General features: G+C 42.5%; 87 protein-coding genes and 3 tRNA genes (2 of these 90 cut by a window edge). 44 read left to right on the top strand and 46 right to left on the bottom strand.

Annotation, left to right across the window (positions count from 1 at the left end):
• Nucleotides 1-149 carry the 3' portion of a DUF3320 domain-containing protein gene (locus tag ACDQ55_RS15870; protein ID WP_420982415.1) on the top strand. 4,483 nt of this gene lie to the left of the window's left edge, so 149 of the gene's 4,632 nt are visible here — the last part of the coding sequence; its start codon lies beyond the left edge, outside the window; it ends in the stop codon at nucleotides 147-149.
• Nucleotides 150-213: 64 nt separating this feature from the next.
• On the opposite strand, the gene ygiD is transcribed toward ACDQ55_RS15870, so the two are convergent.
• From ygiD to msrA, 4 genes are all read right to left on the bottom strand, one after another.
• Nucleotides 214-1,035, bottom strand: coding sequence for a 4,5-DOPA dioxygenase extradiol (ygiD, locus tag ACDQ55_RS15865; protein WP_420982414.1), 822 nt, complete (start codon nucleotides 1,033-1,035; stop codon nucleotides 214-216).
• A 36-nt stretch (nucleotides 1,036-1,071) separates the two neighbouring features.
• Nucleotides 1,072-1,482, bottom strand: coding sequence for an RrF2 family transcriptional regulator (locus ACDQ55_RS15860; protein WP_420982412.1), 411 nt, complete (start codon nucleotides 1,480-1,482; stop codon nucleotides 1,072-1,074).
• 56 nt (nucleotides 1,483-1,538) lie between these two features.
• The gene (locus tag ACDQ55_RS15855; RefSeq protein ID WP_420982411.1) at nucleotides 1,539-1,772 is read right to left on the bottom strand and encodes a hypothetical protein; all 234 of its coding nucleotides are present in this window, start codon (nucleotides 1,770-1,772) and stop codon (nucleotides 1,539-1,541) included.
• A gap of 411 nt (nucleotides 1,773-2,183) precedes the next feature.
• A complete protein-coding gene (msrA, locus tag ACDQ55_RS15850) occupies nucleotides 2,184-2,828 on the bottom strand; it encodes a peptide-methionine (S)-S-oxide reductase MsrA (RefSeq protein WP_420982410.1) in 645 nt (214 codons plus the stop codon).
• Between the two features lie 434 nt (nucleotides 2,829-3,262).
• Between msrA and ACDQ55_RS15845 the strand changes: the two genes are divergently transcribed.
• The 6 genes from ACDQ55_RS15845 to ACDQ55_RS15820 all read left to right on the top strand — a co-directional run bounded on the left by ACDQ55_RS15845 (nucleotide 3,263) and on the right by ACDQ55_RS15820 (nucleotide 12,929).
• Complete coding sequence (locus ACDQ55_RS15845) at nucleotides 3,263-5,383, top strand: endonuclease MutS2 (protein WP_420982408.1); 2,121 nt, start codon at nucleotides 3,263-3,265, stop codon at nucleotides 5,381-5,383.
• 93 nt (nucleotides 5,384-5,476) lie between these two features.
• A complete protein-coding gene (locus tag ACDQ55_RS15840; protein WP_420982406.1) occupies nucleotides 5,477-6,361 on the top strand; it encodes a helix-turn-helix domain-containing protein in 885 nt (294 codons plus the stop codon).
• 343 nt (nucleotides 6,362-6,704) lie between these two features.
• Nucleotides 6,705-7,880 (top strand): efflux RND transporter periplasmic adaptor subunit, encoded by a 1,176-nt coding sequence (locus ACDQ55_RS15835; protein ID WP_420982404.1) that lies wholly within the window; start codon nucleotides 6,705-6,707, stop codon nucleotides 7,878-7,880.
• 145 nt (nucleotides 7,881-8,025) lie between these two features.
• On the top strand, nucleotides 8,026-11,193 hold the full coding sequence (locus ACDQ55_RS15830; protein ID WP_420982403.1) for an efflux RND transporter permease subunit: 3,168 nt from the start codon (nucleotides 8,026-8,028) through the stop codon (nucleotides 11,191-11,193).
• Nucleotides 11,194-11,267: 74 nt separating this feature from the next.
• On the top strand, nucleotides 11,268-12,647 hold the full coding sequence (locus ACDQ55_RS15825) for an efflux transporter outer membrane subunit (RefSeq protein WP_420982401.1): 1,380 nt from the start codon (nucleotides 11,268-11,270) through the stop codon (nucleotides 12,645-12,647).
• A 197-nt stretch (nucleotides 12,648-12,844) separates the two neighbouring features.
• A tRNA-Ser gene (locus tag ACDQ55_RS15820) sits at nucleotides 12,845-12,929 on the top strand.
• A 328-nt stretch (nucleotides 12,930-13,257) separates the two neighbouring features.
• On the opposite strand, the gene ACDQ55_RS15815 is transcribed toward ACDQ55_RS15820, so the two are convergent.
• On the bottom strand, nucleotides 13,258-14,688 hold the full coding sequence (locus tag ACDQ55_RS15815; RefSeq protein WP_420982400.1) for a hypothetical protein: 1,431 nt from the start codon (nucleotides 14,686-14,688) through the stop codon (nucleotides 13,258-13,260).
• Nucleotides 14,689-15,835: 1,147 nt separating this feature from the next.
• Between ACDQ55_RS15815 and ACDQ55_RS15810 the strand changes: the two genes are divergently transcribed.
• Nucleotides 15,836-16,969, top strand: coding sequence for an FAD-dependent oxidoreductase (locus ACDQ55_RS15810; RefSeq protein WP_420982398.1), 1,134 nt, complete (start codon nucleotides 15,836-15,838; stop codon nucleotides 16,967-16,969).
• A 146-nt stretch (nucleotides 16,970-17,115) separates the two neighbouring features.
• On the opposite strand, the gene ACDQ55_RS15805 is transcribed toward ACDQ55_RS15810, so the two are convergent.
• Together ACDQ55_RS15805 and ACDQ55_RS15800 are read right to left on the bottom strand one after the other, a co-directional pair.
• Nucleotides 17,116-18,282, bottom strand: coding sequence for a FecR family protein (locus ACDQ55_RS15805; RefSeq protein ID WP_420982396.1), 1,167 nt, complete (start codon nucleotides 18,280-18,282; stop codon nucleotides 17,116-17,118).
• A gap of 46 nt (nucleotides 18,283-18,328) precedes the next feature.
• A complete protein-coding gene (locus ACDQ55_RS15800; RefSeq protein WP_420982395.1) occupies nucleotides 18,329-18,883 on the bottom strand; it encodes an RNA polymerase sigma factor in 555 nt (184 codons plus the stop codon).
• Between the two features lie 501 nt (nucleotides 18,884-19,384).
• Here ACDQ55_RS15800 and ACDQ55_RS15795 point away from each other — a divergent pair.
• The 3 genes from ACDQ55_RS15795 to ACDQ55_RS15785 all read left to right on the top strand — a co-directional run bounded on the left by ACDQ55_RS15795 (nucleotide 19,385) and on the right by ACDQ55_RS15785 (nucleotide 25,894).
• The gene (locus ACDQ55_RS15795) at nucleotides 19,385-22,903 is read left to right on the top strand and encodes a SusC/RagA family TonB-linked outer membrane protein (RefSeq protein WP_420982393.1); all 3,519 of its coding nucleotides are present in this window, start codon (nucleotides 19,385-19,387) and stop codon (nucleotides 22,901-22,903) included.
• Nucleotides 22,904-22,919: 16 nt separating this feature from the next.
• A complete protein-coding gene (locus tag ACDQ55_RS15790) occupies nucleotides 22,920-24,302 on the top strand; it encodes a RagB/SusD family nutrient uptake outer membrane protein (protein ID WP_420982391.1) in 1,383 nt (460 codons plus the stop codon).
• A 134-nt stretch (nucleotides 24,303-24,436) separates the two neighbouring features.
• Nucleotides 24,437-25,894 (top strand): TlpA family protein disulfide reductase, encoded by a 1,458-nt coding sequence (locus ACDQ55_RS15785; RefSeq protein ID WP_420982390.1) that lies wholly within the window; start codon nucleotides 24,437-24,439, stop codon nucleotides 25,892-25,894.
• A gap of 156 nt (nucleotides 25,895-26,050) precedes the next feature.
• On the opposite strand, the gene ACDQ55_RS15780 is transcribed toward ACDQ55_RS15785, so the two are convergent.
• The 3 genes from ACDQ55_RS15780 to ACDQ55_RS15770 form a co-directional block, all read right to left on the bottom strand.
• Nucleotides 26,051-26,329, bottom strand: a complete 279-nt coding sequence (locus tag ACDQ55_RS15780) for a hypothetical protein (protein ID WP_420982389.1) — start codon at nucleotides 26,327-26,329, stop codon at nucleotides 26,051-26,053.
• A gap of 113 nt (nucleotides 26,330-26,442) precedes the next feature.
• Nucleotides 26,443-26,898 carry a MauE/DoxX family redox-associated membrane protein gene (locus ACDQ55_RS15775; RefSeq protein ID WP_420982388.1) on the bottom strand — a complete coding sequence of 152 codons (456 nt, stop codon included), beginning with the start codon at nucleotides 26,896-26,898 and terminating at the stop codon, nucleotides 26,443-26,445.
• 21 nt (nucleotides 26,899-26,919) lie between these two features.
• On the bottom strand, nucleotides 26,920-28,314 hold the full coding sequence (locus ACDQ55_RS15770) for a protein kinase domain-containing protein (RefSeq protein WP_420982386.1): 1,395 nt from the start codon (nucleotides 28,312-28,314) through the stop codon (nucleotides 26,920-26,922).
• A gap of 759 nt (nucleotides 28,315-29,073) precedes the next feature.
• Here ACDQ55_RS15770 and ACDQ55_RS15765 point away from each other — a divergent pair.
• Complete coding sequence (locus tag ACDQ55_RS15765; RefSeq protein WP_420982384.1) at nucleotides 29,074-29,361, top strand: hypothetical protein; 288 nt, start codon at nucleotides 29,074-29,076, stop codon at nucleotides 29,359-29,361.
• Between the two features lie 531 nt (nucleotides 29,362-29,892).
• Here ACDQ55_RS15765 and ACDQ55_RS15760 read toward each other — a convergent pair.
• On the bottom strand, nucleotides 29,893-31,347 hold the full coding sequence (locus ACDQ55_RS15760) for a hypothetical protein (RefSeq protein ID WP_420982382.1): 1,455 nt from the start codon (nucleotides 31,345-31,347) through the stop codon (nucleotides 29,893-29,895).
• 255 nt (nucleotides 31,348-31,602) lie between these two features.
• Between ACDQ55_RS15760 and ACDQ55_RS15755 the strand changes: the two genes are divergently transcribed.
• Nucleotides 31,603-34,254, top strand: a complete 2,652-nt coding sequence (locus tag ACDQ55_RS15755) for an outer membrane beta-barrel protein (RefSeq protein WP_420982381.1) — start codon at nucleotides 31,603-31,605, stop codon at nucleotides 34,252-34,254.
• A 117-nt stretch (nucleotides 34,255-34,371) separates the two neighbouring features.
• Here the strand turns inward: ACDQ55_RS15755 and ACDQ55_RS15750 are convergent, their stop codons facing one another.
• From ACDQ55_RS15750 to ACDQ55_RS15735, 4 genes are all read right to left on the bottom strand, one after another.
• On the bottom strand, nucleotides 34,372-35,529 hold the full coding sequence (locus tag ACDQ55_RS15750; protein WP_420982379.1) for an epoxide hydrolase family protein: 1,158 nt from the start codon (nucleotides 35,527-35,529) through the stop codon (nucleotides 34,372-34,374).
• 203 nt (nucleotides 35,530-35,732) lie between these two features.
• Complete coding sequence (locus ACDQ55_RS15745) at nucleotides 35,733-37,238, bottom strand: RagB/SusD family nutrient uptake outer membrane protein (RefSeq protein WP_420982378.1); 1,506 nt, start codon at nucleotides 37,236-37,238, stop codon at nucleotides 35,733-35,735.
• A gap of 46 nt (nucleotides 37,239-37,284) precedes the next feature.
• On the bottom strand, nucleotides 37,285-40,353 hold the full coding sequence (locus ACDQ55_RS15740; RefSeq protein ID WP_420982376.1) for a SusC/RagA family TonB-linked outer membrane protein: 3,069 nt from the start codon (nucleotides 40,351-40,353) through the stop codon (nucleotides 37,285-37,287).
• 469 nt (nucleotides 40,354-40,822) lie between these two features.
• Nucleotides 40,823-41,245 carry a hypothetical protein gene (locus ACDQ55_RS15735; RefSeq protein WP_420982375.1) on the bottom strand — a complete coding sequence of 141 codons (423 nt, stop codon included), beginning with the start codon at nucleotides 41,243-41,245 and terminating at the stop codon, nucleotides 40,823-40,825.
• Nucleotides 41,246-41,480: 235 nt separating this feature from the next.
• Here ACDQ55_RS15735 and ACDQ55_RS15730 point away from each other — a divergent pair, with 235 nt between their 5' ends.
• Both ACDQ55_RS15730 and ACDQ55_RS15725 read left to right on the top strand, forming a co-directional pair.
• Nucleotides 41,481-42,212, top strand: coding sequence for a GntR family transcriptional regulator (locus tag ACDQ55_RS15730; protein ID WP_420982374.1), 732 nt, complete (start codon nucleotides 41,481-41,483; stop codon nucleotides 42,210-42,212).
• 164 nt (nucleotides 42,213-42,376) lie between these two features.
• Complete coding sequence (locus ACDQ55_RS15725) at nucleotides 42,377-46,411, top strand: DEAD/DEAH box helicase (RefSeq protein WP_420982372.1); 4,035 nt, start codon at nucleotides 42,377-42,379, stop codon at nucleotides 46,409-46,411.
• On the opposite strand, the gene ACDQ55_RS15720 is transcribed toward ACDQ55_RS15725, so the two are convergent.
• On the bottom strand, nucleotides 46,408-47,166 hold the full coding sequence (locus tag ACDQ55_RS15720; RefSeq protein ID WP_420982370.1) for an SDR family NAD(P)-dependent oxidoreductase: 759 nt from the start codon (nucleotides 47,164-47,166) through the stop codon (nucleotides 46,408-46,410). The genes ACDQ55_RS15725 and ACDQ55_RS15720 overlap by 4 nt on opposite strands.
• Before the next feature lie 41 nt (nucleotides 47,167-47,207).
• Nucleotides 47,208-48,926: an IlvD/Edd family dehydratase gene (locus ACDQ55_RS15715; protein WP_420982368.1), complete on the bottom strand. Its 1,719-nt coding sequence runs from the start codon at nucleotides 48,924-48,926 to the stop codon at nucleotides 47,208-47,210.
• Nucleotides 48,927-49,643: 717 nt separating this feature from the next.
• On the opposite strand from ACDQ55_RS15715, the gene ACDQ55_RS15710 reads away from it, so the two are divergent.
• Nucleotides 49,644-50,177, top strand: a complete 534-nt coding sequence (locus tag ACDQ55_RS15710; RefSeq protein WP_420982366.1) for a hypothetical protein — start codon at nucleotides 49,644-49,646, stop codon at nucleotides 50,175-50,177.
• Nucleotides 50,178-50,186: 9 nt separating this feature from the next.
• On the opposite strand, the gene ACDQ55_RS15705 is transcribed toward ACDQ55_RS15710, so the two are convergent.
• Nucleotides 50,187-50,624 carry an acyl-CoA thioesterase gene (locus ACDQ55_RS15705; RefSeq protein WP_420982364.1) on the bottom strand — a complete coding sequence of 146 codons (438 nt, stop codon included), beginning with the start codon at nucleotides 50,622-50,624 and terminating at the stop codon, nucleotides 50,187-50,189.
• A 192-nt stretch (nucleotides 50,625-50,816) separates the two neighbouring features.
• Between ACDQ55_RS15705 and ACDQ55_RS15700 the strand changes: the two genes are divergently transcribed.
• Both ACDQ55_RS15700 and ACDQ55_RS15695 read left to right on the top strand, forming a co-directional pair.
• Nucleotides 50,817-50,901 (top strand) — tRNA-Ser (locus ACDQ55_RS15700).
• A 918-nt stretch (nucleotides 50,902-51,819) separates the two neighbouring features.
• Nucleotides 51,820-52,431: a tetratricopeptide repeat protein gene (locus ACDQ55_RS15695; protein WP_420982363.1), complete on the top strand. Its 612-nt coding sequence runs from the start codon at nucleotides 51,820-51,822 to the stop codon at nucleotides 52,429-52,431.
• Between the two features lie 88 nt (nucleotides 52,432-52,519).
• Here the strand turns inward: ACDQ55_RS15695 and ACDQ55_RS15690 are convergent, their stop codons facing one another.
• The 5 genes from ACDQ55_RS15690 to ACDQ55_RS15670 all read right to left on the bottom strand — a co-directional run bounded on the left by ACDQ55_RS15690 (nucleotide 52,520) and on the right by ACDQ55_RS15670 (nucleotide 56,702).
• Nucleotides 52,520-53,434, bottom strand: coding sequence for a bestrophin family protein (locus ACDQ55_RS15690; RefSeq protein ID WP_420982361.1), 915 nt, complete (start codon nucleotides 53,432-53,434; stop codon nucleotides 52,520-52,522).
• An 11-nt stretch (nucleotides 53,435-53,445) separates the two neighbouring features.
• Nucleotides 53,446-53,931, bottom strand: a complete 486-nt coding sequence (locus ACDQ55_RS15685; protein ID WP_420982360.1) for a hypothetical protein — start codon at nucleotides 53,929-53,931, stop codon at nucleotides 53,446-53,448.
• 109 nt (nucleotides 53,932-54,040) lie between these two features.
• Nucleotides 54,041-55,399, bottom strand: a complete 1,359-nt coding sequence (locus ACDQ55_RS15680) for a sensor histidine kinase (protein ID WP_420982358.1) — start codon at nucleotides 55,397-55,399, stop codon at nucleotides 54,041-54,043.
• Nucleotides 55,383-56,102, bottom strand: a complete 720-nt coding sequence (locus tag ACDQ55_RS15675; RefSeq protein ID WP_420982357.1) for a response regulator transcription factor — start codon at nucleotides 56,100-56,102, stop codon at nucleotides 55,383-55,385. The genes ACDQ55_RS15680 and ACDQ55_RS15675 overlap by 17 nt, the downstream gene beginning before the upstream one ends.
• A 24-nt stretch (nucleotides 56,103-56,126) precedes the next feature.
• A complete protein-coding gene (locus ACDQ55_RS15670; protein WP_420982355.1) occupies nucleotides 56,127-56,702 on the bottom strand; it encodes a histidine phosphatase family protein in 576 nt (191 codons plus the stop codon).
• A gap of 334 nt (nucleotides 56,703-57,036) precedes the next feature.
• Between ACDQ55_RS15670 and ACDQ55_RS15665 the strand changes: the two genes are divergently transcribed.
• Both ACDQ55_RS15665 and ACDQ55_RS15660 read left to right on the top strand, forming a co-directional pair.
• The gene (locus tag ACDQ55_RS15665; RefSeq protein WP_420982353.1) at nucleotides 57,037-57,204 is read left to right on the top strand and encodes a hypothetical protein; all 168 of its coding nucleotides are present in this window, start codon (nucleotides 57,037-57,039) and stop codon (nucleotides 57,202-57,204) included.
• A gap of 49 nt (nucleotides 57,205-57,253) precedes the next feature.
• A complete protein-coding gene (locus tag ACDQ55_RS15660) occupies nucleotides 57,254-58,327 on the top strand; it encodes a class I fructose-bisphosphate aldolase (protein ID WP_420982352.1) in 1,074 nt (357 codons plus the stop codon).
• 28 nt (nucleotides 58,328-58,355) lie between these two features.
• Here ACDQ55_RS15660 and ACDQ55_RS15655 read toward each other — a convergent pair whose 3' ends face one another.
• From ACDQ55_RS15655 to ACDQ55_RS15645, 3 genes are all read right to left on the bottom strand, one after another.
• Entirely contained in the window at nucleotides 58,356-59,603 is a 1,248-nt protein-coding gene (locus tag ACDQ55_RS15655; RefSeq protein WP_420982350.1) for a glutamate-5-semialdehyde dehydrogenase, read from the bottom strand.
• 17 nt (nucleotides 59,604-59,620) lie between these two features.
• Entirely contained in the window at nucleotides 59,621-60,655 is a 1,035-nt protein-coding gene (gene proB / locus ACDQ55_RS15650; protein ID WP_420982349.1) for a glutamate 5-kinase, read from the bottom strand.
• A 178-nt stretch (nucleotides 60,656-60,833) separates the two neighbouring features.
• Nucleotides 60,834-61,316: a hypothetical protein gene (locus ACDQ55_RS15645; protein WP_420982347.1), complete on the bottom strand. Its 483-nt coding sequence runs from the start codon at nucleotides 61,314-61,316 to the stop codon at nucleotides 60,834-60,836.
• A 355-nt stretch (nucleotides 61,317-61,671) separates the two neighbouring features.
• Between ACDQ55_RS15645 and ACDQ55_RS15640 the strand changes: the two genes are divergently transcribed.
• Together ACDQ55_RS15640 and ACDQ55_RS15635 are read left to right on the top strand one after the other, a co-directional pair.
• Nucleotides 61,672-61,941, top strand: coding sequence for an ArsR/SmtB family transcription factor (locus tag ACDQ55_RS15640; protein ID WP_420982345.1), 270 nt, complete (start codon nucleotides 61,672-61,674; stop codon nucleotides 61,939-61,941).
• 434 nt (nucleotides 61,942-62,375) lie between these two features.
• Nucleotides 62,376-62,543, top strand: a complete 168-nt coding sequence (locus ACDQ55_RS15635; RefSeq protein WP_420982434.1) for an SDR family oxidoreductase — start codon at nucleotides 62,376-62,378, stop codon at nucleotides 62,541-62,543.
• A gap of 262 nt (nucleotides 62,544-62,805) precedes the next feature.
• On the opposite strand, the gene ACDQ55_RS15630 is transcribed toward ACDQ55_RS15635, so the two are convergent.
• Nucleotides 62,806-63,126: a GntR family transcriptional regulator gene (locus tag ACDQ55_RS15630; RefSeq protein ID WP_420982344.1), complete on the bottom strand. Its 321-nt coding sequence runs from the start codon at nucleotides 63,124-63,126 to the stop codon at nucleotides 62,806-62,808.
• Between the two features lie 206 nt (nucleotides 63,127-63,332).
• On the opposite strand from ACDQ55_RS15630, the gene ACDQ55_RS15625 reads away from it, so the two are divergent.
• From ACDQ55_RS15625 to ACDQ55_RS15590, 8 genes are all read left to right on the top strand, one after another.
• Nucleotides 63,333-63,770 carry a carboxymuconolactone decarboxylase family protein gene (locus ACDQ55_RS15625; protein WP_420982343.1) on the top strand — a complete coding sequence of 146 codons (438 nt, stop codon included), beginning with the start codon at nucleotides 63,333-63,335 and terminating at the stop codon, nucleotides 63,768-63,770.
• A 354-nt stretch (nucleotides 63,771-64,124) separates the two neighbouring features.
• The gene (locus ACDQ55_RS15620; RefSeq protein ID WP_420982342.1) at nucleotides 64,125-64,598 is read left to right on the top strand and encodes a methylated-DNA--[protein]-cysteine S-methyltransferase; all 474 of its coding nucleotides are present in this window, start codon (nucleotides 64,125-64,127) and stop codon (nucleotides 64,596-64,598) included.
• A 189-nt stretch (nucleotides 64,599-64,787) separates the two neighbouring features.
• Complete coding sequence (locus ACDQ55_RS15615) at nucleotides 64,788-65,228, top strand: GNAT family N-acetyltransferase (RefSeq protein WP_420982341.1); 441 nt, start codon at nucleotides 64,788-64,790, stop codon at nucleotides 65,226-65,228.
• Nucleotides 65,229-65,252: 24 nt separating this feature from the next.
• Complete coding sequence (locus ACDQ55_RS15610; protein WP_420982340.1) at nucleotides 65,253-65,816, top strand: NUDIX domain-containing protein; 564 nt, start codon at nucleotides 65,253-65,255, stop codon at nucleotides 65,814-65,816.
• 20 nt (nucleotides 65,817-65,836) lie between these two features.
• On the top strand, nucleotides 65,837-66,655 hold the full coding sequence (gene rlmB / locus ACDQ55_RS15605; protein WP_420982339.1) for a 23S rRNA (guanosine(2251)-2'-O)-methyltransferase RlmB: 819 nt from the start codon (nucleotides 65,837-65,839) through the stop codon (nucleotides 66,653-66,655).
• A 7-nt stretch (nucleotides 66,656-66,662) separates the two neighbouring features.
• The gene (locus tag ACDQ55_RS15600; RefSeq protein WP_420982338.1) at nucleotides 66,663-67,514 is read left to right on the top strand and encodes a hydroxymethylglutaryl-CoA lyase; all 852 of its coding nucleotides are present in this window, start codon (nucleotides 66,663-66,665) and stop codon (nucleotides 67,512-67,514) included.
• Between the two features lie 7 nt (nucleotides 67,515-67,521).
• Nucleotides 67,522-68,493, top strand: coding sequence for a GSCFA domain-containing protein (locus ACDQ55_RS15595; RefSeq protein ID WP_420982337.1), 972 nt, complete (start codon nucleotides 67,522-67,524; stop codon nucleotides 68,491-68,493).
• A 251-nt stretch (nucleotides 68,494-68,744) separates the two neighbouring features.
• Nucleotides 68,745-70,937: a patatin-like phospholipase family protein gene (locus ACDQ55_RS15590; protein ID WP_420982336.1), complete on the top strand. Its 2,193-nt coding sequence runs from the start codon at nucleotides 68,745-68,747 to the stop codon at nucleotides 70,935-70,937.
• Between the two features lie 115 nt (nucleotides 70,938-71,052).
• Here ACDQ55_RS15590 and ACDQ55_RS15585 read toward each other — a convergent pair whose 3' ends face one another.
• Nucleotides 71,053-71,658, bottom strand: a complete 606-nt coding sequence (locus ACDQ55_RS15585) for a tRNA-(ms[2]io[6]A)-hydroxylase (protein ID WP_420982335.1) — start codon at nucleotides 71,656-71,658, stop codon at nucleotides 71,053-71,055.
• Nucleotides 71,659-71,711: 53 nt separating this feature from the next.
• On the opposite strand from ACDQ55_RS15585, the gene ACDQ55_RS15580 reads away from it, so the two are divergent.
• The 4 genes from ACDQ55_RS15580 to ACDQ55_RS15565 all read left to right on the top strand — a co-directional run bounded on the left by ACDQ55_RS15580 (nucleotide 71,712) and on the right by ACDQ55_RS15565 (nucleotide 76,291).
• The gene (locus ACDQ55_RS15580; RefSeq protein WP_420982334.1) at nucleotides 71,712-72,827 is read left to right on the top strand and encodes an aminotransferase class I/II-fold pyridoxal phosphate-dependent enzyme; all 1,116 of its coding nucleotides are present in this window, start codon (nucleotides 71,712-71,714) and stop codon (nucleotides 72,825-72,827) included.
• A 52-nt stretch (nucleotides 72,828-72,879) separates the two neighbouring features.
• Nucleotides 72,880-75,306, top strand: coding sequence for a penicillin acylase family protein (locus tag ACDQ55_RS15575; protein ID WP_420982333.1), 2,427 nt, complete (start codon nucleotides 72,880-72,882; stop codon nucleotides 75,304-75,306).
• Between the two features lie 73 nt (nucleotides 75,307-75,379).
• Nucleotides 75,380-75,452: transfer RNA gene (locus ACDQ55_RS15570), tRNA-Lys, on the top strand.
• 266 nt (nucleotides 75,453-75,718) lie between these two features.
• A complete protein-coding gene (locus ACDQ55_RS15565) occupies nucleotides 75,719-76,291 on the top strand; it encodes a hypothetical protein (RefSeq protein WP_420982332.1) in 573 nt (190 codons plus the stop codon).
• 71 nt (nucleotides 76,292-76,362) lie between these two features.
• On the opposite strand, the gene ACDQ55_RS15560 is transcribed toward ACDQ55_RS15565, so the two are convergent.
• Genes ACDQ55_RS15560 through ACDQ55_RS15550 form a run of 3 tightly spaced genes read right to left on the bottom strand, consistent with a single transcriptional unit; the run spans nucleotide 76,363 to nucleotide 80,366 of the window.
• Nucleotides 76,363-76,779, bottom strand: a complete 417-nt coding sequence (locus ACDQ55_RS15560) for a hypothetical protein (protein WP_420982331.1) — start codon at nucleotides 76,777-76,779, stop codon at nucleotides 76,363-76,365.
• 42 nt (nucleotides 76,780-76,821) lie between these two features.
• On the bottom strand, nucleotides 76,822-78,630 hold the full coding sequence (locus tag ACDQ55_RS15555; RefSeq protein WP_420982330.1) for an ABC transporter ATP-binding protein: 1,809 nt from the start codon (nucleotides 78,628-78,630) through the stop codon (nucleotides 76,822-76,824).
• A complete protein-coding gene (locus ACDQ55_RS15550) occupies nucleotides 78,627-80,366 on the bottom strand; it encodes an ABC transporter ATP-binding protein (RefSeq protein ID WP_420982329.1) in 1,740 nt (579 codons plus the stop codon). Before ACDQ55_RS15550 ends, ACDQ55_RS15555 begins: the two co-directional genes overlap by 4 nt.
• A 260-nt stretch (nucleotides 80,367-80,626) precedes the next feature.
• Between ACDQ55_RS15550 and ACDQ55_RS15545 the strand changes: the two genes are divergently transcribed.
• The gene (locus ACDQ55_RS15545; RefSeq protein WP_420982328.1) at nucleotides 80,627-81,646 is read left to right on the top strand and encodes a zinc-dependent alcohol dehydrogenase family protein; all 1,020 of its coding nucleotides are present in this window, start codon (nucleotides 80,627-80,629) and stop codon (nucleotides 81,644-81,646) included.
• Nucleotides 81,647-81,654: 8 nt separating this feature from the next.
• Here ACDQ55_RS15545 and ACDQ55_RS15540 read toward each other — a convergent pair whose 3' ends face one another.
• The 3 genes from ACDQ55_RS15540 to ACDQ55_RS15530 form a co-directional block, all read right to left on the bottom strand.
• On the bottom strand, nucleotides 81,655-82,461 hold the full coding sequence (locus ACDQ55_RS15540; protein WP_420982327.1) for a hypothetical protein: 807 nt from the start codon (nucleotides 82,459-82,461) through the stop codon (nucleotides 81,655-81,657).
• A gap of 134 nt (nucleotides 82,462-82,595) precedes the next feature.
• Nucleotides 82,596-83,654, bottom strand: a complete 1,059-nt coding sequence (locus ACDQ55_RS15535) for a response regulator (RefSeq protein WP_420982326.1) — start codon at nucleotides 83,652-83,654, stop codon at nucleotides 82,596-82,598.
• Between the two features lie 14 nt (nucleotides 83,655-83,668).
• A complete protein-coding gene (locus ACDQ55_RS15530; RefSeq protein WP_420982325.1) occupies nucleotides 83,669-85,183 on the bottom strand; it encodes a PAS domain-containing sensor histidine kinase in 1,515 nt (504 codons plus the stop codon).
• A 431-nt stretch (nucleotides 85,184-85,614) separates the two neighbouring features.
• Here ACDQ55_RS15530 and ACDQ55_RS15525 point away from each other — a divergent pair, with 431 nt between their 5' ends.
• Genes ACDQ55_RS15525 through mgtA form a run of 3 tightly spaced genes read left to right on the top strand, consistent with a single transcriptional unit; the run spans nucleotide 85,615 to nucleotide 89,905 of the window.
• Nucleotides 85,615-86,448 (top strand): hypothetical protein, encoded by an 834-nt coding sequence (locus tag ACDQ55_RS15525; protein ID WP_420982324.1) that lies wholly within the window; start codon nucleotides 85,615-85,617, stop codon nucleotides 86,446-86,448.
• A 25-nt stretch (nucleotides 86,449-86,473) separates the two neighbouring features.
• Entirely contained in the window at nucleotides 86,474-87,310 is an 837-nt protein-coding gene (locus ACDQ55_RS15520) for a hypothetical protein (protein WP_420982323.1), read from the top strand.
• 9 nt (nucleotides 87,311-87,319) lie between these two features.
• A complete protein-coding gene (gene mgtA, locus ACDQ55_RS15515; RefSeq protein ID WP_420982322.1) occupies nucleotides 87,320-89,905 on the top strand; it encodes a magnesium-translocating P-type ATPase in 2,586 nt (861 codons plus the stop codon).
• Between the two features lie 15 nt (nucleotides 89,906-89,920).
• On the opposite strand, the gene ACDQ55_RS15510 is transcribed toward mgtA, so the two are convergent.
• The 12 genes from ACDQ55_RS15510 to ACDQ55_RS15455 all read right to left on the bottom strand — a co-directional run bounded on the left by ACDQ55_RS15510 (nucleotide 89,921) and on the right by ACDQ55_RS15455 (nucleotide 108,604).
• Nucleotides 89,921-92,314, bottom strand: a complete 2,394-nt coding sequence (locus ACDQ55_RS15510) for a phosphoketolase (RefSeq protein ID WP_420982321.1) — start codon at nucleotides 92,312-92,314, stop codon at nucleotides 89,921-89,923.
• Nucleotides 92,315-92,338: 24 nt separating this feature from the next.
• Nucleotides 92,339-93,520 carry an acetate/propionate family kinase gene (locus ACDQ55_RS15505; RefSeq protein ID WP_420982320.1) on the bottom strand — a complete coding sequence of 394 codons (1,182 nt, stop codon included), beginning with the start codon at nucleotides 93,518-93,520 and terminating at the stop codon, nucleotides 92,339-92,341.
• Between the two features lie 226 nt (nucleotides 93,521-93,746).
• Complete coding sequence (locus tag ACDQ55_RS15500) at nucleotides 93,747-95,954, bottom strand: Gldg family protein (protein ID WP_420982319.1); 2,208 nt, start codon at nucleotides 95,952-95,954, stop codon at nucleotides 93,747-93,749.
• The gene (locus tag ACDQ55_RS15495) at nucleotides 95,951-96,895 is read right to left on the bottom strand and encodes an ABC transporter ATP-binding protein (RefSeq protein ID WP_420982318.1); all 945 of its coding nucleotides are present in this window, start codon (nucleotides 96,893-96,895) and stop codon (nucleotides 95,951-95,953) included. Before ACDQ55_RS15495 ends, ACDQ55_RS15500 begins: the two co-directional genes overlap by 4 nt.
• Before the next feature lie 81 nt (nucleotides 96,896-96,976).
• Complete coding sequence (locus tag ACDQ55_RS15490) at nucleotides 96,977-98,410, bottom strand: RagB/SusD family nutrient uptake outer membrane protein (protein WP_420982317.1); 1,434 nt, start codon at nucleotides 98,408-98,410, stop codon at nucleotides 96,977-96,979.
• An 11-nt stretch (nucleotides 98,411-98,421) separates the two neighbouring features.
• Nucleotides 98,422-101,913, bottom strand: coding sequence for a SusC/RagA family TonB-linked outer membrane protein (locus tag ACDQ55_RS15485; protein WP_420982316.1), 3,492 nt, complete (start codon nucleotides 101,911-101,913; stop codon nucleotides 98,422-98,424).
• Between the two features lie 220 nt (nucleotides 101,914-102,133).
• Nucleotides 102,134-103,333 carry a FecR family protein gene (locus ACDQ55_RS15480; RefSeq protein ID WP_420982315.1) on the bottom strand — a complete coding sequence of 400 codons (1,200 nt, stop codon included), beginning with the start codon at nucleotides 103,331-103,333 and terminating at the stop codon, nucleotides 102,134-102,136.
• A gap of 116 nt (nucleotides 103,334-103,449) precedes the next feature.
• Nucleotides 103,450-104,049 (bottom strand): RNA polymerase sigma factor, encoded by a 600-nt coding sequence (locus ACDQ55_RS15475; protein WP_420982314.1) that lies wholly within the window; start codon nucleotides 104,047-104,049, stop codon nucleotides 103,450-103,452.
• Between the two features lie 288 nt (nucleotides 104,050-104,337).
• Nucleotides 104,338-105,342: a hypothetical protein gene (locus ACDQ55_RS15470; RefSeq protein ID WP_420982313.1), complete on the bottom strand. Its 1,005-nt coding sequence runs from the start codon at nucleotides 105,340-105,342 to the stop codon at nucleotides 104,338-104,340.
• Nucleotides 105,343-105,345: 3 nt separating this feature from the next.
• Complete coding sequence (locus ACDQ55_RS15465) at nucleotides 105,346-106,287, bottom strand: tetratricopeptide repeat protein (RefSeq protein WP_420982312.1); 942 nt, start codon at nucleotides 106,285-106,287, stop codon at nucleotides 105,346-105,348.
• 135 nt (nucleotides 106,288-106,422) lie between these two features.
• A complete protein-coding gene (locus tag ACDQ55_RS15460) occupies nucleotides 106,423-107,832 on the bottom strand; it encodes an MFS transporter (protein WP_420982311.1) in 1,410 nt (469 codons plus the stop codon).
• Between the two features lie 208 nt (nucleotides 107,833-108,040).
• Complete coding sequence (locus ACDQ55_RS15455) at nucleotides 108,041-108,604, bottom strand: TetR/AcrR family transcriptional regulator (protein ID WP_420982310.1); 564 nt, start codon at nucleotides 108,602-108,604, stop codon at nucleotides 108,041-108,043.
• Between the two features lie 180 nt (nucleotides 108,605-108,784).
• Between ACDQ55_RS15455 and ACDQ55_RS15450 the strand changes: the two genes are divergently transcribed.
• From ACDQ55_RS15450 to ACDQ55_RS15425, 6 genes are all read left to right on the top strand, one after another.
• The gene (locus ACDQ55_RS15450) at nucleotides 108,785-109,540 is read left to right on the top strand and encodes a hypothetical protein (RefSeq protein ID WP_420982309.1); all 756 of its coding nucleotides are present in this window, start codon (nucleotides 108,785-108,787) and stop codon (nucleotides 109,538-109,540) included.
• A gap of 147 nt (nucleotides 109,541-109,687) precedes the next feature.
• A complete protein-coding gene (locus tag ACDQ55_RS15445; RefSeq protein ID WP_420982308.1) occupies nucleotides 109,688-111,319 on the top strand; it encodes a glycosyl hydrolase family 18 protein in 1,632 nt (543 codons plus the stop codon).
• Between the two features lie 196 nt (nucleotides 111,320-111,515).
• On the top strand, nucleotides 111,516-111,983 hold the full coding sequence (locus ACDQ55_RS15440) for a hypothetical protein (RefSeq protein WP_420982307.1): 468 nt from the start codon (nucleotides 111,516-111,518) through the stop codon (nucleotides 111,981-111,983).
• A 324-nt stretch (nucleotides 111,984-112,307) separates the two neighbouring features.
• Nucleotides 112,308-113,123 carry an HAD-IIA family hydrolase gene (locus tag ACDQ55_RS15435; RefSeq protein ID WP_420982306.1) on the top strand — a complete coding sequence of 272 codons (816 nt, stop codon included), beginning with the start codon at nucleotides 112,308-112,310 and terminating at the stop codon, nucleotides 113,121-113,123.
• A 106-nt stretch (nucleotides 113,124-113,229) separates the two neighbouring features.
• A complete protein-coding gene (locus tag ACDQ55_RS15430; RefSeq protein WP_420982305.1) occupies nucleotides 113,230-114,768 on the top strand; it encodes an MFS transporter in 1,539 nt (512 codons plus the stop codon).
• 68 nt (nucleotides 114,769-114,836) lie between these two features.
• On the top strand, nucleotides 114,837-115,343 hold the beginning of the coding sequence (locus tag ACDQ55_RS15425) for an aminoacyl-histidine dipeptidase (protein ID WP_420982304.1). It continues 948 nt past the right edge of the window; the window shows 507 of its 1,455 coding nt (coding positions 1-507); its start codon is at nucleotides 114,837-114,839; the stop codon falls past the right edge of the window.

Raw genomic sequence — 115,343 nt, 5'->3', positions numbered from 1 at the left:
TCCAGCGGGAAGATGCGGTGCCTTTCATCGCTAAAATGTTCGGATATAGCCGGGTAACGGAAGAGATGAAAGAAGAGATAATGAAAGCAATTGACATTAGCATCTATAATAACCAGGTAAAGCGGGAAGGAGATCTGCTGATTGCCTGATAAGGTGCCAGGAAGCGGCTATGCTTATTAGTTTTCCTGTTAAAGCAAAGTGTTTAAGGGCCGTTTAAACAGTCTGGAAACAACGCATGCTAACACTGCCGTTTTGTATTTCTTCGTAGGTGAACCGGATTTGCTCATTTTTATCTATTACACCCAGGGTATAAATCATAGGCAGGTAATGATCGTTGCTAGGAATGGATAACTGGGCTTCCAGGCCCAGGGTATGGTAGTTGACGAGGTCGTTAAAAGCGCCTTGTTCCAGTTTATTTTTTACTGTTGCGTCAAAAGAAACAGCCCAGTCGTAAGGCGGGGCGTTGTCGGAAAAGATAACTTTTCTGAGGTTATGCACAATGTTTCCGCTACCCATGATCAGGATGCCTTTATTGCGTAAGGTTTGCAGTTCTGCAGCCAGTTTATAATGGTATTCGGGCGATTGATAATAGTCGATGCTCAACTGGTATACAGGGATATTGGCTTTAGGATACATATGCCGTAATATCGTCCAGGTACCATGATCCAGGCCCCAATCAAGGTCTTCTGTTACGTTGGCGGAGGTGATCAGTAGCTTGGTTTCCCTGGCCAGTTCCGGGGCACCGGGCGCTGGATACTGTACTTGGTATAGCGCATCCGGGAATCCGCCAAAATCGTGAATTGTTTGAGGATGGGGAGCTGCCAGCACATGGGTGCCTCGGGTGAGCCAATGCGCTGAAATAACCAGGATAGCGGCAGGCGGTTGAGGTAGCGCTTGTCCCATTTGGGCGAGGGTATGGGTAAAGGCATTGTCGCTGATGCCATTCATAGGATTACCATGTCCTATAAACATTACAGGCATACGGGCAGTGCTTTTAAATTCGCTGGTAATATTTCTGAGATCGTTCAGTTGCATATTATTCCTGATAGCAGAATGCCTTTAGCGTAAAAATTATTCGAACTGGCGCAAAAAATCCGCCAGGCTCATTTTTTCCAATTTGAGTAACAGCGCTGCTTCAATTTCCTGGTATAGCTCGTGGAGGTGCTGTTTTATCTGTTTGCCTACCGGGCAGTCGGGGTTAGGTTCATTCTTACTGTTTCCCAGCAGAGATGCTTGTTGAACGGCGTGATATACTTCCGACAGCTGGATTTTAGTGGCTGGTCTGGATAGTGTAGCGCCACCATTCTTGCCTTCCTTGCTTTCTATTAATCCGTGATTACGGAGATTGCTGATTTCCTTGCGTACCAGTACTGGGTTAATATTGATGCTGCTTGCAATATAATCAGACGATAATAGCTCTCCTTCCGAGCTGGCCATCAGCGTCAGTATATGCATAGAAATAGGAAATCTTCCATTATTCATTCTGTAATTGCCTTTATTACAGTACAAAATTACGAAATAAGCGGCAAAGGAAAAATTTATCTATGCCGGTGAGTAAAGAAATAAACAATACAGGCGATAATGAGTACCAGTATGATCAGCATGATCACGCCGCCGTTTTTGCCAGGTTTTTTTACCGCCCTTTTTACGCCACGGGCAGCAATCAGGGCTTCCACGGTGCTTTGGGCTTCGGTGGGGCCTATACTGTGACCAGGTAATTTGTTGATTTCGGTTAGATAATATTTAATAGCAGGTAATTTTCCTGTGTTCATGCAGAGCCTGAGCGTTTTTTCCTCAATGGTGTGGCGAGCAGCCATTACTTTGTGGAGATCCAACCGTGGAATCTCCATGCCGGTAATTTCCCTTTGGCAATGATGACAGACCCTTTCTTGAAATGGCTCTCTTACAGGAACAGTACGAATTGCATATGAACTCCCACACCAGGGACAGACTTGTTCAGTGATCATTAATAGTGGAACTTTTTATTAACGGTAGTATAAGTTAATAAAAGATTTCCGGATTTAGTATTCCTTCCCCCAGGTAATTAAAAAAGAGAGGCTATCTCAAAAGTATGAGGCAGCCTCTCTTCCTTCGGGTCCCTGATGGAGACATATCGTTGTTAAGCAATGCTCAAGCGCTTAATTTACTTTTGATACCTCCTCTTTTGGTAGATTGTGTTGCGTTTATTGTTTTTTCAGGTGGCCGGCAAATGCTTTTTTGAATTTTTCCAGTTTGGGTTTGATCACAAAGGTGCAGTAAGGCTGCGACCCATTCTGGTTATAATAGTTCTGGTGGTAATCTTCTGCCTTATAGAAAGTAGTAAGCGGCGCTATTTCGGTCACAATAGGTTTATCGTATGCGCCGGATTCCTGCAGTTTCTTTTTGTAGAATTCCGCTTTTTCTTTCTGTTCCTCACTATTATAGAAGATTACACTACGGTATTGGGTGCCCACGTCGTTTCCCTGGCGGTTTAGCTGGGTAGGGTCATGACTGAGCCAAAAAGCTTGCAGCAGCTCGTCGTAGCTGATCTTAGCCGGGTCGTAGGTAACCCGGATCACTTCCGCATGACCAGTGGTGCCGGTGCATACTTCGTCATAAGTAGGATTGGCCACTGTACCGCCGGCATAGCCGGATTCTACCTTTAGTACGCCATCCAGGTATTGAAATTGTGCTTCTGTGCACCAGAAGCATCCGGCTCCGAAAGTGGCGGTCGCCGTTTTTTCATTATTGGTTACTTCCATATCACCGGGTACTTTATCTTTTTTATTTTGGGCGCAGGCAAAAAATGCCAACGCCAACAGAAAAATGAAGATTGAATATTTTCTCATAAAAATAAAATTTTAAAGATGCAGATATTTTACATGTGTCTCAAAGTCACTGCTGTATAGGTTTTTCTATCTGTTTGAGCATCTTTAGGTCACCTGAATTCATGATAATTTACGTAATATATGATGCAGGAGAACGACAAGTTAAGTAACTTTAACATTCTTTTGCAGTTTACAGGAACCCAAGGGCCCCTCGAAGCCGTCAAAAAAGCATACGTCAGCAGCAGCAGGAACAACATATAAAAAGCCGGAATTGCCGGATAAGTTTGATAGCATAATGACAAAAAGATGAACAAGAATTAATAATTTGCCGGACTAACGCTTTCTCTGCCATATATTGGCCGCGCCTTTGTGCGCATAGATAGTAAACTTTTTTACCCAGACACAAACAACGATAGACAGATCGTTTGTGCCTTCTTACTTTAAATAATTATCACTTGAAATATTTTCCTGAGTCTGCGTTAATGCAGTTGGAATTCGATAAGGTACAGGCATTATTGCAAGAACATTGTAAAACGGAGTTGGGCAAGGAAATGGCCGCTAATCTCCGGTTGCATACGCATATAGATTACGTAAAAACGGCTTTGCAACAAGCGCATGAATATAAACAACTGACGTTGTTGCAAGAGAATTTCCCGAACGATTATATCCTGAACCTGAAGAGGGAACTGCGCCTGCTGGCTATAGAAGGTGCGGTATTAACCGGTGATCAGGCCATGTTACTGCGAAAATTGGCAGAAAGCATGCATAGTATCGTCCGTTTTTTTGATCACGACCGCCGCAGCCAGTACCCTGCGCTGTACGAAGTGATCCAGGAAACACACTACGAAAAAAAGATCACCACCACCATCGATGAAGTGCTTGATGAACTGGGACAGGTGAGAGATAACGCCTCGCCCGAACTGGCCAGGATCAGAATGTCCCTGTTCCGTAAACGTACGGAGCTGCGTCGTGTTTTTGACCGCATATTACAAAAGCTCCAGAAGCTTAATTACCTGGCCGACCAGGAAGAGGCTTTCCTTAACGGTCGTCGTGTGGTAGCTATTTATGCAGAAAATAAGCGCATGGTGAAAGGCATTATCCATGGAGAATCGGACACCCGTAAAACCGCTTTCCTGGAGCCAGATGAAACGATTGAGCTGAATAACGACGTACAATCCCTCGAAAGAGAAGAAGGACGGGAAGTATACCGGATATTAAAATCCATGACTGCGGCATTGAGCGGATACGCTGGTTTGCTGAACACCTACCACGAAATACTGGGTACCTTTGATTTTATCCGGGGGAAGGCCAAATTAGCGTTGGATATGGATGCCAATTATCCCATGCTGCTACCACATGCGCAGTTGCACTTGATCCAGGCTTACCACCCATTATTGTTACTGTATAACCGTAAAAGCAATAAACCTACGGTACCGGTTAGCATTAACCTGGATAAAGATGCACATATCCTGGTGATCAGTGGACCCAATGCAGGAGGTAAAACAGTGACCATGAAAACCATCGGCCTTATACAGTTGATGCTGCAATCTGGCTTGCTGGTGCCCGTGCACCCCTCTTCCCAGATGGGCATCTTCAAACAATTGATGATCCACATCGGAGATACGCAGTCGCTGGAGTTTGAGTTGAGTACCTATAGTTCCCATTTGAAGAATATGAAATATTTTATAGAGAACGCCAACGGCAGAACGTTGTTCTTTATAGATGAACTGGGTAGTGGTTCCGATCCTAACTTGGGAGGCGCTTTCGCGGAAGTTATTATGGAAGAGTTGGCGAAGAAACATGCTTTCGGCATAGTAACCACCCATTATCTTAACCTGAAAGTGATGGCGAATAAAGTAAAGGGCATTATCAACGGCGCTATGGGCTTCGATGAGCAAACCTTGTTGCCTATGTACAAATTGATGGTAGGTAAACCAGGAAGTTCCTATACTTTCTCTATAGCGGAACGCATTGGTATGCATCCGTCTTTGATTGCCCGTGCCCGGAAACTGGTGGATGAAGGGCATTTCCAGCTGGATAAGCTGTTGAACAAAGCAGAGCAGGATCTTCAGAAAATAGAACATAAAGAAAAAGAGCTGCAACAGTTATTGAAGGAAAACGAGCGGCTCAAAAAAGAATATGAGATCCTGGCAGATAAAGAGCGGAAGCAGCAACAGTATACCTTGTTGAAACTACAGAACCAGATCAAGGAAGAAGACCTTCAGTACCTGAAAGATATGGAGCGTAAACTTAAACAGATTGTGGTAGAGTGGAAGCGTACCGATGAAAAGGATAAAGTAATGAAACAAGCTGAAATCCTTTTGTTCCGTCGCCGGGAAAAACAACATACAGAAAAGCTTAATAAAAAAGTACAGGAGAAATTCGAAGAGATCAAGGGACAGATTGAAGTAGGCTCTCAGGTAAAGATTACCACTAACCGCCAGGTAGGTAAGGTGCTGGAGATCCGCGACAAACGGGCGATAGTAAAGATCGGTAATATTCCTATCAATGTGAAGTTGAGTGATCTGGTGATGGTACAGGAAAGAGCAGATGAAAAAGCCGCTGAAGGTAAATGATATACTTTTTATCTATAGCCATATAGATGGTTGTACCCATTATAATCTGTTACCTTTATCAGCATAAATTTTACCTGAAAAGATTTAAAGCATATGGAAATAGCAAGTGTTGTAACACGTATTTCAGATATACAGGTATATAATTGTGATTACGCGGAAGGAGCTTCTTTTTTCATGGGAGAATGGAAAGGGTGTGAAACCTGTGTGGAAGATCTGAAGGTACCGCACCGCCACAATGGGTATAGCATAGATATATTGATCAAGGGCCGCATACGGCAGTCGATAGATTTTAAAAGTTATGAGATAGAAGCGCCTGCTATCATGCTGATGGAGCCTAACCAGATCCATCGGCATGATATGGCTGAAGATGCGGAGCTGATTAATATATACTTCACCAATGATTTTTTAGTGCCAGATCTGCAGGGAGTAGTGAGCTGCTGGCGTTGTGTATTCACTTCAGGACTAATACCGCTTAATGAAGAGCAGTTGGAAGAAGTATTGGCTTATGCTGCATTGATCCGCAAAGAATATAATGGTAACAAATACCGCAAAGACGATATTATCCGGGGATTGCTGAATGCTTTTGTAATTGCCTGCGGAAGAATTTCTGAGCCGTCCGGAAAATGGATGAATGTAGAAAGCTCACAATACAATATGGTAAGGCAGTTTAAGATGTTGGTAGATGAACATTTTCACGAAAAGGCACAGGTGTCTGATTATGCAGAAATGTTGTACGTTTCGCCAGGACATTTAAATGACACCGTGAAAGCATTGTTGGGTAAGAACGCAAAGTATGTTATAGACGAGAAACGTATTATGGAAGCAAAGCGGCTACTGTATTGGGGGGAGCATTCCATTAAGCAGATCGCTGCACAGTTGAGTTTTGAAGATGATGCGTATTTCAACCGTTTCTTTAAAAAGCATTCCGGATATACGCCGGCATCATTTCAAAAGAGTATCCGTGAAAAGTACAATTAAACCCGTAATAATTTAAATGTCTGTTAACTTTAAATATCTATTTTTGCGTTGTGTTTAATTTAATGGTGTCGCCCGTGCATCATTTTAAAATTGAAAACCGATGAAAATTTTTTAGCGGCCAACCGCAAACCTTCATTTTTTCTTTTTTTACAGTAGGAACCAATTGCTGTACTCGCACACGCTTTGTGCTGTGACATTGTATGTGCCCGAGTATCGTATAACTGCCTACCTGTATTCACACACCCACTGCTGTCACTGTTACTGATTGCTGCGACCAAGGCTGCCTTTTTGTGTCCTTGTTCGTAAGGGGGGAATTTTATTGTTAGTCGTTTAAAATTGTATTATGAAACAGATGAGATCAACATTTGTAAATTGGCCGGCAGGCTTACTCTATAGTTATATAGTTATTTCTGTATTGTCTGCATGCGGTACTACGCAGGCAAAAACCGAAGCGGCGCCGCCAGCACCGTTGCCGGTATTGCAAGTGAGCGCTATTCCCGCTACTACTTTCCGGGAATACAGCGCTACGCTGGAAGGCCGTACCAACGTGGAAATCCGTCCACAAGTAGAAGGTATCCTGGAAAAGATCTTTGTAGACGAAGGCGCTTTTGTAAAAGCTGGTCAACCTTTATTTAAGATTAATGATCGCATATATAATGAGCAGCAAAGTAATGCCAGCGCATTGTTACAGGCGGCAAAAGCCAACCTGGACAAAGCACAGGTAGAGGTGGACCGTTTGGCCCCTCTGGTAAAGAATAACGTGGTATCAGATGTACAGCTTAAAACTGCACAGGCTAATTACGAAGCTGCGAAAGCTGCAGTAGCTCAGGCCCAGGCGCAGCTTGGTACTACGTATATCAATGTAGGATATACGCTGATGACGGCTCCTGTGAATGGATATATAGGTAGGATTCCTTATAAAGTTGGTGCGCTAGTAGGCAGATCTGAGCCACAGCCACTTACCGTATTGTCTGATGTAAATGAAGTATATGCTTACTTTTCTATGAGCGAGCCGGAGTTCCTGAAATTCAAAAATGAAACGCCTGGAAATAATATCGCGGAAAAAGTAAAACACCTGCCAGAAGTATCACTGAAACTGGCCGACAATAGCATTTATACAGAAAAAGGCCGTATCGAAACCATGGAAGGCCAGTTTGATAAAACGATGGGCGCTGTGAGCTTCCGGGCTACCTTCCCTAATGCTTCCGGGCTGCTGCGCTCCGGTAATACGGGTAAAGTATTATTGCCCGAACAATTTACCGACGCTGTAGTAGTGCCTACTGAAGCTACTTATGAGATGCAGGATAAAGTGATGGTGTTCCTGGTGGCAGATAGTAATAAGGTAACCAGTGTGCCTATTTCCATATCCGGTAAAAGCGGTAATTACTATTTCATCGAAAAAGGTGTTAAGGCGGGGCAGCGTATTGTTTACTCAGGGCTCGACCGCTTACACGAAGGCACTGTGATTGCTCCGCAGCAGCTATCACTCGACAGTTTGCTGAAAGTAAGACCTCTTTAATTTTTTCACGCATTGGCGGTATATGTATAGCTCATTATGAACCGATCCGGCTCATAATGGATGGTATTACCCGGTTTTAGTAGCCCTGCGTGAAAATTATTCTCAAACGCCATCAATGTGATGACGCTTAAATACTATTGCTTGTATGTTTAGAAAATTTATAGAACGGCCTGTATTGGCCACCGTTATATCCATCATACTGGTGTTATTGGGTATACTGGCATTGTTTACGTTGCCCATGAGCCAGTTCCCGGAAATAGCACCGCCAAGTGTGTCGGTAACGGCATCATATCCGGGCGCCAATGCGGAAGTGGTAGCACGTTCCGTGGCTACGCCTATTGAAGAAGCGGTGAATGGTGTAGAGAACATGACTTACATGACCTCTAACTCCAATAATGATGGTTCCATGACGCTCAATATTTATTTTAAGTTGGGCACCGATCCGGACCTGGCGGCCGTAAACGTACAAAACCGCGTAGCGAAAGCCACCAGCCAGCTCCCTGCAGAAGTTGTACAGGCAGGTATCACTACCCAGAAACAACAGAACAGTATGATCATGGTGGTGAACTTGGTGAGCGACCGGCCGGAATATGATGAAACCTTCCTGCAGAACTATGCGAAGATCAATATCATTCCGGAAATACAACGTGTAAACGGTGTAGGTCAGGCCATGGTATTTGGCGCTAAGGATTACTCCATGCGTATCTGGCTGAAGCCCGATCGTATTGCTGCCTATAATATGTCGCCCCAGGAAGTGCTGGCTGCTATCCATGACCAGAACCTGGAAGCAGCGCCTGGCCGCTTTGGGGAAGGCAGTAATGAGTCTTATGAATATATTATCAAATACAAAGGAAAGCTGAATAAGAACCAGCAGTATGAAGATATTATCCTGAGAGCTGATGCCAATGGAGCCGTTGTGCGCCTGAAAGATGTAGCCCGTGTAGAATTTGGTTCCTTTAGCTATGGTAGCGATACTAAAGTAAACAGTAAGTATGGTATCGGTATTGCCATCAACCAGACTGCTGGTTCTAACTCCAATGAAATACAGGAGAACATTAATAAATTGATGAAGAAGGCGGAAGCCAATTTGCCGGCAGGTATTGAGCACTTTAATATTTACAGTACTAAAGAATACCTGGACGAATCTATTGATCAGGTGAAACATACGCTGATAGAAGCTTTCATCCTGGTGTTTATAGTGGTGTTCATTTTTCTGCAAGACCTGCGGTCTACGCTGATACCTGCTATTGCAGTGCCAGTGGCTATTATAGGTACATTCTTCTTCATGAAGCTTTTTGGGTTCTCTATTAACCTGCTTACCCTGTTTGCCCTGATCCTGGCGATTGGTATCGTAGTAGACGATGCGATTGTGGTAGTGGAAGCAGTACATGCTAAAATGGAACGCGGCGCTAATCCAAGAAATGCCACGCTTTCTTCCATGCAGGAAATTTCCGGAGCTATTATCTCCATTACCTTGGTAATGTCGGCAGTGTTTATCCCGGTAGGTTTCATGGAAGGCCCTGCAGGGGTATTTTACCGGCAGTTCGCTTTTACATTGGCCATTGCTATTCTGATCTCAGCATTGAATGCGTTAACGCTTAGTCCTGCTTTATGTGCGCTGATATTAAAAGACCACCATGCAGCAGGAGAGAAAGCGTATGGAGCGGCTGCCCCAAAAGGTTTTGGCAAACGTTTCTTTGGCGCTTTTAACACGGGCTTCAATGCGATGACCAACAAGTACACCAACACGTTGCAATTCCTCATCAAAAATAAATGGGTAACCATTGTGGGATTAATAGTAGTAGGTGTAACTACTGTATGGATGATGCGTAAAACGCCATCCGGCTTTATTCCTACAGAAGACCAGGGCTTCGCTGTATACTCAGTGACTATGCCTCCGGGTTCTTCCCTGGAACGTACCCGCGAAGTAGTGGCTAAAGTAGAACATATTGTAAAAGATCTGGAGTCTTCTAAAATGTTCCTGAGCGTATCTGGTTTTAACTTCCTGACTAACTCCAGCAGCGCAACATCCGGTGTAGGCTTTATTAAGCTGAAGCCGCATGCAGAGCGTGGCGCAGTGAAAGATATAAATGCCCTGATGGGTATGTTGCAGCAGAAACTTGCAGCCATCCCTGAAGCCAGCGTCTTTGTATTTAATATGCCTACCGTACCGGGGTTCAGTAATGTAGCAGGCTTTGAAGTGGTGCTACAAGACCGTACCAGCGGCCCATTGGATAAACTTGGTCAAACAGCTTATGGCTTTATTGGAGAGCTGATGAAGCGCAAGGAGATTGCTTTTGCTTTTACCACTTTCAATAATTCCCACCCGCAGTTTGAAATAGAGGTGGATGATCGTAAAGCAAAACAGCTGGGCGTGCCTGTAAGCGATATCCTGCAAACGATGCAGGTATACTACGGTAGTATGTATGCTTCCGATTTTAACCGCTTTGGTAAGTACTACCGTGTAATTGTACAGGCCGATGCAGGGATGCGTAAGGAACCTGCCTCACTGGATGGGGTATACGTAAAAAACTCGCATGGCGAAATGGTGCCTATCAATACCCTGGTAACACTGAAACGGGTATACGGTCCGGAAACAGTAACGCGTAACAATCTCTTTAATGCTGTTACTATTAACGGACAGGCTAAGCCTGGATACAGCAGTGGCGACGCTATTAAGGCAGTAGAAGAAGTAGCGGCTAATTACCTGCCCCGTGGCTTTACCTATGAGTGGGTAGGTATGACCAAAGAAGAGATCAGTGCGGGTAACCAGGCGGTTATTATTTTCTCGCTCTGTCTCATCTTCGTATACTTCTTGTTAGCAGCGCAATATGAAAGCTATATTCTTCCGTTGGCGGTAATCTTGTCTATCCCGTTGGGAATTTTCGGCGTATTTGCATTCATTAACCTGTTTGGTATCGACAACAATATTTATGTACAAGTAGGTTTAATCATGCTGATAGGTTTGCTGGCGAAGAATGCGATCCTGATCGTGGAATACGCAGTACAGCGCCGGCGTGGCGGGATGGGATTAGTAGCTTCGGCGATACGTGCGGCCAAGCTGCGTTTGCGCCCGATCCTGATGACCTCTTTTGCTTTTATTGCAGGCCTGTTGCCGCTGATGCGCGCTACCGGATCTTCTGCATTAGGTAATAAGTCGATTAGCACCGGTGCTGCCGGCGGTATGTTAACGGGCGTGATATTAGGGGTATTTGTCATCCCAGTATTGTTCGTCATATTCCAGTATCTGCAGGAAAAGGTCCGTCGTAAACCGATGGTGGTATCGGCTCCGGAAGAAGAGTTGGTGCATTGATGCCGCAAAAAATATTATCAGATCCAGAAAAGAAACAAATGAAAACGAGATATAGTACATTTTACTTTTTGTTGTTGTCCTTAGTTGTGGGATTAGCAGCATGCCGGGTAGGCCGCAATTATGAGCGGCCACCGGTGGCGCTGCCCCAGCAATTCGGTAATGCTGCCCCATCAGACAGTAGCATAGCGACAATAGAATGGAAGCAATTTTTTACAGATGTCACCTTACAGGAGTTGATTGACAAAGCAGTTACCGGTAACTATAACCTGCAATTGGCCATCAAACGGGTGGAAACTGCCGAAGCCTATTTAAAACAGGCGAAGTTAACCTGGTTGCCGGCTTTTACAGCTACCGCTTCCGGTAGCACCAACTTCCCTTCAAAGAACAGCTTCAATGGACTGAACCTGGCATTAAATAACCTGGGAGACCATATTGAAGATTTCAGTATAGGCGTGGGTATGTCGTGGGAAATTGATATATGGGGTAAGATACGCCGTCAGAAAGAAGCTGCCCTGGCTAATTATCTTCAATCTTACGAGGCGGAACATGCCGTACAAACTGGTCTGGTAGCTGCTGTAGCCAACAGCTACTTTAACCTGCTGATGTTGGATAATCAGCTGGGCATTGCCCGTAGGAACCTTGCCCTGAGCGATACTATTGTGCAGATGATCCGTTTGCAAAAGGCAGCAGGCGATGTTACAGAGCTGGGTGTACAACAGGCGATCTCCCAGCAGCAAACTGCGGAATTGCTGATTCCGCAATTGGAGCAAGGTATCGCCATACAGGAGAATGCACTTCGCATTTTAACAGGTGAACTACCGTCAATGATTACACGTAGTAGTAAGTTAAGCGATTTTCAAGTAGCAGATTCCCTGCCAACAGGTATACCTGCCGCTATGATCGGCCGCCGTCCGGATGTGCGTGCCACAGAAATGGGATTGGTAGCTGCTAATGCACAAGTAGGCGTAGCCCAGGCTAGTATGTATCCTTCCCTGACTATTACGGGTAGTGGCGGGTTGAATGCTTTTAAGGCGAGCACCTGGTTTAATATACCTGCTTCTTTGTTTGGCACCGTGGCGGGTAGCGTGGCCCAGCCTATTTTCCAGCGCCGCGCATTAAAAACGCAGTTGGAAGTGGCAAAGATCCAGCGGGAGCAAGCCGTGATACAGTTTCGTCAGGTGGCATTGAATGCAGTAGGTGAGGTAAGTGACGCCCTGGTAAAGTTGGATAAGGTAAAAGTACAGCAGGAGATTGCTGCTCGTAAGGTAGGTACCTCCCACTTGGCAGTAGCTCAGGCCCAACTGTTGTTTCGCAGCGGCATGGCCAACTACCTGGAAGTGATCACCGCCCAGTCTAACGCCTTGCAGGCAGAACTGTCGCAGGCTGATATAGACCGTCAGCGTTTGAGCGCAATGGTAGATTTGTACCGCTCTTTAGGTGGTGGTTGGAAATAAGCTTTTTTAGGATCGTGTATTACGGATCAAAGCGTGACAGGCTAACAGAAAAATTATTAATACAACAGACGAATATAGAGATCGCTTAGGTCCGTAATACACCATCTGTGTTTTTAAAACCCGCTGCTGTAGCGGGTTTTAAAAATTTTAGAAGAAAATTTTGTTATTTTCAATCCCTTTTATACTTTTGCGTCCCTGGAGAGTTGGCAGAGCGGTCGATTGCGGCAGTCTTGAAAACTGTTGACTGTAACAGGTCCCGGGGTTCGAATCCCTGACTCTCCGCAAAAGGGGATAAATCATCACTAAGATGTTTTATCCCCTTTTTATTTCGCCAGTATCGACGAGCTGAATTATAAAAAATTATTTTAAGCGATCGAAATGACTGGTTTACCCACCCACCGACGAATCGTCTCTTTTTGAGCGCCTATCTTATGGCCTGCTGATAAAGCAGCATTTTTTCTGATATAACAAATCGGGCTGCCAGTACTTTTTGTTTGAGATTAAATTTGACTCTTTTATCCATAAAAATGCCCCCAAAAGTGTCTAACTTTTTGGGGGCACTTCAAATGATCAGGAATACCCTTTTATATTTATTGTTGTTCTATGTCTATTAGTTAATCTTCACTGCTACAGGCCCTTCAGGGTTGCTGTGATTTAGAGATGCACTTCTTGATACAGTATTGTCTTTATACCAGAAGTAGAATCTTCCTTCATCGTCCGAAGCTATCGCTTTGATATCACTGATTTTTTTGCCTGTAGGAACGGTGAAGGTATTTCCGTAAGAATATTGAGCCCAGTAACCGCTTCTGCCTACAGAGTAAGTACCATCACTGTACCAGTAATAGCAATCATCGTTATCTTTCTTAACCGTAGTACCGATAAATGTTGCCATTGACTGACCAGGTACCGGATGAGCCTGGATGTAACCATCAATAGGATTGTTACCCAGTTTGTACATCTCGCCATTCATATACCAACCATTGGTGAAATAAGCATAAAACCTGTTGGCCCCGGAGCATGCAATCTCCGCAATTTCAGTATTAGGAATATCTGTACGGCCTTCGTAAGTAGTCATAGGACCTACAGCATTATTCCAGGTTCCTCTTACCACTTTACCATCCTTGGTGTAGTACAGGGTAGCATTACCAGCTGTCATTTCAATACCTACAAGGTCTTTGATCTGACCTGCCGACTGAACAGGCCATTTAGGCGCAGGGAATAGGCGTTTCACCATGGCTGTATCTCCTTTGGAGAACATTTTCGTATGCGGACCCTGAGGAAAATTAGCATGCATTACAGACTCCAGGTCACCGATATTACCAGCATCGTAATAAGAAGTCATCTTCCTGTCGCTATGCTGTAACCCTAATATGTGACCTAAGGCGTGTACCATCGCACTGACCAGCTGATCCTTCGTGATATTATGCACTTGAAGATAGGTGGTATTGAGGGTAATGGAAGCACCTGGTTGCCCGGTGCTGGTTGGGAGGGATACTACGAAAGGTACATCCAACAGTAAGTAGCTAGAGGTGTAAAACATAATATCACTCGGGCCTGGATCGGAATAGGCCATGAAGTTGAACTCTGCGCCATTTAGAATCAAAATACCATTCCAGTGAGCTATTGCGCTATATAAAGCACTCTCCACTCCCGGTGCCGTTTGGCCAGGATGGTACCCGATTTTGAAAACACGGTAATTGTTAACTACATACGGACTTTTAATCGTCTTTGAAGAGTCTTTTGCCTCCACCAGTGGAAAAGTACTGAACATTTGAGCAAGTGTTGACTTTGGTAGGGTCATATCGCCATCAACCAGCAGATTATTTTCGTCCATTGCTTTAACAGCAGTGGAGTCCAGGCCCAATGTTCTGGAATAAATAAACGCTAATGTATCCTGGGGAGTTTTTGGGATTTCATACACCGGCGGTTTAGGAGCCGGTGGGGTTGGTTCAAGGTCAGTAACTTTTGAACCACAGGAATAAAATATAACAGGTAACAAGGCTGCCGACAGCACCTTCATCGGCACAGGGATTTTTCTCATAGTACGCATTTTATGATGCTGTAAAAATAACAGCTATCCAGATACAGTTATCAAAATTTTATTCTGCTCAACTGATCGTACCGGTGCTTAGTCCCCTCTCGACAGGATAACTACCTTCCACTTTTATACCGGGACGTTCAGCTCATTTTTTTCAAAACATTCAGCTCATTATTTCTGAAACTATCATCCAGGAATCATCTGGCCCCAGGTTTGGCGGGCTTTTACGGGTTGGCGAGGGCATGATATCTCACTAATTTTTTACCAGCCGGACCAGCTATCAGTATCTAGTCGAACTGCTGTGTACCGGGTCAGGTTTCTACCCCTGACCGGTTATATTCCCTTTCCTTGCTTATCATGTGGGCATGATAAATTTGTACAAATTTCTCAAAACCGTGCTTGGCTAAGTTATCCTGAGCAACTTTTGTTTCCACTTACCTAATATCCTCCACAAAGGAGGACTACTCCTTGGGCTGGGCGATGCCATGAACCTTGGTTGGAAGCTCGCCGCACCATCCAAAAGAAAGCTCCGGAAGGTTTGTTGGACAGTGATTATACCGAACGACGCTCAATTGGTGCACTTGGGCTTCTGATAGCGAACATAACGAGTAATCAATCAGACCCCCTATCGGAATTCTTTTATTTGAGTTTATATTCAACGATTAAGTCACAATCTCTGATAAGAAGGGTCGAAAATTGTCCTTTCCCCCACTAAGAGCGAGATAAAATTCACGATTGGATTTTGTATCGCTTTTTTAGTTTTAATAGGGTTGTCCCTTCCTGCCTTTTCAAGATATAATAAGAACAGCCTTAGCAGAATTATGCCTGTTGTTAACTATTGCTTCTTGCAACAAATTCTGTGATTAGTACCATCATTACATGCATTACATCTATTTTTCAGTAGATATTCCCATTTTCTTTGTATAAGTCTCTAAAAGGAAAAGTACACTTATGCTATCGGAAAATAATCTTCCTGGTTTAACAGTGGTAATATGCTTTAGCGCATTCAGATCAAAACTTTATGGCAATAGTTGTTTGATAGTTGATAGTAAAAATGTGGAAGATATTTATTAAAACCAGTTCAATTAGGGACATCAATAAATGTAAGTCTGCCGATTTAATTTAATCATAATTAGAAAAAGCTATAAAAATGTCAATTACTGCTGATCTTAATTTACAAGGAGAAAAAAGAATGCGTGTTATTGTTGCTGGCGGAGGTATCGTTGGGCTGACTGTTGGGCTGGCATTGCGCGCTATTGGAGCTGAGGTTTTAATCTGCGAGCAGTCGCCAGAGATCAGGGCGGCCGGTGCCTCCATAGGACTGTGGAAAAATGCACTGGAGGTATTTGCTGAGTTTGGTGTTGGTGATCAAATCAACGCCATTGGTACTCAGATTGAGGCCTGGTTTTATGACGCTTCCGGAAATCGTTTTAGAGCTCCTGGATTTGATGTAGCTGATCATTCCTTTCTACTGGTGCCACGGCCGGCACTCAATACGCTGCTTGCTGATGCGGCCGGGAGTGAGAATATCAAACTAAATAGCAGGATTGTTGGATTTGAGGAACATGAAGAGAAGGTGAGTGTGCGGTTTGCCAACGGCGACATTGAGGACGCCGATCTGCTTATTGGCGCAGATGGTGTTTATTCGGTTGTGCGTAATCGGCTTGTTCCTGGCTACCCGGCTAAAGAGCATAGAGGTCATCACGTTTGGAGAGCCATGATTCCGTCCTGCGGAGAGCCAGCCGAAGGTAGTATTCTCACAGTTGGCCATTACAGAACAAGAGGTGGTTATTCACGTACCTATGGTGGTCAGGTTACCTGGATGGTCAATCAATTCGAAAGTGAGATACCCACCGGTACAAAAAAAGAAGAAGCATTACGGCGTGCGGCCAACCTCAACGATGAGTCGTTGATAAAGCTGATCGAATCAACCCCAGAAGAAGCGATTCTGCATAACCAGATTATGTTCGTTCCGCCGCTGCCCCGATGGGTATCGGCGCGGGTCGCCTTGATTGGTGATGCTGCTCACGGGCTATCGCCACATATTTCTGCTGGTGGAACACTGGGTATAGAAGACGTAAGAGTGCTCGTTCATTTGCTAAAGGCCGGGCCAGATATACAAACCGCTCTTAGGGCTTATGAAGCGAATCGGATACCCCACTATCAGATGGTTCACAGATTGTCACTTGATGTTGAGCACTCAGTAGACGCCAGGGAGTATGCACGCTTTTACGCCACATTCAGCCACTGGATGCTCAACGAAGGAAGCGCTACAAATTTCTAGCATATGCAAAGAGACTGCCTTATACTTTTGATACTCCATCCAGCAATAAAAAGAAAACTGCTGAAGGTGAATCTACGATTCATCTTCAGCAGTGTGGTTGGTGTTGTTGTGGATATGTGATCAGAACAACCTTATGTGAGAAAGCATCAATTTGACTTAAGATATATGAGGTTGTTAGGGGCAATTGTATACTTTATATCTGCTGTTGCAGCAATATTATCTAAAAAGAATTTCAGATCCTGATTCCGGTTTATGACTCCTGTGAATTTTTTAGCGGTTATCAATGAGTCTGTATATATTAAATTGGCTCCATACCATTTCTTGAGCACTTCATTAATTTCAAAGAAAGCGGCATTTTCGAAATAATAGTTATCTGATTTCCAGGATAAGGTTACTTTTTGATCAGTATTATTATCTTTTATATCAGTGTTGTTGATCGCTATGGCAGAATGGCCAGGTTTAAGTACTTTTTGTTGGTGCTTAGTAAGTAATTTTATTGACCCGGTTACTAATGTAACCTTAATGGCTGTTGAATCGTATGAATCAACGTTAAACTCAGTTCCCAATACTTGTATGTCTGTACCTGATGTATGCACAATAAATGGCCGTTGAGGGTCTTTATTTACAGTAATAAATGCCTCTCCTTTTACCCAGATCTCCCTTTTGCCAGAGGTAGCCAATAACAATGGGAATGATATGGAGCTGGATGAGTTTAAAATTATCTTTGACCCATCATTTAAAACAAGTTTGAAATTTTGTTCTTTAGGTACTTCTAATGTATTTATCCCATTTCCTGCATGTCTGTTTTTTAGCATCAATTTTTCTCCGTTCTTGAAGTACCCATTTCCCTCGTTGTCGAATGTTAATTCATGATAGGGCAGGTACAATACTTCATGAGTTGCTGAAACAATAAATGGCCGTTTAACCATCTTACCGGCGAGGCCATTTGTATATGAATAATTCTTGTTTGCCGGATTGGAATTTATATTAGGAGGAATGAATATTATTGCCATTATAATGGCTGCAACTGTTAGCAATTTATCGAAATTATTTCTATTATTCGATCGGGGATAATTAGATTTGTTCGTGTTCAATATTTCATTGAATGAAATTAGATCCCAGGGTGTGTTCTGGTCTAATCGGGCAAAATGTTCTTCTTGATCTTCCTTTGAGAAATTGCAGCAAAAATTTTCCCAAAGCATTCGAACGCTCAAGTCTTCTTCGATTTGCCGGTTAATAAATTCTAATTCACATTCAGAAAGAGTGTTTGCTAACTTTTCGGCGAAGTATATTTGATACTCGTCATCATTCATATTATTGGATCTTATACTCTTTAAAACACTATTTCGTAAAAAATATTTAATTGATTAGCGGCTTTTTTTTAAATTGATACCGAAGTGTTTTTATGGCCCTATTAATATGGGCTCCTACCGTATTAACGCTTATTGATTGGGCCAGAGATATCTCTTTGTATGACATTTCCTCAAAGAATCTCATTTCCAGTATTTTCCTGGAAGCGGATGAGGGTATGGCAGAAATAGCCGATTGGAGCTCTTTTTTAAGCTGTAATCGATCTAGCTTGTCATCGGGAAGTTCTTCCTGTTCTATATAATAATGGCTTGCATTGCGTGCTTTCAGTTGTTGATCTCTGATATAGTTTAGTGCTCTCGATTTAATTATTTGGTACAGGTATCCCTTTACTTTAGCGTCTTTGATGCTATGTAATCTGTTTTGCCATAGATCTACAAATGCGTTATGTACCAGATCGATTGAGATATCTTCATTTTTTACGATGGATAGGCCATAGATGAATAACGGTTTTCGGTATTTAAGGTAGATTTCCTGAAAAGCACTTTCTTCGCCTTTCAACATTTTGTTCAATAAGCTTGCATCTTCTTCAAGGTGGTTAAGCATTGCATGACAAGATATAAAATTAAAGATTACACCGGTTATACTGAGTTCTGAGGGAAACGAATAAAAATGCCACATTATGTGTAAAGCATAAATGCAACAAATATTATGAAGTTTAAAGCAAACCCCCATTTGCATAAACTTCAAGCAGGATTATGTCCAATAAATTAAAGTGTAATTGACTTATAACTAATTATAAAATCTACGGTTATTGTATGTATGAGCTTTTTCTAATAGCTAATTAGGATATACGATTATATACGATTGATCTTTCCGTTGAGATTTAAAAGTAAGAAATTTTTCTGATTTAAATACATAGAAAAGGCAAAATTAAGAGAATGTAAATTTTTAAAATCGGACTAAAGATTTTCAAAATTCCAGTGTTATCTAAAGTAAAGATTTGTCCAAAATAGCTTTTTCCCCCGTAAAGCATATAGAATGTATCAGTCTGTAAATTTTTAGCTCAATGTGATATAATTTTTTTTAATATAAAACCATGTTTCTATGCTTCAATCTATACTTAATAAGACCATTAGAATTTTTTTATTGTTATGCCTTGCACATTTGTCGATGAGTTTTAATATAGGACTGTCTATTTCTCCTTCTCCTAAAATGAAATTTGTTTCTCTCAGTGTAGTGAACAAAACAATTGGGGAGATTTTCAAAAATATCCAGGACCAAACAGGATTGACTTTCTTTTATAATAATGATATTATTAATACTAAAGACAAGAGAACGATTAAAGTGCATAATATACCACTTGATCAGGTACTATCTATATTACTGGATAATAAAAATCTTAATTGGAAAATTGATGAAACCGGTGGTTTAATCCTAATTACCCCTAAATCCCAAAATGGATTAACTCCCTCTGCTCCAATTGAAGATACTTCAAAAGAGATGAGTGTTTCCGGAGATATTCTTGATAAGGATGGTAAAGCAGTAATAGGAGCGAGCGTATTAGTTAAAGGCACTAATATTAGAAGTCAAACCGACGAAAATGGTCGTTTTTTCATCTCAGCTGTTTTAAAGGGAAAAACCATTCAGGTTACCTCTATTGGATATGCTCCCCAAGAGTATACCATCAACAACCAACAATTTATTCATATTATACTAAATCTTTCCTCACAAAGTCTTCATGAAGTAGAGGTAGTTTCTACAGGATATCAAAAATTGCCAAAGGAAAGGGCTACAGGTTCGTTTGACTTTGTAGACAACACGCTTTTAAACAGAAGGGTAAGCACCGATATATTGTCACGTATAGATGGTGTGACTAGCGGTGTTATATTTAATAAGCAGGATAACAAGATTGGAGGAGATCCTAGTACTGGAGGAGATCCTGACATTAGTATCAGAGGACGAAGTACCTTATTCTCAAATACAAGTCCTCTTATTGTTTTAGATAATTTTCCTTATGATGGTGATCCTACTAATATTAATCCCAATGACATAGAATCGATAACTATTTTAAAGGATGCCGCTGCAGCATCTATTTGGGGAGTTAGGGCTGCTAACGGAGTAATAGTTTTAACATCCAAGAAAGGAAGGTATAATCAACAACCTGTAATTAATTTTAATACTAACCTCACCGTTGCAGAAAAACCAAATGTCTATTCCGTGCCACAGCTGAGCTCTAAAGATTATGTGGATGTTGAAAAATATCTTTTTAATAATGGCGAATATGATGTTTTTCTAGATTATGTACCTTATTATGTACAGTCTCCAGTAGTAGATATATTGGATAAGGAAAAAAACGGGATAATAAGCCATGATAATGCCGCAGCTGCTTTATCGGCTATATCTAGTTATGATAATAGAAGTGACTATTCAAGGTATTTTTTAAGGAATGCCATTAATCAGCAATATTCTATAAGTATAGCTGGAGGTTCTCAAAATGACCAATATTATGTATCTGGTGGTTTTGACCGGAATCTTGATGCTAAAGTGCCGAATAGTTATAATAGATATACCGTTAATGCCAGGAATATGTATAAGCTATTTCAGCAAAAGTTGGAATTCTCTACAGATATACTTTTTACAAAAAGCGTTAGTAAATCAAATCCAAATACTTATTTACCCGTGTATCCATACGAAAAATTTGTGGATGATAAAGGAAATGCCTTATCTATAATAAGAGATTTCAGGCAGGCTAGTAAAGACGCTTTAACCAACAATAATTTTCTAGATTGGAACTATTATCCTTTAAATGAACGGAATTATAAGGGAGTTACAAACGATTTAACAGGATACAGAATAAATTTAGGGATAAATTATAAAATTTACCGGGATATATTAAGTCTATCAATCCATTACCAATATGAACAAGGTAATATCAACCAATCAATCTTAAAGGATCTCTCAACGTATTCTACCCGTTTGTTAATTAATCAGTTTACTGAGTTGCCTAGCTCTGGAGTAATAACTTACCCTGTCCCATTAGGGGCAGTGCTTACCCAGTCGATTACCAATAGCAAGAATAATACTGGGAGAGCCCAATTAAGTTACCGTCAGATTTTTTCCGGGGGAAAACATGAAATTAATGCGATTGGTGGAGTCGAAATAAAGGATAATAATACTTTTCAGATGAGTAACATTTTGTATGGATATAATCAGGATAATGCTACTTCTGTTCCAGTTGATTATTTTACCGATTTTCCCAAACAGATTGGAGGTACAGGGAGGATTACAAACTATTATGGTCAGCAGGGGTCTATTGATAGATTTTTCTCATATTATTTGAACGCTAGTTATGTATTTAGATCCAAGTACACTTTTTCTATCAGTGGCAGGAGAGATGAAAGTAATTTATTTGGTGTTGATGCTGAAATGAAAGGTATTCCTTTATATTCATTAGGCGGAAGTTGGGAGATTAGTAAGGAGAAGTTTTATCAAGTTAGTTTCTTGCCATACTTACGTATGCGATTAACAGATGGTTACAATGGAAATTTAAATAAGAGCTTATCCGCATATACAACGTCAGCGGTTATCGGCTTAAATAGTTATAATTCAACACAACAACAAATAGTCAACCCACCTAATCCAATGCTTAGATGGGAGAAAGTTAATGTAGTTAATGCAGCAGTTGATTTTTCTTCCGCTCAAAGCCGTATTTCGGGAAGTGTGGAGTACTATATTAAAAATGCTAAGGACTTAATAGGAAAGAGTCCACTAGCTCCACAAGTAGGCATCGTACAATTTACAGGAAATACAGCTAATATGAAGACTAAAGGATTGGATCTAACCTTGAATACCATTAATATTCGTGGCTCGTTTCAATGGACGAGTAATTTTCTTTTATCCTTTGTAAAAGATAAAATAACTGATTATAAGTATCAAGTTGGAGTTAACAGTTATTATGTACAGCAAAATTATTCAAACCCAATTGTAGGAAAACCCCACTCTGCAATTTTCAGTTATCCTTGGGCCGGATTAGATAGTGCAGGAAACCCACAAGGTATTCTTAATGGTAAAGTTAGTGAGGATTATAGCGGAATAACCAATTCAACAAATATTAATAATCTGGTTTACAAAGGAACCAGCGCGCCAACTTTTTTTGGTGGTCTTCGAAACAATTTTAACTATCATAATTTTGATCTCTCTTTTAATATCACCTATAAGCTTGGATATTATTTCCGTAGAGGTTCTTATACATTGAGCGCTGGTACATATCAACAGGCAGACTACGATAAACGGTGGCAAAAGCCAGGTGATGAGTTTAAAACCATTGTTCCATCACTAATCTATCCATATAATGTGCAAAGAGATATTTTCTACACCTACTCAGAAGCATTAATTGAAAATGCTTCACATATTAGGTTACAGGATGTACAGATTGGTTATACATTCATGAAAAAGCATGACAAAACATTTTTCAAAACCTTAAGAATTTATGCTTATGTAAACAACCTTGGAATTCTGTGGAGAGCAAATCATCTAAGGTTAGATCCAGATGTTGTTGGAGGAGGATATTATGATATTCCAAGTCCTAAGGCATATTCAGTAGGAATAAACCTCAATCTATAACTTTAATTATAATACGATGAACAAGAATAATAACTTGATATTTTGCCTATGGCTACTTTTGTTTGTGTCATGTACCAAAAGTGATTTTTTATCAAAGAAACCTAATACCTCTATTACAATTCCTTCGAGTGTATCTGATATGATGCAATTGCTTGATAATCAGAATGTAATGGCTTATAATAGTCCAGCAGCGGGCTTTTTATCCGCTGATGAATATTATTATCCTACTAAGGCTTCTTATGATGCTTCACGAACTAAAACGGAGAAAAATTTGTACATATGGAACCGTGATATCTATGAGGGAGAAAATAACATCCCCGATTGGAACCAGCCATACAGCGCAATTCTATATGCAAATGTGGTTTTAGAGTCGTGGGATAAACTTTCTCAAGTAGAAAAAGATAGTGAAAATGGGCGTTTTGTGAAAGCATGGGCACTATTCGACCGGGCTTTTAATTATCATAACCTTGTACAAACTTTTTCTGCTGTATATGATAAATCGACTGCAAATACAGATCTTGGCGTTCCGCTCAAGCTTACCGCCAATGTAAATGAAATTAAACAACGGGCAACTCTGGATCAGTGTTACTCGCAAATAATTGATGATTTGACCAATGCAGTTAATCTTTTTACAATTACAATATCAAGTGGTAAGCTAAATCGTCCATCTAAATCATCTGCTTATGCTCTTTTATCAAGAGTATATTTATATATGCGAGATTATAAAAAAGCAGGCGAGTATGCGGACAGTACACTGAATTTATATAATAAATTAATAGATTACAATACATTAGATGTAAATTCAGATATCCCTTTTACACTTGATAATCCAGAGATTTTATTTTACAATATTTCTAACTTGGTCTACATCGAAATGGTGGTAAATTATGGTTCAACAATTATGGATACAACCTTAGTGAACTTTTTTTCTAGCGACGATCTTAGAGGACAGGTTTTCTTTAAAGTTAACAAGGGGGACTATTTAATGAAAGTTGGATATAATGCAATTGGAGGGTATCCGTTTACTGGTTTAGCTATAGATGAGGTTTATTTAACCAAAGCAGAATGTGAAGCACGTGTAGGAAATATGGAAGATGCTAAAAATACTTTAAATACTTTATTAATTAATAGGTACAAAATTGGAACATACATGCCCTTTGATTCAAACGTAAAAGATGAGGTATTAAATAAAATTCTGTTAGAAAGGCGGAAAGAACTTGTGTGGAGAGGGATCAGATGGCAAGATATTAGAAGGCTAAATAAAGAAGGCGCGAATATTATTCTAAAAAGACAAGTTGGTGATGCTAGCTATATTTTAGCACCCAATGACCCCAAATATATTATGCCTATCCCAGATGATGAGATATCATTAAGCCATATTCAACAAAACATGAGATAGTGTTGTTAGGGCAATAAGTAATATTGATATTCTTATAATGTTTATAAGATGGTTATAAAAACACAATGGTAGATGTATTTTATTATTTACGATTCATAACATTAATTATAAATATAATAAATTAATAAAGAAATATGAAATTAGTAAATTTTGGAGTGTTATTGTTTTTAATGCAATGCTACATGTTAATAAAGGCGAGTGGGGCAGATATTACATTTATAGGAAATATTAAAGATGATAAATTGCTAGGAGGAACGATGAGGGTTGAATATTATCGACATTATTCTTTTAGAGGTGTATGGCCGGCAGATACGGTTTTTATTGTAAAAATTAACAACAGGAAATTTACGCTAAGAGTAAATCAACCAGAAAAATATGGATACTTTAGAATTATAATGGAAAAGCCTTATGGAGAAAATGTGAACGGGCGAACTCTACTTATTGGTGCTGGGGATGAAGCTAATTTTATTCTTGAAGATGAAAGAATAAAGTATATAGGAAAGGACTCTTCGAAATTCAATTGTCAAATGAGAATTCAATTTTCAGATGTAACATTTTCTGACCTGTCTAATATGAGTAGGGATTCTAACTATTTTAGATGTCTAATGATGCCATTTAATGAAAGGAGAAATAATGAATTGAAAATTATAGATTCGTACAGTAATGTTATTTCCCGTGAAGAACTTAATATCTTGAGATTAAACGTTAAGTTTGAATACTATATTAGTACATTAGGCTACTTAACAGATTTCCTAACAAGTAAGGATAGTGTAAAGAAACGAAATGCATATCCATTTACTAAAAGGTATATTGACGAAATTTATAGTTCCTATTCTGCTGAGAGTGATGTGTTAAATTCATCAAATTATTATGATCTTGAGTATGATATAATGAAAACAAAAATCTTATTGAAAGATTCAATGAATGTAGATGAAAGTGCGTGGGTTTTTCATAATTTCTTTAATGAAATATGTAAAGATTATAAAGGGGTATTAAGAGATAGGCTGCTTCTTACTAGCCTGACGTCTTTTAACAGCAGAGATGCTAATAGAAGTCAATATAATGATATGATATTAAATATAGTAAATGACCCCTTTGTAAAGAATATAATATCTCGGCAACTTAGTAAGACTATTAAGGGCGTACCGGCATTTGATTTTAAACTGAAAGATACTATGGGAAACTTTGTTAAGCTCTCTGATTTTAGGGGAAAGGTGGTTGTTGTAGATTATTATTTTACAGGTTGTACTGGATGTGCTGCTTTGACCGTAGCTATGAAGCCTATAATAGAAAAGCTAAAAAATAATTCTAAACTGGTATTTCTCTCTATAGATATTGATAAAAGTGTTGAACAATTTAAAAAAGCAGTAAGAAGTGGAGTATATACGCATGCTTCCGGGGTTAATTTATATACAAATGGGGAAGGGGAAAATCATGAGTTGATTAGTTATTATTCTATTCAAGGGTATCCACTTCAAATGATTATAGATAAGGATGGAAATATTTTTGATGGAGATCCACCTATACCGAATGTTTATAAACCTGAGACACTTTCACAACTATTAAGAGTAATTGATTCTGCATTAAATTAGTCAATACTTATTAGATAAGAAAAATATGAGGGTCTTGTAAAATGAGGTGCTCTTTTTCATTCTGATAATTCAGGTTCGTTTACTTATACTAGAACTATAAAAACAAAGGCTGCATATATGCAACCTTTGTTTTTATTCAATTGGAAAGAACTTTAGTTATTTAACATAAATTCTAGCGTCGCCTTTAGGAACGGCAATAACTGCAGTTAATTGGTGTTTGGTAACTGTAGTTGGCAGGCTTGCAGTTGTTGTATAAGCACATGAATTGGCATCAGCAATTGAGCATTTAATAGCGTTATACGGAGTTGTCAGTCTTGTATAAAGTGAATTACCTTTGTTAACATAGGTAACTGCAGCGCGAAGGCTACCAGCGTAAGCAGAAGCTAAACCAACAAATGCAGCAGCTGCCATAACAGCAAATTTCAAAGCTTTCATTTTTTTTGTTTTTGAAGTTAAGAATAATTGTTATTGTTTGTTACTTGCAAGTAATATTTTTAGAGGCAGCATTTTGTAAAATGCATATCCAATTTTTTATATATCACGGTAAATCAAGCCGATAATTTATATGATTGATTTACGTTTTCAACTTTGTGTATTTGTTTATTTAACCAGATTGACAAAATGTTAATGAAAATGAAAAATACATTAAAAATAAGGTGTTCATACCAGTTCATAGATCTTATTACACCACCACAGCTACAAGGAATCCTACCATAATAGTTTAACTGAATTAAAGATATATACCCAGTGAACAGAATTAATAATACTAATGATAGATTCAGTCCAATTTTCCGGTATTTAGGAATTGCCAATAGGATAACTACTAGATATTCTGAAGTTGGTACCGCGTATATTAGAAATTGTTGAAACCAGGGTAACAAAGGTTGGGCTTTCATCGCTAAAATATACTCCTGTACTTTTAATAATTTACTAGTTGGGGTATATACAAAAAGTATAACTATGGAAGATATGAGAAGTTCAAGTATTATCTTTTTAATTTTCATTTTCAAAAGCAAGTTTGAGATTTATGAAACATGTTTATTGCTGGATTTAATCAAATGAATAGAATTATGAATTGTCGATTCTATTTTCTTGATACTCGGTCTTAATTTAGGATCTTCATCCAAGCACTCAATAATTAGATTTACGATAGTGCAGTCTTTGCATATTCCATTCAGAAAATTTGACAAGGCAGCCATATCCTTGGATATAATTTTCGATGGGTGAATAAACGTAAGAATAAATACCAGTAATGCACCTAATGAGTAAATGTCAGATTCAAAGCAGGGGTCCTCTGAGTTTTCTTGCTCTGGCGCCATGTATCCAAACGTTCCCAAAACATAGGGTGGGTTTGGTTCATTAGTTGATATTTTATAGGATAATTCAAAATCTATTATATTAACTATGCCTTTGTCATCAACAATGAAGTTACCGTCCTGGATATCTCTATGTACATATCCTAAGTCATGAATTTTTTGGATGATATTCAAGATTTGAAGGAAATAATCTAATACCTTTATTTTTATTTCGTCGGCGGTATTATCCCAAGTTGTATCCTTTTTTAAGTCTGATATTACATCAAAGAAGAATTTTCCATCTATGTAGTCAATAACGATGTAAAAGTTTTCTTCTTGTACAAATTCATCAAGGTATTTGGCCGTAGGTATTTGGCTACCTATATCTAATAATACTTTACGTTGCCATATGAACCTATCTTTTATATCTCTCCCAAACTCATCCTCAATAGTTCCGTATCTCCCCTCTTTAACAACTACAGGCTTAAAAGCGAATTTTTTAAAACTATAAGCTAAGAATATTTCTCCCTTTGGACCAGGCCTCAACAGTTTCATTTTAAGATAATATTTACCATACATTTTCCTATTTTTCTTAGTAGGATTATATTCTTTAAAAGGAATTAATTTTTTATGTGGTAAATAGAAATCTATCTGCTTTTCATTTACGTTAGGTCCATTAATAATTTTTTCTGTTGAATAGAATGTGTAAATATTTTTATCCAAACGAAATGCATTTGGTACCGCAGCTCCTAAATAATTTTGTGTATAAGGAATTATTCTCTTTAGCAATTTATCTACTTGCTCAATGCTATTTGTATGAATACTTATAAATTTTCCAACTTCATCGAAATCAATACCGCCTGAATTCAATTCGTAACATCTTTTATCGTCTTTTACTAAACGAAAAGGTATGTTTAGTTCTTTTAGTATAGGTAAAATGATTGATATAATTTTTATAGATTTCTTTACTGTTGCGCTAACATATATGGTCCAATTATTATTAAAATTTGGATTCCCACAATAATACCAATGATCATCTTCTGAATATTCAAACTCATATTTATCAAGAATGGATATATATGAATAGAGTATATTTTTATTAGGAGTGATTACTTTTGAATTCATTTTTTTTGTTTCTTTGGTAACTATGTGAGTTATCGGTTGTGTTTTATGATTATTTGAGAATAGAATATTTTTGTGGCGTAGCATTCCACAGTTGTATCCGATATTTTATCTCTTATCTATAATATATTGATGCTTGATTTAATGAGACATATCTGTTGGGCATAGAAATGTTGTTTCTATGTCGCATCAACCTAGCTTATTTTAGAACTGAGTAAAGGATAGTTATTCAGTTATCGTTTCAAATGTCGTAACTCCGATTTTTTATTTAATGGCAATATCATTTTGGTCATCTGAGAATTATTCTGTGGGTTAATTCCGTTCAATGATGTAAAATTAATTAGAGGTACTGTTGTAGTTTTTCAGTGATTGTTAAACTAAGAAAATTTAACATTGAAAATATTTAACTCTTTTTAATTCAATGAAGAATATTTATTTTGGAGGTATAGTTGTTGTAATCATATTTTATATTTCATTTGTTAGCGTTAAGCATTTGTGAATAATGATAAGAATATAAACGGTTGCAGTAATAAGCTATAGCTTTAGATTTTTAAGTTAGTTTGATGTTGACCTGATTGTATAGGCTCCTGTATGCCTATACAATCATATATAAGTCTGTAGAAGAACATTGAAAGTGAATTATCGTTGTATAAGTGTACTACATATACCTTACCTGTTATAAAGTGAAGTGGATAACTATTCGATATTATATAATTAATAAGCGTGCATCAATTTGATTTTTAAATCCATAAAACTAATAAAATGAAATCTCTGAAATTTTTATTTATGGCTGCTGCTACATTTATTGGTATTTCATCAGCATATTCAGAAAACTCTCGAGCTACGTACACTTATGTAAATATCGGTGCTGATCGATATACGTTATTGACAGATATTTATAATTCCGCAAGATGTATTACGGTTGATACAACTCATCCGTGTGCTTATAATATATCCCAAACGACTTTTGGGTCATGGGCAACAAAGCATATGCTAACAACTGCTGGCGCTGTACCTAAAGGATATGATAGGATATATGTCTTCTTCTAAAAGGGAATTATTTATTGTTTATATGTCCATTAACTATTGCCTATAAACGAAAGTTATTAAGATAGAGTGAGCTACTTCTATAAATTGGTTAGGGAGGTTATGATTAATAAGTGTTGGGACTTTTGAAGAGGATATGACTGTATTTGCAGACGATTGATAGAGCTAATTCTGCTGATACAATCATATCCCTTTGTATGGTTTATGTATATCTCATATGTACCCGTTTAAATATGTCAATGGGCAGTAGCGCACATCTATTTCGGATATATCGTGAGTTCCTCACGAGGGTATTCACCGGTTTGGAATTATAAATATGGAATGAAAGAAATAATATGCCGGTTTTAATTGTACAAAATTCCTCAAAGAATTTACTTGGACAAATAATATGACTTCTTATTGGGAATTGATAAGTACAGTGATATATTTTGCCCAAGTCTCAATGTTCTAAACGTGCAAATTACATTGCTCAACTTTTCGGAAATTTCTTATTAGGATATGTGTGATCCCGTTTAATCCTGTCTGTAAGAACAATCATTCGGTCTCAAATTTTGATTTTTCGGCAAGTAGCACTAAAAAGGTAAATATAATGATCATCGGGCCTATTTGATGCTTAAATACGATTGGTGAAGCCAATATGCTAAATATTGCATTGGCGGTTACCATCACTGCTACAATTACACATGAGATATTGAAATTTCTTTTTTCCTTTATATACTCTTTCTTGTATATCCAACGAAGTAGTAGGATAAATAAAGCAATATTGAGCAATCCAAATAAAGAAGGGAAGAAGTAAAACAAGGTTTTTTGAAATGTAGGAAAAATGATATGAACTTTATTATTAGGATAGTTAAACCAGGCAGCAGCGATAGGAGATACTTCTTGTGATCTTGGATTATATGTTTCTAGTTCTTCTATAGGAGGTATGAAATAGTTGATAGTGTTTGGAATAATAAAATACTGGGTATAAGGGAGAGGGTTTTGCTTGATTAGAAATTGACCATATTTTGAGAATGTAGGAGAAACAGCACTCCATAATTGAACTTCCCCTATGCTATCTATTTGTTTTCCTAAGGTAACTGATTGATATTTTTTTAACGGACCTTCTACTTCTTTCAGATAGATAGATCCGTCAGCTGGTGACCTCTTCTTAAATATATTTGGTAAATGAGCGAAGTAGTCTACCACATAGCGATGGATCATTTGGCAATCTCCTGGTGGTTCATCGATGGTGTTAAGGTGTGGAAACATATAAAGTGCATTATTAGCTATTTGCCATCCACGAAAAACGGAAAATTGTTTTTTACCAGTAATTTCATATGTTTTTTTAATGGTAAACTGAACAAAAAGACATAATAGTAATAATGGAAATAAAACTCCGATGGCTTTGACCCATATTTTTTGTTTGGAGATAATGATGGTTAATATGCTTACCAAAGGAAAGTACATAGCATTATAGCTTATTGAAAATGTTATTAAAATGGTGATAGCATGGATAAGGTAAATCCAAAGTGAGGGTCTGTTTAAAACCCAGATAATTTGTGCGAACCAAATTAGTGACAGTGAAAGAAATATAGCATCACTTGAAATATAATTGCTTAGGTACAATGAAACAGGGTTAAATAGAAGAGCATAAAAAATTCCTTTTATTGCTTTATTACTTGGCTGGTAAAAATAACTGATAGTAACTAGAAGGAAGAATTGTGTAAGTTGAATCAGGATATGTTGCGTTACAAAGACCAACATATCAGAGTGGCCAAAATGATGTATAAATGCTAAAAATTTAGAATATCCAATCGGCAATATATTTACGTCAAGTTTTTGTAATGCAGCAGCTATATAACTATAGCTATCCGAAGAATAGTCTGCAAATGGGTAAAATAACTTAAAAACTAAAAGTTGGATAATTATACATACAATTCCAATAATTGTAAAGCGAGAAAAATTTTCCGAGAAATGATGCCGAAATGTTTGTGAGGTAGTTAGCATAGAAAATGAATTATATTTAATAATATGAAATTATGCTATGCTGTAGTTGTCCATTTTAGTTTTTTATCTCCCTCAAAGGATAATTTAAAATATATTTTTGATTGGAGAATATTAATTCATAGGATCGTTCCCCGCACCCATTGTACAATCTGGTTATATATCTTCTTTGTGATTTTTATAAGTGGCACTCGACTGAACTAATTACTGCAATACTATTGCATAGAACTGTTATAGATTAAGCGGGATTATCCGATTATGAAACTTGTGCCATCTTTATTAGTCTTTCTGCTGTTGCCATTTTTAGGAGTTGCCCAAGGAGGTAGAATTTACGGTAGCGTATTAGATTCACTTACCAGGAAACCCTTGTATGGTGTTTCATTAAGTTTATTATATGGAACCGATTCATCAAATACGGGGAATATGGTTCTTTCATCAGCTGATGGAACCTTTCTCTTTTCAAACATTAAGAAAGGATACTATAATATTTACTTAAGCTATATAGGTTATCATGCTTTTATAACAGAGAGAATAAAAGTTGATACTACCATATACCTTGTTAAGGATATTCTATTATCCCCCAAAGGTATTAATCTATCTCAGATTGAAATTATTGGAACAAAATCAGCTATTGCTATTAAAAAAGATACTATAGAATTTGATGCGGGAATGTTCAAGGTTCAAGAGACTGCTTCGTTGGAAACGCTTCTTAAAAGAATTCCCGGAGCTGAAATTACGTCAGATGGAAGCATTAAGATAAATGGTGAAGTGGTGAAAAATATTATGGTTGACGGACATGCTTTTTTTGGTACGAATACGAAAATTAGTACACAGAATTTATTATCAGGAATTATTGATAAGATTCAAATTATTGATAGGGTTCCTGAAAATTCAGATCAGCCAGGAGGCATTAATGAAAAGTCTGAGAAAGTAATCAATATTACAATTAAGAAGGATCATTACAAGCGTATCAATGGGTTATTAGGATTAGGTGGAGGTACAGAGAGCACCTTTGCTGCCAAAGCGAGCTTGAACAGATTTACGGAAGGACAACAGGTTGCTGTAATTGGAAATTCAAATAATATAAATGGATTTATGGATAATATGGATGGAAGTGGGGTGGATGGGAAATCATTAGTAACAAATGCAGGAACAAACTTTAGCCAAAATATAAATAATAAAGTGGCGTTTTCAGGTAGCTATTTGTTTAATCAAGGTCGTACTTCAGTTAACTCTATTTTATCACGCCAAAACCTATTGGAAGATTCAATATTTTATAATAAATCTCAAAATTCGGGTAATCGCAATACGATGGCTCACGCGATTGATCTTAACCTCATTATTAATATTGATTCATTATCTACATTGAAAGTAAATGGAGGAGGGAATATTGCTACAAGTAACAATAACGCTTCATCAGATTACTCATCATTTGCCGAAAATTATATACCGACCAACGTTGGGAAATCTTTTCAAAGATCACAATCACAGAACGACATATTTTCATTAATACTATCTTATCAGCGAAAATTCTCAACAAAAGGCCAAACGATTCAAACAAAATTTTCTTTTAAAAATTCCATTAATAATGGGAATAGCAGTGATTATGCCACAACAACTTATAATAATTCTTCTGGTTTAAGTACAATTGATACACTTAATCAAATAACTGCAGATATTGGGATAGAAAAAAATTATCAGCTATCTATATACTATGAGCAACCGATTTTTAATTCTTGGCTACTTGGGTTATCTAATAATCTAATATTCATTAGTAATTCAGTTGACAAAAAGGTATATGGAAATAATTTAATTAAAACAGATATTGATAATTTGGTTGATTCCTTAAGTGGAAAGATAATTAATAACCAGATTACTAATATTAGTAGTATGTATATTAGGAATAAGCTTGGGAAACTCGACTATAACATAGGGTTAAATTTAGTATCGTACATGCAATATGGAGGTTTAAACGGTGCCGCCATGGGTTTGCAAAATAAAGCGATAAAAATAAATCCTGAATTTTCACTATCCTATCTTTTAAATGCTACGAAAAGTCTGAATATATTTTATGGGAGTAAAATACAATCTCCAAATGCAAATATGCTGAATACTATTCAGGAAGTAATTTCTCCTACTATGGTTGCTGTTGGAGATCCTTCATTGAGGCCGGTTAGAAATGAAACGTTAAAGCTGTCTTTTAGATACATTGCACCTAACAGAGTAAGTTCATTGTTCTTAAACTCGGTCACCAATATACTCCATGATAATATTATATCTGCCACATCAATAGACACCCTGGGACGTTTTTTTGTTAAACCTGTTAACATTAAAAGCGGATTTTTCTCCACTTCAACAAGTGCATCCTATAGCATGCCATTGAGTAAAAAAGGGCCTACTTTAAGTTTATCTACGTCATTAAATTATAAGAAGGGAGTGAGTTTAACTAACGAAAACTTAATCAATATAAAATATTATATATTGTCTCAAGGTGTAATTGTACATTATGCGTATAAAAGTGTATTTGATATTTCACTTTATGGACATGCCAATTATAATATGATTAAGTACTCGAATCAAGCAAACAGTCTTACTAAATTTGGTGATTATTCCATGTTGGGAGATTTAACTTTCAATTTGCCATTTCGCGTTAGTGTAGGTGGACACTTTAGTTATTTGCTTAACAATGGTAGAGGAGATACCTATAATACAAACAATTTGATCTTAAATCCGCAGATTAGTAAGCAACTGTTTCGTAATTCACGGGGTTTAATAAAATTTCAAGCTTTTGATTTATTAGGAGTTAATAATTCAAATAAAAGAGTGATAGAAAGCAATTATATTGAAGATAGTATGACTAATGTATTAGAAAGATTCTATTTGATCAGTTTTACTTATTTTCTGAAATAATCTGAGCTTGTACCCAGAAATGATTGCAGTGTATCATTTTACCTGGAGGATTGGCTGCTTTTAGATTGCCATGTCGAAATTAGCAGAGTTAGTTTGTGGGAGGCCATTTAGCGGGTCTTATTTTTCTTTTAGAGAGAAGAAAAATTCCTGTACATCTGTTGTCCATAATACTGGTTGTTCAAAGGCGGCAAAATGCCCACCCGCTTCCATGGTAGTGAAGCGTTGCAGGTTTACCCGCCTGGCCGCCCAATCGCGGGGAGGTAGCACGGTGTCTTTGGGGAATAGGGCTACTGCAGTTGGTGCAGCTACCCGCTGAGGTGCAGTAAGGTTACTGGTATGGGCAAACAATGCCCGCATGTTTTCTGCATAGGTGTGTATAGATGGGTTAATGGTTTGGGTAACCCAATAAATCATAATATGGGTAAGTAATTCATCTTTGGTGAAACTGTTTTCAATATTTCCTTTGTTATCACTCCAGGTATAAAATTTTTCCAGCATCCAGGAGGCAAGGCCTACGGGTGAATCGTTGAGCGCATAACCCAGGGTTTGGGGTTTGGTAGATTGCACAATGTTGTAACCTCCTTCAGTGAATTCCCAGTGCAGGCAGGCTTGTACAAATGCTTTCTCGGATGTACTTAAAGAAGATTCGTCTTCGATTCCTGTGGGATAGCCAACATCAGTGAGGTGCAGGCCTTTTACGGCACTGGGGTATTTATTGGCCAGCGCCATGGTAACGGCTGTACCCAGGTCGCCACCAGCGGCATAAAATGTTTGATAGCCTAGTATGTCTGTCATCAGCTGGTACCAAATGTCGGCCGTTTTTTCGGCTGCCAGTGCCTGATGTCCGGAAAAACCAAAACCAGGTAAAGAAGGCACTATTACATCGAAGCTTTGTTCAAAATTTAATCCGTATGCGGCAGGGTCAGACAACATGGGCACCACCTTGGCAAAGCGGTAAAAGCTATCGGGCCATCCATGGGTAAGAATGAGGGGCTTGGGTTGATTGCCTTTTCCTTTGGCATATATGAAGTGTATTTCCTGCCCGTTGATATTTACTTTATACTGTGGTAATTGATTGAGGGCTGTCTCATTGGCACGCCAGTTATATTCGTCCTGCCAATACTGTACAAGTGCATGTAAGTAATCCGGGTCTGTACCATAGCTCCAATCCGGGTCTGCAGGGGCATCGGGCCAGCGGGTAAGGGTTAGCCTAGCCAGCAGGTCGTCCAGCATGGCCTGGTCTATATTGATCCTGAAGGGCGTTATCGTTTTCATGTTTTTGGGGCGTTATCTGAAATAAAAACGTTTACGGCCCCGGTTTAGTTTCATATTTTATTGCCGGCGTACGCGTAGTAACCATTTTTTAATTTTCAGGTATTTGTTACCGTTTTAAATAATCGCTGTTACTGAATGGATATAATAAAACAGCAGCGGGGCACATTGGCCCCGCTGCTGTTTTATTTTAACTAGCCGGAAAACTAAAATCCGGGATTGTTAGGTAAAAGATTGGGATTTACGTCGATTTCAAGCTTAGGCACGGGGAACAGTAGGTTCTTTTGTGCGAAAGTAGCGTTGTACACTGTAGTATGACCTACAAAGTCGTCCCAGTTGCCGGTAATATCATTATGTACTTTGCGGGTACGGATCATATCGAACCACATCTTGTTTTCGAAGCAGAGTTCAAAATAGCGTTCCAACCATACTTCGTGCTCAAAATCAGTTTGGGAAATGCCATCAGGGATCGGCCCCAGATTAGCCCTTTGGCGGATAAGATTTACATAGTTTTTTGCATCTGCATTAGGAGCGCCTTCTGCGCGGTTAGAAGCTTCGGCATACAGCAAGTATACATCTGCCAGGCGGTATAAAGTATAGTTCAGATCAGATTTGGCCGTGCTTACCACAGCGGTAGAATCGAAGTACTTATATATATAAGGACCTCTGAATACAACCGTATCCGGGCTGTTGAGCTTTTTATACTTTGTATAGAAGAACTGCCTTTCCTGTATCCGTTTATCGCCTGGAGCAAAGGACGCGATGAATTGGGGAGTGGGGTATACCGATCCATACTCATCCGCATACTGGGAGATACCGGAAAAATTGGGAATTAGCAGGGGGGTGAGTGGATTGGGAGAAGGTACAGATGCCGCATATTGTACCTGGAAAATGAACTCTCCGCCGTTCTTGTTCTGCGGGTTGTTCATATCAGTATAGTTCTGGAAAAGCGAGTAGGAGCCACTAGTGATCACGGCTTTAGAAGCCGCTGCAGAAAGGGCGTAATATTGTGAACCTCCGTTGATGGCGGCCCCTGCGTAGGTGAGGTATACGTCTGCCAGCAGGGATTGTACAAAGCCCATCGATACTTTACCGGTATTATCAGCCCAGGGCAGGGTAGATTGTGCCGCGGTGGTCAGGTCTGGAATGATAATGCTGTCGTAGATCTTTTTGGCGTCTGTGCGCGAAAGATTCAGGTTAAGATTGGTGGGCACTTGAGTAACCATGGGTACGGCGCCGTACATTCTTACTAAATGAAAATAGAACAGCGCGCGCAGGGTATGGGCTTCTGCCAGCATATTGGCTTTGTCTGCGTCTGTAATAGCATTGATCCGGGGAATGTTTTCCAGGGCTAAATTACAGGAACCTACGCCCAGGTACAGTTGCCTCCACCAGGTATCGAAGTAGAAAGAGGTATAATTGTAATTAAGGTTCTGGAAGTTGATAAACCCTGTTTGGCCCAGATCGCTATTGGCCTTGCCTGTCAGGAATTCCATGAGGTTGTATACATTACCGCCATAAGAACCATCCTGGCTGGCCAGAAATCCCTGCAGGTATTGATAGGCGCCGTTGGCATATGCCCGGGCGGCCTTTGCGCTGGAGAGGTTAGCGTCAGGAGAAATAAAATTCGTGGGTGTGGTTTCCAGGAACTTTTTACAGGAGCAGCTCAGCAGCACCAGTATAGCTATGATAATATTTTTGCTCGTTTTCATTTTCAGTTTTTTTAATTCACAAAGAAGAGATCACGTTAGCAAACGGCTAGAAATTGAGGTTTACCCCTAAGTTCCAAACGCGTGGGCGGGGATAGGGGAAGAAGTCAATATTTTGGGAGAAGCCGCTGTTAGCACCGTAGGCAGAGTTAAACGTATCTACTTCCGGATCGTAACCGGTATAATGGGTGATTAGGAAGAGATTTTGTACGCTGAAGTAAACGCGTAAGCGGTTGATATGGGCCCTTCCCATCATTTCTTCCGGGAAAGTATATCCCAGGATGAAGTTTTGGCCACGGATAAACGAACCATCTTCTACCCACCAGGAGTCGAAGTGGGAATCTTGTGTGAATTTATAGCTGCGTACCTGTGCAATGTAAGTGTTCTGGTGCTCAGGCGTCCAGGCATTGAGTACGGTAGCTAAGCTGTTGGCCAGTGTTTGACGGTCTTCTGTAGAGTGTTTGAAAGCTGCGGCAGTGTTCACGCCTTCTACGAAGCGAATGTCGAAAGACAGGTCCCAGTTTTTATATTTGAAAGTAGAGCTGAACGTACCGGTCCATTTCGGATAAGCGCGCCCGATAATGCTGTAATAAGGACTACCATCGGCGTTGTAGATATATTTCCTGTCGCCGGGCAACAGTCCCTGTGTAGCTGCCAGTGCTGCTTCATCGGTGCTATAAGTACCCAGCCTGGTCATGCCATAGAAGGAGCCGATAGGCTGGCCTACACGAAGCACATTGGTTTGGCCCAGGAAGTTAGGACCGGGAAAGATATCTGCGTTACCGTTATTGAGTTTTAGAATTTTGTTTTTGTTGGAGGAAAACAGGAAGTTGGTAGTCCAGCTGAAATTTTTATTAGTGATATTTACCGTTTGCAGTCCAACCTCAAAGCCTCGGTTTCTTACAGAGCCTATGTTCTGGTATACGCTGGAGGTGTACATACCTGCAGACCAGGGAATAGGAGTGGAAAGCAGGAGGTCTTTGGTGGTACGGTTATAGTAATCCGCGTTCAGGCTAATGCGGTTGTCCCATAAGCCCACTTCCACGCCACCATCGAATTGTAGGGAACGTTCCCACTTAAGGGAGGAGTTACCCAGGTAGCCAGGTACGAGGGTTCCTTGGTTGCTCCCGTTTAATACGGTTTGGGTGGCTCTTTCCTGCGCGCGGTCTTGGAACTGGCCGATATCTTGGTTACCGGCTACACCATAACTGGCGCGGATTTTCAGGTTATTCACGGTTTTGCTGCTTTTTAGCCAGTTTTCTTCAGACATGCGCCAGGCAGCGGCCACAGAAGGGAAGAAGGCAAACTGGTTATCTCTACCAAACCTGGAAGAACCATCATACCTGCCTGTGGCGGTAAATAAGTATCTGTCTTTGAGGCTGTAGTTAGCACGCGCATAATAGGAGTTCATCGCCCAGGGGGTGGTGAGCGATTGGGCATCGGAGCGTACGGAGCCTGCCTGCAGATAATTCCACTGGAAGAAGTCATCCAGGAAATTTTGGGTTTCTACCAGGTCTGTTTCGGAATTGTATTTCAGAAAGGAGATACCTACTACTGCGTTCAGGGTATTGTTCCGGTCGAATTGTTTGTTATAGGTGAGGTAGTTTTCTGTTTGCCAATATTTGTTAAAGGCATTGTTGATGCGGGCTACACCTCCCTGGTCCTGTGATAAGTGGGGGAGATCGCCGGCAGAGTAGAAGTCGTTTTTATCGCTTTCCAGGTCAAAGCCAAAGTCTGTTTTAAAGTCCAGGTCTTTGATGATATGGAACAATAAGTATACGTTACCGATAGTATGCATGGTATTATTAAGTGTATACCGGTTATTGGCGATATGCACGGGGTTCGGACCACCTTCCAGGCCAGGGATATCGTTATTGCCGGCCCAGGAGCCGTCGGGATATTTTACCGGAACGATCGGTACCTCTTCTGTTACCATTCTGGGTACGTTGAGGGAGCCGTTAGCATCAGATACCACCCGTTGTCTGCTAGAGACAAAGTTTAATCCACCGCCTACTTTCAACCATTTTTTAACGTCATTGTCCATAGTAAACCGCACGGAATATCTTCTAAACCAGGATTCGATCATTAAACCGTTTTGGTCGAGGTATCCGAGAGACAGGCTATACTGGGATTTTTCGTTACCGCCGGAGAAGTTGAGCTGCTGGCTCGTAGATACAGCGGGTTTATACACTTCCTTTTCCCAATTGGTATTGTAAAGCGGTTTATCGTTTGCATCAAAAAGGAGCGGGAAGTTTTGATGGTTCAGTGCAGCCGGAGGCGTCCAGATACCATGATTGGGGTCGAATTTAGTGTCGTTCTGAAAGGCTAAATTGTAGACTTGTATGAATTGGTCGGAGTTAAGTGTTTTAACGTGCCTGGCCAAGGTGCTTACGTTAACGTCGCCCTGGTAGTTAATTTGAGGAGGACCGGGTTTACCGCGTTTAGTGGTGATCATGATCACACCATTGGCGCCCCTGGAACCATAGATTGCTGTAGAGGAAGCGTCTTTCAGTACTTCCAGGGAAGCGATATCATTGGGGTTGATGGAGTTGCCATCTACGCCTACCACTCCATCCACTACATAGAGTGGGTCTACTACGGAGTTGATGGAACCGATACCACGAATACGTACTTTGGCGGCCTGCCCTGGAGCGCTACTGTTGATACTTACATCCACGCCGGGTACTTTACCTTCCAATGCCTGTGAAACGTTGGGTACGGGAGCATCCATCAGTTTATCCGCTTTCAGGGAGGCGACAGCGCCGGTAACGTCGGTTTTTTTGACAGTTCCATAACCGATTACCACTACATCATTCAGGGTGCTCACCTGTTCAGTGAGACTAACGTTGATGGTTGTTTGGTTTCCTACTGGCACTTCTTTAGTGGTAAATCCGGTAAAGGAGAAAACAAGCACGGCGTTCTGGTTCTCTACCTGTAGCGTATACACGCCGTCTACATTGGAGATGGTACCTCTGGAGGTGCCTTTAATAGCTACTGTTGCATTGGGAATTGCTGTTCCATCTGTTGCATTGGTGACCCTTCCTGTTATTTTGATTTGGGCCATGGCATGCAGGGAGCATAATAGGCATGCAAGCACATAAACTAGAGTTCTTTTCATAACAAGTCTTTAGAAATTATGGAAAATAGCCAGTTGATAGCCAGTTTACAGTTGATAATAGCCGTGGATTCGCGTTGGTAAAGGAAGCACACGGATGACAAAATGATTTCGTATTAATTCATGGTTTTGAGACATTTTTAATCAGAAAGATCCGGTTGATGAATAATAAATAAGCCAATTAAATAATAAATAAGACGCGCTAATTGTTTATTATTTCTACTGATTTATTGCCCAATTTTTCAAAAGAGCGATAGCTTCCAGCAAAACTCCTGCTTCTCCCCTGGAAGTTTCCATAACCTTTAGGAACACCTGTTTGCATATTGTACCATTCGTAGAAGCCATTAGGTGTGATTACCCGGTTCAGCAGGGCTTTCATCCAGGTAAAAGCGCGGGGTATATTTCTACACGGTAGTATCCCACAAATAGCGTTGTGTATTTTCCTGCTTTCATTCTTTGCAAAATCGTTTTATTACTGAGCGTAAAAAAAGGAAGCTGCGGCCGCCGATAACATCCACATATTTTTTACGGCTTGTATCAGGGAGGGTTCCTGGTCTGTTTCCATGGTGTTTTTATCGGCTGCCCATCCAGCTACGATATTGCCATCTTCTCCCTGCATTTTAAAAAAGAGCAATAGCATCTTCCGGATAGTATCTGCCGGAAGTACCTGTAAGGAACCCTTAATGAAGCTATTAAACCACACTTCTCCATAAGAAGTGCCGGCAAACTGGCCAGTTAACAATCTTAACGTGCGCGCCTGTACGGTGTGTAATTTTTTATCGGATAATACAACTTTTGCGAGTTTTATTTGTTGATTCGGCTGGGTACATGTTTTCTTGGGCAAAACAGGAAGCGTGAAACTGGCAATAATGGGAATTATCAAATAGTTTTTCATAATGTGGCCCCGTATTATTATGTACAAACATATAAACATAATTTAATTTTAGCAAGAAAAGTTTCTCACAGATTAGAATAGATAATAAATGATTAGTTATCAACTTAAAGTGTATTTATTTTCTAACTTTATTTAGACTGGATATTGCTATATATGTTTAAATGATTAGATATTATTTTGAATAACGGAAGGGCTAAAATTGTTTTTCTTGCGTTTTTCCAGTTGCTTTGCAAGCATGAATTTGAGTATAGATCATAAGAATCCTTTACCACTTCATATTCAGGCAGAGAACCTGTTGCGTAACATGATCAAGGACCCACAATATGCCAATGGGAAATTTTTACCTAATGAAGTACTGCTAGCAAAACAACTGGCCATCTCCAGGTCTACTTTACGTCATGCTCTAAATAAACTTGTTTACGAAGGTTTACTGTCCAGAAAAAAAGGAGTGGGCACAAAAGTGGCAACACCAGCCATTAGTTCCAAGTCAAAGAATTGGTTGAGTTTCACCCAGGAAATGGCTGCAAGGGGCATTTCCATCAAAAATTACGAGCTGCATGTTACCTGGGTATTACCTGATGAAACAATTGCCAATTTTTTTGATATCAGCCCTACTAAAAAAGTGTTGAAGCTGGAACGGCTGAGAGGAAAGGAGGAAGGCCCCTTTGTATATTTTATTTCCTATTTTCATCCGAGGGTGGGCCTTACCGGGGAGGAAGATTTTAAACGCCCGTTATATGATATTCTGGAAAAAAATTATATGACAATAGCCACGCTGTCTAAAGAGGAAATCAGTGCTAAAACGGCGGATAAATTTATTGCGGGTAAACTGGAATTGGAGCAGGGAAATCCTATCCTTTTCCGGAAGCGTTTTGTGTACGACCAAGGGGAACGGCCCATTGAATATAACCTGGGTTACTACCGGGCAGATAGCTTTGTATATACAGTAGAAAGCCGGCGGGAGTAGTTAACGGGAAGCAGGTGGATTATCAAGTATTGGAAAACCAGCCGTGGTAAAGGGAAGTAAGCAACCAGGATTGCTCAGATTTGGTGAGCTGTTAACAGCTACCTTAAAGCTACAAAGTAAAATATCTTGGCGGGATTAGGAAGGCTTCACTTATTTTTGTTTACATGGTGAATGAAGATTTTTACTTGCAACAGTATCATGCACAGGAAGCGGATACCCGGCTGGTGATGGAGGTAATGTCGATATACCTGTATCCGTTGGAACTGTATACAATTACGGATGCGGTAAATAAAGTGCAGGAAATAAAGGCCCCCCAGGTAGAGCAGATATTGAAACACCTGATTAATACAGGTTGTGCGGTGAGAAATGTAAGTGGTAATTATGCGCTGATACCAGCATTGAGTTTTGCGCTCTTTCCCCTCAATATCACGAAGCCAGCCTATATTGGCGTGCTGGAAAGAACGCGTTTGGCGGTACATGCTTTCTACAGTGTTAGTATACGCTTGCAGGAGCTGCAGCAATTGCTGACGGCCTATTTTACCGGCGACCGCTCTTTGCTGGCATTGCCGGTAAGAAGGTTGGAACTGGACCTGGATGAATACCAGCCTAATTTATGCTATCTTTTATATTATCCGGCTTATGCGGGTTTATTACAGTTCTTCAGCGAAGATAGCCTGCATCGCATGGCCGCTTTTGCATTAGGGTATAATCTCTTAAAAATGCCACCGGTAGCTGAACTGGAAGCATTTCGCCAACAATATGACATAGCTTTTCCAGAATTACCTTTGCTGCAGGGACAACTGGAATGGCCTGCACCAGATGATACGGCAAATGGATGGTATGCACAGGGAGTGGTATGGCTCTACAAGGGACAGCCGGAAAAAGCATTTCTTTGTTTTGAAAAAGGCCTCAAACGGCAAAGGCAGCAAGATAAAAAACACATATTGCCTTTGTCGCCTTTTTTCGCCTTTTACTATGCATTTACATTAGCTGTTTTGCCTGCTGCTCAGGCTAATCCGTTGATCAGCAAAATCACCACGGCATATGAGCGCAAGTCGTTTCCCGGCTTTACACCGGCTGTAGGTTTGCTGTATTTGCATACTGGCCGCAAGGAGAAAGCAGAAAATGCTTTGCTCCTATTGCTGGAGGGGGCGGAAAGCAATCTGCTGAGTTACTTGTCTATATCAGTTTTGCAGTTACTACATCCCAGGAGTAAGCTATTGCGCACATTTGCTGCACAGGCTTCCCGCTTATTGCAATTAAGCAGGGTGCATCACTACCGGTTACTAACCTACGAATATTTATATTTATTTAAGGGAGATGAGTACCAGGGATATGAAAATGATTTCCGGGAAATAGAAAGGATCACCGGATACCCGCCGGTATGCTCGCAATTGGAGCTGGTGCCCGATTGGGAACGCTTGCTGAATACGCTATTGGGAGCAGATCAATATCTTGCAAAAAAAGAAAAGCAGGTGGTTGTTACACGATTGATCTACCTGATAGATCTTGACCATTATAAAATACAACCTGTACAGCAAACATCCCAGGGAAATAATACCTGGAGTGCCGGCAGGAATGTGGCGCTTAAAAAGCTGAAAGAGGGCAAAGCTGAAGGGATGACTAACCAGGACTTCCGTATTGGCGCCACTATACAAAAAGATCACTACTATAATCAGGATGGTGAGTCTTACTCCTTTGCAGGAACGGTATGGGAGGAGATTGCCGGTCACCCATTTTTATTTTCTGCAGATGATCCCACTGTATCTATTGAGGTTGTAAAGGCTCAGCCGGAGTTAAGTGTAAATAGCACCGGTAATGGCTATACGTTTAGCGCCAATGTAGAAGATTATGTAAGCGATACGGTGTTTGTAAGAGAAACTGATACCAGGCTCAAAGTGGTCTCATTGAGTCCTCAGCAGCGCCGGTTGCTGCAAACATTGCAGCAGATACCGGTAGTGCCTGCAGTGGGAAAAGACAAGTTATTGCAGGTATTAAAAAGCATTGGCGCACATCTCACGATTCATGCTGATATGGGAGATATTTCTACCAATGTGGGCAAAAGACCTGGCGACAGCCGTATTGTGGTGCAGTTACTGCCACTGGGGGAAGGGCTAAAAGCCAGTTTTTATGTGAAACCATTTACGCTGGACCCTCCTTACTGCAAGCCTGGCACGGGCGCCCATAATATCATTGGTATCAGCAATGGAGAGCGTTGGCAGGCCGTAAGGAATCTGGAGAAAGAACAAGCGCACCTGAGCACATTATTGAACCTAATCCAGGGTATTATTGCGCAGGATATTACGGATGATACCCTGGTGTTTGAAGAGCCGCTCGATTGCCTGGAGCTGTTAGAAATTATCCGGCTGTATCCAGACATAGTAAGGGCAGAATGGCCGGAGGGCGAACGCTATAAGATCCGGCAACAGGCAGGTTTTCCGCAGTTGCACATTTCTCTGAAAGAAAAAGACCATTGGTTCCAATGTGAAGGTACGCTCAAAGTAGATGAAATGACGGTACTAACACTGAAAGAGTTACTGGATACTTCCTTAACAGTGAAAAAAAGGTTTATTGCCTTGCGATCAGGCGAATACCTGGCTTTAACCAGCGACTTACGCAAACGGTTAAACGAAATGTCGAGCGTTACCAACATAGACCGTGCAGGCGTTAAATTGCCAGTATTTGCAGCTCCGGTGTTGGATGAGTTGTTGGAGCAGGCGGGAAAAGTAACTACTGATGCTGCCTGGAAGGCTTTTGCCCATAAAAGAACAACTGCTATGGAACTGGCCGCACCGGTACCTGTTACATTACAAACGGCGTTGCGCCCATATCAGGAAGAAGGTTTCCGTTGGCTGACGCACCTGGCAGCGTGGGGAGCAGGCGCCTGTTTGGCTGATGATATGGGACTGGGGAAAACCATACAGGCGATTGCCCTACTACTGCACCGCGCTGCAGAAGGAGCGGCGCTGGTAGTATGTCCTGCTTCCCTGGTGGCCAATTGGAGTAATGAAATTAGCCGTTTTGCCCCCTCCCTAAATATTATATCGCTGTATAACGGTCAAAGGCATACGTTGATTAAGCATGCGGGGCCTTTTGATGTGGTAATTGCCACCTATGGCTTGTTACAGGCGGAATCTGATTTATTGGCCACGGTAAAATGGCCTACCGTTGTATTGGATGAAGCGCATACAATTAAGAACTTCCAGACAAAAACCTCTAAAGCCGCAATGTTGTTGCAAGCAAGCTTTAAATTAATGCTAACAGGAACGCCTATACAAAATCATATGGGCGAAATATGGAACCTGTTTCATTTTCTGAACCCGGGTTTGTTAGGTTCCCTGGATCATTTCAATAAGCAGTTTGTGTTTCCGGCAGCGCGTAATCCTGAGAGTACCGTGAAGCTGCATCTTAAAAAACTGATCGCACCTTTTATATTGCGCAGAACTAAAACGGCTGTACTGGATGAGCTGCCGGAAAAAACAGAGATTATTAAACTGGTGAGTTTGTCTCCCGATGAGGCGGCATTTTATGAAGCAGTGCGGCGGCAGGCTTTGGAAAATATCCAAACGCAGGAGGGGAATATAGCCCAGCAGCGTATCCGCGCCCTGGCGGAAATTGGCAGGCTGCGAATGGCTGCCTGTCATCCACAGATGTTGGACCCAGAAATAGATATTCCCTCTTCCAAGCTTGCTGTGTTCCGGGAAATTGTTACAGAGCTGGTCTCCAATCAACATCGTGCTTTGGTATTCAGCCAGTTTGTAAGGCATCTTGATCTTTTGAAAGTAGCGCTGCAACAGATGGCTATCCCCTATCTATACCTCGATGGCAGTACGCCTATATCGCAACGCGATCAACTGGTAAAGGATTTCCAGGCAGGAAAGGGGCAATTGTTCCTTATTAGTCTTAAAGCCGGTGGAATGGGGCTTAATCTCACAGCGGCAGACTATGTGATCCATATGGACCCCTGGTGGAATCCAGCCGTGGAAGAACAGGCTTCAGACCGTGCACACCGCATCGGACAAACGAGGCCGGTAACTATTTACCGCTTGGTGGTGCAGCATACCATAGAAGAAAAGATCATTGCTTTGCATAACAGTAAGCGGGATCTAGCAGATCAGCTGTTGGAGGGCAGCGATCAGGCTGGAAAGCTTAATGCGCAGGAGCTATTGGCCTTAATTGCCAACGATGAAACGTATTAAAACGGAGAGGGACTGATACAGGTCCAGCCACCATCAATGATGAGACTTTGGCCGGTGATGTGCCTGGCCCCATCCGATACCAGGAACAGGGCGGCCTGTGCGATATCGGCGGTATGAGCGGGCCTGCCCATGGGCGTTAGTGCCGACCACGTATGTTCGTAAGCAGGATCTTCCATTGTTCTTTCGGTGAGGGTAGCGCCAGGTGCGATCGTGTTCACCGTAATTTTATAAGCGGAGAGTTCAATAACCAGGCTTCTGGCCAGCATCTCCAGAGCCGCTTTGCTCATGCCGTAGGCGGCAAGGTCTTTATGCGCCTGGTGGCCGGTAACGGAAGACATGAATAATAACGCGCCTCCCTGTGGCTGTTGTTTCATTTGTTGGGTCGCTGCTTGTGCCAGGAAAAAAGTGCCGGTAAGGTTTACTTGCATAACCCGGTTAAAGGCTTCTGGTGTGTAGTGAAAGAAATCGCCGAATAGTGTAATGCCAGCATTGGCGATCACGATATCAAGGTGCCCATATTGGGTAATGGTTGTTTGCACCATCTGCCGGATAAAATTAACGTCGCTGGTATCTCCAGGCAAAGCGATGCAATTACCGCCAGTATGTTGTATCTGTGCTGCTGCGCTATGTGCCAGGGCTTCATTAATATCATTTAAGATAACCATTGTACCTGTTGCTGCCAGCTGCCGGCAGATCTCAAAGCCGATTCCCTGGCCGGCGCCAGTAACGATTGCAGTTTTGCTTCCTTCATTCATAATAATAGTTTTATGCAAAGGGTATTTCAGCTACCTTAATTTTAATGTGAGTCCCGGGTTACTTCACTGCCGGAGTTACCTTTTAAGAATCGTAAGTCGGCACCCAGATGGGCTTGTTCTACCTGTTGTTGATAGAGTTGCACGTAGCCGCGGGGGGCTGCCTGCCAGGTAGGTTGCCATTGTTGTTGCCGGCGGGCTATTTCCTCCAGTGAAAGTTCTGCGTGTAGGCGACGGCGTGGTACATCCAACGTAATCATATCGCCATCGCGTAATAGGGCGAGTGTGCCTCCGGCGGCTGCTTCCGGCGATATGTGCAGCACTACAGTACCAAATCCGGTGCCACTCATACGGCCATCGGATATACGTACCATATCTGTAATGCCTTGTGCCAGCAATTTTGCAGGCAGTCCGAGGTTACCCACTTCGGGCATGCCGGGATAGCCAATGGGGCCTGCGTTCTTCAACACCAACACGCTGTTTTCATCTACTTCCAGTGCAGGATCATCAATTCTTCTTTTATAATCGTCGATGTCTTCAAAAACAACCGCTTTACCTGTATGTTGCATGAGGTGGGTGCTGGCGGCAGAAGGTTTAATAACGGCGCCATTTTCACATATATTTCCTTGCAATACCACAATACCGGAGAGGGTATTAAAAGGAGCATCTATAGTGGTGATCACCTCTTTATTATAGCTGGGTGCGTTGGCGTAGTTGTAGCCAATTGTTTGACCATTAACGGTAAGGCAGTTAGTATGAAGATGACTGAGTAAGGCGTGGATTACAGCTGGTAATCCTCCTGCATAATACAGATCTTCCATAAAAAAGCTGCCGGAAGGCTGCAGGTTGGCGAGCAAGGGAATGCCGGCGGAAAAAGTATCCATGTCTTGTAGACTCAATGGTACGCCTATACGCCCGGCGATGGCTAGCAGGTGGATCACGAAGTTGGTAGATCCGCCGATGGCAGCATTTACCCGGATGGCGTTTTCAAAAGCTTCGCGGGTGAGGATATCAGAGAGCCGCCTGTTTTGGCGGACCATTTGCACAATGGTTACGCCAGACTGTTGCGCCAATACTTTGCGGGCAGTATCAGGTGCAGGGATGGCCGCATTTTGCGGCAGGGAGAGCCCCACCGCTTCTACCATACAAGCCATGGTAGAAGCGGTGCCCATAACGGCGCAATGGCCATCACTACGGCACATGCCCGATTCTGCCAACAGTAGTTCCTCACTGGTCATATGTCCGGCCCTCACCGCTTCACTGAAACGCCAGATATCGCTGGTGCCTATACGTTGTCCGCGATGTTGACCAGTGAGCATAGGACCGCCGGAAACTACGATAGTGGGTAAGTTCACACTGCAAGCGCCCATTACCAGGGCGGGTGTGGTTTTATCGCATCCGCATAGCAGCACTACGCCATCGAGGGGGTTAGCCCGTATAGACTCTTCCACATCCATACTTACCAGGTTGCGGAATAACATGGCGGTAGGCTTCATCAGTGTTTCTCCGAGCGACATTACCGGGAACTCTAGTGGGTAACCGCCGGCTTCTAATATACCGCGCTTTACGGCTTCCGCCAGATCGCGAAAATGACTGTTACAAGGGGTGAGCTCCGACCAGGTATTGCAAATACCAATGATAGGTTTGCCTTCCAGTTCGTAAGCCGGTATACCCTGTTTTTTTAACCATGCCCGGTAAATAAAGCCATCCTTGCCTTCCCGGGCAAACCAACGACTGCTTCTCAATGTGTTTTCATGTGTCATAACGGGAGTGGATATGGTATAATAAGGTACAATTATTTTTTGACTTACAGCAGTTCTGTAATTGATTTCGATTACCAGTTTTTCTTACGTGATAAAACGTTCACCAATAAGAAACACCCAATAAATGAGGAAACTACGGTAAGGCATATATGATGGTAATTATATGGTAGTGACCAGTATGGTTTCACGCTGGAGCATGCCTCAGTACAACCTTTCTTCAGACTGCTATTTAACGGGCAGGGCTTTACCGGATAGAGGAAATTAATGTAGATGATGAAAATAAAAGATAGGGACAAGGCCTGCTCTCAAATGCTGGCCCATGCTTTATTTTAACATAATTTTAAGATAATGAAATCTTAAAATGCTGGAGTTGGTTAGTAGGAGAAATGAGGAAATTATCACTGCTGAAATGGAAATGTTATATGAAAGTCAATCGTTTATCTGTGAATTAATATTGTAGCGTATAAATACGAATGCCTTGGCGTCGTAGCACTGGAGCATTGTTATTTTTCGGTGGTAGTTGCAACTATTTTATAGCGTGTTTTGTTTATCTCTAACGGTGGACTTCACTGCCATAAGATGTAGTGGGCGCTACACTTGCTGGATGATGAGATTATGAAAACCATACCCCAAATATTTGTTTGAGCTGGTGCCCGTTACTCTTTTATACATTTGTTTCGGGGCAGAAGCTATCATTAATGCTAAAAATTCAGGTACATGAAAAAGTTTATTTGTTTGTTGATGGTGCTGGGAGCTGCCTGTCGGTTGTCTGCTCAGTCTGCCCCTGCTGCGGCGGTTGTATTCAATGAAGAAGATCTGATCACAAAGATCTTTGGTAAAGATAAAGAAGCTGTTCTGAGTGACTTGCTTCAATTGTCGCCAATGGAAGAGAAGGCGTTTGAGTCGGCGTTTAACGAATATGAAGATGAGAAGAGGCCTTGGTTAGCTGAACGTATCGCTTTATTGAACATGTACAATGAAGAATTTGCTTCGCTGGACGAACGCAAAATGAATTCGCTGACCCGGCAGATTATTAATAACGATCTTGAATTTGGCCGTTTGCAGATGCGTTATTTTCGTCGGATGAACAAATTGTTGGGAGCTACCAGGGCAGCTAAATTTTTTCAGTTAGATAATTACCTGGAACAATCTACCCGCGTATATTTACAAAATCAGTTGCCTTTTATCAAGGAGCTGGAATCAGACAGGAAGGTATTTACACCTGACGATAAGCCGTTTTCAAGCAGATAGTTGCTTGGTTTATCCTGCTTCCTCAACAAAGTCTTCGCTACGTGGAATAGCCTTGAATTTTTCTAAGAGTTCTGGTGGTAGCACTGCGAGTTTACGTTTACGTATATCTATCCAGGCGCCGTCTACATGTATGGTAGCGGATTTAATGCCATCGCCGCGGAATATTTCATGCCGGATAGACCAGCGGGAGGCATCTGGTCGGCATCTGGTCATTTCACAGCTTACCTGCACTTTATCGTTAGGGCCTATTTCCCGGTGATAGAGCAGTTCTTCCCTGAACAGGATAGGACCCAATTGCAGTTGCACAAAATGTGCGGTGTTGAGGCCAACCTGGTCCAGCATATTTAAGCGCGCCTGGGCGGCGAAATCCGCATAAGCTGAATGCCGGAGGTGCATATTGGCGTCTATTTGAGACCACATAACAGGTCCTTCAAAGCATATGTTCATATTTAAATTTACGAAAAAGCGGGTAATTCAACTGGCGCATATATATCACGAATATCCATTCGTAATGATTAAACGTAAAGAATTTATTTATTATGGGAGCGCCACGGAAGCCGTTATTAAGGAAAATTTTTATAAAAAAAAAGTAAAACAAATTTTTTTAGAATCAATTCCTTTTATACTTTCGCACCCGTTGGAGAGTTGGCAGAGCGGTCGATTGCGGCAGTCTTGAAAACTGTTGACTGTAACAGGTCCCGGGGTTCGAATCCCTGACTCTCCGCTTCAAACGAAAAAACACTGCTTGCAGTGTTTTTTCGTTTTATAATGATACTAGATGGTTGACTCAATTCTCATTGCCACTTATTTCTTAAATTCATTCCTGTCTTAAACAATTTCTTTCCATTTTAATATGGATTCAAGTAGAGATTATTTTTTGTCTTCGTATTTTCCGCGGTCGTCACCCAAAAAGAGGTAAATATTTGCTGCTGATATTATGTGCCCGCAATGGTTCTTTTAATCCACCATTGTCTGTTTCCAGCTGCCCTTTTCTGTATTCGGCTGCCAGGTCCCACACCTACTTTGGGTGTATTTGTTTTTAATAAATAACGGTTATTGATTACCAGTGTCTTTTGTTTTGTTGTTTATCTGCGTAACCAGATATATTACTACGGCGATGATCAGTACAATCAGGGCTATCACAGGTATCATAAGCGTATAATTTTATACAGATCATCTTCATGAATTATGCCACAGACTAATATTGGAAATAGTTACCACTATGGTAGGATAACCTGGAAGGATATGTGAAGTTTTTCGCCTGGTATAGTTGAGGAAAATACACACCTCCATGAGGTGCCTTCGCCGCCTGGTTCCCGGGGAACGCTTATACGGGATTGGGTATACGCCGATAATAGGTAACCGCCGGTAAAAAGGCCGAGCAATAACAAGAAGTAAATAGTGAGTTTGAATAATTTCTTCAAAAAGATCATATTTTAACAATACCCACAAATTAGGATATTTTATTATTTTGCGTCGGATCAGTTTTTTAACCCTGGTTGCCAACTATGTTATGTTTCCTATATGGAGTGATTACTATTTTCTAATTATTGTACTTGAGTTAGTATGTGTAATTCATGCGCTTAAAACTTACCGGAGGGAGTGGTTGTATCTTATTTTATTTCTTCCTATAGTTGGCTGTATGGCTTATCTGGTAATGGAGGTGATTCCTTCTGTTGCGCAGGGCGACATGGGCGCCAACCTGCTGCTGGTTTTGTGGCCTAACGGCCGTATACGTGAGTGGGAAAGAAAGGTGCGTATATCCGATACCGTTGCCAACAAGCTACAACTGGCAGAAGCATATGCCCATCAGCGGCAGTACGAAAGGGCGATCGCCCTTACACAGGAATGCGCGTATAGTTTCACTAAGGATGCGGGTATACTGCTGCAACTGGCGCGGTTACAGTTCCTGAACGGTGATTACGAGGAAAGCATTACTAATTTCGATAAATTAAATGCCGTCAAGGGAATAAGAATGAGTAAGGCAGAGGATGAATTGATATATGCAAGGGCGTTAGAAGCGATTAGTCTTACAGCACGGGCAGAAGCAGCCTATCAGCAAATCATCCGGGTGCATCATTCCCTGGAGGCAATGTACTATTATGGACTGCTGTTAAAGCAGCAGGGCCGGATAGCTGAGGCCAGGGCGCAGTTTGAGCAACCGCGGCAGGAAATAGATCTGCATCCGCGGTATGTACGGCGCGTAATCCGGAAATGGGTGGCCCTTTCTCGGAAAGAATTATCCCGTCTGTAAATAAAAAGGCCGGGTAAACACCGGGCCTCTTTATTACAGGATATAAATTACAGCCTTTTGATGGCCATCTTAAATACAAATTCAGTTATTAAAGTACATAATAGGCTGGTTTTTCTACTGGTTCTTCCGGCATATGGTATTGCTCATGCAACATCTGCCGCAAGTCTTTTTCAATATTCCTTGCGATAGTTGTTACCGGTGTATCTGTTGGTTTGTTTTCGAATGGATCTTGCAGGTTGATCCCCATTTTTTCTATCAAGAGGAAAGAAGCGGCAATAGCTATCACCAGCGGTATTTCCATGAAACCTAGCACATCTATCAATGCAAATGGCAATAACAGTATAAAGAAGATAACCGTGAAATGGGTGTACAAACTATAAGTTGCCGGGAATACGGTGTTTTTAATACGTTCACATTTACCCATGGCATCACAAAGCCGGGAGATCGTCTGATCTATCGCTATCTGCTGGTATTGGTTCACCCAACCTTGTTCCAAGGCGTATTTCAGGTCTTTCCCATGTAAAAATAAGAGGGCGGCAGGTACGTTATCATACTTCATCACATAGTTCAATTCCCTTCTTGATAACAACCTGTCTAATCCCTTCAGTGGGTCAGTTTTCCGCAATGATTGGCCCAGGCTATAGCACCATGCTGCCTGCCGTTTTACAAACCGCTCCTGGAAAAGGGTAAGGTCTTCCGACTGATAGGTGGCATCCATCAAGCTTAATACTTGCCGGGTCAGTGAGCGGGAGTCGTTTACAATAGCTCCCCAGATGGTTCTGGCCTCCCACCACCTGTCGTAGGCCTGGTTGGAGCGGAATGCGAGCAGCAATGATAATACGGTTCCCAATACCATGGGTATGGCAATGGGGATCGCTATATCGGTGAAATCATACCGGCAGTAGAGAATATTAATGATAAGGGTGTAAATGGCTACCAGTAAGATCTCGTATTTTATCTTACCAAATACATATTGCAGGGGGATATTTTTCTTGAGTAACATAACCTTGTCTTTTATTCAGTTGCCAGCAGTAACGCTGATATGCCAGATGGATCGCCTAGGTATTTCCGTTTTTGCAATGGTAATTGCATTTTCTCGCAGGGACACTGCTGGATTAATTTTCCCGGATCATAACTTCTTTTGGATGGCGGATTGTATTGATGATCTGCAGGCTGTATGATGAGGTCTATTTGCTGTGCCAGCAGGAAGTTGCGAAATGCTGCCCGGGTATTACCGTGGAAGAACTCTACCTTCAACTGGTGGATGGTGGAAGAATATTTATTACGGATAATTTCACATCCATCCTGGAAATCGGCTGAAATGAGCTCCAGGTGCCGGCTGTTGCGGGTATAGGTAATAAGATCGAACAACGAATCTGGCATTTCCAGGGCATGCATTAATATAACATTGATTTGCTCATGCGGGTGTTTGGCAACAATGCTGTGTACATAACTAAGAGAGCGAATGGAAAAATCTGTGGGTATGAGTATATTTTTCATGTCTGGTACTTTTTATGACAGCAAAGCTATCTTAGCCAGATAAGTAACCCGTAAGAATGGAGTTAAAAGGTAGTAAGAATGTGGTAAGAATTTGGTAAGAAAGTAAGTGCTACAGTGGTAGCTCAATCCTGATCTCGGTTCCCTGGTTTACTTGGCTATCTACAATAATATCGCTTTTGTGCATACGCATAATATTCATGGCCAGCGGGAGGCCAATGCCATAGCCTTTAAAGTGGTGGGTATTGGAGGCACGAAAGAAAGGGGAGAAGATATAAGGCTGATCTTCCGGAGGAATACCGATGCCCTGGTCTTTCACAATGATAATATTTTTCTTTTCTGTGGCAGCCAATGCTAGCGATACTGGTGCATTGTTGGAATATTTGATGGCGTTAGCCACAATGTTGGTGAGGGCAAGTTCCAGTAATTGGGCGTTGCCGGTGATCTGCAGCTTTTCTTCTTCTTCCGGGAAAAGACTGTAGTCGATGGCGACTTTATTACCCGGATATAGTTTATCGATGGTGTTTTTTACGGTAAATAACAGTTCATCGGTACGTATCTGCGTCCATGCCTGTTTTTTGCCGTCGAATCCTGTTTGCGCGAGATGCAGCAGGCTTTTGGTGATATGTTCCAGCCTGACGGCTTCACCCAGGATATTCTCTAAGGAATACACATATTTTTCAGGCGTACGTGTTTTATTAAGGGCCAGTTCTGCTTCTCCGATAATAGCAGTAAGCGGTGTGCTTAATTCATGGGAGGCGTTGCTCACGAAGTTATTCTGGGTTTCGAAAGCTGTTTCTAGGCGGTCCAGCATATTATTGAAGGTATTGGCCAGGTCGTTGATTTCGTCGCGGCTGTTATCTACATTGAGCCGCAAATGCAGATTTCGGGAGCTAATGCTTTTTACCTGCGTCATCATATGCCGGAGGGGCCTTAAAATATAATCGGAGAAAAAGATACCTGCAGCTACCAGTATTGCACTGGATGCTATGGAGCAGATCAGGAGGATTTTCCGGAGCCATGCAAGATAGTCTACGCTGTATTGGTTGATTGCGGATACAATCACAACATACAATCCTTGTTTGCTTTTGTATAATATGCCTTCGTAAAAGTGATCGCCTTCGCGGTAGGTTGCCTTGTTTTCCCGGATTACCTGATGATAGAATGAGCGTGGCAGGGAAAGCTGCGCATCTTGCTTTACTTCTCCATTACTTCCCACCTGTAGGAAATATTCCTTTTCGGCAGGTAGTTCTTCCAGATGCTCTTCCCTGATTTCGTTATACACCACAGAATTGGGTTCGTAATGGGGAAGGGTAGCTTTGGCGGTGAGATAGGCGCGGATTTCCAGCCGTTTATAGAAATCTTCGAAAGAATGTTGGTTAGCAAAATAGTATACCAATACACTCATAATGAGTATAGTAGAGATCGTTAGCCCGGCAAATACCAGCAATATTTTAGTGCGTATCTTCATCTGCCTGATTTTCCCGGATCATGTAACCCAGCCCTACTACAGTATGTATCAGTTCTGCCGGGTGGTGTTTGTTAATTTTTTTCCGGAGATAATTAATATATACGTCTACTACTTTGGTGTTCATATTAAAGTCGATGCCCCATACCTGTTCCAGTATTTCCAGTCTGGATAGCACTTTCCTCGGATTTTTAAGCAGAAATTCCAGCAGGCGGTACTCTGTGGCAGTGAGTGGTATGGTTTTGCCCTGGCGGCTGGCGGTTTTGGTGTCTGTATTCAGGTCGAGGTCGGCCAAGCGGAGTATAGCGCCTGTATGGGTGGGAAGGGGTATCCCGGAGCTATTGTTTTTTCTTCTCAGCAGGCTGCGGATACGGGCTTCCAATTCCTGTAGCTTGAAAGGCTTTACCAGGTAATCATCGGCGCCGCTGTCGAGCCCCATTACTATATTTTCGGTAGTGCCTAGGGCGGTCAGCATCAGGATGGGCACTTCTTGTTGTGCTTGCCGTAGAGAGCGGCAAACTGTTATGCCATTAATGCCAGGAAGCATGACGTCCAGTATGATCAGGCTGAAAGAGGAATTGTTAAGGGCCATTTGCAGGCCGCTGTTCCCATCCAGCGCCACACTTACCTCGTAGCCTGCTTCTGCAAGGCCACGGGTAATAACAGATACTACAGCAGGTTCATCTTCTATCAATAATAACTTCATGGGCCGCAAATATAACCCTAAAACTTATTCCAGGTGGCTTACGCAATTAAACAGCTCACATCTCCAGTTTTCATTAGAAAACTGTAAGCGGGTGATAGAGGTATTTTTCATGGCTGGTGTAGGGGAGTTGTCGGGGAAAAGGGTATCCAGCAGTTGCCGGATGAAACTGCCATGTGTAACGAGCAGCACCTTTTTTCCGGCATGTTCCGCTAGAATATCCTGCATAAAAGAAAGACCGCGGCCTACCACTGATGCGTTATTTTCCATACCGAGGTCCAGCAATTTCCAGTTTTCTCCCCATTGGGCAATGCGTTCTTCTTCAGTAGTGCCTTCAATAAGCCCGCCTCCGGCTTCGCCAATCCTTTGGTCTTCTATTACGCTACTGATCCCTATTTCCTGCGCAATTACTGCAGCTGTTTGCTTTGCCCGAAGCAAATGGCTGGAATAGAGGAGGTCCCAGGGTTCGCTGTTGAGCCATATCCCGAGTTTCATGGCCTGTTGAATTCCTTCTTCATCCAGCGGAATGTCTGAATGGCCTTGCAGTTTGCCGGCTTTGTTCCAGGAAGTAGTACCATGACGGATAATAGCGATTTGAGTCATATTGGTTTTTTTGATTCCGGGGGACAAATATATATAAATAGTGATGGGGATTATAAAAAAATGAGCGTGCAGTATCCATCTGTAAACTTGTATATTAAAAGTATAATATGTTTGTTCTACCCAGAAGCCAACAGTGGTCTCATATTCCGGTTTGTTTGATACCCTTATCTTTAACTCCCACAGTAAGCAAGATAAATACACTTTGATGCTATTTTTCTTACTTAAAAAGTAAAACTATGAAACACAATGTTCAGATGAATTCCCTGCTCTTCAAAGTCTTAAAGTCAAATACCTTCCCTTTTATAAGCTGCAAGTATTGTGTACATTTGCGACTATGAAAACGACTATTAATCCCAACGAAGAAAATCAGGACAGGAAGGAGTATCCGGGCAAGGAAGAACCCATTATTCATGATGGCTCCGGTGGCGCTTTTGAAAGCACAGAAATGGTGACGGATGAGCGGGAGGAACAACCCGGGCCACAAGGGCCTACACCTTACTAAGGCTGGTATTAAAAATGCTTAAATTAGTTGTACCCAAAAAGTCATGTTTATGTTATCCTTGGAAAAAATCAGCGAATTACTGGGAAAGGAAAGCGATACCCTGTTGCAGCACCAGAGCAAGACTATCTCCAAAGATCTCTTGCATCTTCCCGGTCCGGATACGGTGAATAGGCTTTACCAGCCCAGTAGCCGTAACCCACAGGTATTACGCAGCTTAGGACAACTATTTCACCATGGGCGGTTGGCAGGTACCGGCTATATGTCGATACTTCCGGTGGATCAGGGCGTAGAACACAGTGCCGGAGCTTCCTTCGCTAAAAATCCGGCTTATTTTGATCCGGAAAATATTGTGAAGCTTGCTATAGAAGGTGGCTGTAATGCAGTGGCTTCTACTTTTGGGGTATTATCATCGGTAGCTCGTAATTATGCGCACCGTATCCCGTTTATTGTGAAGATCAACCATAATGAATTACTTACGTATCCTAACAAAGCCGACCAGGTGATGTACGGCACGGTAGAGGAAGCCTGGAACATAGGGGCTGCGGCGGTAGGCGCCACCATTTACTTTGGCTCAGAAGAATCCGACCGTCAGATCGTAGAAGTATCGCAGGCATTTGAAAGAGCGCATGAGTTGGGTATGGCCACTGTTCTTTGGTGTTACCTGCGGAATAATGCCTTTAAGAAGGAGGTGGATTATCATTTGTCTGCTGATCTTACCGGGCAGGCCAATCACCTGGGTGTTACCATTCAGGCAGATATTATCAAGCAAAAATTACCCTTATACAATGGTGGTTATAAGGCATTGAATACAGGTAATTCTTCTTATGGCAAGTTCGATGAAAGGATCTATACTGAATTGACGTCAGATAACCCTATAGACCTTTGCCGCTATCAGGTAGCTAATTGTTATATGGGCCGCATAGGGTTGATCAATTCCGGTGGTGCATCGGAAGGGGAAGCGGATCTGGCAGAGGCAGTGCGTACGGCAGTGGTCAATAAGCGTGCAGGGGGCGTAGGCCTTATTTCCGGCAGGAAAGCCTTTCAGCGTCCTATGGCGGAAGGGGTGGCGTTATTGAATGCTATCCAGGATGTATACCTGCATCCTCAGGTGACCGTTGCATGATTGGAGCATTGACGGTAAGTGATTATGCCTACCTCGTTTGTCCGTTACCGTGAATTACCCATTTTTCTGTTACCAGTTTTTCCAGGGCGAAGGGGCCGCGGGCGTGCAGTTTTTGGGTGGAGATGCCTATTTCAGCGCCCAGTCCGAATACGGCTCCATCAGTGAAGCGCGTAGAGGCGTTCATGTATACTGCCGCGGCATCCACTTCATTAAGGAAGCGCTCACTCAGTGCGCTGTCTTCGGAAATAATGGCTTCCGAATGTTTGGAAGAGAATTGTTGTATATGGGATAAAGCTGCTGTAAGGTCTGGCACCACTTTCACAGAGCATTTCAGCGAGAGAAATTCCCGTCCGAAATCTCCGGATTGCGCGGTATATAGGTATGGATAGTTATTTTGCTGCAGGAGCGTAAGGGATAACGGGTCTGCATATACCTCTACGGCATAGGGCAGCAGTTGAGGGGCGAGTAAGGCTAGGAATTCGGCTGCCACAGCTTCATCCACCAGCACGGTATCCAGCGAGTTGCACACAGCCGGCCGAGACACTTTCGCATTGGTTACAATAGCGGCTGCCTGTGGAAGGTTAGCCGTTTTTTCCACGTAGGTATGACATACGCCGGCGCCGGTTTCTATTACTGGTACGCTGGAATTAGTTCTCACATATTCGATCAGTTGCTCAGAGCCGCGGGGAATGATGATGTCGATAAATTTTACGGCGGTGAGCATTTCTCCGATGAGGTGGCGGTCTGTTGGCAGTAATTGCACGGCATTTTCATCTACACCAAATTCCCGTAGCACATCTTGTATCAGTGCTACAAGAACAGTATTGGTATAAAAGGCATCTGTACCTCCCCGTAATACACATACGTTGCCGGAGCGGATGCAGAGGGCAGCTACGTCTACTGTTACGTTGGGCCTTGATTCATAGATCACGCCTACCACGCCCAGTGGCACTGTTTTTTTCTGTACCAGCAGGCCGTTATCCAGCCGTTTTTCCAGTAGGATAACGCCGGCAGGGTTGGGCAGCCCGGCGATATCTTTTAGGCTGGTAGCTAAATCCCGTATACGTGTTTCAGTTAGTAACAGCCGGTCTTTTTTAGGGTCTTCATCCGGCATCCGGTCAAGGTCTTGTTGATTAGCCGCAGTAATGGCCGCTGCCTGTTGCAGGATTACTACCGCCAGTTGACGGAGCAGTGCTTGTTTGCGGGTGTCTGGGAGGTTACGTATAGATACGCCTGCCTGCTGCGCTTTTTCAAGTAATGGTTGTATTGTTTGCATGCGTTGTTTGCTATGTTTTACAGCAGCACAATGTCGTCGGCATGTGCTACTTCTTTGTTTTGTGCTTTGTGGTATAAGTCGGGGTGATCGGAAGATATTTTTGCTCTGCCCACGGCAATAACGATATTATCTTCATTCACAATTTCTATGACCTCTCCACATTCAAACTTTTCCAGGATGGATTGTACGCCTACTGCCAGGAGGCTATGCCGTTTTTCCAATGCTTGCTGGGCGCCGGCATCTACCTGTATTCTGCCGGTAACCAGGCTGCCGCTGGCCAGCCATTTTTTCCGGGCGGGTATGCTGCAGGGCTGGGGTAAGCATAAGGTGCCGGTTTTGCCTGCTACAGCATTGAGGATACCATCTGTAGTGCGGATACCGAAAATTACTACGCGGATGCCCATACGGGTGGCAAGCCGGGCAAAAGTGAGCTTAGAAACCATCCCGCCTAATCCCAGGCTCGACTTTTCTTTATCAGCCAGGCTCAGGGCTGCCTGGTCAATCACATCTATCTGCGGTACTACTTGTCCTGATCTGTCCAGTACGCCAGCAACAGAAGTGCTGAATAGCAGCAGGGAGGAGCCAAAGCCCACGGCTATTAGTGTAGCCAGTTCGTCGTTGTCGGAGAATTTCAGTTCCAGGTTGCTCACCACGTCGTTTTCGTTGGCAATGGGAATAATGCCGCTGGCCCAGAGTTCTTCGTAGGTGCGTTTTAGTTGGAGAAACTGATTGCGGTTTGAAAAGTGCTGGCGTTCGCATAAACTTTGCGCCACCGCAATGTTATAGGGTGCAAAGTACCGGCTGTATTTATTCAGCAGTAAGGGGTTGCCGATGGCCGCAGCGGCCTTTCGCTCACTGATGGTGCCATTGTAATGCCGTAGGAATTGTTTGCCCGCTGCTACTGCTCCTGAAGAAACCAGCACTATGTGATAATGAGTATGCAATTCTGCTACCTGCCGTGCAATGCCAGCCATCACCGTTTCGTTGAGGTCGCCGTTCTGGTGGGTGATAGATGCCGTCCCAAATTTTATTACAAGTATTGGTTTGCTCAATTTTGGTTGTATTTGAAGACTAATTTACTATTAAGGAGCTGAATTTTTTAGCATAAAATTCTATCTGGTATGATTACGCTAATGGGATTGGGAAGCAAACGGAAAAGAGTAGGGGGTTGACATCGTTTATAAGAGATAGCTATTAGCCACTAATAGCTAATAGCTATCTGCCAGCAGCTTACTTCATGTATTGCTTATACTCATTCTCTATATCTGTTACGTCTACTTTATGGAGTTGGTTGCCATCAAATAACCACACTTCCCAGTTGTATTTCAGGTCTCCGAGATTAAGTGTAGTGACTTGTCCGTTTTTAGCGCGAAAACTGATTTTTCCGCCTGTAGGCTCCATAATTTTCAATCCTTTGTCTTCCAGAAATAAGCGGGCATCGGCCATATAGTTTTGATAATCGTCGGCAATGGTATAGAAAGCTTCTTCTCCGTTATCGATTTGTAACTTGGCCAGCTGTGCGCTGTCGGGCGAATAAAAAACAGCACAAGGTTGAGTGATCTGCTGCGTATTGGCGTCAGTAACAGCAACAGTAGCTGCTACTATTGGCGCAGCGGTTGTTGGTTCTTTTTCATCTGTTGTCTCACTATCATGACAAGCCATCAAAGTAAGGAATGCCACAGATAAGAATAGGTGCTTTTTCATGGTTTTCATAGCAATAATTTGTTTGGCATATTTGTACAGTTGGCTGGTGGTATATGCCAACATAGGCGCGCGAAGATAATATAAAAATATGCCGGTCACAATACAATTGGAGATCCTTCATATAAGGATAATCAATGTGGCTGCTTTTGCCCCAAGTGGCGTTGTCAGAATGGCTGAAGCTGGGTGACCGCCAGTGAAATTGCCGATGAGCTGCAGATAAAAGCTACTTGAGCTGGCTTTTTAAAGAATATTTTAGCGTTGCCCCGGTAGTCTTCCTAAATGAAGAGCTAGCTAGCCGGAAAAGGCAAGGAAAAAAATTCATTGAAATATTTCGATATTTGGAAAATAATATTACCTTTGTGTCATGGATTTAGCAGTTATAGAAAAAGCGGCAAATGCCATCGCAGACAAGCACCGATTATCAATTATAATGGAGATTGTTAAGAAGGAAAGGCTGGTTTGTGGTGATGTATGTGGATTTACGTTTTTGTCGCAACCCACGGTATCACACCATGTAAAGATCCTGGTTGACAGTGGCGTGCTGATTTCTACAAAGAATGGCAGGGTGGTGGAACTGACCCTTAACAAGGAGATGATGAAGCAGCTGTCTATGTTCTTTCTGCAATTAAGTTAAGGTAAAAGACCTTTCATAGTTTTTATCAATTGCCTTTATCAGTAAGCTGAGGTACTCCGGGTGTTACCAACAGCTTTTTTTATCGGATAATATATCGAAAGTTTTAAATTTATAGATTTATAGAGAGATTTTTCTCTTTTTTTATTACTTATTATATTGATAAACTTAAATAAATCAATGGAATAGCATTACTACAGCATAAAACCGCTGTTATCACAGGAGGTAATAGCGGCATAGGATACGAAACAGCAGCAGATTTTTTGAAGAAAAGAGTAAGGGTTTTGATAACAAGGACGTAATCCGGCAGCCTTACAGCAGGCTGCCGCTACGTTAGGCAATGGAGTAGATCGTTTTATCGCTGATGAAGGCATTACCACAGATGCTGAGAAATTAGCAGCGTATGTACATGATCGTTATAGTGAAATAGATATCTTATTTATAAGCGCAGGCATCGATGCGGTAACAGAAGCGGATTTCGGCCAGGTAGATTAAGACAACCGGAAGATATTGCCAACATGGTTACCTTCCTGGTTTTAGGTGACGCTTCGTTTATTACTGGTGCAGAATATAATGTAGACGGCGGCCTTTTGTGCATCCGTTGATCGGTTGATAAATGATCCTGGGCGTTGCAGTGTGCAGCATTGTTTAAATGCTGCACCGGCAGCAAGGACTTTAAAAGAAATTTAAGATTAATTCTTTGTTGATTTACAGTTAATGGTTGTTTAGGAGTGTTTGTAGATCCCATTGGTTGCCTGCCGGGTGCCGCTTGCTATATAGGTATCTGGCAGCAACTATTAAAGAATATAGTTGTAGGTTTATAATAAAATGAAAAGGTCGTTTCATTCTTGGAACGACCTTCTTTGTTTAGCCTACGCGGTAGCCGGGTAACAGGGGATTGCTGGTTTTACGGAACATAGCGGCAGTTGGCCGCGGAGCAGTTACGGGCAGCAACTGCGGCCGTATGCGATGACTATATCGAACATAGTATCCTGATTTCTCCCGGGCTTCTACCCAGCCTTTCTTCTCTAAGTGGGTATATACTTGTAAGGCCGTACTAATGCCATGCTCCTGGTGCAGCGTTCTTACAGAAAGCAACTCCTCGCCTGCTGCATATACGCCCTCACTGATCATAGTTTGTATTTTATCTGCTAATTGCAGATAAATAAAGCCATTACCTTTTTTCATGCTTTAAAGGTAATCTGTTATGTATGAAACTTCATCATTCTGTATCTGTTTTGGTATCTTTTTATCCTTTTATTTTGCTGGTATAATTCACTGTTTATAACGTGTTAAAATAAGTAACCACACTCTTGTGCCAGGACAGGAAGATCAGTTATCCGTGAATATTTTTTTAAATTAGGACTATTTATATTAAAAATAAAAACAATACTATGGAAGCAAGAATGGACATTTACAAACTCGCCCCAGGCTCTTTAAAGGCCATGATGACATTGCAAACATTTGTAGACAACAGTGGACTAGACAAAACGTTGTCTGAGCTTATTAAGATCCGCGCTTCACAAATCAATGGTTGTGTATTCTGCCTTAATATGCATACTAAAGACGCCCGAAAACAAGGGGAAACTGAACAGCGTATCTATGGCCTCAACGCCTGGCATGAGGCGCCCTATTACACCGATAAAGAGCGCGCCGCTCTGGCGTTAACAGAGGCGGTAACATTGGTGAGCAGTTCTCATGTGCCGGACGATGTGTACAATGCCGCATTGGCCGTATTTACTCCGGAAGAAGTGGCAACAATCACTATGGCTATTGTTACCATTAACGCCTGGAACCGGATTGCTGTGACCTCCAGGACGCAGCCTGTATGAGGGTATAAGGCTGTCTGGCATTGACTACGGACAGCAGCCAACCTAAAAATAGCTACTTTCTGCAGCTAAATGTGAGAGGTGTGCCATCCGGTACACCTCTAGTGCTAATAAATATCGAAAGAATCAGTAGGTGACTACAATTTCACTTTAACAACGCACTTTATGCGCTGACGGTTCCGTAAGCCGCGTTGCCTGAAGCTGAGCCTGTAAATGCTGTGAAGAAAAAATAGATTACATTTGAACGATGGGCCTTCCCTGGCAGATATGCGAGTATATACCAGTTTGTGGAAGGAACATGCTGATATGCCACTTTTTATTTGTGGAGAGCATTATTAAATGTTAATAGAAGCAGGAATGCATCATCTACGTATAGACACTCCCGTTGGACCGATATTGATCAGTGGCACCGCTGATTTTATCAATGAGGTTGCTTTTACAGATCAACCGCCGGTAGATTTTCCCCAGGCGCCATCTTTATTGCTGAATTGCGCCCAGCAACTATATGAATATTTCAGCGGAGACCGTAAAACGTTTGAGTTGCCTATTGCACAGGAAGGTACCGATTTTCAGCAATTGGTGTGGCAACAGCTATTATCTATTCCATTCGGACAAACAATTTCCTATCAACAGCTTGCACGGCGTATACGTAACCCCAAAAGTATCCGCGCAGTAGGCACTACTAACGGAAAAAACAAACTGGTTATTATTGTTCCCTGTCATCGTGTGATTGGTAGCGATGGGTCGCTTACCGGCTATGCGGGCGGATTATGGCGTAAGCGGTGGTTGTTGGATCACGAAAGAACAGATTTGTTTACAGGATTGTTGTGAAATGTTCCGGTGGATTTCGTATGCCCTTTCCTGATAGGGTAATATTCCCATTTGCAGTAGAAATAATTGCTTTATACTTTTATGGGAGAAGAAATCTGATATGGTTTAAAATATTAAAATTGCCTCTTTTTCTTTGTTGCTGAAATGAGTTAAATTGAGATAGTATTCACACTAATTAATGATTATCTTATGGAAGTTATTCAGGCAACGGAGTTACATATTAATGAAGTGGCGGTATTGTTTGATGCTTACCGCGGTTACTACGACCAGCAGCCGGATTTTGATGGCGCGTTGGCCTTTATTACGGAAAGGATAGCCCAAAAAGACAGTGTAATATTTATAGCGCTGTTGGAGGATGAAATTATTGGGTTTACGCAGTTGTATCCCATATTTACTTCTTTGAGAATGAAGCGGGGGTGGTTATTGAACGACCTGTACGTGCTGGAAGAGCACAGGGGTATTGGCGCCGGGAAAGCTTTGCTGGATGCGGCCGCTGAATATGGTCGAAAAACAGACGCCGCCTGGTTAATGTTGCAGACATATATTGCCAATACAACCGCGCAGGCGTTGTATGAAAAAGAGGGATTTAAAAAGGATACCAATTCTTATTACTATTATAAGCCGCTTTAAATAACGGCAAGCGGATTTTTCTGTATGGATATAACGAAGAACCCCTGGATCATTCATTCCAGGGAAATGAGATACGAGAACAATTGGATCAGTGTATGGCATCATGAAGGGACGAATCCTGCCGGAGGACCAGGTATTTATGGCGTAGTACATTTTAAGAACCAGGCAGTAGGCGTGGTGGCTTTGGACGAAGACATGAATATTTTCCTGGTAGGGCAGTACCGTTTTCCACTAAATCGCTTTAGCTGGGAGATTCCCGAAGGTGGCGGTCCTTTGGGAGAAGCTGCCCTGGATACCGCAAAGCGCGAGTTGTTGGAAGAAACCGGACTGGTGGCTACCCAATGGGAGGAGATTATACGCATCGCCCTCTCTAATTCTGTATCTGATGAAGAGGGAGTGGTATTTTTAGCCCGTGGGTTGGAACAACGTACGGCAGAGCCGGAAGAAACAGAGCAGTTAATCATCCGGAAAGTGCCTTTTGAAGAAGCCTACCGCATGGTGAACGACTTCGAGATCACCGATTCCTTATCTGTTGCGGCGATACAAAAAGTGAAGCTCATGCGGTATGAAGGGTTATTAAATAAATAAACCTGTTACCTTTGTAGCACATGGAAAGGAAATCTAACGCTTTCAGAGGTGAAAGAAGAGAAGGGCAGCGAGGCCCTAAGAAATATGCAACACAACGGCCAAAACAATCTACGATGATTATTGGCCGTCAACCCTTATTGGAAGCGCTGAGCAGCGGTAAATCGATTGAGCGCATCTTTATGCTGCGTACGGCTACCGGCGATATTATTCCACAGATAAGAGAACTGGCGCAGGCCAACAATATTCCGGTGAACTATGTGCCGGTAGAAAAGCTCAATGGGCTTACTCAAGCTAATCACCAGGGGGTAGTAGCCCTGGCCGGCAATGTTATTTATCTGGATCTGCAGGATGTGATTTCCCACGTAACTGAACAAGGCCAAACACCCTTGTTCCTGATACTGGATGGTATTACCGATGTGCGCAATATAGGCGCTATTGCCAGAAGTGCGGTGTGTTGCGGCGCCCAGGCAATTATTATACCGGATAAGGGGATTGCTGCGCTGAACGAAGAGGCCATGAAATCTTCTGCCGGCGCCCTGGAAAAAATTGCGGTATGCCGGGTAAATAGCCTGAACAAAGCCATTGATACCCTTCATCTCAATGGTATTAAAGTGATGGCCAGCGAAATGGAAACGCCCATTAAACTATATGATTGCGACCTGAAAGAACCGGTGGCGGTGATTATGGGATCAGAAGACAAAGGAGTATATCCTTCCTTGCTCAAAGCATCGGATATACTGTTCCGTATACCGATGGCCGGTGACTTTGAATCGTTTAATGTGGCCGTAGCAGCTGGGATTATACTATATGAGGCATTGAAACAGCGAACAGTAAATTAAACGCTTTATGCTTAAATTGATCGAATGTCCCCGTGATGCCATGCAGGGATGGCACCGGTTGATCTCTACGGAGGAAAAGGCAGATTACCTGAATGCTTTATTGAAGGTAGGTTTTGATACCATCGATTTTGGCAGCTTTGTATCGCCTAAAGCCATTCCCCAGATGGCAGACACCCGGGATATACTGCCACGGCTGCAACTGGGAGATACACGTAGTAAATTGCTGGCTATCGTAGCTAATCTCCGCGGTGCGGAAGAAGCGGTGGCATTCGATGAAATCAGTTACCTGGGCTTCCCTTTCTCAATATCCGAAACCTTTCAGTTGAGAAATACCAATAAAACCATTGCTGAATCGCTGGAGCAGGTGTATGCTATGCAGGAGCTATGCATCAAAAACCGCAAGGAACTGGTGATCTATATTTCCATGGGATTTGGTAATCCCTATGGAGATGCCTATAGCCCGGAAATTGCGTTGCGGTGGGTAGAAGAAATGGTGAAGATGGAGATCGGCATCATCTCTCTTGCGGATACGGTAGGGGTAGCAGAACCGGCTACGATCAAAGCGCTTTTTAAACACCTGATACCGGCCTATCCACAAGTGGAAATAGGCGCCCACTTTCATGCAGCCCCCTATAATTGGGAAGAAAAAGTATTAGCAGCCTATGAACAGGGCTGTAAACGTTTTGATAGCACCATTAAAGGCATTGGTGGCTGCCCTATGGCTAAAGATGAGCTGGTAGGCAACCTGGCCACCGAAAACCTCATTGCTTTTTGCCAGGCGCAGCAAGAACCGCTTACCCTGGATATGAATGCGCTATACACTGCGCAACAGCTGGCAAATACTGTTTTTAAAGATTAATCGTTACATGCAATTTCATTTAAGCTTTCCGGTGCCCACCCTGTCGCCAGGTATCCAGTACGATCAGGAACTATTACTGATGGGGTCTTGCTTCGCAGAAGAAATAGGCGAAAAGCTAGCGGAACACCGTTTTAATACACTGATCAATCCCCATGGCATTTTATATAACCCATTGAGCATTACACAGGCGCTGACCAGTTACCTGGATGGGAAAATATACACGGAGGAGGACTTGTTCCAGCACCAGGATGCCTGGAATAGCTGGGACCATCATAGCCGCTTTTCGGACCTGAGCCCGGAAGCCACGCTGGCGCACATCAATACCATGCAAACGGCCGCTATAGCGGCGATAGAACGGGCCGACTGGCTTATCCTTACGCTGGGGTCTGCCCATACCTACGTACGCAAAGAAAACAACCGCCTGGTAGGTAACTGCCATAAAGTGCCGGCTACCCATTTTTATAAACGTTTGCTCACTGTAGATGAAATAGTAACGGCACTGGATAATTTTATGCATCGTTTGTTTTTCCGGAACCGGAAGATTAATATACTCTTCACCGTTAGTCCCGTGCGCTATGTCCGCGATGGAGTAGTAGAGAATAATCTCAGCAAAGCTATTTTGCTGCAGTCGGTGCACCACCTTGTTAATAAGTTTAACCGCCTGTTTTATTTTCCGGCTTATGAGCTGGTGATCGATGACTTGCGCGATTACCGTTTTTATAAAGAAGACCTGGTGCATCCGAACGAACTGGCTGTGAACTATGTATGGGAACAGGTGGTAAAAGCCTGTATCAGCCCCGAAAGCCAGGAACTGCTGCATCATATCGCTGCTATCAACCGGGCAGCCAGTCATCGCCCTTTTAACCCGGAAAGTCCCCAGCATCAGCAATTTTTACATACCTACGCTGCTAAGGTGAAGGAGCTGATGGCCAGGCATCCGGAGCTGAATTGGGGAGATATGGCAAGCCGGTTTGTATAAGATGGTGGTAGCATTTCATTGCCTGCCAGGTAGAATAGATGATAGCACCGGCTTTTGTGCAAGATGAGATAATGAATATTTATTATGGATAGAAATGATGTTTAAAAAACTACATCATGCTTTACTGGCGAATGTCATAAAGCCTTATCTTTAATAAGGGCCAATTTTTTAGCATGAAGAATGGTTTTATATCTTGTCTAGCCAGGGGTGTCAGTTTATTGTTGTTAGCTATTTTTACGTGTCACTATGCCGTGGAAGCTCAGCAAACTATTTCCGACAGGCCAAAAGTAGGGTTAACGCTCAGCGGTGGTGGTGCGCGGGGCCTTGCTCATATTGGCATTTTGGAGGCGATAGACAGTGCAGGGTTAAAGGTGGATATGATAACGGGTACCAGTATGGGAAGTATTATTGGCGCACTATATGCTATGGGGTATTCCGGTAAAAAAATAGAAGACATTGCACATCGATTAAACTGGAACAGTCTTTTTTCTAATCAGCCCGTATTAACAGATATTTCTTACGAAGAAAAGCAGGAATACAACAAATATATCATTGAGATACCTTTCGAATATGGGAAGCCTAAACTTGCGTCTGGCGTAATTTCCGGCGAGGCGCTGTGGCTGGAGCTGGCCCAGTTGTGTTGGCCGGTGAAAGATGTAAAGCATTTTTCAGATTTTAATATCCCATTTAAATGCATTGCTACTGATGTGGCCACCGGTCAGATTGTAACGTTGGACAGTGGTGAGATTGTTACCTGTTTACGCGCCAGCATGGCGATCCCTTCTATCTTCACTGCCGTAAAGATTGGCAACCGTAAATTGGTAGATGGGGGCGTGGTGCGCAACTTTCCCGTGATAACGGCCAAGGATATGGGCGCAGATATTGTTATAGGCGCTAACGTGAGTGGCGGACTAAGAAAAGCAGACCAATTGCTGACACCTTTTGATATCCTTTACCAGTTGGGGTTTTATAAAGATGCGGAAGATTTTTCCAAAGCGATTAAACTATGTGATATTTATGTGCCGATAAACAAAGAGTTGGAAAATTATTCCGCTGCAAGTTTCGGCAGTGTAGATTCTATCATTGAAGCGGGCCGCCGGAAGGGTAGGGAGATGTATCCTGTTTTCAAGCACCTGGCCGATTCGTTGAATGCCCTGTATCCGGATCCGCCTTTTGAAGCAGACCGGTTGCCATTTTCTGCTGATGTGGAACTAAGCAGTATCCATGTAACTGGCCTGGTGCACTCCGATCAGAAGTTCTTTTTGCAACGGTTACGTCTGAAACCAGGTGGCTGCTATTCACCTGCCCAGATCAGAAATGCCATACAAAACGTATTTGGTACCCGTTTCTATAAACAGATCACCTATAACCTGGCGCCGGAAGGGTATGGTAAAAGCAGCATGAACATACAGGTAGAAGAAAACCAGTTAACCTATGTGAAATTTGCCCTCAACTATAACACCTTTACGGGCGCTAATGCTATTGTTAACCTTACCCAGCGGAACTTTATTGTTCCTAATTCCCGTTCTTATGTTACCGCTGCTGTTAGTGAAAATCCACGCCTGGAAGCAGCCTATTTCAAATACCTGGGACGTAACCGGAATTTTGGTTTTGGGCTTAGCACCTATTATGAAAATAACGGGTTAACCTTTTACGACGATGATTTCAATAAGCTGCAGCAATACCGCAATAAGTATGTGAATGTGAACATGGATATGCAGTATATGATTGGCCGCGATATGGCGTTGGGCGCTGGCACCCGTTGGGAATACATTAAATTTAAACCGCAGTTTTCTCCTTTTTTGGAGGTAAGGGGCAGCACTAACCAGTTGAATAGCTATTTTTCTTTTGGCATTAACTCCCTGAATCAAAAAATATATCCTACCAAGGGATTGTTACTGGATTTGGAAGCGGGATATGTTTACAATCAACATTCCGGCATACACGTTAATGCAGATGGCGCGCCATTAGACCTGGACAGTGCCGGTATTAATTTCGGGGACTATCAACGATTTATCCTGAACTTGAAATATTATATTCCTGTAGGACAAAAATCGGCTATAGAGCTGGATGGTAATGTTGGTTATAATCTTCATTATAATGAGTCGGCTGTAAATGGTTATGTAGTGGGAGGAATGACTAATGTTATACGTAACCAGGTGCCTTTTGTAGGACTTAGAGAAGGGGAGGTGATTACGCCCAAGATCGGTGCTGTACAACTGGCATGGCAGTACGAATTTCTCCGGAATGTATTTGCGATTCCTCGTGTAGGCGCTGCCGTATATGATGGGGAGATATCCGGTGGCAACCGCTATAAATGGCTGAGCGGCTATGGGTTGGGTGCTGGCTATAGCAGCCGGATGGGTCCCATAGAAGCTACTATGATGTATAGCGACCAGTCGGGCCGGTTGAAGTTTTATGTAAACCTCGGTTTTAATTTTTAGCTTTTAGCGGGCTGGCTAAAAGTAAAATGAACCTCAGTTTATCTTGATCATTTTCTGCCTGGTAGAGGCGCCTTTTAGCCAGTTTTTGAAGCTTTTATATCGTTGTTGGCACTTGTTAGTGCATCCGGTCGCCCCGTACATCGATGTTCTGCAGGATTTCGGCTTCCAGTTTCAGCCATTCCTGCCAGCGGTTCCGCACTTTTTCTTCCGGAAAGTATTCGTTAGCCAGATCTATAAACAAACGGTAGTGGCCTGCTTCGGAAACCATAAATTTGCGGTAGAACTCGCGCAGGTATTCATCTTCCAAACCTTCACTTAGTAAACGGAAACGTTCGCAGCTACGCGCTTCGATGAGGGCAAATATGAGAAGGGCGTCGAGGAAGCTGTCATCTGCATGACCACCCTTTGTGCGGTGGTTCAAGAGGGCGTTTACATATTCATCCTTACGTTGTTTGCCCAGGGGCAGACCACGTTTTTTCATTTCTGCCAATACCTGCCGGAAATGGCCCCATTCTTCCGTTACAATAGGCGCCAGTTCTTCCACCAGCTTTGTTCTTTCCGGGTTACGCTGTATTAAAGAGATCGCAGAAGACGCCGCTTTCTGTTCGCAGTAGGCATGATCCGTGAGAATGTCTTGTAATGAAATGGCTGCCAGATTCACCCATCTTGGGTCGGTAGGCAATTTTAGTCCGAGTATAGATACTTTGCTCACACTTATCATTTTTTGCGAAGATAGTGGCAAAGTTTAAATTGTGCATCTTTAAAGACAGATCTATGCAGCAGGATAGCACTTCTTTTTTAACACGTTTACTCGATGAGCGCAGGGAGCAGGAGTTATTCCGAGAACTCCGCCTGCCGGGCGACAAAGTGGATTTTTGTTCCAACGACTACCTGGGGCTTACCCGGAATGCGGAAGTACGCGCTTACATCCATCAGGTGATGGAAGAAAGGCATCCGCCCCATGGCAGTACCGGTTCCCGGCTGTTAGCCGGAAACTATGAATGGATATTGTCTGTAGAAAAGGACCTGGCAGCTTTTCACCATGCTGCTGCAGGATTGATTTATAATTCCGGATATGACGCTAATCTGGGGCTGTTTTCCTGCCTGGGCAGGAGAGGGGATACTATTATTTATGATCAATTGATACATGCCTCTATCCGCGATGGGGTGAGGTTATCGGCTGCCCAGTCATTTTCTTTCTTGCATAGTGATATAGGAGATCTCGAAAAAAAACTGCGGAATGCCAGCGGTAATATTTTTGTGGCAGTAGAATCCATCTATTCTATGGATGGGGACCTGGCTCCCCTGGCAGCTATTGCGGCGCTTTGCCAGCAGTATGGCGCCCATTTGATTGTGGATGAAGCCCATGCTACCGGTGTAATCGGTAATGCAGGAGAAGGATTGGTACAACTGCTGCTACTGGAGGAACAGTGTTTTGCACGTGTACATACCTTCGGAAAAGCGGTAGGTTGCCATGGCGCAGTGGTGCTGGGCTCGACTATACTGCGGGATTATCTCATTAATTTCTCCCGTTCGTTTATTTATACCACTGCACTGCCACCAGCCTCCCTGGCCGCCATAGAAGCCGGATATGCTGTTTTTCCTTATTTGCAGGCAGAAAGGGAAATGCTTTCCAGTTTGATAACGCAGTTCCGGGCAGGCATGGAACAAACTGATTTGCTTCCTGGCACTACGCCAATACAAGCGGTGCTTACTCCCGGTAACGACTATACGCGCCGTACTTCAGAACGCTTGCAGGCAGCCGGCCTGGATGTGCGGCCCATCCTGCATCCTACGGTGCCCAAAGGGGCTGAGCGGCTTCGTATCGTGTTGCATAGTTTTAATACTTCCGATGAAGTAGCACACCTGGTAAAAGTATTGCAGGCATAGGTGGATATGATGTCAATTTGATGTATTTTACAGATAACATCCGATACGTCATATGAAAATCATTCCCGCTGTTATTGCTGCTGCAGTTACTTTATCATTGACCTATGCTTTCAGTCATAAATTGGGTCAGATACCACCGCTGGGCAGTTTGTTAAGTCCGCAGACAGGCTTTTGGCAGAATGCTGAGCCTATAGGAGAATTTCCGCATGAGCCTTTGATCTTGCCTGGCCTTACCGGGAAAACAGAAGTATGGTATGATGATCGTATGGTGCCGCATATTTTTGCCGACAATGAGGCAGACGCCTATTATGTGCAAGGATATGTAACTGCACGGGACCGGCTTTGGCAGATGGAATTACAGACTTACGCCGCCGCCGGCCGTTTATCTGAAATTCTCGGCCCTAAGATGATTGCCTACGACCGTAATCAACGCCGCAGGGGTATGGTATATGCCGCCGAGGGAACAGTTAGGGAAATGTTGGGAGATCCGGCCATAAAAGTGGCCGTTACCTCGTATGCTGCCGGTATCAACGCTTATATTGCCACGTTAACGCCTGCCACCCTGCCGGTAGAATATAAAATACTTGATTATAAGCCAGAAAGATGGGATATCATTAAGTCGGCTTTGCTGCTTAAATACATGGCGCACGACCTGGCCGGATTTTGTAACGATCTTGAATATACGAATGCACGCCGCCTTTTTTCCATGAAGGATTTTAACCTCATGTACCCTGATTTCCATGAGCTTACAGATCCCATCATCCCTAAAGGCACAGCTTTTCTGCCAGCATCTGTAAAAGCTATACCTCCGCCCGATAGCCTACTGGCAAGAGATGCTGCTTTTATGCACTTCAAAGAAGATAAACCAGACCCGGACAATGGCAGCAATAACTGGGCGGTAGCCGGCAGCAAAACCCGCTCCGGCGCTCCTATACTATGCAGCGATCCCCATCTGGGCCTCTCATTACCCTCCCTTTGGTACGAAATACAGTTGCATACACCGGATATGAATGTATACGGCGCTTCCCTGCCCGGTTCTCCTGGCGTGATCATCGGCTTCAACGACCATATCGCCTGGGGCGTTACCAATGGAGAAGAAGATGTAAAAGATTATTATCAAGTACAGTTCCGCAACGGCAGGCAGGAATACCTTTTCAATGGCAGTTATCGCAAAGCAGACCTGCGCATTGAAACCATCAAAGTACGTGGCGCCGCTACTGTATATGATACGGTAGCGTATACTGTATGGGGTCCTGTTATATTTGACAATACTTTCCCCGACAAAATAACCGGAACAGCCTTTCTGGCCATGCATTGGAAAGCATTGGACCCCTCTAATGAACTGGCTGCTTTTAACCGCCTGAATAAAGCCCGCAATTACGACGATTACCTACATGCACTTACCTTCTATACCTGCCCCGCACAGAACTTTGTATTCGCCGACAAAGCCGGCGACATCGCTATCTGGCACAACGGACAATACCCCCTACGCTGGAAAGACCAGGGTAAATGGATCATGCCGGGAAACGATAGCACTTATGCCTGGCAGGGCTTCATTCCCCACGATGAACTGCCGCATATCAAAAATCCGGGTCGTGGCTTCGTTAGTTCTGCTAATCAACGCGCTACCGATAGCACCTATCCTTATCCATTATATGGTTCCTTCGATTTGTTCCGCGGAGTACGCATCAATGAGCGGCTGTCTGCTATGAGCGCCATCACCCCACAGGATATGATGCAATTGCAAAATGACGATAAGAACCTGTTTGCCGCCACCGCTATGCCCATGATCCGGCAACATATTGATAGCAGCTCCCTTACAGCCGCTGAGCAACCCTATTGGCAGCTGCTTTCTTCCTGGGACTTTATGGCTACGCCGGACAGTAAGGCGGCTACTATTTTTAACCAGTTCTGGCAAAAACTGGAAGATACCATCTGGCAAGATGAACTAAGGCCCAACGATAGTACTGTGCTCGCCTGGCCGCAATCTATTACCACTTTGCAACTGTTATTACGTGATACTTCCATGCACTTTATCGATAATATCAACACGCCCCAACGTGAAACGCTGTCGCAGTTGGTGCATGGCGCCTTCGCTACCGCTGTTAAAACACTGGCGGCGCTCAACACCGCCGGTCAACTGGAATTGGGCAAAGCCCGCGGTACAGACATCAACCACCTGTCACGCGGTATTCCTGCCTTTAGTGCGCAACACCTGAACACCGGCGGCGGCCAGCATATCGTGAATGCTACCAAACAAACGCATGGTCCCTCCTGGCGCATGGTGGTACAGTTGACCGATAAAACAGAAGCATATGGTATTTATCCCGGTGGGCAAAGTGGTAATCCTGGTAGTCCGTTTTACGATAACAGCGTAAATGACTGGGTGGCGGGGAAGTATTATTTGCTGCATATATTCTCACCAGAAGAAAAAGATAACGCTGTAATCCGCTACAAGCTTGTGTTTACAGGGAAATAAATTTTTTAAATAAAAATTTGGCTGGAATGGAATAATTACTATCTTTGCACTCCGTTAAACAAACGGGGTTAACGATTCCCTAGCTCAGTTGGTAGAGCAATACACTTTTAATGTATGGGTCTTGGGTTCGAGTCCCAAGGGGATCACAAAAGGCTTACAAACCTCGCGCTTGGCGCGGGGTTTTCTTTTTTAGTTGAGCGTTTAGTCGAGTTCCTTTTATATAACCCCGATTTCTTTCCCATACTTTATACAGGTTAATCAGCTTTTATTAATGTACGAATATCTGTATCAAAATTGACCTATCTTTTTAGCAATTACAAAATCTTCTAAACTAAGTGACAATAACTGCAATAAGTTATTTTAGGATTAGACAATTTATATTGTAATTTTAATACAATAAATTTTTGTGAGAATGGAATGCAATGACACCCCACGTGAATTCGTGTTTTATCATGCAGATCGATCTGCTTCATTAAAGGAAGGGCAGAGAATTGAATTAAATGAAAACGATCTTTCAGTTTTCGGAGAAACGTACTGGCATGTTTTTCAAACGAAAACTGTTGAAGAAATGGATAGTACCCAGCGAAGGGAATTCTATTTGGAAAAGATAAGAAGAGAGCCAGAATTCGTTCTATATACCTCTCGATTGCAATGCATTTTTGCTGCTAATACTTTAGCTGAAGCTATAGTGTTTGCCCAAGCAATAACTCCTGTTCCTTCACACCCGATTCCCATATATGAAATATATGCAGATAGATTTTGGAATTTAGATACCACTTGGATAGATTTTGTGGAGGGGCCAAATCAATTTGCGCAGTATAGAAGCTATTGGCATGGTAAAATCTGTAATTATAGACCAAGTAAAGGTGAAAGGTGTATCCCCAAAGTGGAAGTTTTAATACCACTACCTGCAAGAATTGGAAAAATTGTTTATACAGTAAACAATGGGGATGCAATATTTGATCCCAGAAAAGATTTAATTTAAAGTCCTTTCTTCAATCCAACAATTGACCAGTATGTAGTGTATAATCGACTTTCTTTAGTAATCCCAGAGTGCTATTGAAGTTGATGGTAAATAATCTTTTCCCATTTCTTTCGGTTTTCTACGCTTTCGATGAAATGAAAGAACGCAATATTCTTTTTGTAAGATTTTTCCACCAAACGCCTTAATAAATCTAAGTTCTCTTTTTGTACAGCATTCAATAGTTCCAGCTGTTCTTCAATTTCCTCCAGTGTATGTTCATTGATGAAGTTGGATATTTGGCCAAGCAAGCCAACAATCACATCTGACATCTGGGTAAGTACATCTGCTTTAGAATCACTGAAATCGAAATTAGTAAGTGGCTTGCCGTGGTAGGTCAGTGTTGTTTTCCCCATTTCAATTTGAATATCTGCCTCTTGATCAAAATGATGAAATGAATTAATGAAGGTATATACAGGTCTACGATAGAGGTCTACAAGACTGTTGATCATAACATGCTTTTTTTCGTCTGTAAGAAAGATAAGTTCTGGAATTTAATCAAACTGGCTTTGATAAAGTTCAAAATATCGTCCTTTTTGCTGTAACAAAATTTGGTGGCGGCCTCGTTCAATAATTTCTCCGTGTTCTAAAACAATAATTTCATCTGCGTTACGAATGGTCGACAAACGGTGTGCAATAACAAAACTGGTGCGGCCTTTCATTAATTTATCGATACCGGTTTGAATATTGATCTCGGTTCGGGTATCTACAGAACTGGTGGCTTCATCCAGGATCAGAATGGGTGGATTGGCAACAGCAGCTCTGGCGATGTTTAATAGTTGACGTTGTCCCTGGCTTAAATTATTGCCATCACCTTCCAGAACTGTTAAATAGCCTTTCGGCAACCTTTTGATGAACGAATCGGCGCTGGCCAATACTGCAGCGGCGATTACTTCTTCATCTGTTGCATCCAGCCGGCCGTATCGGATATTCTCCATCACGGTGCCATTAAATAAATGAGTATCCTGTAGTACCATGGCAAGTGATCGCCTCAGGCTGTTCCTTTGAATGTTCCTGATGTCAGTGCCATCTATCATTATTGCGCCTGACTGGATATCATAAAAACGTGGCAGCAGGTTAACGATAGTGCTCTTACCAGCGCCTGTGGAACCAACAAAAGCAATTTTTTGCCCCGGGGAGGCCTGTAGGGAAATATCTTTTAAGACAACCTGCCCCTCGTTATAACCAAATATAACGTGATCAAATACTACTTCACCTTTTACATTGCTTAGTGCAGTAGCATTTTTTTTGTCTGCTGTTTCGGGTAGTTCGTCTATGATTTGAAAAATACGTTCTGCTCCTGCCATTGCAGCTTGTAGCGTGTTGTACTGGCTTGATATTTCATTGATAGGGCGCGCAAACTGCCTGGAATATTGTAAAAAAGCGGCAAGCCCACCTATATCAAGACCTCTTGTAATCGCGATAATGCCGCCGGCCGTTGCAGTGAGGGCAAAATTAATAGTGTTTAAATTTTGCATGATCGGCATCATGATACCTGAGTAAAACTGTGCTTTGGTTGACTTGCCACGAAGATCGTCGTTTAATTTTTCAAATCCTGCTATGGTTTCCTCTTCATGACTGAATACTTTTACCACTTTTTGTCCGGTTATCATTTCTTCTATATAGCCGTTAGCAACGCCCAATGCCACTTGTTGACCGGTAAAAAAAACTTCACTTTTTTTAATGATACGGCTTGCCAGCCAAAGCATAACGGATACGATAGTGATGGTAACAACAGATAACAGTGGACTTATATAAAACATCAGGATAAAGGTACCTGTTAAGGTAATGGTACTGGTAAATACCTGTGTAACACTATCGTTCAAAGCTCCGCTTACATTGTCCAGATCATTGGTAAAACGGCTCATCAACTCCCCATGACTATGGGAGTCATAAAATTTAACGGGTAAAAACTGCATTTTGCTGAACATATCGGCTCTTATCGCCTTTACCATTTTCTGGGCAACGGTGATCATTAACCTGTTTTGTAAAAAGGCAGACACTGCACCGGTTATATAAAAGGTAATTAACAATAGGGTCATCTTCACCAGCCCGGTGATATTACCTGGAATGATATAATTATTTATTATAGGCCTTAAAAGATATGCACCAACTACCGTAGCTGTTGTATTAATCAGCAGGAAAAATATAACCAGCAGGAGCAACAATTTTTGCTTTCCCAGATAAGTCGATATCCTTGTTATAACCTGCCAGGTATTTTTAGGTCTTTCAGTAGATATCATCCCGCCACGATGACCCGGTAGGCCGCGCGGTATGGAGAGGGAATTGCGGTCTTCATTCATAACAGATTTTCCTCCTTTTGCTGTTGTGAATAATAAATTTCCTGATAGGCTTTATTCGATTGCATTAATTCCGCATGCTTACCCATACCCACAATTTCGCCATTATCCAATATGATTATTTTGTCGGCAGATTGAATCGAGCTAATTCTTTGTGCAATAATGAATAAAGTGACTTGCTTCAGGTCAACTTGAAAGGCATCCCTTATTTTCATTTCTGTAGTTGAATCCACCGCGCTTGTACTATCGTCCAGTATCAGCATATTCGGCTGTTTGATGAGCGCCGCCGCAATACAGATACGTTGTTTCTGACCGCCGGAGAGATTAACTCCACCTTGCCCCAGTATGGTTTCATATTGTTTTGGAAACGACATAATAAAATCATGCGCCTGGGCATCTTTGGCGGCGCGGATAATATCATCATCTGTAGCCAAAGGGTTGCCCCATTTCAGATTGTCTTTAATAGTCCCAGAAAATAACTGGTTTTTTTGCAAAACCATTCCAATGCTGCTTCTTAGGTTATTCAGAGAGTAATCCCTCACATCAATATTGTCAATTAATACCTGCCCTTTCGTGACATCATATAAGCGGGGAATAAGTTGAACCAATGTGCTTTTGGCTGAACCTGTGGCGCCTATAATGGCGATCTGTTCACCTGGTTGGGCAATGAAATTAATATCTTTAAGTACGTATTCTTCACTTTCTGGATGGTATTTAAAAGACACTCCTTTAAATTCAACTTTACCCTGTTTAACCTTTAAATGATTAGCCAGTACTGATGGACTATCCTGAATATCTACTGTTGTGTTTAATACTTCCAATATACGGTCGGATGAGGCGCCGGCTCTCGAAAAGGTCATGATCGTCATGGAAAGCATGGTTAACGACATCAAAATTTGGGTAATATAAGTGATAAATGACATCAGGTGTCCTATCTGCATAGTACCCGCTATAATCTTTCGCCCCCCAAACCAAACTACGGCAACAATAGATATGTTCATTACCAGCATCATTACGGGCATCACCATTACCACGATACCCGAAGCTTTTATGGCAATATTTCTCAGGTCGTTATTGGCAATAGCAAATTTATTTTCTTCAAAAGATTCACGCACAAAAGATTTAACCACCCTGATGTTTATTAAGTTTTCCTGTATAGCGGCGTTCACCATATCGAGCTTTTGTTGCATTTTCACAAAATAAGGAAAGCCCTTTTGCAGGATGAAAAAGATGCTTAACCCTAATACCGGAATGGCGATGGCAATAATAAATGCCAGACTTGAATTAATGCGGGCCGCCATAATAACGCCAAAAATGAGCATTAAAGGTCCCCGGATCAATAACCTGAGCGACATCATGACCACCGTTTGTATAATATTTACATCATTGGTAAGTCTTGTAACGAGTGAAGCCGAACTGAAATGGTCAATATTTAAAAAAGAGAAAGTCTGGATTTTTTTAAAAAGGCCACTTCTTAATGCTGCTGCAAATCCAACAGATGCCTTTGAGGAATAATAAATGTTGCCCACATTGCCTACAATGGCAACAAATGACAATATCAGCATGATTCCCCCGGTAACGATTACATAATGAATATTTTTATGTTGTATCCCCTGGTCAACAATTTGAGACATAAGTTGGGGTTGTACAATTTCGCCGATAACATCAACAACTACCAGCAAGGGGGCTAATATAAAAGCTGTTTTATATTTTTTAAGAAACTTTAAATATTCAGTCATTATGGATAAATAAGCCGAAGATGAAAGCGCTTATTATAAATATACATCATTTCGTTGAACCTGTTCAATGACATAGACTGTTCAGGAATGTAAATTTTTTAGCAGAAATATAATAGCGAACGTTTCCTGGCCCGGCAGCTGTAGCTTCCATACAGTGGGTAACATTAAAAATCAGCGCTACCGGTACAGTAGTTGCTGTAAGCTTTGGGTACTTCTCGAAGTGCGTAACTCGCAATTGCTCATTTTTAAAACTAACGATAATGAGTGTTTCTGCCCTACCAGCTAACATGAAAGCGATGGTGTTGGAAAAACCGGGAACGCCATTGCAACTCAAAACGCTTTTAATCCCGGTTCCGTTGGCCAAACAAGTTTTAATAAAAGTGATTGCCTGCGGGATTTGCAGAACAGATCTGCATATTATGGATGGAGAACTGTCAGACCCCATGCTTCCACTGATACCTGGTCATGAAATAATAGGAGAGGTAGTGGCTACCGGTGAGGGGGTCAGCCTGCTTAAAGTGGGAGATATAGTGGGGGTTCCTTGGTTGGCTTATACTTGTGGTAAATGTAAGTACTGTGTGCAGCAAAAGGAAAATTTGTGTGAGTATGCACTATTCACCGGTTATACTATGAATGGTGGTTATGCTGAGTATACCGTTGCTTTTGAAGCATATTGTAATATAATGCCATCTATGTATGCTGATCCTTCCGGGGCTCCACTATTATGCGCTGGCTTAATCGGGTTCCGTGCCTGGCGGATGATAGATGAAGCCGCAGAACAGATAGCTATTTATGGTTTTGGTGCGGCTGCCCATATCCTTACACAGATAGCACAATTTCACTATAAATCGATTTTTGCCTTTACCAGGCCGGGGGATGCCGCCAGCCAGCAGTTTGCGCTCGACATGGGAGCTATATGGGCGGGTAGTTCGCTGGATGCTCCGCCAGTAAAAATGGATGCTGCCATTATTTTTGCGCCTGATGGATCTTTGGTACCCATAGCCCTGTCTCATCTTGATAAAGGAGGCACACTAGTATGTGGAGGGATCCATATGAGCAATATACCTTCTTTTCCGTATGATTTATTATGGGAAGAAAGAGTGTTGCGCTCAGTTGCAAATCTTACGCGCGACGATGGCAGAGCGTTCTTTAAAACAGCCACAAAGGTGCCTGTCAGAACAACTATACAACGGTTTACATTATCTCAGGCAAATGAAGGGCTGGCAGCGCTGCGAAGCGGCCGCATAAGGGGGGCCGCTGTATTGGTAATGTCTTCATAATATGCCGTTTAATGGTGCGCAATAAACAGGGGCACCTTATGCTCATTGATGATCTCTGAAATAAAGCTATGTTTGAAAGCCCTGGATATATTTGATCTGCCATAAGCGCCACTTACAACAATAGGATTTTTAATATCACTTAACCAGGTGCCAAAGTATTTTTTGGGATCGGCATTCAATAACTGGATGGTCAGATTAGTGAAATAATAAGTAGCTAGCTCACGTATCTCATCAAATTCTGGGATGTCTTTTGTTTTTTTTACATTATTAAATACCAGTATGGTTGGCTTGTTGCATAATTGAGGGAAAATATAGGTAAAATATTTTATGGCATAAGCAGAAGAGGCACTACCATCATAGGTTAATACAACATTTTCCGGGAAGGTGAATTTTTCGGGAGCGGCTATAACCGGACATTCTGTTTTATGGAGGGCGTCTTGAAGGAATTTATTAGGGCCATTGGGGTTAAGGTTACTATAGAATTTTTCACTACCCAATAGCAAAAGATCTGCAAAACGTGTTTCTTTTTTTAATTCTACCAATGCAAAATCATGAAGATTATTATGCACAGTAAAAGTTATATTGTTCCGTTGGCAGCTTTCCTTGAATATGGTTATACTCTGTTCCATGGCTGTCGTTGAATAATTCTCTATTAAAGGTACAAATACAGAAGTATAGCGAATGTTACCGGCTATAAGTTGGGGAAGGAAAACACCGGATAATAAAACCGGCTCGTGTTCGTTCATTTTACAGACAAACTCAAATGCCCCTTCCGGAAAATTTTCACCATCAATTGCCAGTAGTATCTTTTTCATGTACAATAATTTTAAGGATAATTGATCTCCATTATTAAAAGTAGGTGGAGATTGTTTGTTATAACAACAACTTTCATTGGTAAGCTGTTCATTGGGGAGAGGAAAGGATTACCTGGAGAGGCAGTTTCCTGCCTTTAGCACAGCATATTTGATAGTTTATGTTCATCAAGAATTACTACAGCGCCCTCCCGGATATCTATTAGTTTCTCCTCCCGGAAATCATATAGTGTGCGGATAAGGGATTCAGTAGCTGCGCCAGCCATTGTAGCCAGGCTTTCGCGGCTAATATCTATGGTGAAAGGAGCTTCACCTTGCTGGTTATATTTTTTATATAGATTGATCAATGCTTCAGCTACTTTCTTACGCAGGGAGTTGTAAGCGAGGCCGAGCAGTTGCTGTTCTTTCGTAGTGATATTTTTGGCTAACATGCGCATTAGCTGTACGGTTACTTCGTGGTGGTTGTTAAGTAAGGCTTCAAAGTCTTCCAGAGGAATAACCGCAATTTCGCTTTCCTCCATTGCCACTGCTGTTTCTTTATAGAGGGAATCTTCCAGCAAGGCAGTATAGCCGAGGAAGTCACCGGCAGAGTATAGATCTATTACTAATTCTTTTCCATAATCATTTGTTTTGATAGTTTTTACTTTTCCCTGCTGTACATAATATAATTTTGTTGGATGATTTCCTTCTGTATAAATGGGTTGCTTTTTTTTATACTTTTCAATGTTTCTTCCTTTAGATAGCGATTCAAGTGATGCTTTACCGGTGGCTTCGTACATCAATTTATTTAATCCTTTGAGGTCTGGTGCAAATTGTTCTTTTTTGATAGCTGCTTTTTTTAGCCTGCTTGCTATCGCGTCCCAAAGTTCTGTGCCACTAAATGGTTTAGTAATATAATCATCTGCTCCCATTCCCATCCCTTTACGGAAATCAGACCTCTCCGTTTTTGCTGTCAGGAAAATAAACGGAATATCCTTTACTTCTTCATGTTGCTGCATCAGGTGTAACACACCAAAACCATCCAGTATGGGCATCATAATATCACATACCACCAAGTCTGGCAGGTACTTTAGGATCATTTCAATGCCTGTTTTACCATTCTCTGCACTTAATACACGATATCCGGCAAGAGCGATAATGTCTGTTGTATTTTCGCGCAGTTCCTTGTTGTCTTCTATTAATAGAACTGTTTTCATTTTAATATCAACATTTATTGATTCAAAGGAAAACGAACGGTAAAAGAAGTGCCAATGCCCGGTTCACTTTTACATGAAATAATGCCATTCATCAGTTCACTGTATTTGTTTGCAATGTGCAGCCCAAGTCCTGTTCCCGGTATATTACTGGCATTTGTTCCCCGGTAAAATCTTTCGAAAAGATGTTGTTGGTCTTCTGCCGACATCCCGATTCCATTATCTTTTACGGTTAACACAAATTCTTTTTCACTTTTACTGGTATTTATCTTTATGTGGCTGCCTGCTTTTGAAAACTTAATAGCATTGCCTAGCAGGTTCATTACAATATGTTTAAGTAAAGAAGCGTCCAGCAGCAGCATTGGAGTGCCGGTGTGACAGTATATTATTTCTTGTTTTTCTTTTATTAAACTTTGCATTTCCTGTATAATAGTATTGAAATATTTCTCGACGTTAAATTCAACGTGATGTACTTGTATTTTCCCTTCTTCAATTTTTCCCACAGACAGAAAGTCGTTCAGCGTATCGGTGAGTATGCTTACCGCATCTATAATCCGCTGTATGTGCTTGTTATGGACTACCTGATCTTTCTCTTCGGCATAATGTTTTATAAGGAATGCAGAAGAAAGTATAGTGCTAAGCGGTGTCCGGAATTCATGGGAAGCCATCGAAACAAACCGGGATTTTAAATCCCCCAATTCTTTTTCCCTACTTAATGCTATAGTTAATTCTTCTTTGGATGTTTCCAGTTGTGCTAACGCTTTCTTAAGTTGATGAGTACGTTCTTCAACCATTTCTTCTAACTCATTATTAAGTTTTTCGATGCTTTCTTCTGCTCTTTTTCTTTGCGTGATGTCGCTGATATAGGCAATTGTAAAGCTGCCTTCTTCGTTGGAGTAGTGGCTAAGACTGATTTCTACCGGAAATTCTGAGCCATTTTTATGAACGGCGAACAGATCTTTACCAATTCCCATTGGCCTGCTTTGAGGATGTTTATTATACCGGTGCCGGTGTTCTTCATGTTTGTGGTGCACCTGCTGAGGTATCAGTACCTCCACTTTATGGCCTAATAATTCTTCCCGCTTATATCCGAATTGCTCCAGGGCAAAATCATTGATCAGTACAATTTCGCCCTGCTGATTGGTCACTAATATACCTATGCTGGCGTAATCAAATAAGGCGCCAAAACGCTGCGACTCTCTATTAACTTGTTGTGTGTAGAATGGGTCTGATAAAATGTTGGTGATGCGGAAAACACAATATTGTTTATAATGATGTTCAAACAGTATTTCTTCATAAATCCCTATGAAAGTTGCACCGTTCACATCTTTCCATTGTTTTTCTTCTAACAATGCTTCATCTGCTTGATGGTGTACAACCATATGCCCGTATCCTAATTGATTTTGCTCAAGGATCAGCTTAATGGAGGCGTAATCATCCGTTCCAAGCATCTTTACACCATTTTTGTTAATGTATAGTAGCTCCCCATTGCATACGTCCGTAACTGCTATCAATCCTGGAGCACGTTCCATAATTGCGGCAAGTATGCTTAACTGAAAGTTTATATCAAGACCATCTAATGAGAAGCTCATAAGCCTGAGTGTGATGGTAAATAATCTCTGGTGAAATTTATTCTCCGGGAAGAATCCGCCGAAATACTGTTCTCATTTACAACCAATCGTTGAAAAATATATCCATGCATCCCTTCTATCAGACTCTCTTATGCAATAATCAGGTTTTATCCTACTTGCATGGATCATATACTAATGGAAAGTTAAGGATTTTATAGGTTGGAATCAAGGTTGGAGACCTGCGGAATTTATGCGTTACATAGGTCATCCGGTAGCTAAGCGATTTTCGTTGGGCAAATAGGTGATTATAATCAGGATATGAGTTGAGTACTGTCATTCTTTGAAGAGGAGCACAGAGGTAACTTAGCATGAAAACCAGAAAAATTATTGTTATGGAAAAGATATTATATGTTACAGATGCTGTGAAATTAAACAGGCCCTGCCTCGACTTTGCTTGTTATATCAGCAATCTGACACATTCGAAACTTACTGGTGTATTTCTTGAAAACCAAATATTAGAGCTCCGGTCGAGTGAAGCTATTCAGGAAATAGCCATTAGTCCGGCTGTTCCCGGTGCATCGTTGGAAGGCCAGAAAGAGCTCTACAGGGATGAGAATATAGACCTCTTTAAGCATGTCTGCGAAAATAATGGTGTAAACTGCTTTATACATCAGGATACGGGAATGCCGGTAACGGAAGTGGTAGCTGAGAGCAGGTATACCGATCTGATAGTAGTAGATGCCACCACCTCCTTTTCCTGGAGGCCAGAAATTGCTCCTACCGTATTTGTAAAGGAAGTGCTGGAAAAATCAGAATGCCCCGTAATAATAGCGCCGGAAGATTTCGAGGGGGTAAATGAGATCATCTTCACCTATAATGGAAGCAGTTCATCCGTATTTGCTATCAAACAGTTTACACACTTATTCCCGCAGCTCCGGGATCGCAAAATTACGGTGCTTAGTATAACTGACGCCGGTAAGCCAATTAAAGGAGATAAAGATAAATTGAAGGAATGGTTGCAGGCCCATTACGACCAAATAACATTTGTTGTGCTGGAAGATAGGAATGTACGGGCTCGCCTGCTGGAATATCTGGTGGAAAAAGAGCAGGTGTTTATTGTGATGGGCGCCTTTGGCAGAAGTATCTTATCTAATGTTATCATTCCTAATCCTGCAGATCCAATAGTGAAACTTATTACACAGCCTATTTTTATCACACATTATTAATGAATTTTTCAAAATAGTCATCATTATGGAAAAGATAATAGCAGCAATCGATGCCCTTCATTTTTCAGATGAACAGGTAGATGGCTTCAAATATTTTGCTAAAGAAGCCAACAGCCCGCTTACAGTAGTATGCCTGGATAATATTTCCAGTGAACTTATTTCGTTGGCAAGTGCGTATCCTGAAGCCTATACGATCAATTATGAACAAATTACAGTAGAAAACAGGGCTGCATTGGAATATCAACGAAATTCCAATATTAAACAATTGCATGAAGTTTGTGATAATTGTAACGTTAATATCAACATACGGGAAGCAGCCGGTTTTCCGGCACAAGAAGTAGTCGCTGAAAGTAGGTTTGCCGATCTTTTAATGATTAGTAGCAGCACTTCTTTTGCTACGCTGGCGGATAGTAATCCGCCAAGGTTTGTAAAGGATGTACTGGTTGAAGCAGAATGCCCGGTGATGGTATTGCCGGAAGTGCTTTCTCACATCAATGAGATTGTGTTTTCTTATAATGGCACTTTTTCATCTATGTATGCTATCCGGCAATTTACCCAGCTTTTCCCGGGTTTTTCTGATATGCCGGTGAAAGTGGTATACGTATCGGAGAAGAATTACAAAACAATTCCATGGGAGCAAAAGCTCCGTGAATACCTGGAATTGCACTACGATACAGTAGAATTTATTATTTTGAATGGAGAGCCGGCAACAGCGTTTCTGGCAATGCTAATACACCGGAAGGATTGCATTGTTACTTATGGCGCTTATGGCCGAAGTGGTGTTTCCCGGTTTTTTCATCGCAGCGATGCAGAAAGTGTTTTACGTACTACCAATGTTCCAGTGTTTATTACACATCCGTAAAGTAATGGTATGATGACAATAGACCCCCAGGCAGAAAATAACGAAAAAGACCTTACTGATCTCCCATTGGAAAAGATGGAATCAGCAATTGGTTATGTTCCTGGAGGACTCTCAGCGGAGGAGGCTGGCAAGAGGCTAAATAAATATGGTTTTAATGAAATAGCAAGAGAAAAACCATTATCGCCCTGGCTGAGGTTATGGAGAAACCTGAAAAACCCCTTGGTTATTCTCCTGAGTATACTTGGTATTATCTCCTTACTAACAGGGGATATCAGGTCAACCATCGTTATTTTTATTATGGTGATCCTGGGTATAGTACTACGTTATGTGCAGGAAATGCGGGCAGATAAGGCGGCTGAAAAGCTGAAAGCCATGGTGAGCACACATGCTACCGTATGCAGAGATGGCAAGGATATAGAGGTGCCACTTAAAATGTTGGTACCGGGCGATGTGATCAAACTGGGAGCGGGGGATATGGTACCAGCTGATGTTAGGGTACTTTTTGCGAAAGACCTGTTTCTGAATCAGGCTGCATTAACAGGAGAATCGTTGCCGGTGGAGAAGTCTGCTATTGCGTCTTCCCCGGCCACAGGTAATCCCCTGGATGCAGATAATATTTGTTTTCTGGGCTCTAATGTAGAAAGTGGAACAGCAACGGCAATGGTGGTTCATACAGGTGCTAAAACCAACTTTGGCTCCCTGGCTACCCATATTACAGGTCAGCAGGTATCTACCAGTTTTGATAAGGGCATTAACAGTTTTACCTGGTTAATGATCCGTTTCATTTTCGTGATGGTGCCTGCAGTATTTATTATCAATGGCCTTAGCAGGCATAACTGGCTGGAGGCATTTTTGTTTGCACTGGCGGTGGCAGTAGGGTTAACCCCGGAAATGCTCCCTATGATTGTTACCGTTAATCTTTCTAAAGGGGCCCTTGCCATGTCGCATAAGAAAGTGATTGTAAAAAGATTAAATGCTATTCAGAATTTTGGGGCCATGGACGTATTATGTACTGATAAAACCGGTACGCTAACGGAAGGAAGGATTGTGTTGGAACAATATCTGGACCCGGAAGGCAATGCCAGTCAGAAGGTGCTTGATTACGCATACCTCAACAGTTATTATCATACCGGTCTTAAAAACCTCATGGATGAGGCTATCCTGGATCATGAAGAGCTTACTGCAGCATTAAATATGCGTAACGGCTATAGGAAAATCGACGAAATTCCATTTGATTTTGTCCGTAAACGTATGTCTGTTGTATTAGACGATAAAGATGGTTTAAATATCCTGATTTGTAAGGGCGCTGTAGAGGGACTGATGGAAATATGCAGCCAGGTGGAAGTAAATGGTGAAGTAACTGATTTACTGCCAGAAAAACGGCAGCAGTGTGCGGATAAGGTAGCGGCAATGAATGCACAGGGATTCCGGGTGGTAGCCCTGGCTTATAAGAAAATGCCAGGGGCGCCAGATGAGCCGACTTATTCCATCGGGGATGAATCGGATATGGTGCTGTCTGGTTTTTTGTCTTTCCTGGACCCTCCAAAAGTATCTGCAACAGAAGCATTAAGGCGTTTGGCTGCTTTAAAGGTAGATGTTAAAATACTTACGGGAGATAATGAAATCGTAACGGCTTATATCTGTAAAAAGGTGGGGGTACCCGTTGAGCGTATATTGTTGGGCGTGCAAATTGAGAAAATGGATGAGGCAGAACTGGCGGCAACAGTGATGAATTACAGCGTATTTGCCAGGTTGGCGCCGGTGCATAAGCAACGTATTATTCAGGCGATACAGCATAAAGGGCATGTAACCGGTTTTATGGGAGATGGCATCAATGATGCACCGGCACTAAAAGTGGCGGATGTAAGTATTTCTGTAAATAGTGCGGTGGATATCGCAAAAGAATCTTCCGATATCATTTTGTTGGAAAATAGCTTATTGGTACTGGAACAGGGCGTTTCAGAAGGACGTAGGGTATTTGGGAACATTATCAAGTATATCAGGATGGCGGCCAGTTCTAATTTTGGTAATATGTTCAGTGTAGTGGGAGCAAGTGCATTTTTGCCTTATTTGCCTATGTTACCTATCCAGGTGCTAACCAATAACCTGTTATATGATTTTTCCCAAACCACTATTCCAACAGACAATGTTGACGCTGATTGGTTAGTGAAGCCCCGTAAATGGACCATTGGAGAAATCCAGCGCTTCATTTTAGTGATTGGCCCTATCAGCTCTATATTCGATTACATTACTTTTTTTATACTCTGGCACTTTTTCGATGGCAAACATCAGCCGGCACTTTTTCATACGGGCTGGTTTATAGAATCGCTTTTCACGCAAACGCTGATTATCCATGTGATCCGCACTAACAAATTACCTTTCATAGAAAGCAGGGCCAGTTGGCCTTTGATAATGACTTCCCTGATCGTGGTAATAATAGGTGTTTGGTTAACAGTTTCCCCGTTGGCAGCCATATTAGGATTTGTTCGCTTACCTTCTACCTATTGGTTATGGCTGGCGGGTATATTGTTTGCTTACGTGGCCCTTACACAAGTTGTCAAGAATTGGTTCAATAAGAGGTACCATGGCCAGTAGTTTCTGGTATTACCATCAGACTTCCCATTGCCAATGCCTGATCTCTGGCATGTCTTCACCATTGGCTGCTATATACTGTTTATGTTCCACTAATTTATCCTGGAGTTGCTGTTTCAGATAAATTCCTTTACTGCCTGTTTGGGGAAGCCGGTCTATGGCGTCCATTACCAGGTGGAAACGGTCCATATCATTGAGTACGGTCATGTCGAATGCAGTGGTAATGGTGCCTTCTTCTTTATATCCTCTCACATGGATATTATTATTATTGACGCGGTTGTAGGTTAACCTGTGGATTAACCATGGATAACCGTGGAAGGCGAAAATAACAGGTTTGTTGGTAGTAAACAGGGAGTCAAAGTCTTTATCGGTTAAGCCATGGGGGTGTTCTGTATGCCTTTCCAACTTTAATAGGTCAACTATATTGATTACCCTGATTTTCAGATCGGGCAGGTGTTTTCTGAGAATAGTTACAGCTGCCAATGTTTCAAGTGTGGGTACATCCCCGCTGCATGCCATCACAATATCGGGTTCGCATTCCTGGTCGTTACTGGCCCAGCTCCAGATGCTGATGCCCCGGGTGCAATGTTCGATAGCGTCTTGCATATTAAGCCACTGGGGAGATGGGTGTTTCCCGGCAATAATAACGTTCACATAATGGGTACTGCGCAAACAATGATCCATAACAGATAATAAGCAGTTGGTGTCGGGAGGGAGGTATACCCGTACAATTTCGGCTTTCTTGTTGATCACATGGTCTATAAAACCAGGGTCCTGATGGGTAAAACCATTATGGTCTTGCCGCCAGACGGTGGAAGTCAGTAAAATATTTAAAGAAGGTATTTTTCTCCGCCAGGGAATTTCAAGTGTCATTTTTAACCATTTGGCGTGTTGGTTAAACATGGAATCAACGATGTGAATGAAGGCTTCATAGCAGTTGAACACACCGTGTCTGCCTGTAAGCAGGTAGCCTTCGAGCCAGCCTTCACATTGATGTTCGCTCAGCATTTCCATTACTTTACCCGATGGCGCCAGAAATTCATCTGTTTTTTCTATATAGGGCAGCCATTGGCGGTTGGTGGCTTCAAATATTGCTTCCAGGCGGTTAGACACTGTTTCATCAGGACCAAAAACCCTGAAATTGTTATTGTCTTCATTCTGCCGGATGATGTCCCGTAGAAAACGTCCGGTTACATGTACGTCTCCCTCTCCTGCAGTACCGTGTACAGCCACATCTACGGCATATTCCCTGAAGTCGGGTAAGCGCAGGTTGCGCATCAATACTCCGCCATTGGCATGCGGATTGGCCCCCATTCTTCTTTCTTCCTTTGGTGCTAATGCTGCAATATCACTTTTCAGGCGGCCACGTTCATCAAATAATTCTTCTGGTTTATAGCTCTGCATCCATTTTTCCAGTAGTTGCAAATGTTCGTCGGGCGTATTAGCAGAAACGGATAATGGAATCTGATGTGACCGGAAATTACCTTCTATCTGGTAACCATCCACCACTTTTGGACCGGTCCAGCCTTTAGGAGACCGTAAAATGATCATAGGCCACCTGGGCCGGGTAACATTACTTCCCTGACGTATAGCTGTTGCCTTTATTTGCCGGATCATTGCAACGGCAGTGTCCAATGCAGCTGCCATAGCCTGATGCATTGGCGCTGGTTCGGTTCCTTCCACAAAAATAGGCGTCCAGCCGTAGCCATTGAATAGCTGCTCTAATTCTTCATGCGTAATCCTTGCCAGCACGGTTGGGTTAGAAATTTTATATCCGTTGAGATGTAAAATTGGTAGTACTACGCCATCATTAAGTGGATGAAGGAATTTATTAGAATGCCATGCTGTAGCCAGCGGGCCTGTTTCTGCCTCTCCATCGCCTACTACACAGGCTGCAATTAATGACGGGTTATCCAATACCGCCCCAAAGGAATGGCTGAGCGCATAACCTAGCTCGCCCCCTTCATGTATAGAACCAGGCGTTTGTGGTGAAGCGTGACTGGAAATACCACCAGGATAGGAAAACTGGGTAAATAGTTTTTTGAGCCCTTCTTCATCCTGAGTGATGGCAGGGTATACTTCGCTGTAAGTACCTTCCATGTAAGTGCCGGCTACTACTGCCGGTCCGCCATGTCCCGGACCTGATACATAAATCATATTCAGGTCATATTGGTTGATAATCCTGTTAAGATGGGTGTAAATAAAATTCTGTCCTGGTGTAGTTCCCCAATGCCCTAACAGCATATTTTTTACATGTTCTATTTTGAGCGGTTCCCTTAGCAGGGGATTATCACGCAGGTAGAGTTGCCCTACCGATAAATAATTAGCGGCGCGCCAATAAGCATGGATTTTATTCAATAAATCCGGAGATAAGGGACTGTTTTTGCTTATTGCGGGTGATATGGTATCCATTTTAATAATTTTATTTAATGGTTATTACTGTTTCGCTTTATCAGTGATCATTTTGTTTACTATTTCTGCCATCATCCCTTCTTCATCAGTTGGTATAACACGCACGGATACATTTCCTTCATCCGTTGAAATAAGGTCCTGATTTGCATGATTACGTTTGCTATCCAATTCAATTCCCAGGAATGCTAATCCTTCACATACGCTTTGTCTGATAATGGCGGCATTTTCACCTATTCCGCCGGAAAACACCAGGGTATCAATGCCTCCCAATGCGGCGGCATAAGCGCCAATTCTTTTTTTTATATCATAACAGAACAGGTCTACCGCTTCCGCAGCTCTGATGTCTTTTTCTGCTTGTTTCAATAAATCGTTCATATCACCGCTTGTTTCTGAAATGCCCAACAAGCCGGATTCATGATTAACAAGATGATTGAACTCGTCTGCAGATAAATGTTCCGTTTTCATGATAAACCAGGCAACACCCGGATCGAGGTCACCGGAACGGCTACTCATGGGGATGCCTGCTGCAGGTGTGAAGCTCATGCTGGTATCAACACTGCTTCCATGGTGTACTGCAGCTAAACTCGCGCCATTGCCCAGATGGGCCAGCACTACCCGTCCGTTGGCGGCCACTTTGCCGGCTATTCTTTCAAGCGCTTGTAGGAGATATTGATAAGAGAGGCCATGAAAGCCATATCTATGTATGCCTGATTTTTCAAACCGCCTCGGTATAGGCAGCAATTTAGCTACACGCGGCATGGTTTGATGAAAAGCAGTATCGAAACAGGCAATCTGGATAGTGTCTGGATGATGTTGTTTAAATACCTCAATTAGTTGGATTTCATTAGGAAGATGGTCGGGGTCATATGGGATAATTTGTTTCAGTTCTTCCACGAGCGCGGGCGTAATAAAGGATGGATTTAGATATTGCATACCATGAACAATGCGGTGTCCTATGGCATTTATTTTTTTTAAATCCACTTGTTTTTCGAGCCAGCTTATAAGATAAGCTATGGCAGAAGCATAGCTATTTACAATAGCTGGAAATGATGTTTTTTCGGGCACATTCGATTCACTGAAACTGAATTTAATATCTTTAAAACCGATTTTACTTATTTGTCCTGATAAGATTTTTTCAGGTATTTCGCTTTGCTTATACAGGGCAAACTTAATGCTTGAAGAACCTCCGTTAATCATTAAAAGCATAGCACCGTTTTGTTTGTTTGATGTGCTCCCGTCTCCTCCGTTTCAACGGAGACGAGGGGCGACACGAACACGATTTTGTAGTATCTCGGTAACAAGTTAGTAGGGCTTTTGTTCACAAATCTAACTGGTGTTGGTATCAGGTATTAGGAGTAGCCTGCTGCGTATAAATCAAAAAAGGCCGCCTGCTGCTAGGCGACCTTTTTACTATAGTGGGTTGGTTTTAATCTTATCTTCTCTTCCTGAATATCAGTAGTACAGTAGCAAAAGTTAGCAGTGAAGCCGGTAATACGCCAAAGAAGAAGCTCCGCATATAAAGTATTCCTGTATCATCAGTGTCAATAGTATCCCTGGAAGGGATGGAGCCGGTATTTACCGGGAAATCTCCATAGGTAAACCACCGGAATAATTCTGTGATGAACGCCTGGTTCCAGGTAGATGGCTGGCGCCGTGATAATTCTCCTGTGCTCATAAAGTCTGCATCGCCGGCAACAATAATCCGTTGTGTTTTATTTTGCATTTTCCGCTCCAGGGCCATCGCCAGTACTTGGTTGTTTGGGGTAACCAATAATGGGATGGCATGGAATTGTTGCCGACCGGTATAGCTAAGGTTTACAGCACCTGTCAGGGAAACGATAGCGCTGTCTGCTTTATAGGCAGTTAATTGAGGGGAGAGTAAGTTTACCTGATCTGAAAGGCTTGCCAGTATAAAATCTGGTGCATAATCCCGGCTTTCTATTTGTATAGGGGCTTCTCCGGCCTGTATATTTAATTGTTGCAACAGGGGCTGGAAAGTAGCGGATGATCCCGGCTCAGTAATCAGAAAAAGATTGCGGCCGCTGGCCATGTATTGACGCAGTTTTTCCTGTGCTATAGCGGTGAGCGGTGATTTAGGAGCAGCTATCACAAGTACAGCGGTGGATGCGGGGATATCTTGTTGGTTAAGGTTGACGGTATCTACATTAAAGCCTTGATTGATCAATGCTCCCCGGAAAGACAGCTCATTCACAAATTTTCTGAAATCGGCATCACCGGCTTTGGTAATGCTTCTTTCCCCGTTCCCGGTCAGGAAAGTAATGAGGGGAATGGCAACAGGGGTTACAACGCGCTTTAATGCGGCTGTAAATTCCTTTTCGCTGGGATATATCATCACATCATCGTAATAGCGCAGGAAAGTTTTTTTATCGCCATACTGCAGTTGTCTGACCAGGCGGTTCTCTTCCGGCTTCAGGTCTGCCATTTTTTTGATTTGTGCTGGAGACAATACTTTGCTGAAACTGATGTCTTGTATGTCTGCTACTTTTTTAGCAATGGCAGCATCGCTTTCACCCGGATAATTTTTATACAGTTCTTTGTTGTAAGCAAAATCGTAATAGTATACGTAATTCATCTGCAGGTTGGGCATAAAGCGCCGGTAAGGCGTCAGTAGTCTTTCGTCTGCACTTTTTTTCTCCGGGGCGCCCAGGTAATAATTGTTGTCTAGTATGTTCACATAGGTAGTGATCTTCAGTGGTTGATCCATACTTTTTATGAGCTCCCTGCTTTGCTGGCCAAGGGTATGCGTTTTGGTAGCTGTCATGTCTAGATAGCCGGTAAAAAAGGGACGGGAGCTGAGGTATCCGGTCAGGAAGCAGAATGCTACCAATCCTGTATACCTGATGACACGTATATAGGCTGGTTTAGCCTCGCGTTGGTCTTGTAGGCGCATGCCTGTAACAGCCAGGAAGAAACCGATTACCAGGAAGAAATAGTATAGATCTTCTGTGCTGATCAATCCATAAATAAGTTGCTCTGTTCTGCCGGCAATAGACATAAAGTAAGTAATATGCCGTATGGCATCGTTGCCCTGTAACAGGCTACCAATAAAGTTGAGTACAGCAAGAATAGCCAGGGTGCTGATAGCAGCTACTACCTGGTAGGTGGTAAGCGACGACATGAAAATACCTATTGCTGCATATGCGCAGATCAGCAGGTACAATCCCAGTGCTCCGGATGTTAACAGGCCCCAATCGATATGCGCCACGAAAAAAGCGCCGGCAATACAGTAGAGGGAAATGATCACCAGTAGTAAAGCTCCGTAGCCCATCATCGCCAGGTATTTGCCCAATACAATATCTCTGACTTTAATGGGAGACGATAGTAATAATTTGATAGAACCGCTGTGTGTTTCCCGGCTAATCAGGCCCATTGTTAAAAGCGGAATATAGAAATAGAGTGTACTCTTTACGCCGGGAAAGAAACCTTCTTTGCTGGCAAATATCATAAATGTAACATCGGTGAAGTGATGTCCCATGCGTTGCGCACGTCCGATCATCTGGAGGTAATACACAAAGTCGATGCCTACCTGTATCGGGAATACAATTAAGATCAGCCAGGCAACTGGCGAATGGAACAGGAGGCTGAGCTCCTGGCGGGCTATTCTGAAAACGATTCTCATGATGGTAGGGCGGATTTATTTTTTTTGTTGGATAATTGGGCGAAAATATCGTCCAGAGAGCTTTTCTCCAGGGTGATCTCTTTTAATCTCCATCCCCTGCGGACGCTGATCTCTACTATGTTTTCGGTAATGTCGGGCGTTTGTTCAAACCGTAAGCGTATAGTGTTTCCCGTTAGAAACTCCACATCCTTGATACCTTTGAGTGTTTTCAGTTCTGTGGCATCAGGTGGATTGGCCATAGTGGTGATCAGACTATCTGGTTCTATGTAATTATTGAAAGAAGCCATCGTATCTTTAAACACTATTTTTCCGCCTTCAATCATAATAATATCCTGGCAAGTGGCTTGTATTTCAGAGAGGATGTGGGACGAAAATATCACTGCCCGGTCGCTGGCTATTTCTTTTATCAGCTGCCTTACTTCCAGTATCTGGTTGGGATCGAGGCCATTGGTGGGTTCATCTAATACTACCAGTAGTGGGGTATGTATCAGTGCCTGTGCGATACCCACTCTTTGGCGGTAACCGCCGGAAAGGTTGCCGATCAGCCTTTTGCTGAAATGGGCCACGCCGCATTTTTCTTTTACCGCCTCCACCGCTGGTTTAATCTGGCGCTTATCTATATGCCGGAGATGAGCGCAATAGGTAAGGTATTCATCTACTGTTTGCTCCAGGTAAAGCGGCGCATTTTGCGGCAGGAAGCCAATCCTTTTTTTGGCTTCTTCAGGAGCTATTCTCATGTCAATGCCTTCTATCAGGACTTTGCCCTCGGTTTGACTTAGCACGCCACAAAGAATATTCATAGTAGTGGACTTACCGGCGCCATTAGAACCAAGCAGCCCCACAATACCTTTTTTATTGATACCGAAGCTGACATCTTTTACTGCCCAGTCTTTACTGTAGCGGTGGGAGAGCCCTTCAATTTTTACGATATTATCTTGCATTTGTGATGAATTAAGTACACAGTAATTGAATGGCGCCGGTATTTCACGGCGCCACTGTGAGAACAGGGTTAGGATAAAAAGTTATGGATTCAGCGGCCAGTCCGGGTTAAATATGGTAGCATCCGGCCAGAGCTGCCGTACATAGTTATTACTGCCAGGCAACAATTGATAATCTTTGCCTTCCGCGGTATGCGTGATCGTTTTTTGAAAACGCGGTTCTTTATTCAGCCGTTTCAGGTCTATTACCCGCATATTGGTGAAAGCCAGTTCCCGTCTTCTTTCTTCCAATACAAAACGCAGTACTTTTTCGGCATCGTTGTTAAAGTCGGCAGGGGTAAATGTCTGATAGGTGCTGGGATCGATCCTGTTTACCCTTAATTTATTGATATCATCCAGTGCTGCAGCCAGGTTATTACTGCGGGCATTACATTCTGCCCTGTTGAGATACAGCTCTGGTACGTTCAGGTAATTACTGTAATAGTCGCCGCGTAGGAATAACCGTACATGGAACCTGTTCATGTAATTATAAGGAGGTGCAGGGGGCCAGCCATCAGCGTAGAATAGTGCCCAGCGTTTATCATCGCTGCTAAAGAGTGCTGTTAGCTCGGGAGAGGCGCAAACGTCCATTCCTAAGCCGAAAGGCCGCAGGAAATGCCTGGCCACGATGGTTTCTGTGTTGTACTGTCCATCAGGGATATCGGTCCATCCGAGTGGTGTGCCAGGTATATTGGGGAAAGGGCCAGGCACTGTTACGTTGTATTTATTCATGTTTGCCAGTTCACTTTGCAGTGTAAGTGCCAGGTCTGCATTTTTCTTTGCATTGTCGTAGTCGCCCATAAACAGGTATACCCTGCTTAACAGCGCATAGCCGCCGGCTTTGCAGGCCCTGAATTTGGTTAGCTTATGTTTAACCGGAAGATCTGGTATCGCCTCGTTGGCATCGCTGATGATCTGGTCGTATACTTCCTTAACGGTATTGCGTTTGAATTTAGCGTTGATATCGGCTACTAGCGCAATGGGGACGCCCAATTGTGTGGCTGCGGTGGCGGCATCATAATGTTGTGCATACATATTTACCAGCGCCAGGTGCTCCATAGCCCTGCCCAATAACGCTTCTGCACGTACGCTCCGCTTATTTTCTGCTGTTCCTTCTGTTGCGTTCATGATGTTGTTGATAATCGTATTGCAATAGAAGATCCGCTTGTAAGACTCGCTCCACATGGGCTGTGGCGTGCCCTGGTCATTTACATTGGGATTAAAGGTATAGATCCGCCGTCCGGGTAGTTGCTGTTTGGTGAACAGGTTGCCCGGATCTCCTTCCGGCAGATAAACATCATCAGAGAGAAGATCTTCGAAATAATCTCCATAGTTCACCATGGTACCGGAATTGAGCATGTTCTCATAGTCTGATACTGTTACTGGGATGAATTTATCTTTTGGTTTGATGTCCAGGAACTTATCACATCCTGAAATAATCGCGAGATTGGTTATAATATATAGATGTAGTTTTTTCATGGCTGTTAATTTTAAAAAGTGATGTTGATGCCCGCCATATAAGTAGGGGTAACCGGTAGTGTTCTGATAGCATAGGAACTGGAAAGCTGGTAAGCTTCCGGATCAATTCCTGCCGCATTCCTGTACCAGTGGAATGGGTTCTGTACCTGTAGCATCAACTTAACAGCGGATAATTTTTTAGTATGGAATAACGCAGGGGAAAAATTATAAGAGAGTGAGATATCCCTTACTTTTATATAATCCGCTTTCAGTACGTTTTTATCTGCTGCATACCAAATAATAGTATAATAGTTGCCGCCATTGCCTTTCAGATCCGGAGCCGGCAGGGTACCGGTTTTTTTCTCATCGCCAGGTTGCCGCCAAAAGTTCATTACCCGGCTGTCTGTATTTTGGGTAAGGCCACCATAAGAAATGGCAGGAGGCACATCACGCAGCACATTACCACCGTTGGCAATGATCATAATACTCAACGACAACTGTTGGTAGGTAAAAGTATTGGTAAGCCCGGAGGTATAAGTAGGCCGCAGGGTACCGCTGTACGCCAGCGCGTTTACATCTGTCATGTTCGCCACAATATTCCCATCCTGATCATAGTTCTTCACTACTTTTCCGGCGGCGCCATATAACATTACAGAACCGTTGGCAGGGTCCAGGCCAGCCCATTTAAAACTGAAAACAGCATCCATCGGATAGCCTATGCGGTTTACGCCATAACCTGCGGTAAGACCGTCTACTGTTTCATATTTGGTGTTGATCTTCGTCATCCTGTTTTTGTTCAGGCTTAAAGTCAGCGTAGTGTTCCAGCTAAAATGCTTTTGCTGTATGTTGGAGGTGTTGAGTGTTACTTCAAACCCTTTATTGCTAAGGCTACCATAGTTGATTAAGGCTGAAGTAAAGGCATTGGTGGGGTCTGTTGCCTTTTCTCCCAGCAGGTCTGTACTTTTACGGATATAATAGTCTGCTGAGCCGGCAATACGGTTATTAAACAGGGCAAAGTCAACGCCTATATTGGTTGTTGCGGTTTTTTCCCATCGTAACGATTTGTTGGGTGGATAAAGGATATCTGTGGCCGGTGCATTGGCTTCTGATGAGAAAGAAGCACCTGCTTGCAGGTAAGGGCCCACCTGTCTGGCAATATTGCCGCTCAGGCCATAGGTAGACCGGATACTGAGGCTGTTTAGCCAGGTAATATCTTTCATGAAATTTTCTTCCGACATTCTCCAGCTGGCGCCTACCGACCAAAGGGGTAGATAGCGGTACCGGGGATCTGTGCCAAACAGGTTAGAGTTGTCTACCCTTACGCTGGCTGTTACATTGTATTTGTCATTGTAAGTATATCCTGCATTGCCAAAGGCAGAAATGTACCGGTCTTCACCGTAATGGAAATTATTATGGGAAGTATAATCGTAGAAAAAATTACTGCTCAGTGATTCCGTACCCTTCAAGCTACCTAAATTAGCCTCATTTATAGGAGTATACTGTAGGTTGTTATCATTATATCCCAATCTGAAGACAGTGGTGGAAGACTGTGCCACGGCCCTTCGTTCTGTACCTGCCAGTGCGGAAATATAGTGATGGGTATTAATACGCCGGTTATAGTTCAGTTGTGCGCGGGCGGTATAGGACCTTGCGTCGCCCCGGGTTTCATAAATCTGTCCGCCATCAGGTACATTTTTAACCACCTCCCCATTTACTATTTGCGCGGCATCATTGATCATGTTTTTGCTGTAGTAAGAATCGGAAGAATAGCATGTTTTGGAATTGCTGGCACCTCTTTCGGTCTGGTATTTTAATTCGAAATTAAGCCCGTTGGTGATTTTAACGGTGAAGCCTCCCTGTAGCCTGAAATAGTTAGACCAATAGGAGAGGTCTGACTTATGTAGTTCATTCAGCGGGTTAAAGGTTTCATCGTATAGTCCCAGGCTTTTTAAACGGTCTATTTCGTATGGCGATTTTAAATAATTCCATGGTGCGAGGCTACCGTCAGGGTTTTTCAATACCTCATAGGGCATCCCCGTATAGTAAGATCCAGGGTTTTCCTGATTAACACTTCCATTATTGAAATTAGTAATAGCACCTACCTCTGCATCCAACCAGTTAAATACTTTAATCCTGTCTTTAATACCCACATTAACACTTTCATCGCGGGTGCTGAGGGCATATCCGCGGTTGCCGGTATAGTTCATGGTTAAATTGTACTGGTGCACTTCATTGCCCCCACTTGCAGAGAAACTATGTCTTTGTTTAAGCATTTTCCTCATCAGAAGGTCTTCTATCTGCGACTGGCCGTTGGCCTGGCTTAGGCGGTCCAGGATACTATCCAGTTGATCTTTACTGATAAATTGTTGCTCATAGTTGTACAACGCTTCTGTTGCTTTCGGTTGGGCTCCGCGCCTGATAGCATCATTGAAAGGGGGATGCCACATATTGAACAGCTCCTGCTGCAGCCCCACCATTTGCGAAGCGTTGAGCAGGTGCAGGTAGCCGGCATTAGGAATGGGAGTCATGAAAACGGTGCTGCTGAAGCTAACTATGGGTTTTCTGCTGTTACCCAGGCGGGTAGTGATAGAGATCACCCCATTGGCGGCTCTGGTTCCGTAAATAGAAGCGGCTGCCGCATCCTTCATCACGGTGACGTTGATCACATCGGCAGGATTGATTAAGTTAATATCTCCTTCATAGGGAAAACCATCTACCACATATAAGGGCGCCTGGTTGCCATAGATAGTGGAAAGCCCCCTGACATTAACAGCACCATTCTGTATATAAAGGCCTGCCACAGTGCCTTCCAGCCGGTCCAGTATATTGGTTTCCATTCTGGTATTGAGCGTTTTTTCAGTGATGATGCTAAAGGCACCGGTTACACGCTCTTTTGGGATGGCCTGGTATCCGGTATAGGCAATTACATTTACATCCGATAGCGTAGAAGTAACTATGTACAGTGTAATGGCTCCTATGTTACCAGTTTTAAGCATGTCTGCTGTAATGGTAATTTCTTTGGCGAGATAGCCTACAAAACTGATCCGGATAACGTCTCCGGCATTGGCATTGATAGTGAAATTGCCATCTGTGCCGGTAATAGCAGACTGTTTAGACCCTGCTACCAGTACGGTAGCTCCGGGTAATGGGGCGCCGGTGCTGTCGGTTACACGGCCAGTTACCGGTACTGGCTTTTCATCCAACGTTGCCTCATCGTTGGCTGGCAAGGCATGCTTACTATATAACATAATTGTATTGCCAGCAATTTTGTAGTGAATAGGTTGATCTTTCATGATCAGTTGGAGAAAACTGGTTAGCGGCATATGCTGCGCAGATACTGATACAGGAATGGTTTGCTGGAGCAATTCGGATTTGCCCCATACAACAAAGCCGGTTTGTTTTTTAATGGCGGTAAATAACTTTTCCATTGTTACCGCCTTTCCGGAGAAAGTAACGGATTGCGAAAATGTGCTGGCTGATACATGTAAACAAATGGTAAGAAGCAGGTAGCTTGTTAATCTCATAATCCGGAGCATTTTGGTTGAGAGCCGGTATGGCAAGTCCCAACGGCTCCAATAAGCAGTTTTTTGCATAGATTTGCATCGTTTGGTTGTTAAAAATGGAGGTCGCGAAACCTGAGTTTATTCAACCGGACAAATCCAACGGGAGTGTTAGCGCACTTCCGTTTTTTTGCCGGTAGATTTTTGTGATCTTTCTATAGCTTTATGTTATCCATTCATATTTTTAAGGCATTACCACCAACCGTCGTCCATCTTCCAGCCGGAAATGTACATCAGATCTTTCCAGTCCTGCCAGCACATCAGAGAGGGGCAAGGCCCGGCTCATCTCACCAAAAAATTTTACGTCGGGTACATTGCCTTCGTACACTACATCCAGGTTATACCAGCGTTCCAGCTGCCGCATCATTTCCCTTAAGCCTACATCCTGGAAGCTGAACAAGCCATTTTTCCAGGCTACTGCTTTCTCTACGTTGGCATGACGGTTTATCTTCATATTGCCATCCTGCGATTGTAGTTGTTCACCTGGTTTTAACACCATAGGTGTTGATGTTTGGTGAGCAAGGGATATAGCAATAGCGCCATCAATTAAAGTGGTGGTACTGCTTTTTTCATTCGTATAGGCGTTTACATTAAAACTGGTGCCTAATACTTCAATGTTCAGTTGTTGTAGTATCCTTACTTTAAATGGTTGTTGTACATTTTTTGTCACTTCAAAGAATGCCTCACCATTGAGTTGTACTATCCTTTCTTTGCCATTGAAGGCTATAGGGTATTGAAGGCTGCTCGCTGCGTTCAGCCATACCCTAGTGCCATCTGGCAGTACTACCCGGAACTGCCGGCCTTTAGGGGTGCTGATCGTATTATAAGCTGTTGCGTTGGCATCAGATGCTGCTCCCGTGTATTGCAATTCGTTATTATCTAGCACCAGTTGGGCGCCGTTTTGTTGGGCAATAATACCATTGCCCAGGCTGTCCAGCACTATTTGAGCGCCATTTGCCAACGTAAGGACCGCCCCATTTTTACCCGGCGCTATAACTGTTGACGGGGTTTCTGTGAACACCATGGCCGGAGGTTTACGGGTATAATGATTTACGAAGTAGGCGGCAGTCCCCAATAATAACACTACTGCAGCAGCCCAACCCCACTTGTGCAAAAAATGCATACGTGGCGGCACCCAGGAAATAGCATCGCCCGGTAGCTTGTCTGCCATTAATATCTGGTTTGCCACCTGCATCCAATGTTGTTCATCGTATGCCGGTGAGGCAGTTGCATTAGGTGCCATCAGCCAGGATACTGCCATGGCAATAGTATTATCGCCCGGGTCTTGGCCGACCAGTGAGATGAGCTCTTCCAGTTCTGCTGTGGTGGCAGTATGTGCTGTCAGGCAGTCCAGTAAATAGTGTAATCGGGCGTTTTCTTTCATTAATATCCGGTAATACAGGTAAACGAAGACGGTTGATATCTCCCCTTATTTATATCAGACAATTGAGCGGGAAAATGGTACCGAAAAAAATTAATTTTTTTCAGGAAGAGCGTTGTTTAGAAAAGCCGCTCCATTAATAATATCCACAACAAATGGTAACCCGACTTTTGTAGGAAAGCCCGTATATGCTTCAGTGCCATCACCAGCAGATTTTTAACAGTACTAATGGCAAGGCCCATCTGTTCTGCTATTTCCGCTATAGAAAGCCCCTGTTCCCGGCTTAGCCGGTAGATTTGTTGTTGCCTGGCAGGTAGTTGTTGAACAGCCTTGTTCACCAGGTTTAACAATTGTTGGAAATCCATTATCTCAGCTACCGGAAGTGCTTTACTTGTCAGCGTTTTTTCATATTCCACAGTATGCATCACTTTATCGCGAATGGTCTGGCGACGTACATAGTTCACAGCCAGGAAAAAGCAGATCTTTTTGATCCAGGCGCCTGGCTGTGTTACTTCCTTCAATTGGTCGCGGCTGATCCATATTTTAAGAAAGGTGTCTTGCACCAAATCGTCTGCCACTGCGGCAGAACCTGTGATGCGAGTGGCCATGGCCTGTAATGGCGGTACGTACAATGCAAAAAGCCTCCTGAAAGCTGATTCATCCCCAGCGGCTATACGTTGATAAAGTTCAGGAGTATCAAAAGAATGACTGTCACTCAATGAATGGATATTAATAGTTTACTAGATAATGGCTGGCTAATGACAATAAACGAACCGTCAGGCTCCTCATGTTCCCGTATTGGTTGATCATTCACAATATTTAAAATAAAGCTGCGTATCGAATAGTAACAAATAATAAGACAAGGTATAATAATAATGGAAAATTACCTAGTGGGAACAATAAATGATTAACCCTATAAAACCAAGGTATTGCAAATACCGGTTTTATAGGGTTATAGATCCAGGCCCGCGCTCCCAGGAAATCGGGCTGTAAAGAGCGGTGCGGTATTATATTTTCTGGTTAACCAATCTTTGTAAGATAATCGAAAACATTTCGGCGCGATCTGCCAGATGCAGTGTAGGGTTTCTGCCGGCATCCTTAATGATTTCCACTCCCTGTTTTTGTTGTACGATACGGGTAATTTTATCCATACGTATCTTTGATGTTTTTTCATCACTCACAAAAACAAGCTGCTTGGTGGTTAGGTACAATGTGCCTTTTTGAATTAATTTGGGTTGATATTTGCCATTGCCTATAGCCCGATCTTCATACCAGCTGACATTATTAAGATGAAAATGGCATATTTCATTTTTCGTTAGTTCAATATCCGTAGTCACTATTGGTAATGGTTCATTTTCCAGGCGCCAATAGTTTTCAAACTCTTGTAATTGTTTTTTAGTAAGGTCATCATTCAAAATATCTATGTTCATATTTTTTCCCAATACCAGTAAGTCCATCTTCTCGTTGGATGATAACCGCTTTTTGCTAAAAATGGGAAGCATCTGTTTTTTTACATATTCCTGTCTAAGTTGTAAGCTGATTCCCATTGCTATGTGCTTAGGCAGTTTTAAGTTATCGGCAAGCGTTTCAAGTTTATTCCGGTCTGGAATGCTGTAAATGCCGTTTGCAATGGTTTTTGCCACAGCGTCCCTGAAGAAACTTTCACCGATTTTAATATGTAGGGATGTTATTTCTTCATGCGATAGCTTTAACAGGCGCTGAAGATGTGGCAAATCCTCCTGCTCCACAGGATTACCTTTTTGTTGATCCAAGGAAAATTGCAGATAAACAGCATAGAACTCCTGCATATTTAGGGTAAATGTTTTATGCAAGTCTATATTATATTTACGCTCAATATCGGAGATGGCGGTTGTGTTAATTTGATTAACAGGAAAAGCTGCCAGCAAATTATTTAATTCTATTAAAGCGTTAACATCAATTTGTTGCTTGAGGATACTTCTGAGAAAACCTGTTTTTCGCAGTGGCAATAGCTGAAATGGTGTATTAAGCATGGGCTATTCATATTTTCTGTAAGTTTCATAAATGGGATCATTCCAATTGCAAACGCCTCCATGCCAGGAACAGGCGCCTCTTCCACTGGCAGAAGAAGTTGTGCCGTCGCAACATCTGGTAACATATCCAATTACCTTTTTACGAACCGGATTAATTTTATCATGATATTTTTCTGCCTCTTTACTACCCGCTTTCATGGCCAGCTGTAAATCACGGACGGCCCCTTCCGGTTCGCCAAGCCTATCGTAGCATAGTGCCCTGTTGTATAATAAGATGGCATCTTCCGGAGATTGCGATAGTAATTCAGTTAAAGGCTGAACAGCAGGTTGGTACTTGCCTTCTTTTACTAATCTTAAAGTATTCTCCTTGTCGATATCAAACTTAATATTGGAAACGTCTCTTTTTTCTCCTTCACTTTCAGCCAGTAACAGTGATTTTTCCAGGATAGCCACTGCTTCTTTAGAAGAGAGGTTACCTTGTTTCTGTTTATGTTGCAGCAAAGAAATATAGGTGTATAAACTGTCTCTTCGGACACTGTCTTTCACCGCTGCAATGGCTTGTTCCCGTTTTATCTGCTCCTCCTTTAAAAAATACTCATGCGCCAGCTTTGTATCTGTTTTACCATAATATCCTGTTAACAATAACAAGGGAATTGTTAGGATAACATAAGCTTTTAGTTTTACGGAAGTAGTGTAATCGAACTTCAATTTTTTCTCCAGCCATCTATGTACAGAAGGTAATAGCCCCAGTCCCATAGCAGCGGCAAGTAAGGATAGCAAGGGATGATACAGCGTACCAAAAGCAAACAAAAAGAAAATAATGGCTATTGTATAACTAGCCCATTGGGTTTTGGTACTAATGGATTTAATTTTTTCCGGGTTGCCTTTAAAATAATCTGGTAATACCTTCGATGCGGCGGGAATTATATTTGCAATGTATCTCATCGGTTATCTAGGACTACAGTAATAATGTAATGGATCATTAATTCGCCTAAAAGATAGGTAAATTATAGGTTTTAAGCAAGAAATAATATATGTGCATGCTTTTAATAAGCGGCTTTTATGAATATAGGATACTATTTAATCCGTTGGTTCCGCTTTATTATCGGGCATAATAAATAAGCAAATGTTTACCATCAATAAGCAGATAATGCTTACCAATACAGCAATCCGGTATGCCATTACATAATTTTGCAGCTGCGGAGTACTGCCTGTAAAATAAAAGAAGATGCCACCGATAATGCCCGCACCGAGAGCAATGGCAGACTGCTGCACCGTATAATAAGTGCCAGATGCAGACCCGGCAAACTGATGCGGAATGTTCTTTAATGACAATGCTAACAGTGAGGGTAACACGGCTCCGCAGCCCAATCCATAGGTAAATAGGATAGCCATAAATGTCCATGGGTGGGCTTGTGAAGTAATCAAGTAAATAATATGGAGGGAAAGGGATATCATCATAAAGGATATGCCTATTTGTAATATTTTTTTGCCAAAATGATGTACCAGTTTAACAGATGCAATAGAGGAAATGACGTAGCCAATGCCCTGGAATACAAAATAAGCGCCTGTTGTATAGGAATTAATGCCTAAGCCTTCCTGAAAGAAAACACCACTGATCAGGAAATAGGATTCCTGTACCAGAAAGTAAAATATAGTAGCATATAAACCTATCTTGAAGTCTCTGTAATTAAATAAGCCAGTGTCTATCAGCGGGGTTTTGTTACGGACTTGTTTTTGTTTTTGGTCCCAGCCAAACAAGAAAAACAGGGCGATGGACATCAATAATAAAAAGATGCTCCAGGCCGGCCAGCCCAGTTCCCTGCCTTGTATTACCGGGTAGATCAGGCAAAAGAGGGCAGGGGTGAGGATGGCCACACCGCCATAATCGAATTGTTGCGAAGTATTTCTTGTTGTTTCTTTTAAAAAAGTTATAGCGGTGATAATAGCGATCAGTCCTAATGGCAGGTTAATAAAAAAGATAAGCCGCCATCCTTCCACTACAAAATGGGTGTCGGGGAGGAGGCCTCCCAGGAATTGGCCAATAACAGAAGCTGAACCGGCTATGATACCGTAAATGCCCAGCGCTTTTATACGTTCCCGGGCTTCCGGGAAAAGCACCTGTATATAGGAAACGCCTTGTGGCGTCATGAGGGAAGCGCTGATCCCCTGGAAAAATCGGGCTATATTTAATTGCAGTCCGGATTGAGCCATCCCGCAAAAACAAGAGCTGATAGTAAAACAGAGCATACCGGTGATAAAGATTTTCTTTCTGCCATAGTAATCACCGAGCCTTCCGCCTGTGATCAGGAAGCAAGAGTAACCTAATAAATAAATGGCGATCACAAATTGTAATTGGCTATTGGTGCCATGAAGCCCTTTTTTAATTGCCGGTAAGGCTACGTTAACGATAAAGATGTCGATGACTGCCAGAAAGATAGCAGATGACACAATCAGCATGGATAGCCACCTGGATGTATTAGATCTCATAATATATTATATAGATAGATCTATCTATTTTTAAGTGAAAAATAAACTGCTTAATTGCAGTGTTGCTTTGTACTGTTAAATCCATTGCAAGGCCACAGGGAAGCGGTTGCCCTGGAGGGTAATGTTTTAATGTGCAATAACACTTCACCTTCCATAGAAGGGGAGCTTGAAATAAATAGATCTATCTATTTATTAGTAACAAAAAAAATCAAGTGATTAATTTCTTAATGAATTTTTTCACATTTTCCAAGGCCAGCGTATTCCGGGCAATGGTAGTACTTACTATCGCGCCTTCTATCATCAGGAAGAAGCTTTCTGAAAGCAGCTTTTTATCTCCTATACTATCGCTGTGGATTTGTTTGAACAGTCCGTACAACAGCGCCCGTTGTTTTTCTTTATGTGTTTCTACCAGTTGAAGTACTTTAGGGTCCTGGGCACCTGTTTCGGCGATGATTTTTGTGAATGGGCAACCACAAAAGTTTGATTTTTTTTGTTGCGCTATCCGGTAATCTATAAATCTGAAGATTTTTTCTTTTGGATGCTCTGCTCCTTTGCTAAATTCTGTTAACTGTTCAAACCACTCATCTTCCTGCTTTTTCAGATAGGCCAACAACAAATCGTTTTTGGAAGGAAAGTGTTTGTATAAGGAGCCAATTGCAATATCAGCTTCCGCAATAATCTGGTTTATACCGGTTTGATTGAATCCCTGGTGGTAAAATAAATCAGAAGCTGTATTTAATATTCTGTCTTTAACTTTTACTTTATCCTGCATAAAATGAAAATTATAGTAAATGTATAAAAGTTTTCTAAAAATAGATAGATCTATCTATTTTTTAATTTGGAGGTAGTACTGCCCTCTACGTCAGATACAATGAATTGTTAATATTTGGGCGATACTTGCTTATGTTTTGATCCTGTCTTAGATTGGGATAAAATAGGAACCTCCAATTCATTGCAAAAGATATTAATATTTATAGTATGTGTATTGCTTCACCTGGGAGCAGCTGCCCAAACGGTGCGGGTGAGCGGAACGGTATATGAACGTTCGGCAACTTTTGGCATGGCCGGGGTGAGCGTGATGAGCACCTCGGGGGCTGGCGCCGTTACCGACTCTTTAGGGCATTATAGCATTAAGGTATCCTATACCGACTCTATCAGCTTTTCTTATCAGGGGAAAGCTACCATGAAGTTTCCCGTAAAGGAGATTCCTTTCAACCGCCCTTTCGATATGAGTCTGCATGTAGATGTTAAAGTGCTGCCCACAGTGGTGGTATCTTCTACACGTCCTTATAATTATCACCAGGATTCGCTGGAAAACCGTAATGAATACCGAAAAGTGTTCGACTATGCCCCAGAATACCTCACTACTGGTAACGGAGGCGCAGGGGTTGGCTTTAACCTGGACCTATTGTTCAGTGCGAAGAAGATCAAAAGGATGGAAGCTTTTAGACAGTACCTGGAACAAGATGAACGCGATAAATATGTAGACCACCGGTTTAATAAGACGTTGGTAGGGAAATTAACCGGTTTGCAGTCGCCGGCCCTGGACACCTTTATGAGGGAGTACCGGCCTAGTTATGATATGCTGCAGGAGTTTGAAAATGAATATGAATACTATAAATACATTAAAGACTGGGGTAAATTTTTTGCTAAAATATGGGAAAGGGATCATCCTATCCAGCCTGTACCCAATAAAATTTTCCATTAATTCCTCCGTTATTGATTTTCAGTAAGATATGAAAAAATGCTGGCATGACGTAGTAATGCCGTAGTGCCTGATAGGCATTGTTAGGTGCGATGCTGTTATTTTTGGAAGGATGAATTTATATTCTTTTTCAACCAAAATAATGCCTGTATGAAATCAATTCTAAAGCTGTTGGCTATCCTTCTTGTATGTACTTTAACCACTGTTGCCCAAACCCCTTTCCGCGTTGTTGGATATATGCCCTCCTGGGCTGGTAATGTAAACCAGGTGCAGTATAGTAAACTAACGCATATTAATTATGCTTTCCTGTTGCCTACCAACACCGGAGGTTTGCAGGCGATCGACAATCCTTCTAAATTACAAAGCCTGGTAACTACCGCACATGCCAACAACGTAAAAGTATTGATCTCTGTAGGCGGCTGGAATGATGGGGATGACAGCGGCTTTGAGGGGCTGGCGGCCAACAGCACCTACCGTAATAACTTTGTTACCAATATCGTCAATTTTGTAAACCAGTATGGGTTAGACGGCGTGGATATTGACTGGGAATATCCTGATGCCGGGGCATCTGCCAACAATTACGTTACACTGATGTCGCAACTCAGTACTGCTATGCATAGTAGGGGGAAATTGCTAACCGGCGCTATTGTAGGTACTGGCGGTGCCAGCATCTTAAACAGTGCATTTGCTCTCGTGGATTTTTACAATCTGATGGCCTATGACTATAATAACTTCGACCATTCTACCTATAGCTACGCTACCCAATCGATGAGCTATTGGCTGGGCCGGGGTTTGCCGGCTTCCAAAACAGTGTTAGGAGTACCATTTTATGGCCGTCCTACCTGGGAATCTTTTGCACAGCTGGTAGCAAGGGGGGCTAATCCTTACGCAGATGTATTCGATAATGTAGGCTATAATGGTATCAATACCATTAAACAGAAAACTAATCTCGCTTTTGATCAGGGTAGTGGTATTATGATCTGGGAGTTATCGCAGGATGCCACCGGGGCAAACTCCCTTTTGTCTGCTATTCATGATGTTGTAGTTAGCAGAACAAGTAATCCGGGTAGCAATGCGCCTATTGGCCAAACGATATGGTTGCGTGGTAATAACAACCTGTACGTGAGCGGAGAAAATGGTGAGCAGCCAATGAATTGTAACCGTGCCACTGTACAGGCCTGGGAACAATTTACAGTAGTAGATGCAGGTGGTGGTAAGGTGGCGTTACGCAGTCAGGGTAAGTATGTATCATCCGAAAACGGTGAACAGCCTGTTACCTGTAATCGTGCTACCATAGAAGACTGGGAGAAGTTTACCTGGATCAATAACAGCAATGGTACCATATCGCTGCAAGGAAATAATGGGGGATATCTTTGCTCAGAAAATGGTGTGCAGGCAATGAGCTCCTGGAGAACAACTGTTGGGACTTGGGAATCTTTTAACTTTGGTATAGTGAGCGGAATAGCTGCTATTACTGGTAGCACCGCTGCGGTAGCCAATACCCACGCACCTGTGTTGCCAGCAGAACAAATGCCTGCTGCATTAAATGTATACCCCAATCCCATTACCGCCGGTAATACATTCACTGTTATCCTGCAACATTACAACAGTAAGTCGCCGGTTAGGGCTACCCTGATCAGTGCCAGTAAGCAACCTATATTGGTACAGCAACCCAATGCAAGAACTTTTAATGTTGCTACCGGTAATGTAGCCAGTGGTGCTTATATTCTGGAAGTGCTGCACGATAACAAGCGCTATGTGAAAAAAATAATTATCCTATAACCATCAACGTTATTATTTGACAAGGGTGTCTCCAATATGATGATTTGGAGACACCCTTTTTATATAGGTGTTAAAAAGAAGCCGTCAATGTTATACTTTTATATCCTTTTACCTTAATGATACCGGTATGATAAGCGGTTTAAGTAAAGCGGTACCAAACGGCAAGAGGCAATTATTACATTAGCAATTTATACTTATGAACATAGATACTATTAAGCCCTTTGCGGGGCGCAAAGCGGTGAAAGCATTAGTGGTAGTGATTTTCCTTTGGCAAGTACTGGCTATTGTTGAAGAGGCCGGTAGCGATTTTGCTAATGATATACTGTTTTATCTGGCTGCGGAAACAAATCCATATGTTGTTGGTTTTTTCATATTACTGCTGGTGAGCACTTATTTATTAGGTAGGCGGGCTGGGGTGGAAATGCTGCTGGCAACGTCTGGTTATATGAGAACGGGTGTAAAGTATGCGTTGATTACCACTGTTATTGCTTTGGCGTATTTATTAGTTGTTGGTGTAAGGCTTGTTGGTTGGCATGCTACCTGGGAGGCGTTAAGTTGGAAATGCCTGGTAATATTTTTTTCTATGTTGATTGTATGGCTCTTGGCGTCCCGTAGGGTGTACCAGGAAATAAAGTTGCAGGGGCAAGATCCATCTGTGTCGTAATAATAGCTATACGGTGACGTTGAGGTATGCTTTGGCTGGAACTATACTAATGTTACGTTAATGTATATACGAAATATGGTTGGAAATATTGGGATAGCTTCCTTTTACTGCTGTCCGGTACGCTATCTGAAGATGAGGAAAAGGCAACTTAAAAAAAATCTTCTTATACAGGAATTAATCTTATCTTTAATTAAGATTATTGCTCTTCGGATAATCTTTATAAAATACCCCGCTGTACTTACGCAGCTCCTGCCTTTATCCATTCCATAGTTGTTTGAATGTTCTTTTACCGGATACTAATTTATTTACCAATATCTGATTGCTATGAAAAAAAAGGGATTTCTTATCGACATGGACGGGGTTATCTATAAGGGCAGTGAACCTATTCCCGGCGCAGTAGAATTTATTAATTGGCTGAGAGAAAAAGGGTTACCTTTTCTATTTTTAACAAATAACAGCCAGCGTACTGGCAGGGATGTTTGTTATAAGCTGAATAAAATGGGGTTCCAAGTCAATGAAACAGATATTTTTACCTGTGCGATGGCTACTGCCAGGTACCTGGCCTCCAAAAAAGAAAATGGGACAGCTTATGTAATTGGTGAAGGCGGATTGTTGACAGAATTGTATAATGCAGGTTATTCTATTGTAGATGATCAACCCGATTACGTTATTATAGGTGAGGGAAGAACTATCATGCTGGAATCTGTAGATAAAGCATTGAATATGGTCATGAACGGCGCTAAATTGATTGCTACCAATCTTGATCCCAATTGCCCAGTAGGCGATGGCAAGTACCGGGCCGGTTGTGGTGCGCTGGTGGCTATGTTAGAGACGGCCAGCGGTATAAAGGCTTTCAGTGTGGGTAAGCCCAGTCCCGTAATGATGCGCATGGCCAGGAAAACATTGCAGCTCACCACAGACGAAACTGTGATGATTGGTGATACAATGGGAACGGATATTTTGGGTGCAGGCTCTATGGGCTTTACTACTATCCTTACTTTGTCTGGCGTAACCAGTGAAGCCGACCTGGCGCATTTTGGCTACTCTCCTGATTTTATTGTCAGATCTATTAAAGACCTTTTAAACGAAGAGTTGTTTATGCGCGTGATGGGCGCCTCGCTTGCAGATGCAGCGTATTGATCTCCGCATTGATATGGTTTACAGGTATGATCAATAACAACGGAATAGGCCGTTAAAAACATTTCCCCCTTCCTGCACGTTATCCAGACATTAAAACCCGCTGATAATGGGCACTGTTTCACTTGGCAGCACTGCAGGCAAATGGATCATGGTATCGACTATTTTGGCTTCCGCCATGGTGTTTATAGACGCTACCGCCCTGAATGTAGTGCTGCCTTCCTTACAGAAGGGCTTAAAGGCCTCCGGGCCAGATCTCTTCTGGGTGCTTAACGCCTATATGCTGATGCTGGCCTCCCTGATATTAATAGGTGGTACCTTGGGTGATCAGGTTGGCCGTAAGAAGGTATTCATGGCCGGGACCTTTATCTTTATTTTAGGATCTGCAGCATGTGGATTTGCAGGAACCGCTACCATGTTAATCCTTTGCAGGATCATACAAGGGGTGGGTGGGGCATTCATGGTACCGGGCAGTCTTTCCCTGATATCTTCTTCTATCGATGAACATGAACGCGGAAAGGCTATCGGTACCTGGTCTTCCGTTACTACCCTGGTAACAATAGGAGGCCCGGTATTGGGTGGCGCTTTGGCGGATGCCGGTTTGTGGCGTTATATTTTTTTTATTAACGTGCCAATAGGCTTGCTGGCCTTGTTGTTCTTGTGGAAGAAAGTAAGAGAGAGCAAGGAACCGGGTGATGGCCAGGGATTGGATTTTCCGGGAGCCATTTTAATTGCGTTAGGATTAGCATCGCTTACTTTTGGCTTTTTGCGTATGCCGGCCTATGGATGGGCGCACCCTCAGGTATATGGTACTATAGGCGCAGGGTTGCTGTTGCTGGTAGTTTTTATAGCCGTGGAGCATAAAAGCCCGCATCCCATGATGCCTTTAGGTTTGTTCCGTAACCTTACTTTCAGTGGCGTTAACTTGCTTTCCTTCTTCCTCTATGCGGCGTTAGGCGCCAGCCTGTTATTTCTTTCCCTTAATTTAGTACAGGTACAGGGATATAGTCAATTGGAGTCGGGGCTTACCTTTTTACCCTTTACGGCTTTAATGATTTTGTTGGCGCGTTTTGCGGGCAGTTTGGCCGACAAGTATGGGCCGCGCTGGTTTTTAGTAGTAGGCCCCTGTGTGGCTGGGTTAGGGATGTTGATATTGTCTTTTGTAAAGCAAACCGGTGGCCCGGCCGACTATTGGACTACTTTTTTTCCGGGTGTGCTCGTGTTTGGCCTGGGTATGTCTTTTACGGTGGCGCCACTTACTGCTACAGTGATGGGAGCGGTGAGCGACCACTTATCCGGTACAGCTTCGGGGGTTAATAATGCCATTACGAGGATTGCAGGCGTATTTGCTACTGCTATTTTTGGCGCGTTGGCAGTGCTGTTTTTTGCGACTTCCCTGCAACAGCGCATACAATCGTTACCGTTAGATCAGCGGCAGCAACAGGCTGTTATGGCGCAAGTGGCCAATCTGGGTGATGCTATGCCGCCGCCGGGTATTGCTACCGGATACCATGCTGCTATTGTAAAGGCATATCATGAAGGATTTATCAGTGCATATGGAAAAATTATGAGTATAACCGCCTGTCTGGCTTTTTTAGGTGGGTTGATGTCGTGGTTGTTTGTCAGGTCTCCTCGTGTTAAAACATAGTTGCTCTCTATCTACTTTTTGCCGTTTAAGCCGATTCCCTTACTTTGCTGCCAATAACTTAGCCGACAATGGAAATAAAAGATTTATCTCCACAGATTTTATGGAGCAATTTTGCCCGGTTGAATGCGATTCCCCGTGCTTCTAAGCAAGAAGAACAGGTGGTGGCTTTCATCATGGAGTATGGTAAGCACCTCGGACTGGAAACACAACGTGATGCCATCGGTAATGTGGTGATCAAGAAGCCTGCCTCGCCTGGTATGGAAGGCCGGCAAACGGTGATCCTGCAATCACACCTGGATATGGTGCATCAAAAAAACGGAGATACTGTATTTGATTTTGATACGCAGGGCATTGAGATGTATGTGGATGGTGATTGGGTGAAAGCGAAAGGCACTACGCTGGGCGCTGATAATGGTATAGGCGTTGCCGCTATTATGTCGGTATTGGCAGATAAGGAGCTGGTGCATCCAGCTATTGAGGCTATGTTTACGGTGGATGAAGAAACCGGGATGACAGGCGCCATGCAGTTAGACCCTGTCAATTTTTCCGGTACTATCTTGCTTAATCTGGATACC

The organism is Chitinophaga sp. 30R24, from assembly GCF_049056765.1.
In the GTDB taxonomy this organism is placed as follows: domain Bacteria; phylum Bacteroidota; class Bacteroidia; order Chitinophagales; family Chitinophagaceae; genus Chitinophaga.
Note: the sequence above shows the minus strand (reverse complement) of the source record. Positions and strands in the feature narration are given on the sequence as shown.

Excerpts from the sequence above, each read along its gene's own strand:
- ACDQ55_RS15680 (WP_420982358.1), bottom strand. The coding sequence starts at position 55,399 with ATGAAGATACGCACTAAAATATTGCTGGTATTTGCCGGGCTAACGATC.
- ACDQ55_RS15435 (WP_420982306.1), top strand. The coding sequence starts at position 112,308 with ATGAAAAAAAAGGGATTTCTTATCGACATGGACGGGGTTATCTATAAG.
- ACDQ55_RS15625 (WP_420982343.1), top strand. The coding sequence starts at position 63,333 with ATGGAAGCAAGAATGGACATTTACAAACTCGCCCCAGGCTCTTTAAAG.
- ACDQ55_RS15430 (WP_420982305.1), top strand. The coding sequence starts at position 113,230 with ATGGGCACTGTTTCACTTGGCAGCACTGCAGGCAAATGGATCATGGTA.
- ACDQ55_RS15540 (WP_420982327.1), bottom strand. The coding sequence starts at position 82,461 with ATGAAAAAGATACTACTGGCAATTGATGGTGAAAATTTTCCGGAAGGG.
- ACDQ55_RS15645 (WP_420982347.1), bottom strand. The coding sequence starts at position 61,316 with ATGAAAACCATGAAAAAGCACCTATTCTTATCTGTGGCATTCCTTACT.
- ACDQ55_RS15860 (WP_420982412.1), bottom strand. The coding sequence starts at position 1,482 with ATGAATAATGGAAGATTTCCTATTTCTATGCATATACTGACGCTGATG.
- ACDQ55_RS15600 (WP_420982338.1), top strand. The coding sequence starts at position 66,663 with ATGCTTAAATTGATCGAATGTCCCCGTGATGCCATGCAGGGATGGCAC.
- ACDQ55_RS15445 (WP_420982308.1), top strand. The coding sequence starts at position 109,688 with ATGAAATCAATTCTAAAGCTGTTGGCTATCCTTCTTGTATGTACTTTA.
- ACDQ55_RS15525 (WP_420982324.1), top strand. The coding sequence starts at position 85,615 with ATGGAAAAGATATTATATGTTACAGATGCTGTGAAATTAAACAGGCCC.
- ACDQ55_RS15790 (WP_420982391.1), top strand. The coding sequence starts at position 22,920 with ATGAACAAGAATAATAACTTGATATTTTGCCTATGGCTACTTTTGTTT.
- ACDQ55_RS15745 (WP_420982378.1), bottom strand. The coding sequence starts at position 37,238 with ATGAAAACGAGCAAAAATATTATCATAGCTATACTGGTGCTGCTGAGC.
- ACDQ55_RS15665 (WP_420982353.1), top strand. The coding sequence starts at position 57,037 with ATGAAAACGACTATTAATCCCAACGAAGAAAATCAGGACAGGAAGGAG.
- ACDQ55_RS15530 (WP_420982325.1), bottom strand. The coding sequence starts at position 85,183 with ATGGAACGTGCTCCAGGATTGATAGCAGTTACGGACGTATGCAATGGG.
- ACDQ55_RS15690 (WP_420982361.1), bottom strand. The coding sequence starts at position 53,434 with ATGTTACTCAAGAAAAATATCCCCCTGCAATATGTATTTGGTAAGATA.
- ACDQ55_RS15755 (WP_420982381.1), top strand. The coding sequence starts at position 31,603 with ATGAAACTTGTGCCATCTTTATTAGTCTTTCTGCTGTTGCCATTTTTA.
- ACDQ55_RS15455 (WP_420982310.1), bottom strand. The coding sequence starts at position 108,604 with ATGCAGGATAAAGTAAAAGTTAAAGACAGAATATTAAATACAGCTTCT.
- ACDQ55_RS15765 (WP_420982384.1), top strand. The coding sequence starts at position 29,074 with ATGAAATCTCTGAAATTTTTATTTATGGCTGCTGCTACATTTATTGGT.
- ACDQ55_RS15565 (WP_420982332.1), top strand. The coding sequence starts at position 75,719 with ATGGAATGCAATGACACCCCACGTGAATTCGTGTTTTATCATGCAGAT.
- ACDQ55_RS15835 (WP_420982404.1), top strand. The coding sequence starts at position 6,705 with ATGAAACAGATGAGATCAACATTTGTAAATTGGCCGGCAGGCTTACTC.
- ACDQ55_RS15775 (WP_420982388.1), bottom strand. The coding sequence starts at position 26,898 with ATGAAAATTAAAAAGATAATACTTGAACTTCTCATATCTTCCATAGTT.
- rlmB (WP_420982339.1), top strand. The coding sequence starts at position 65,837 with ATGGAAAGGAAATCTAACGCTTTCAGAGGTGAAAGAAGAGAAGGGCAG.
- ACDQ55_RS15495 (WP_420982318.1), bottom strand. The coding sequence starts at position 96,895 with ATGCAAGATAATATCGTAAAAATTGAAGGGCTCTCCCACCGCTACAGT.
- ACDQ55_RS15460 (WP_420982311.1), bottom strand. The coding sequence starts at position 107,832 with ATGAGATCTAATACATCCAGGTGGCTATCCATGCTGATTGTGTCATCT.
- ACDQ55_RS15545 (WP_420982328.1), top strand. The coding sequence starts at position 80,627 with ATGAGTGTTTCTGCCCTACCAGCTAACATGAAAGCGATGGTGTTGGAA.
- ACDQ55_RS15770 (WP_420982386.1), bottom strand. The coding sequence starts at position 28,314 with ATGAATTCAAAAGTAATCACTCCTAATAAAAATATACTCTATTCATAT.
- ACDQ55_RS15675 (WP_420982357.1), bottom strand. The coding sequence starts at position 56,102 with ATGAAGTTATTATTGATAGAAGATGAACCTGCTGTAGTATCTGTTATT.
- ACDQ55_RS15740 (WP_420982376.1), bottom strand. The coding sequence starts at position 40,353 with ATGAAAAGAACTCTAGTTTATGTGCTTGCATGCCTATTATGCTCCCTG.
- ACDQ55_RS15620 (WP_420982342.1), top strand. The coding sequence starts at position 64,125 with ATGCATCATCTACGTATAGACACTCCCGTTGGACCGATATTGATCAGT.
- msrA (WP_420982410.1), bottom strand. The coding sequence starts at position 2,828 with ATGAGAAAATATTCAATCTTCATTTTTCTGTTGGCGTTGGCATTTTTT.
- ACDQ55_RS15670 (WP_420982355.1), bottom strand. The coding sequence starts at position 56,702 with ATGACTCAAATCGCTATTATCCGTCATGGTACTACTTCCTGGAACAAA.
- ACDQ55_RS15785 (WP_420982390.1), top strand. The coding sequence starts at position 24,437 with ATGAAATTAGTAAATTTTGGAGTGTTATTGTTTTTAATGCAATGCTAC.
- ACDQ55_RS15555 (WP_420982330.1), bottom strand. The coding sequence starts at position 78,630 with ATGAATGAAGACCGCAATTCCCTCTCCATACCGCGCGGCCTACCGGGT.
- ACDQ55_RS15720 (WP_420982370.1), bottom strand. The coding sequence starts at position 47,166 with ATGAATGAAGGAAGCAAAACTGCAATCGTTACTGGCGCCGGCCAGGGA.
- ACDQ55_RS15465 (WP_420982312.1), bottom strand. The coding sequence starts at position 106,287 with ATGAGATACATTGCAAATATAATTCCCGCCGCATCGAAGGTATTACCA.
- ACDQ55_RS15610 (WP_420982340.1), top strand. The coding sequence starts at position 65,253 with ATGGATATAACGAAGAACCCCTGGATCATTCATTCCAGGGAAATGAGA.
- ACDQ55_RS15800 (WP_420982395.1), bottom strand. The coding sequence starts at position 18,883 with ATGCTTAACCACCTTGAAGAAGATGCAAGCTTATTGAACAAAATGTTG.
- ACDQ55_RS15585 (WP_420982335.1), bottom strand. The coding sequence starts at position 71,658 with ATGATAAGTGTGAGCAAAGTATCTATACTCGGACTAAAATTGCCTACC.
- ACDQ55_RS15735 (WP_420982375.1), bottom strand. The coding sequence starts at position 41,245 with ATGAAAAACTATTTGATAATTCCCATTATTGCCAGTTTCACGCTTCCT.
- ACDQ55_RS15580 (WP_420982334.1), top strand. The coding sequence starts at position 71,712 with ATGCAGCAGGATAGCACTTCTTTTTTAACACGTTTACTCGATGAGCGC.
- ACDQ55_RS15730 (WP_420982374.1), top strand. The coding sequence starts at position 41,481 with ATGAATTTGAGTATAGATCATAAGAATCCTTTACCACTTCATATTCAG.
- ACDQ55_RS15490 (WP_420982317.1), bottom strand. The coding sequence starts at position 98,410 with ATGAAAAAACTACATCTATATATTATAACCAATCTCGCGATTATTTCA.
- ACDQ55_RS15660 (WP_420982352.1), top strand. The coding sequence starts at position 57,254 with ATGTTATCCTTGGAAAAAATCAGCGAATTACTGGGAAAGGAAAGCGAT.
- ACDQ55_RS15520 (WP_420982323.1), top strand. The coding sequence starts at position 86,474 with ATGGAAAAGATAATAGCAGCAATCGATGCCCTTCATTTTTCAGATGAA.
- ACDQ55_RS15795 (WP_420982393.1), top strand. The coding sequence starts at position 19,385 with ATGCTTCAATCTATACTTAATAAGACCATTAGAATTTTTTTATTGTTA.
- ACDQ55_RS15500 (WP_420982319.1), bottom strand. The coding sequence starts at position 95,954 with ATGAGAATCGTTTTCAGAATAGCCCGCCAGGAGCTCAGCCTCCTGTTC.
- ygiD (WP_420982414.1), bottom strand. The coding sequence starts at position 1,035 with ATGCAACTGAACGATCTCAGAAATATTACCAGCGAATTTAAAAGCACT.
- ACDQ55_RS15725 (WP_420982372.1), top strand. The coding sequence starts at position 42,377 with ATGGTGAATGAAGATTTTTACTTGCAACAGTATCATGCACAGGAAGCG.
- ACDQ55_RS15575 (WP_420982333.1), top strand. The coding sequence starts at position 72,880 with ATGAAAATCATTCCCGCTGTTATTGCTGCTGCAGTTACTTTATCATTG.
- ACDQ55_RS15760 (WP_420982382.1), bottom strand. The coding sequence starts at position 31,347 with ATGCTAACTACCTCACAAACATTTCGGCATCATTTCTCGGAAAATTTT.
- ACDQ55_RS15715 (WP_420982368.1), bottom strand. The coding sequence starts at position 48,926 with ATGACACATGAAAACACATTGAGAAGCAGTCGTTGGTTTGCCCGGGAA.
- ACDQ55_RS15695 (WP_420982363.1), top strand. The coding sequence starts at position 51,820 with ATGGCTTATCTGGTAATGGAGGTGATTCCTTCTGTTGCGCAGGGCGAC.
- ACDQ55_RS15855 (WP_420982411.1), bottom strand. The coding sequence starts at position 1,772 with ATGAACACAGGAAAATTACCTGCTATTAAATATTATCTAACCGAAATC.
- ACDQ55_RS15655 (WP_420982350.1), bottom strand. The coding sequence starts at position 59,603 with ATGCAAACAATACAACCATTACTTGAAAAAGCGCAGCAGGCAGGCGTA.
- ACDQ55_RS15535 (WP_420982326.1), bottom strand. The coding sequence starts at position 83,654 with ATGAAAACAGTTCTATTAATAGAAGACAACAAGGAACTGCGCGAAAAT.
- ACDQ55_RS15630 (WP_420982344.1), bottom strand. The coding sequence starts at position 63,126 with ATGAAAAAAGGTAATGGCTTTATTTATCTGCAATTAGCAGATAAAATA.
- ACDQ55_RS15840 (WP_420982406.1), top strand. The coding sequence starts at position 5,477 with ATGGAAATAGCAAGTGTTGTAACACGTATTTCAGATATACAGGTATAT.
- ACDQ55_RS15485 (WP_420982316.1), bottom strand. The coding sequence starts at position 101,913 with ATGAGATTAACAAGCTACCTGCTTCTTACCATTTGTTTACATGTATCA.
- ACDQ55_RS15550 (WP_420982329.1), bottom strand. The coding sequence starts at position 80,366 with ATGACTGAATATTTAAAGTTTCTTAAAAAATATAAAACAGCTTTTATA.
- ACDQ55_RS15830 (WP_420982403.1), top strand. The coding sequence starts at position 8,026 with ATGTTTAGAAAATTTATAGAACGGCCTGTATTGGCCACCGTTATATCC.
- ACDQ55_RS15595 (WP_420982337.1), top strand. The coding sequence starts at position 67,522 with ATGCAATTTCATTTAAGCTTTCCGGTGCCCACCCTGTCGCCAGGTATC.
- ACDQ55_RS15560 (WP_420982331.1), bottom strand. The coding sequence starts at position 76,779 with ATGATCAACAGTCTTGTAGACCTCTATCGTAGACCTGTATATACCTTC.
- ACDQ55_RS15510 (WP_420982321.1), bottom strand. The coding sequence starts at position 92,314 with ATGGATACCATATCACCCGCAATAAGCAAAAACAGTCCCTTATCTCCG.
- ACDQ55_RS15780 (WP_420982389.1), bottom strand. The coding sequence starts at position 26,329 with ATGAAAGCTTTGAAATTTGCTGTTATGGCAGCTGCTGCATTTGTTGGT.
- ACDQ55_RS15505 (WP_420982320.1), bottom strand. The coding sequence starts at position 93,520 with ATGCTTTTAATGATTAACGGAGGTTCTTCAAGCATTAAGTTTGCCCTG.
- ACDQ55_RS15480 (WP_420982315.1), bottom strand. The coding sequence starts at position 103,333 with ATGAAAGAAAACGCCCGATTACACTATTTACTGGACTGCCTGACAGCA.
- ACDQ55_RS15640 (WP_420982345.1), top strand. The coding sequence starts at position 61,672 with ATGGATTTAGCAGTTATAGAAAAAGCGGCAAATGCCATCGCAGACAAG.
- ACDQ55_RS15470 (WP_420982313.1), bottom strand. The coding sequence starts at position 105,342 with ATGCTTAATACACCATTTCAGCTATTGCCACTGCGAAAAACAGGTTTT.
- ACDQ55_RS15805 (WP_420982396.1), bottom strand. The coding sequence starts at position 18,282 with ATGAATGATGACGAGTATCAAATATACTTCGCCGAAAAGTTAGCAAAC.
- mgtA (WP_420982322.1), top strand. The coding sequence starts at position 87,320 with ATGATGACAATAGACCCCCAGGCAGAAAATAACGAAAAAGACCTTACT.
- ACDQ55_RS15810 (WP_420982398.1), top strand. The coding sequence starts at position 15,836 with ATGTCAATTACTGCTGATCTTAATTTACAAGGAGAAAAAAGAATGCGT.
- ACDQ55_RS15710 (WP_420982366.1), top strand. The coding sequence starts at position 49,644 with ATGAAAAAGTTTATTTGTTTGTTGATGGTGCTGGGAGCTGCCTGTCGG.
- ACDQ55_RS15705 (WP_420982364.1), bottom strand. The coding sequence starts at position 50,624 with ATGAACATATGCTTTGAAGGACCTGTTATGTGGTCTCAAATAGACGCC.
- ACDQ55_RS15440 (WP_420982307.1), top strand. The coding sequence starts at position 111,516 with ATGAACATAGATACTATTAAGCCCTTTGCGGGGCGCAAAGCGGTGAAA.
- ACDQ55_RS15685 (WP_420982360.1), bottom strand. The coding sequence starts at position 53,931 with ATGAAAAATATACTCATACCCACAGATTTTTCCATTCGCTCTCTTAGT.
- ACDQ55_RS15815 (WP_420982400.1), bottom strand. The coding sequence starts at position 14,688 with ATGAGAAAAATCCCTGTGCCGATGAAGGTGCTGTCGGCAGCCTTGTTA.
- ACDQ55_RS15615 (WP_420982341.1), top strand. The coding sequence starts at position 64,788 with ATGGAAGTTATTCAGGCAACGGAGTTACATATTAATGAAGTGGCGGTA.
- ACDQ55_RS15750 (WP_420982379.1), bottom strand. The coding sequence starts at position 35,529 with ATGAAAACGATAACGCCCTTCAGGATCAATATAGACCAGGCCATGCTG.